This window comes from Roseobacter sp. HKCCD6576-2 (assembly GCF_013179285.1).
Taxonomy (GTDB): Bacteria; Pseudomonadota; Alphaproteobacteria; order Rhodobacterales; family Rhodobacteraceae; genus Rhodophyticola; species Rhodophyticola oceani.
Genome location: NZ_WVNW01000002.1, coordinates 737,274 through 846,685, shown reverse-complemented (window position 1 = coordinate 846,685; position 109,412 = coordinate 737,274). Strand labels below are relative to the sequence as shown.

115 protein-coding genes, 1 tRNA gene and 2 pseudogenes (2 of these 118 cut by a window edge) are annotated in these 109,412 nt (G+C 61.6%); 47 read left to right on the top strand and 71 right to left on the bottom strand.

The window, feature by feature from the left end; all coding sequences use genetic code 11:
* The 4 genes from GTF44_RS11215 to GTF44_RS11200 all read left to right on the top strand — a co-directional run.
* Positions 1 to 608, top strand: the 3' portion of a protein-coding gene (locus GTF44_RS11215) for a MoxR family ATPase (protein ID WP_171559166.1). Its footprint begins 292 nt before the window's first position; only the last 608 of its 900 coding nucleotides appear in the window; its start codon lies off the left edge, out of view; the stop codon is at positions 606 to 608.
* A 176-nt stretch (positions 609 to 784) separates the two neighbouring features.
* Complete coding sequence (locus GTF44_RS11210; protein WP_171559168.1) at positions 785 to 2,044, top strand: VWA domain-containing protein; 1,260 nt, start codon at positions 785 to 787, stop codon at positions 2,042 to 2,044.
* 259 nt (positions 2,045 to 2,303) lie between these two features.
* On the top strand, positions 2,304 to 3,275 hold the full coding sequence (locus GTF44_RS11205; protein ID WP_171559171.1) for an XdhC family protein: 972 nt from the start codon (positions 2,304 to 2,306) through the stop codon (positions 3,273 to 3,275).
* The gene (locus GTF44_RS11200; RefSeq protein WP_171559174.1) at positions 3,272 to 4,279 is read left to right on the top strand and encodes a molybdopterin-binding protein; all 1,008 of its coding nucleotides are present in this window, start codon (positions 3,272 to 3,274) and stop codon (positions 4,277 to 4,279) included. The genes GTF44_RS11205 and GTF44_RS11200 overlap by 4 nt, the downstream gene beginning before the upstream one ends.
* Before the next feature lie 87 nt (positions 4,280 to 4,366).
* Here the strand turns inward: GTF44_RS11200 and GTF44_RS11195 are convergent, their stop codons facing one another.
* Complete coding sequence (locus GTF44_RS11195; RefSeq protein WP_171559176.1) at positions 4,367 to 5,011, bottom strand: protein-S-isoprenylcysteine O-methyltransferase; 645 nt, start codon at positions 5,009 to 5,011, stop codon at positions 4,367 to 4,369.
* Positions 5,012 to 5,276: 265 nt separating this feature from the next.
* Between GTF44_RS11195 and GTF44_RS11190 the strand changes: the two are divergent.
* The 3 genes and pseudogenes from GTF44_RS11190 to GTF44_RS11180 form a co-directional block, all read left to right on the top strand.
* Positions 5,277 to 5,576, top strand: a pseudogene (locus tag GTF44_RS11190) (GFA family protein); the annotation flags it as partial.
* A gap of 221 nt (positions 5,577 to 5,797) precedes the next feature.
* Positions 5,798 to 6,217 (top strand): hypothetical protein, encoded by a 420-nt coding sequence (locus tag GTF44_RS11185; protein ID WP_171559182.1) that lies wholly within the window; start codon positions 5,798 to 5,800, stop codon positions 6,215 to 6,217.
* On the top strand, positions 6,214 to 6,408 hold the full coding sequence (locus tag GTF44_RS11180) for a helix-turn-helix transcriptional regulator (protein WP_171559185.1): 195 nt from the start codon (positions 6,214 to 6,216) through the stop codon (positions 6,406 to 6,408). Before GTF44_RS11185 ends, GTF44_RS11180 begins: the two co-directional genes overlap by 4 nt.
* Positions 6,409 to 6,432: 24 nt before the next feature.
* Here the strand turns inward: GTF44_RS11180 and GTF44_RS11175 are convergent, their stop codons facing one another.
* Entirely contained in the window at positions 6,433 to 7,092 is a 660-nt protein-coding gene (locus GTF44_RS11175; protein ID WP_301270760.1) for an alpha/beta fold hydrolase, read from the bottom strand.
* 530 nt (positions 7,093 to 7,622) lie between these two features.
* On the opposite strand from GTF44_RS11175, the gene GTF44_RS11170 reads away from it, so the two are divergent.
* The 3 genes from GTF44_RS11170 (at position 7,623) to GTF44_RS11160 (ending at position 11,496) form a co-directional block, all read left to right on the top strand.
* A complete protein-coding gene (locus GTF44_RS11170; protein WP_145208311.1) occupies positions 7,623 to 8,108 on the top strand; it encodes a (2Fe-2S)-binding protein in 486 nt (161 codons plus the stop codon).
* Between the two features lie 151 nt (positions 8,109 to 8,259).
* Positions 8,260 to 10,623, top strand: coding sequence for a xanthine dehydrogenase family protein molybdopterin-binding subunit (locus tag GTF44_RS11165; RefSeq protein ID WP_171559191.1), 2,364 nt, complete (start codon positions 8,260 to 8,262; stop codon positions 10,621 to 10,623).
* Positions 10,624 to 10,707: 84 nt separating this feature from the next.
* A complete protein-coding gene (locus tag GTF44_RS11160) occupies positions 10,708 to 11,496 on the top strand; it encodes a xanthine dehydrogenase family protein subunit M (RefSeq protein ID WP_171559193.1) in 789 nt (262 codons plus the stop codon).
* Positions 11,497 to 11,547: 51 nt separating this feature from the next.
* On the opposite strand, the gene GTF44_RS11155 is transcribed toward GTF44_RS11160, so the two are convergent.
* A complete protein-coding gene (locus GTF44_RS11155; RefSeq protein WP_171558672.1) occupies positions 11,548 to 11,721 on the bottom strand; it encodes a hypothetical protein in 174 nt (57 codons plus the stop codon).
* A gap of 71 nt (positions 11,722 to 11,792) precedes the next feature.
* Between GTF44_RS11155 and GTF44_RS11150 the strand changes: the two genes are divergently transcribed.
* Both GTF44_RS11150 and GTF44_RS11145 read left to right on the top strand, forming a co-directional pair.
* Positions 11,793 to 12,704, top strand: a complete 912-nt coding sequence (locus tag GTF44_RS11150; RefSeq protein ID WP_171559196.1) for a LysR substrate-binding domain-containing protein — start codon at positions 11,793 to 11,795, stop codon at positions 12,702 to 12,704.
* 3 nt (positions 12,705 to 12,707) lie between these two features.
* Complete coding sequence (locus GTF44_RS11145; protein WP_171559198.1) at positions 12,708 to 13,259, top strand: sugar O-acetyltransferase; 552 nt, start codon at positions 12,708 to 12,710, stop codon at positions 13,257 to 13,259.
* Between the two features lie 66 nt (positions 13,260 to 13,325).
* Here GTF44_RS11145 and infC read toward each other — a convergent pair whose 3' ends face one another.
* Positions 13,326 to 13,868, bottom strand: coding sequence for a translation initiation factor IF-3 (gene infC, locus GTF44_RS11140; protein ID WP_145217043.1), 543 nt, complete (start codon positions 13,866 to 13,868; stop codon positions 13,326 to 13,328).
* Between the two features lie 186 nt (positions 13,869 to 14,054).
* Here infC and GTF44_RS11135 point away from each other — a divergent pair, with 186 nt between their 5' ends.
* The gene (locus GTF44_RS11135; RefSeq protein ID WP_171559201.1) at positions 14,055 to 14,738 is read left to right on the top strand and encodes a hypothetical protein; all 684 of its coding nucleotides are present in this window, start codon (positions 14,055 to 14,057) and stop codon (positions 14,736 to 14,738) included.
* Between the two features lie 114 nt (positions 14,739 to 14,852).
* Here the strand turns inward: GTF44_RS11135 and GTF44_RS11130 are convergent, their stop codons facing one another.
* The 7 genes from GTF44_RS11130 to cysG all read right to left on the bottom strand — a co-directional run bounded on the left by GTF44_RS11130 (position 14,853) and on the right by cysG (position 21,047).
* On the bottom strand, positions 14,853 to 15,308 hold the full coding sequence (locus GTF44_RS11130) for a hypothetical protein (RefSeq protein ID WP_171559204.1): 456 nt from the start codon (positions 15,306 to 15,308) through the stop codon (positions 14,853 to 14,855).
* Between the two features lie 156 nt (positions 15,309 to 15,464).
* Entirely contained in the window at positions 15,465 to 16,313 is an 849-nt protein-coding gene (locus tag GTF44_RS11125; protein WP_171559206.1) for a ferredoxin--NADP reductase, read from the bottom strand.
* Positions 16,314 to 16,379: 66 nt separating this feature from the next.
* Positions 16,380 to 16,796 carry a DUF934 domain-containing protein gene (locus GTF44_RS11120; RefSeq protein ID WP_171559209.1) on the bottom strand — a complete coding sequence of 139 codons (417 nt, stop codon included), beginning with the start codon at positions 16,794 to 16,796 and terminating at the stop codon, positions 16,380 to 16,382.
* A 43-nt stretch (positions 16,797 to 16,839) separates the two neighbouring features.
* A complete protein-coding gene (locus GTF44_RS11115) occupies positions 16,840 to 17,580 on the bottom strand; it encodes a phosphoadenylyl-sulfate reductase (RefSeq protein WP_171559212.1) in 741 nt (246 codons plus the stop codon).
* On the bottom strand, positions 17,570 to 19,237 hold the full coding sequence (locus GTF44_RS11110) for a nitrite/sulfite reductase (RefSeq protein ID WP_171559215.1): 1,668 nt from the start codon (positions 19,235 to 19,237) through the stop codon (positions 17,570 to 17,572). Before GTF44_RS11110 ends, GTF44_RS11115 begins: the two co-directional genes overlap by 11 nt.
* A gap of 116 nt (positions 19,238 to 19,353) precedes the next feature.
* Entirely contained in the window at positions 19,354 to 19,653 is a 300-nt protein-coding gene (locus tag GTF44_RS11105; RefSeq protein WP_171559218.1) for a DUF2849 domain-containing protein, read from the bottom strand.
* Complete coding sequence (gene cysG / locus GTF44_RS11100) at positions 19,653 to 21,047, bottom strand: siroheme synthase CysG (RefSeq protein WP_171559221.1); 1,395 nt, start codon at positions 21,045 to 21,047, stop codon at positions 19,653 to 19,655. Before cysG ends, GTF44_RS11105 begins: the two co-directional genes overlap by 1 nt.
* A gap of 145 nt (positions 21,048 to 21,192) precedes the next feature.
* On the opposite strand from cysG, the gene GTF44_RS11095 reads away from it, so the two are divergent.
* A complete protein-coding gene (locus GTF44_RS11095) occupies positions 21,193 to 21,675 on the top strand; it encodes an Lrp/AsnC family transcriptional regulator (protein WP_145208337.1) in 483 nt (160 codons plus the stop codon).
* Here the strand turns inward: GTF44_RS11095 and GTF44_RS11090 are convergent.
* Entirely contained in the window at positions 21,626 to 22,858 is a 1,233-nt protein-coding gene (locus GTF44_RS11090; RefSeq protein ID WP_171559223.1) for a bifunctional alpha/beta hydrolase/OsmC family protein, read from the bottom strand. The two genes, GTF44_RS11095 and GTF44_RS11090, sit on opposite strands and share 50 nt — an antisense overlap.
* A 147-nt stretch (positions 22,859 to 23,005) precedes the next feature.
* Between GTF44_RS11090 and GTF44_RS11085 the strand changes: the two genes are divergently transcribed.
* On the top strand, positions 23,006 to 23,905 hold the full coding sequence (locus GTF44_RS11085) for an endonuclease/exonuclease/phosphatase family protein (protein ID WP_171597670.1): 900 nt from the start codon (positions 23,006 to 23,008) through the stop codon (positions 23,903 to 23,905).
* Here GTF44_RS11085 and dddP read toward each other — a convergent pair.
* Positions 23,891 to 25,219 (bottom strand): dimethylsulfonioproprionate lyase DddP, encoded by a 1,329-nt coding sequence (dddP, locus tag GTF44_RS11080; RefSeq protein ID WP_171559228.1) that lies wholly within the window; start codon positions 25,217 to 25,219, stop codon positions 23,891 to 23,893. The genes GTF44_RS11085 and dddP overlap by 15 nt on opposite strands.
* A gap of 130 nt (positions 25,220 to 25,349) precedes the next feature.
* Between dddP and GTF44_RS11075 the strand changes: the two genes are divergently transcribed.
* Positions 25,350 to 26,099 carry a DUF3445 domain-containing protein gene (locus GTF44_RS11075; protein ID WP_171559231.1) on the top strand — a complete coding sequence of 250 codons (750 nt, stop codon included), beginning with the start codon at positions 25,350 to 25,352 and terminating at the stop codon, positions 26,097 to 26,099.
* Entirely contained in the window at positions 26,096 to 27,292 is a 1,197-nt protein-coding gene (locus tag GTF44_RS11070; protein WP_171559234.1) for a bifunctional 2-polyprenyl-6-hydroxyphenol methylase/3-demethylubiquinol 3-O-methyltransferase UbiG, read from the top strand. The genes GTF44_RS11075 and GTF44_RS11070 overlap by 4 nt, the downstream gene beginning before the upstream one ends.
* 11 nt (positions 27,293 to 27,303) lie before the next feature.
* Here GTF44_RS11070 and GTF44_RS11065 read toward each other — a convergent pair whose 3' ends face one another.
* From GTF44_RS11065 to GTF44_RS11030, 8 genes are all read right to left on the bottom strand, one after another.
* Positions 27,304 to 28,377: a 2'-deoxycytidine 5'-triphosphate deaminase gene (locus tag GTF44_RS11065; RefSeq protein WP_171559856.1), complete on the bottom strand. Its 1,074-nt coding sequence runs from the start codon at positions 28,375 to 28,377 to the stop codon at positions 27,304 to 27,306.
* A gap of 67 nt (positions 28,378 to 28,444) precedes the next feature.
* Positions 28,445 to 28,521: transfer RNA gene (locus GTF44_RS11060), tRNA-Pro, on the bottom strand.
* 77 nt (positions 28,522 to 28,598) lie between these two features.
* On the bottom strand, positions 28,599 to 29,237 hold the full coding sequence (locus GTF44_RS11055; RefSeq protein ID WP_171559237.1) for a MerR family transcriptional regulator: 639 nt from the start codon (positions 29,235 to 29,237) through the stop codon (positions 28,599 to 28,601).
* A gap of 9 nt (positions 29,238 to 29,246) precedes the next feature.
* Entirely contained in the window at positions 29,247 to 29,549 is a 303-nt protein-coding gene (gene ihfA / locus GTF44_RS11050) for an integration host factor subunit alpha (RefSeq protein WP_145208351.1), read from the bottom strand.
* Positions 29,550 to 29,652: 103 nt separating this feature from the next.
* On the bottom strand, positions 29,653 to 30,627 hold the full coding sequence (locus GTF44_RS11045; protein ID WP_171559239.1) for a beta-ketoacyl-ACP synthase III: 975 nt from the start codon (positions 30,625 to 30,627) through the stop codon (positions 29,653 to 29,655).
* Positions 30,624 to 31,727, bottom strand: coding sequence for a phosphate acyltransferase PlsX (gene plsX / locus GTF44_RS11040; protein ID WP_171559242.1), 1,104 nt, complete (start codon positions 31,725 to 31,727; stop codon positions 30,624 to 30,626). Before plsX ends, GTF44_RS11045 begins: the two co-directional genes overlap by 4 nt.
* Positions 31,728 to 31,742: 15 nt before the next feature.
* The gene (rpmF, locus tag GTF44_RS11035; RefSeq protein ID WP_145208357.1) at positions 31,743 to 31,949 is read right to left on the bottom strand and encodes a 50S ribosomal protein L32; all 207 of its coding nucleotides are present in this window, start codon (positions 31,947 to 31,949) and stop codon (positions 31,743 to 31,745) included.
* A 223-nt stretch (positions 31,950 to 32,172) separates the two neighbouring features.
* Entirely contained in the window at positions 32,173 to 32,745 is a 573-nt protein-coding gene (locus tag GTF44_RS11030) for a DUF177 domain-containing protein (protein ID WP_171559244.1), read from the bottom strand.
* A 120-nt stretch (positions 32,746 to 32,865) separates the two neighbouring features.
* On the opposite strand from GTF44_RS11030, the gene GTF44_RS11025 reads away from it, so the two are divergent.
* Both GTF44_RS11025 and GTF44_RS11020 read left to right on the top strand, forming a co-directional pair.
* Positions 32,866 to 33,345, top strand: a complete 480-nt coding sequence (locus tag GTF44_RS11025; protein ID WP_171559247.1) for an outer membrane protein assembly factor BamE — start codon at positions 32,866 to 32,868, stop codon at positions 33,343 to 33,345.
* Between the two features lie 119 nt (positions 33,346 to 33,464).
* Complete coding sequence (locus tag GTF44_RS11020; RefSeq protein WP_171559249.1) at positions 33,465 to 34,214, top strand: GNAT family N-acetyltransferase; 750 nt, start codon at positions 33,465 to 33,467, stop codon at positions 34,212 to 34,214.
* A 76-nt stretch (positions 34,215 to 34,290) separates the two neighbouring features.
* Here GTF44_RS11020 and GTF44_RS11015 read toward each other — a convergent pair whose 3' ends face one another.
* From GTF44_RS11015 to tyrS, 3 genes are read right to left on the bottom strand one after another with little or no spacing between them, the layout of a single operon-like run.
* Complete coding sequence (locus GTF44_RS11015; protein WP_171559252.1) at positions 34,291 to 35,196, bottom strand: GNAT family N-acetyltransferase; 906 nt, start codon at positions 35,194 to 35,196, stop codon at positions 34,291 to 34,293.
* Between the two features lie 36 nt (positions 35,197 to 35,232).
* Positions 35,233 to 35,580: a cupin domain-containing protein gene (locus GTF44_RS11010; RefSeq protein WP_171559255.1), complete on the bottom strand. Its 348-nt coding sequence runs from the start codon at positions 35,578 to 35,580 to the stop codon at positions 35,233 to 35,235.
* Entirely contained in the window at positions 35,577 to 36,827 is a 1,251-nt protein-coding gene (gene tyrS, locus GTF44_RS11005) for a tyrosine--tRNA ligase (protein WP_171559258.1), read from the bottom strand. Before tyrS ends, GTF44_RS11010 begins: the two co-directional genes overlap by 4 nt.
* Before the next feature lie 94 nt (positions 36,828 to 36,921).
* Between tyrS and GTF44_RS11000 the strand changes: the two genes are divergently transcribed.
* Positions 36,922 to 37,986: an anhydro-N-acetylmuramic acid kinase gene (locus tag GTF44_RS11000; RefSeq protein ID WP_253261467.1), complete on the top strand. Its 1,065-nt coding sequence runs from the start codon at positions 36,922 to 36,924 to the stop codon at positions 37,984 to 37,986.
* Positions 37,987 to 38,019: 33 nt separating this feature from the next.
* Here GTF44_RS11000 and GTF44_RS10995 read toward each other — a convergent pair whose 3' ends face one another.
* The 8 genes from GTF44_RS10995 to GTF44_RS10960 all read right to left on the bottom strand — a co-directional run bounded on the left by GTF44_RS10995 (position 38,020) and on the right by GTF44_RS10960 (position 44,498).
* Positions 38,020 to 38,439 (bottom strand): cupin domain-containing protein, encoded by a 420-nt coding sequence (locus tag GTF44_RS10995; RefSeq protein ID WP_171559260.1) that lies wholly within the window; start codon positions 38,437 to 38,439, stop codon positions 38,020 to 38,022.
* Positions 38,436 to 39,395: a sterol desaturase family protein gene (locus GTF44_RS10990; RefSeq protein WP_171559262.1), complete on the bottom strand. Its 960-nt coding sequence runs from the start codon at positions 39,393 to 39,395 to the stop codon at positions 38,436 to 38,438. Before GTF44_RS10990 ends, GTF44_RS10995 begins: the two co-directional genes overlap by 4 nt.
* Positions 39,392 to 39,784, bottom strand: coding sequence for a hypothetical protein (locus tag GTF44_RS10985; RefSeq protein WP_171559264.1), 393 nt, complete (start codon positions 39,782 to 39,784; stop codon positions 39,392 to 39,394). The genes GTF44_RS10990 and GTF44_RS10985 overlap by 4 nt, the downstream gene beginning before the upstream one ends.
* 26 nt (positions 39,785 to 39,810) lie before the next feature.
* Positions 39,811 to 41,205: a sensor histidine kinase gene (locus GTF44_RS10980; RefSeq protein ID WP_171559267.1), complete on the bottom strand. Its 1,395-nt coding sequence runs from the start codon at positions 41,203 to 41,205 to the stop codon at positions 39,811 to 39,813.
* Positions 41,206 to 41,312: 107 nt separating this feature from the next.
* Complete coding sequence (eno, locus tag GTF44_RS10975) at positions 41,313 to 42,590, bottom strand: phosphopyruvate hydratase (protein WP_171559269.1); 1,278 nt, start codon at positions 42,588 to 42,590, stop codon at positions 41,313 to 41,315.
* Between the two features lie 90 nt (positions 42,591 to 42,680).
* The gene (locus tag GTF44_RS10970; protein WP_171559272.1) at positions 42,681 to 43,544 is read right to left on the bottom strand and encodes a DMT family transporter; all 864 of its coding nucleotides are present in this window, start codon (positions 43,542 to 43,544) and stop codon (positions 42,681 to 42,683) included.
* 72 nt (positions 43,545 to 43,616) lie between these two features.
* Positions 43,617 to 44,012 (bottom strand): nuclear transport factor 2 family protein, encoded by a 396-nt coding sequence (locus tag GTF44_RS10965; RefSeq protein WP_171559275.1) that lies wholly within the window; start codon positions 44,010 to 44,012, stop codon positions 43,617 to 43,619.
* Between the two features lie 72 nt (positions 44,013 to 44,084).
* Positions 44,085 to 44,498, bottom strand: coding sequence for a Fur family transcriptional regulator (locus GTF44_RS10960; RefSeq protein WP_145208390.1), 414 nt, complete (start codon positions 44,496 to 44,498; stop codon positions 44,085 to 44,087).
* A 177-nt stretch (positions 44,499 to 44,675) separates the two neighbouring features.
* Between GTF44_RS10960 and GTF44_RS10955 the strand changes: the two genes are divergently transcribed.
* Positions 44,676 to 45,617: a DMT family transporter gene (locus tag GTF44_RS10955; protein ID WP_171559277.1), complete on the top strand. Its 942-nt coding sequence runs from the start codon at positions 44,676 to 44,678 to the stop codon at positions 45,615 to 45,617.
* Here the strand turns inward: GTF44_RS10955 and GTF44_RS10950 are convergent.
* A complete protein-coding gene (locus GTF44_RS10950) occupies positions 45,544 to 46,266 on the bottom strand; it encodes an endonuclease/exonuclease/phosphatase family protein (RefSeq protein WP_171559280.1) in 723 nt (240 codons plus the stop codon). The genes GTF44_RS10955 and GTF44_RS10950 overlap by 74 nt on opposite strands.
* A gap of 65 nt (positions 46,267 to 46,331) precedes the next feature.
* Between GTF44_RS10950 and GTF44_RS10945 the strand changes: the two genes are divergently transcribed.
* On the top strand, positions 46,332 to 46,985 hold the full coding sequence (locus GTF44_RS10945) for a hypothetical protein (RefSeq protein ID WP_171559282.1): 654 nt from the start codon (positions 46,332 to 46,334) through the stop codon (positions 46,983 to 46,985).
* Here the strand turns inward: GTF44_RS10945 and GTF44_RS10940 are convergent.
* On the bottom strand, positions 46,982 to 48,418 hold the full coding sequence (locus GTF44_RS10940; protein WP_171559285.1) for a YdiU family protein: 1,437 nt from the start codon (positions 48,416 to 48,418) through the stop codon (positions 46,982 to 46,984). The genes GTF44_RS10945 and GTF44_RS10940 overlap by 4 nt on opposite strands.
* Positions 48,419 to 48,537: 119 nt before the next feature.
* Between GTF44_RS10940 and GTF44_RS10935 the strand changes: the two genes are divergently transcribed.
* Together GTF44_RS10935 and GTF44_RS10930 are read left to right on the top strand one after the other, a co-directional pair.
* The gene (locus GTF44_RS10935) at positions 48,538 to 48,798 is read left to right on the top strand and encodes a hypothetical protein (RefSeq protein WP_171559288.1); all 261 of its coding nucleotides are present in this window, start codon (positions 48,538 to 48,540) and stop codon (positions 48,796 to 48,798) included.
* A complete protein-coding gene (locus GTF44_RS10930; RefSeq protein ID WP_171559291.1) occupies positions 48,785 to 49,258 on the top strand; it encodes a hypothetical protein in 474 nt (157 codons plus the stop codon). The genes GTF44_RS10935 and GTF44_RS10930 overlap by 14 nt, the downstream gene beginning before the upstream one ends.
* Here GTF44_RS10930 and GTF44_RS10925 read toward each other — a convergent pair.
* The 3 genes from GTF44_RS10925 to gltX form a co-directional block, all read right to left on the bottom strand.
* Positions 49,255 to 50,193, bottom strand: a complete 939-nt coding sequence (locus GTF44_RS10925) for a nucleoside hydrolase (RefSeq protein ID WP_171559294.1) — start codon at positions 50,191 to 50,193, stop codon at positions 49,255 to 49,257. The two genes, GTF44_RS10930 and GTF44_RS10925, sit on opposite strands and share 4 nt — an antisense overlap.
* A gap of 159 nt (positions 50,194 to 50,352) precedes the next feature.
* Positions 50,353 to 51,645 carry a citrate synthase gene (gene gltA, locus GTF44_RS10920; protein ID WP_145208407.1) on the bottom strand — a complete coding sequence of 431 codons (1,293 nt, stop codon included), beginning with the start codon at positions 51,643 to 51,645 and terminating at the stop codon, positions 50,353 to 50,355.
* 101 nt (positions 51,646 to 51,746) lie between these two features.
* Positions 51,747 to 53,165 carry a glutamate--tRNA ligase gene (gltX, locus tag GTF44_RS10915; protein WP_171559296.1) on the bottom strand — a complete coding sequence of 473 codons (1,419 nt, stop codon included), beginning with the start codon at positions 53,163 to 53,165 and terminating at the stop codon, positions 51,747 to 51,749.
* A 109-nt stretch (positions 53,166 to 53,274) separates the two neighbouring features.
* Here gltX and GTF44_RS10910 point away from each other — a divergent pair, with 109 nt between their 5' ends.
* Positions 53,275 to 55,467, top strand: coding sequence for a ComEC/Rec2 family competence protein (locus GTF44_RS10910; protein WP_367383371.1), 2,193 nt, complete (start codon positions 53,275 to 53,277; stop codon positions 55,465 to 55,467).
* On the opposite strand, the gene lexA is transcribed toward GTF44_RS10910, so the two are convergent.
* Positions 55,461 to 56,150: a transcriptional repressor LexA gene (gene lexA, locus GTF44_RS10905; protein ID WP_171559299.1), complete on the bottom strand. Its 690-nt coding sequence runs from the start codon at positions 56,148 to 56,150 to the stop codon at positions 55,461 to 55,463. The two genes, GTF44_RS10910 and lexA, sit on opposite strands and share 7 nt — an antisense overlap.
* 241 nt (positions 56,151 to 56,391) lie before the next feature.
* Here lexA and GTF44_RS10900 point away from each other — a divergent pair, with 241 nt between their 5' ends.
* Positions 56,392 to 57,276, top strand: coding sequence for a LysR substrate-binding domain-containing protein (locus tag GTF44_RS10900; protein ID WP_171559302.1), 885 nt, complete (start codon positions 56,392 to 56,394; stop codon positions 57,274 to 57,276).
* On the opposite strand, the gene GTF44_RS10895 is transcribed toward GTF44_RS10900, so the two are convergent.
* The 6 genes from GTF44_RS10895 to GTF44_RS10870 all read right to left on the bottom strand — a co-directional run bounded on the left by GTF44_RS10895 (position 57,259) and on the right by GTF44_RS10870 (position 63,858).
* Entirely contained in the window at positions 57,259 to 59,673 is a 2,415-nt protein-coding gene (locus GTF44_RS10895) for an FAD-dependent oxidoreductase (protein ID WP_171559304.1), read from the bottom strand. The two genes, GTF44_RS10900 and GTF44_RS10895, sit on opposite strands and share 18 nt — an antisense overlap.
* A 112-nt stretch (positions 59,674 to 59,785) precedes the next feature.
* Positions 59,786 to 60,970, bottom strand: coding sequence for a gephyrin-like molybdotransferase Glp (glp, locus tag GTF44_RS10890; RefSeq protein ID WP_171559307.1), 1,185 nt, complete (start codon positions 60,968 to 60,970; stop codon positions 59,786 to 59,788).
* Positions 60,967 to 61,446 (bottom strand): cyclic pyranopterin monophosphate synthase MoaC, encoded by a 480-nt coding sequence (gene moaC / locus GTF44_RS10885; RefSeq protein WP_145208420.1) that lies wholly within the window; start codon positions 61,444 to 61,446, stop codon positions 60,967 to 60,969. The genes glp and moaC overlap by 4 nt, the downstream gene beginning before the upstream one ends.
* Positions 61,446 to 62,258, bottom strand: coding sequence for an indole-3-glycerol phosphate synthase TrpC (gene trpC, locus GTF44_RS10880; protein WP_171559310.1), 813 nt, complete (start codon positions 62,256 to 62,258; stop codon positions 61,446 to 61,448). The genes moaC and trpC overlap by 1 nt, the downstream gene beginning before the upstream one ends.
* The gene (trpD, locus tag GTF44_RS10875) at positions 62,255 to 63,274 is read right to left on the bottom strand and encodes an anthranilate phosphoribosyltransferase (protein ID WP_171559313.1); all 1,020 of its coding nucleotides are present in this window, start codon (positions 63,272 to 63,274) and stop codon (positions 62,255 to 62,257) included. Before trpD ends, trpC begins: the two co-directional genes overlap by 4 nt.
* Positions 63,271 to 63,858, bottom strand: coding sequence for an aminodeoxychorismate/anthranilate synthase component II (locus GTF44_RS10870; RefSeq protein ID WP_171559315.1), 588 nt, complete (start codon positions 63,856 to 63,858; stop codon positions 63,271 to 63,273). Before GTF44_RS10870 ends, trpD begins: the two co-directional genes overlap by 4 nt.
* A 118-nt stretch (positions 63,859 to 63,976) precedes the next feature.
* On the opposite strand from GTF44_RS10870, the gene GTF44_RS10865 reads away from it, so the two are divergent.
* A complete protein-coding gene (locus GTF44_RS10865; RefSeq protein ID WP_171559318.1) occupies positions 63,977 to 65,527 on the top strand; it encodes a divergent polysaccharide deacetylase family protein in 1,551 nt (516 codons plus the stop codon).
* A gap of 28 nt (positions 65,528 to 65,555) precedes the next feature.
* Here the strand turns inward: GTF44_RS10865 and trpE are convergent, their stop codons facing one another.
* The 4 genes from trpE to GTF44_RS10845 form a co-directional block, all read right to left on the bottom strand.
* Positions 65,556 to 67,067: an anthranilate synthase component I gene (gene trpE, locus GTF44_RS10860; RefSeq protein ID WP_171559321.1), complete on the bottom strand. Its 1,512-nt coding sequence runs from the start codon at positions 67,065 to 67,067 to the stop codon at positions 65,556 to 65,558.
* A gap of 3 nt (positions 67,068 to 67,070) precedes the next feature.
* On the bottom strand, positions 67,071 to 68,927 hold the full coding sequence (locus tag GTF44_RS10855) for a SurA N-terminal domain-containing protein (protein ID WP_171559324.1): 1,857 nt from the start codon (positions 68,925 to 68,927) through the stop codon (positions 67,071 to 67,073).
* Between the two features lie 71 nt (positions 68,928 to 68,998).
* Complete coding sequence (locus GTF44_RS10850; protein ID WP_171559327.1) at positions 68,999 to 70,201, bottom strand: aminotransferase; 1,203 nt, start codon at positions 70,199 to 70,201, stop codon at positions 68,999 to 69,001.
* Positions 70,202 to 70,361: 160 nt separating this feature from the next.
* Complete coding sequence (locus tag GTF44_RS10845; RefSeq protein WP_171559330.1) at positions 70,362 to 70,853, bottom strand: single-stranded DNA-binding protein; 492 nt, start codon at positions 70,851 to 70,853, stop codon at positions 70,362 to 70,364.
* A 207-nt stretch (positions 70,854 to 71,060) separates the two neighbouring features.
* Here GTF44_RS10845 and GTF44_RS10840 point away from each other — a divergent pair, with 207 nt between their 5' ends.
* On the top strand, positions 71,061 to 71,624 hold the full coding sequence (locus tag GTF44_RS10840) for a lytic transglycosylase domain-containing protein (protein WP_253261215.1): 564 nt from the start codon (positions 71,061 to 71,063) through the stop codon (positions 71,622 to 71,624).
* Between the two features lie 3 nt (positions 71,625 to 71,627).
* On the opposite strand, the gene GTF44_RS10835 is transcribed toward GTF44_RS10840, so the two are convergent.
* Positions 71,628 to 71,843 carry a hypothetical protein gene (locus GTF44_RS10835; protein ID WP_171559332.1) on the bottom strand — a complete coding sequence of 72 codons (216 nt, stop codon included), beginning with the start codon at positions 71,841 to 71,843 and terminating at the stop codon, positions 71,628 to 71,630.
* On the bottom strand, positions 71,840 to 72,988 hold the full coding sequence (locus GTF44_RS10830; RefSeq protein WP_171559335.1) for an aromatic ring-hydroxylating dioxygenase subunit alpha: 1,149 nt from the start codon (positions 72,986 to 72,988) through the stop codon (positions 71,840 to 71,842). The genes GTF44_RS10835 and GTF44_RS10830 overlap by 4 nt, the downstream gene beginning before the upstream one ends.
* 177 nt (positions 72,989 to 73,165) lie before the next feature.
* On the opposite strand from GTF44_RS10830, the gene GTF44_RS10825 reads away from it, so the two are divergent.
* Positions 73,166 to 73,708, top strand: a complete 543-nt coding sequence (locus GTF44_RS10825) for a GNAT family N-acetyltransferase (protein WP_171559338.1) — start codon at positions 73,166 to 73,168, stop codon at positions 73,706 to 73,708.
* A 27-nt stretch (positions 73,709 to 73,735) separates the two neighbouring features.
* On the opposite strand, the gene GTF44_RS10820 is transcribed toward GTF44_RS10825, so the two are convergent.
* Positions 73,736 to 74,287 carry an RNA polymerase sigma factor gene (locus GTF44_RS10820; RefSeq protein ID WP_171559340.1) on the bottom strand — a complete coding sequence of 184 codons (552 nt, stop codon included), beginning with the start codon at positions 74,285 to 74,287 and terminating at the stop codon, positions 73,736 to 73,738.
* Positions 74,288 to 74,597: 310 nt separating this feature from the next.
* On the opposite strand from GTF44_RS10820, the gene GTF44_RS10815 reads away from it, so the two are divergent.
* Positions 74,598 to 74,882 (top strand): hypothetical protein, encoded by a 285-nt coding sequence (locus tag GTF44_RS10815; protein ID WP_171559343.1) that lies wholly within the window; start codon positions 74,598 to 74,600, stop codon positions 74,880 to 74,882.
* Positions 74,883 to 75,080: 198 nt separating this feature from the next.
* Here GTF44_RS10815 and ilvN read toward each other — a convergent pair whose 3' ends face one another.
* From ilvN to GTF44_RS10800, 3 genes are all read right to left on the bottom strand, one after another.
* Positions 75,081 to 75,641, bottom strand: a complete 561-nt coding sequence (ilvN, locus tag GTF44_RS10810) for an acetolactate synthase small subunit (protein ID WP_145208448.1) — start codon at positions 75,639 to 75,641, stop codon at positions 75,081 to 75,083.
* An 84-nt stretch (positions 75,642 to 75,725) separates the two neighbouring features.
* A complete protein-coding gene (locus GTF44_RS10805) occupies positions 75,726 to 77,480 on the bottom strand; it encodes an acetolactate synthase 3 large subunit (RefSeq protein WP_171559346.1) in 1,755 nt (584 codons plus the stop codon).
* A gap of 308 nt (positions 77,481 to 77,788) precedes the next feature.
* A complete protein-coding gene (locus tag GTF44_RS10800; RefSeq protein WP_171559348.1) occupies positions 77,789 to 78,871 on the bottom strand; it encodes a carcinine hydrolase/isopenicillin-N N-acyltransferase family protein in 1,083 nt (360 codons plus the stop codon).
* A 38-nt stretch (positions 78,872 to 78,909) separates the two neighbouring features.
* On the opposite strand from GTF44_RS10800, the gene GTF44_RS10795 reads away from it, so the two are divergent.
* The 4 genes from GTF44_RS10795 to GTF44_RS10780 all read left to right on the top strand — a co-directional run bounded on the left by GTF44_RS10795 (position 78,910) and on the right by GTF44_RS10780 (position 83,924).
* Positions 78,910 to 79,050: a hypothetical protein gene (locus GTF44_RS10795; protein WP_171559351.1), complete on the top strand. Its 141-nt coding sequence runs from the start codon at positions 78,910 to 78,912 to the stop codon at positions 79,048 to 79,050.
* Positions 79,051 to 79,369: 319 nt separating this feature from the next.
* The gene (locus GTF44_RS10790) at positions 79,370 to 80,455 is read left to right on the top strand and encodes a TRAP transporter substrate-binding protein (protein WP_171559354.1); all 1,086 of its coding nucleotides are present in this window, start codon (positions 79,370 to 79,372) and stop codon (positions 80,453 to 80,455) included.
* Between the two features lie 119 nt (positions 80,456 to 80,574).
* Positions 80,575 to 81,486, top strand: coding sequence for a TRAP transporter small permease subunit (locus GTF44_RS10785; protein ID WP_145208456.1), 912 nt, complete (start codon positions 80,575 to 80,577; stop codon positions 81,484 to 81,486).
* 83 nt (positions 81,487 to 81,569) lie between these two features.
* Complete coding sequence (locus tag GTF44_RS10780; protein ID WP_171559357.1) at positions 81,570 to 83,924, top strand: TRAP transporter large permease subunit; 2,355 nt, start codon at positions 81,570 to 81,572, stop codon at positions 83,922 to 83,924.
* 116 nt (positions 83,925 to 84,040) lie between these two features.
* On the opposite strand, the pseudogene GTF44_RS10775 reads toward GTF44_RS10780, so the two are convergent.
* The 4 genes and pseudogenes from GTF44_RS10775 to GTF44_RS10760 form a co-directional block, all read right to left on the bottom strand.
* Positions 84,041 to 84,870: pseudogene (locus GTF44_RS10775) on the bottom strand (arginyltransferase); the annotation flags it as partial.
* Between the two features lie 92 nt (positions 84,871 to 84,962).
* A complete protein-coding gene (locus GTF44_RS10770) occupies positions 84,963 to 85,397 on the bottom strand; it encodes an RDD family protein (protein WP_171559361.1) in 435 nt (144 codons plus the stop codon).
* Between the two features lie 94 nt (positions 85,398 to 85,491).
* A complete protein-coding gene (locus GTF44_RS10765) occupies positions 85,492 to 85,965 on the bottom strand; it encodes a DUF2852 domain-containing protein (RefSeq protein WP_253261204.1) in 474 nt (157 codons plus the stop codon).
* 99 nt (positions 85,966 to 86,064) lie between these two features.
* Positions 86,065 to 86,487 carry a DUF2852 domain-containing protein gene (locus GTF44_RS10760; RefSeq protein ID WP_171559364.1) on the bottom strand — a complete coding sequence of 141 codons (423 nt, stop codon included), beginning with the start codon at positions 86,485 to 86,487 and terminating at the stop codon, positions 86,065 to 86,067.
* A gap of 189 nt (positions 86,488 to 86,676) precedes the next feature.
* On the opposite strand from GTF44_RS10760, the gene GTF44_RS10755 reads away from it, so the two are divergent.
* Positions 86,677 to 87,006 carry a helix-turn-helix transcriptional regulator gene (locus GTF44_RS10755; protein WP_171559366.1) on the top strand — a complete coding sequence of 110 codons (330 nt, stop codon included), beginning with the start codon at positions 86,677 to 86,679 and terminating at the stop codon, positions 87,004 to 87,006.
* The gene (locus tag GTF44_RS10750) at positions 87,003 to 87,500 is read left to right on the top strand and encodes an SRPBCC domain-containing protein (RefSeq protein WP_171559369.1); all 498 of its coding nucleotides are present in this window, start codon (positions 87,003 to 87,005) and stop codon (positions 87,498 to 87,500) included. The genes GTF44_RS10755 and GTF44_RS10750 overlap by 4 nt, the downstream gene beginning before the upstream one ends.
* On the opposite strand, the gene mmsB is transcribed toward GTF44_RS10750, so the two are convergent.
* The 6 genes from mmsB to GTF44_RS10720 all read right to left on the bottom strand — a co-directional run bounded on the left by mmsB (position 87,497) and on the right by GTF44_RS10720 (position 92,895).
* A complete protein-coding gene (gene mmsB, locus GTF44_RS10745; protein WP_171559865.1) occupies positions 87,497 to 88,369 on the bottom strand; it encodes a 3-hydroxyisobutyrate dehydrogenase in 873 nt (290 codons plus the stop codon). The genes GTF44_RS10750 and mmsB overlap by 4 nt on opposite strands.
* Before the next feature lie 12 nt (positions 88,370 to 88,381).
* On the bottom strand, positions 88,382 to 89,416 hold the full coding sequence (locus GTF44_RS10740; RefSeq protein ID WP_171559372.1) for an enoyl-CoA hydratase/isomerase family protein: 1,035 nt from the start codon (positions 89,414 to 89,416) through the stop codon (positions 88,382 to 88,384).
* Between the two features lie 76 nt (positions 89,417 to 89,492).
* A complete protein-coding gene (locus tag GTF44_RS10735) occupies positions 89,493 to 90,638 on the bottom strand; it encodes an acyl-CoA dehydrogenase family protein (RefSeq protein ID WP_171559374.1) in 1,146 nt (381 codons plus the stop codon).
* 67 nt (positions 90,639 to 90,705) lie between these two features.
* Positions 90,706 to 91,833 (bottom strand): carboxylate-amine ligase, encoded by a 1,128-nt coding sequence (locus tag GTF44_RS10730; protein ID WP_171559377.1) that lies wholly within the window; start codon positions 91,831 to 91,833, stop codon positions 90,706 to 90,708.
* A 54-nt stretch (positions 91,834 to 91,887) separates the two neighbouring features.
* Positions 91,888 to 92,229, bottom strand: coding sequence for a cupredoxin domain-containing protein (locus GTF44_RS10725; protein ID WP_145208476.1), 342 nt, complete (start codon positions 92,227 to 92,229; stop codon positions 91,888 to 91,890).
* A gap of 84 nt (positions 92,230 to 92,313) precedes the next feature.
* Complete coding sequence (locus GTF44_RS10720; RefSeq protein ID WP_171559380.1) at positions 92,314 to 92,895, bottom strand: L,D-transpeptidase; 582 nt, start codon at positions 92,893 to 92,895, stop codon at positions 92,314 to 92,316.
* A 210-nt stretch (positions 92,896 to 93,105) separates the two neighbouring features.
* On the opposite strand from GTF44_RS10720, the gene GTF44_RS10715 reads away from it, so the two are divergent.
* Positions 93,106 to 93,981, top strand: coding sequence for a hypothetical protein (locus GTF44_RS10715; RefSeq protein WP_171559382.1), 876 nt, complete (start codon positions 93,106 to 93,108; stop codon positions 93,979 to 93,981).
* Positions 93,982 to 94,052: 71 nt separating this feature from the next.
* Here the strand turns inward: GTF44_RS10715 and GTF44_RS10710 are convergent, their stop codons facing one another.
* Complete coding sequence (locus tag GTF44_RS10710; protein WP_171559385.1) at positions 94,053 to 95,552, bottom strand: CoA-acylating methylmalonate-semialdehyde dehydrogenase; 1,500 nt, start codon at positions 95,550 to 95,552, stop codon at positions 94,053 to 94,055.
* A 105-nt stretch (positions 95,553 to 95,657) separates the two neighbouring features.
* Here GTF44_RS10710 and GTF44_RS10705 point away from each other — a divergent pair, with 105 nt between their 5' ends.
* The 7 genes from GTF44_RS10705 (at position 95,658) to GTF44_RS10675 (ending at position 101,782) form a co-directional block, all read left to right on the top strand.
* Positions 95,658 to 96,602 (top strand): LysR family transcriptional regulator, encoded by a 945-nt coding sequence (locus GTF44_RS10705; protein WP_171559387.1) that lies wholly within the window; start codon positions 95,658 to 95,660, stop codon positions 96,600 to 96,602.
* A gap of 61 nt (positions 96,603 to 96,663) precedes the next feature.
* Positions 96,664 to 97,098: a CBS domain-containing protein gene (locus tag GTF44_RS10700; protein WP_145208487.1), complete on the top strand. Its 435-nt coding sequence runs from the start codon at positions 96,664 to 96,666 to the stop codon at positions 97,096 to 97,098.
* A gap of 184 nt (positions 97,099 to 97,282) precedes the next feature.
* Complete coding sequence (gene coaD, locus GTF44_RS10695) at positions 97,283 to 97,777, top strand: pantetheine-phosphate adenylyltransferase (RefSeq protein WP_171559390.1); 495 nt, start codon at positions 97,283 to 97,285, stop codon at positions 97,775 to 97,777.
* Positions 97,778 to 97,841: 64 nt separating this feature from the next.
* Positions 97,842 to 98,342, top strand: a complete 501-nt coding sequence (locus GTF44_RS10690; RefSeq protein ID WP_171559393.1) for a peptidylprolyl isomerase — start codon at positions 97,842 to 97,844, stop codon at positions 98,340 to 98,342.
* Complete coding sequence (locus tag GTF44_RS10685) at positions 98,335 to 98,880, top strand: peptidylprolyl isomerase (RefSeq protein ID WP_171559396.1); 546 nt, start codon at positions 98,335 to 98,337, stop codon at positions 98,878 to 98,880. Before GTF44_RS10690 ends, GTF44_RS10685 begins: the two co-directional genes overlap by 8 nt.
* 76 nt (positions 98,881 to 98,956) lie before the next feature.
* On the top strand, positions 98,957 to 99,925 hold the full coding sequence (locus tag GTF44_RS10680; RefSeq protein ID WP_171559398.1) for a DUF3179 domain-containing protein: 969 nt from the start codon (positions 98,957 to 98,959) through the stop codon (positions 99,923 to 99,925).
* Positions 99,926 to 99,964: 39 nt separating this feature from the next.
* Entirely contained in the window at positions 99,965 to 101,782 is a 1,818-nt protein-coding gene (locus tag GTF44_RS10675; RefSeq protein ID WP_171559401.1) for an ABC-F family ATP-binding cassette domain-containing protein, read from the top strand.
* Here GTF44_RS10675 and GTF44_RS10670 read toward each other — a convergent pair.
* Together GTF44_RS10670 and GTF44_RS10665 are read right to left on the bottom strand one after the other, a co-directional pair.
* Entirely contained in the window at positions 101,779 to 102,225 is a 447-nt protein-coding gene (locus GTF44_RS10670) for a DMT family transporter (RefSeq protein WP_171559404.1), read from the bottom strand. The genes GTF44_RS10675 and GTF44_RS10670 overlap by 4 nt on opposite strands.
* A 27-nt stretch (positions 102,226 to 102,252) precedes the next feature.
* Positions 102,253 to 102,981: a hypothetical protein gene (locus GTF44_RS10665; RefSeq protein WP_367383456.1), complete on the bottom strand. Its 729-nt coding sequence runs from the start codon at positions 102,979 to 102,981 to the stop codon at positions 102,253 to 102,255.
* A 92-nt stretch (positions 102,982 to 103,073) separates the two neighbouring features.
* Between GTF44_RS10665 and GTF44_RS10660 the strand changes: the two genes are divergently transcribed.
* Together GTF44_RS10660 and GTF44_RS10655 are read left to right on the top strand one after the other, a co-directional pair.
* Positions 103,074 to 103,475, top strand: coding sequence for a c-type cytochrome (locus tag GTF44_RS10660; RefSeq protein ID WP_171559407.1), 402 nt, complete (start codon positions 103,074 to 103,076; stop codon positions 103,473 to 103,475).
* Between the two features lie 49 nt (positions 103,476 to 103,524).
* Positions 103,525 to 103,923, top strand: a complete 399-nt coding sequence (locus GTF44_RS10655; RefSeq protein ID WP_171559410.1) for a c-type cytochrome — start codon at positions 103,525 to 103,527, stop codon at positions 103,921 to 103,923.
* Between the two features lie 224 nt (positions 103,924 to 104,147).
* Here GTF44_RS10655 and GTF44_RS10650 read toward each other — a convergent pair whose 3' ends face one another.
* The 4 genes from GTF44_RS10650 to GTF44_RS10635 form a co-directional block, all read right to left on the bottom strand.
* Positions 104,148 to 104,582, bottom strand: coding sequence for a hypothetical protein (locus tag GTF44_RS10650; RefSeq protein ID WP_171559413.1), 435 nt, complete (start codon positions 104,580 to 104,582; stop codon positions 104,148 to 104,150).
* A gap of 21 nt (positions 104,583 to 104,603) precedes the next feature.
* The gene (gene parE, locus GTF44_RS10645; RefSeq protein WP_171559416.1) at positions 104,604 to 106,565 is read right to left on the bottom strand and encodes a DNA topoisomerase IV subunit B; all 1,962 of its coding nucleotides are present in this window, start codon (positions 106,563 to 106,565) and stop codon (positions 104,604 to 104,606) included.
* A gap of 75 nt (positions 106,566 to 106,640) precedes the next feature.
* On the bottom strand, positions 106,641 to 106,976 hold the full coding sequence (locus GTF44_RS10640) for a hypothetical protein (RefSeq protein ID WP_171559419.1): 336 nt from the start codon (positions 106,974 to 106,976) through the stop codon (positions 106,641 to 106,643).
* Positions 106,977 to 107,068: 92 nt separating this feature from the next.
* On the bottom strand, positions 107,069 to 108,709 hold the full coding sequence (locus tag GTF44_RS10635) for a tetratricopeptide repeat protein (RefSeq protein WP_171559421.1): 1,641 nt from the start codon (positions 108,707 to 108,709) through the stop codon (positions 107,069 to 107,071).
* 195 nt (positions 108,710 to 108,904) lie between these two features.
* Here GTF44_RS10635 and ppk2 point away from each other — a divergent pair, with 195 nt between their 5' ends.
* On the top strand, positions 108,905 to 109,412 hold the 5' portion of the coding sequence (gene ppk2 / locus GTF44_RS10630) for a polyphosphate kinase 2 (protein ID WP_171559424.1). Its footprint extends 428 nt past the window's final position; only the first 508 of its 936 coding nucleotides appear in the window; its start codon is at positions 108,905 to 108,907; its stop codon lies beyond the right edge, outside the window.

The window sequence follows — 109,412 nt, the reverse complement described above, 5'->3', positions numbered from 1 at the left end:
ACAAAGACGTGCTGCAGGAGGCGCTGTTCTCTGCCGATTATCTGATCGAGCGGCCCTTGCTTGAGGCGATGCGCCCCGACGCCGCGGGCGCGCCGGTCTTGTTGATCGACGAGTTGGATCGGACGGATGAGCCGTTCGAGGCGTTCCTTCTGGAAGCGCTATCCGATTTCCAGGTGACGATTCCAGAGCTTGGCACAATCAAAGCGCCGGAGCCGCCGATCGTGATTTTGACCTCGAACCGCACCCGAGAGGTGCATGACGCGCTGAAACGGCGCTGCCTCTATCATTGGGTCGACTACCCGGATTTTGCGCGCGAGATGGAAATCATCGCGGCCCGCGTGCCCGAAGCGGCGGATGCGTTGAGCCGCGAGGTTGTGGGGTTCGTGCAAAAGCTTCGCACCGAGGATCTGTTCAAGCGTCCCGGCGTGGCCGAGACGATTGATTGGGCCAAGTGCTTGCTGGCGCTGGATGTGATCGACCTGAGCCCTGAAGTCATTGCCGATACTTTGGGGGCGGTTTTGAAATATCAGGATGATATCCAGAAACTGCAGGGTTCTGAGGCGAAACGGATTCTGGATGAAGTGAAAGCGGAAACGCAGGCGGCGTAGTTGAAAGCATGCGGCCCCTGTCCTGGACTGCAACAATGCCCCACGACCAGGCGTCAAATTGATCGGCGCGACACCAGGTCGGCGCGCTGACGAAATGAGGAGCGATCCAATTCGCGATTGGATGGATCATATCGTTATCAGTGAGCGCGGCAGGCCGGACCTGCCGGAGGGTCTCCATGGTTGAACATCATGCGCTCGAACTGCCGGATGCCCCAAAGCTGACCCATAACATCACCCATTTCGCCCGGGCGCTGCGCGCCGCGGGGTTGCCAGCGGGGCCGGGCCGGGTGGTGGAGGCGATCCGGGCGGTCGAGGCGGCGGGGTTCACCGAGCGTGCCGATTTCTTCTATACGCTCCAGGCCTGTTTCACCTCGCGGCCCGAACATCGCGCGGCCTTTACGCAGATCTTCCGGCTCTATTGGCGCGACCCGAAGTATCTGGAGCATATGATGTCGATGATGCTGCCTGCGATCCGGGGTGTGGCGGAAGAGCGGGCGGTGAAACCGGCGGAGAAGCGCGCCGCGGAAGCGCTGCTCGATGGGGTGGCGCGCGATCTGCCGGAGATGGGCGATGGCGAGGACCAAGGCACCGAGATTGAGGTGGATGCCTCGCTGACCATGTCCGCCGAGGAGCGCTTGCGGAGCCTGGATTTCGAGCAGATGTCCAATGCTGAGATGGCGGAGGCGAAACGGATGCTGGCCCGCCTGAGCCTGCCGATCCGGCCCTTGAAAAGCCGCCGCACGATGGCCGCACGCCACGGGGCGTTGCCGGATTGGCGCCGGACCATGCGGGCCGCGATGCGCCAAGGCGGGGAGATCACCGGATTCGAGATGAAGGCGCGACGCATCCGCTGGCCCAATCTGGTTTGTCTTTGCGATATCTCCGGGTCGATGTCGTCTTACTCCCGCGCGGCGTTGCATTTCCTTCATGCGGTGGCGAACCAGAAAGGGGCGGGATGGGCCAAGGTGCATGCGTTTACCTTCGGCACGCGTCTGACCAATATCACCCGCCATTTGGCCGCCCGCGACGTGGATGCGGCGCTGGCGGCGGCTGGCGCGGAGGCGCAGGATTGGGAAGGCGGCACGCGGATTGGCGCGTGCCTGCATACATTTAATCGTGATTGGTCGCGGCGGGTTCTGGGGCAGGGGGCGGTGGTGCTGTTGATTACCGATGGGCTCGACCGGGATGATGCCGATGCCTTGGCGCGTGAGATGGAGCGGTTGCACCTGTCGGCCCGGCGGGTGATCTGGTTGAACCCGCTGTTGCGGTGGGAGGGGTTTGCGCCGAAAGCCGCCGGTATCCGGGCTATGCTGCCGCATGTAGATGTGTTCCGGGCAGGTCACAATATCGCGGTATTGGAGGGGTTGGCGGAGGCTTTATCGCGCTCCGATGATCTGGGAGAGAAGGCGCGGTTGATGCGCTGGCTGGCGGCGTGATCTGTTGTGAAATTGAGCGCCTTGCGGCGCATTGTTTTTGTTTGCGGGGCGCTTCGGGGCCCACCAAAGCGAATATCGCTTACGGGCCTGCCCGCGCATGAGGCTGTCCTGACAAAAGCCCAGCCCCGCCTGCAAGCAAAATAGCCGTCTCCCCATTCTGGGGCCCCTCGGCGATTTTCCTTGCAGCCGCGTCTGGTTTTCGTCCTGACTGTCACATGCGAGGGCGGCTCCGAAGCGAAACGCGATGTGGGAGGTAGCGATGGCCGAAAGCGGAGAGCGAATGCCGGAATTGGCGCTGGAGTGGCATCGAGCGGGCAAAGGCGCGGTTTTGGCGACTGTGGTCGAAACCTGGGGCAGTGCGCCGCGTCGGGCGGGCAGCCAGTTGGTGGTGTCGTCAGAAGGGGAGATGGAGGGCTCCGTTTCGGGGGGCTGTGTTGAAGGCGCCGTAGTGGTCGAGGCCATGGAGGCGCTGGAGGCGGGAGATGCGCAGCTTCTCGAATTTGGGGTCAGTGATGATGAGGCCTTTGCTGTAGGGCTTGCCTGCGGTGGCACGATCAAGGTTTTGGTGGAGCCGGTGGGACGGGTCCTGCCGGTGGAGATGTTGGAGGCTTTGGTCGATGCCCGCGCGGCGCGTCAGCCGGTGGCTTATATTGTCGATGTGAAGGCGGGGACGCGTCAGTTGGTTGCGGCGGGTGATCCGGAGGTGGTGGATCGGGTCCGCGCCGATCGCTCGGGGCTGGACGGGTATCGCTATATCGGGATCCACAACCCGCCGCTTCGTATGGTTGTCGTCGGCGCGGTGCATATCGCGCAGGCGATTTTGCCGATGGCGCGGATGGCGGGCTATGATCCGGTCTTGGTCGATCCGCGCCCGGCTTTCGCAGCCGAAGCCCGGTTTCCGGGCGAGCGGATTTTGGAGACCTGGCCGGATGAGGCGCTGTCTGAGCTGGGCCTGGACGCGCGCACGGCGGTGGTGACGCTGACCCATGATCCGAAGCTGGATGATCCGGCGATACAAGCTGCTTTGGCTTCGGACGCCTTCTATCTTGGCTGCCTTGGTTCGACCCGGACCCATGGTAAACGGGTCGCGCGGCTGACGGAGGCGGGGATTGCCGAGGATGTCCTCGCGCGGATTCATGCGCCGGTTGGGCTCGATATTGGGGCGCAAAACCCGGCGGAGATCGCGGTGGCGATTATGGCGGAAATCACTCAGAGGCTACGTCAGGGATGAAGTTCGGACCGATGCCAGTGGAGCAAGCGGAGGGGGCGGTTTTGGCGCATTCCCTGGCGCTGCCCGGCGGGCGGCTCCGCAAGGGGCGGGTGTTGACCGGTGCCGATCTCGCGGCGCTGAAAGAGGCCGGTCGGGCGGAGGTGATTGTCGCGCAACTGGAACCTGGCGATGTCGATGAAGACACCGCCGCCGGAGCGCTTGCCGCGGCGCTGGTTCCTGATCCGGCGGCAGCAGGGCTCATCGTTGAGACGCCGTTCACCGGCCGGGTGAATATCAGGGCCAGCGGGCCGGGTGTGGTGGGGATGGACGCCGAAGCGATTGCGGCGCTGAACGCGGTCGACCCGATGATCACGCTGGCCACTGTGCCGGAGCATCAACGGGTCACCGAAAAGATGATGGTCGGCACGGTGAAGATCATCTCTTACGCGGTGCCGAAAGCCGCGCTCGACCGGGCGGTAGCCGTCGCGCGCGGCGCGCTGTGGCGCGAACGGGTGCGGCGGCAAAGCGCGGATTTGATTGTGACCCAGGTGCCTGGCGCGCCGGCCAGCCCCGAGGACAAGGGCGTTCGCGCCGTCGCCGGGCGGTTGCAGGCGCTTGGGATTGATTTGAAGCGGATCGAGATCGTGGGCCATGACACCGCCGCCATCGCGGCGGCATTGGGCGAGTCCGGCGCCGATATGGCGCTGATCCTCACGGCCTCTGCCACGTCTGACCCCGCGGATGTGGCCCCTGCGGGGCTGATTGCGGCGGGGGGCGTGTTGACTCGGTTCGGGATGCCGGTGGACCCGGGCAATCTGCTGTTCTTGGGGGATTTGGGCGACCAGCCGGTCATCGGTTTGCCGGGATGTGCCCGGTCGCCCGCGCTGAACGGTGCGGATTGGGTGCTGGAGCGGGTCGCCTGCGGCTTGGAGGTCACCAGCGCTGATATCGCGGCGATGGGGGTCGGCGGCCTGCTGAAGGAGATCCCGTCTCGGCCACAACCGCGAGAGAAACGCCCGAAATAGGGCTCAATCATCTTGTCGGTCGCAGCGGTCGAGTGTGTGATATGCGGATGGGGCGGGGAGGCCGGACGGCTCGAACCGGCGAGGCCGTCACGCACGGAGTCGGGGGAGAAGGCGGGGCGTGCGGCGGGCGTAAGCCTCCCATTCCGGACCAAACTGATCGGCCAGCATCCGCTCTTCCGGCCCGATGCGGAGCGCGTACAGAAGCGTGAAGATCACAAGCCCCGCAGGGCCAGCGAACCAATTGGTCAACAACAGCGCTTGGGCGGTCACAATCAGGAAGATCGCAGTGTACATTGGATGACGCATGCGGCTGTAGATACCGCTCGTCACAAGAGTGTGGCCCTCTCGCAGTTCTAGATGGGCTGACCAGAGCTGGCCGAGGTCGGCATGGGAGCGCCAGAACACGTAAAGACCTGCGAGGCCCAACAGACCGCCCAACAAGAATTGGCCGGGGAGAGGGGAATAGGCAGCAGAATCAAACACTGGCGTGCCCAGTGCGATGAGCGGGACAAAGATCATGCCGACACCCACCGCAGTCGTGAGCAATCGCTCGCGTTTCGCGTCGCGCTCTTCCCTGACGTTGGGGGGCGCGTCGCTGGTGAGCATCATGCGGATTGTGTACCAAGCCATCATCAGCATGACGAGCAGAAGGGTCGCGTAGGGCGCGTCGCGCCATAGGGCGGCGCCAGTGACAACTGCCAATATCGTATAGGGGATGAATTTGCCGATCATCGTCTTCCTCACACGTGCTTTGGGGTTTGCTGGCGGGAACACTGTCTGGCTGATGCGCGAGAATAGCCTAATTGCGAGTCATTCTCAACTAAATTGACGGGGACAATGGCCGCCTGGGCAGGTTACGTCTCCAAATCCTCTCAGCAACACATCCCCTGGCGCGCTCTTACAGTACTGTGAGGTGCGACTGTCATGCAGGTTGTGGACGTCAACACGAGCCTTGGCATAACCACCCGATGCGACGTCCGGTGAAGCGAGAGTGGCCTTGGCGCAGTTTAGCGGTGGGTGCAATTGCGGCGCGGTGCGCTTTCTGTCGATGGGCCGCCCCGACCGGGTGGGTCTTTTCCACTGTCTGGAGGGCCGCAAGAATCACGGCGCGTTGTTTTATGCAGCGGCGATTTGCCCAGACGCGGCCGTGACGGTTGGGAGAGAGCCAAAGGAAGATGCCAGGCGGTTCTTTTGTGCGACCTGCGGATCATCTGTCTTTGCGCGCAGCGGGGATGAGAACGAACGGCACCTCGGTGCGGTTGACGTGCCCAATCAGCTGACTCAGAGTTATGAAAGCTAGGTGATCCGTCGCGAAGCGCGGCTGCCTCTGTTCCTCGATACGAAGATGTATCTGCGTGACCTGATGGAGACTTAAAGACCAGCGCGCCCAATTCGGCCCGGCGTTGGGCTTAGGCCGATCTCGGCCCGTCTCAATGGATCGCGCAGAGAACAACGTCACATTTACTTCTTCATCGAATCATGACAAGTGGGCTTTACTTTATGAAAAGGATACTTCTCATGCCCCTTTCTGAGAGAACCCAAGCTGCGGCACTGTTTGTCATTTTTCTAGGTACCACGGGTTTAGTGCTATTTGACCCTCCCTTCATCGCGCTGGTCGTCTTTGTGTTTCTCTGTTTCTCGTGGTCAGCGTGGTGTTTTGCTTCTGTCTTCTTCGGATCAGATGAAGTGGAAGCAGCAAGTGCGCGATACGCGCTGGCATTCGCCAGCGGTATTGGTGTGCCGATTTCGATAGCATCTATCCTACTGATGAGTGCAGTGCCTGTCGTGCAAAACGCAATCACCCGCATCGCAACTTCGGAGGGACTTGATCTGAGCCCTGCCGCCACTGGGTTCGGATTGGGTGTGGTTTATACCACCGTAGTTTTGTGCATCTCGTTCTGTGTCGGTTTGACAGTCTGGTGGGCATCAAAACGATGAAGAACAGCATTCGAGTGCTGCGTGCGGAGCGAAGGTGGACCCAAGCCGACCTCGCGAAAAAACTGGGCGTTTCCAGAAACTCGGTCAATGCGATCGAAAACGGGAAATATGATCCCTCCTTGCCTTTGGCCTTTCGTATCGCGCGGCTCTTTAAAAGAAAGATCGAAGACGTTTTTGAAGAAGAGGGCTGACAGTTCGCACAAAAGGGGGGCGCTCTAAAGACTGCGAGCCATCTGCAGGATCTCTTCAATCACCAGTGAAGGTTCGTCGTGATGAACATAGTGACCGCTCGCTTCTGCAATCACGGTTCGCCCCAGTTCCACTTGGCCGATGAAGTCTATCTGTATCTGCTTAAAAATCTCGAACATCACTTGACCAAAGCCTCTGTCACATCTTGATGCGACGATGGCGGTCACTGGCAGGCCGCGAAGGTTTTCCGGCCGCGCCGCTTGTCGTTCCGCTGCTGGCGCTCCTCTCACTTCCGCCTTCATCTGGCGAGGAAGCAACAGTCTGACGAACCAGTTTGGCTCTGGAGAGAGTCCGGCACGCAGACATGCTGAAGAGAATGCTGGCATACGGCTATCTATCAGCACAAGGCCCGAAACCAGCTCTGGATATGCATTGACGAAGGCCAAAGCATACAAACCTCCTATCGAGTGGCCAACCAAGATGTAGGGAGGTTGAATATCTGCTCCGTCTAGGCATGCCTTGAGATGGTTTGCGACAAACTGACCGTCACGGCCCGCCTTGCAATTTGGAACATGAGAACTGCCACCGTAGCCAGGCCGGTCATAGCTGAACGTACGGACATGTGGTTCGAGACATGAAGCAATATAATCCCAAGTCTTCATGCCATCTCCGAGCCCTGACAGCAAAACTACCGTACACTGACCGGTTCCCCCGCTTCGATAGGCGACGGTCTGTTCCCCAGTCTTTAGTGTCCGGTTTTTCAATGCAGAACTCTCTTCTATCTATCAAACAAGTGGGGCGTCGCCGTCGGATTTTCAAAACAGTCTTGAGCTGCATCCAAACGTTGTGGCCCGTTGGTCGAGAGGCAAATACAGAGGCGGTCCTGAATAGATACCCGGCGCAGGTGAAGCGGCTCTTGAAGCGGACCATGCGTCGATCAAGACAAATGTCTCAAAGGTCTCGCTTGGCTAACCTCCATTTGCCTCCTGGCACAGCGCTTTCCATTTGGGGTGCGATGCCCTTTGTCTGGTCCACCCACGAGCACTCGGTTTGCCGCAAATCGCCACAAGATATGGTTACCACAGGTGCCGGTCTCGACGGGTGGTGCGCCCCCTTCGGCAAGTCGTGACGGTACTGTCGGGAAATGCACAGAAATTCTCTTTTGCGTTTCGAGGATTCCATGCTTGGATAGGTCGATAACCAAGGGAGGAATTGGATGACCCAGGTCACGATGACGGTAAACGGCGCGGCCGTTTCCGGCGACGTAGAAGGACGAACACTGCTCGTTGAGTTTCTGCGCGAAGGCCAAGGCATGACCGGCACCCATGTGGGCTGCGACACCAGTCAATGCGGGGCTTGCGTGGTGCATGTGGATGGCAAGGCGGTGAAAAGCTGCGCCGTTTTCGCCGCTGAAGTGGATGGTGCAGAGGTTACGACAATCGAAGGCATGGCGAACCCCGATGGCTCGCTTGGCACGATCCAGCAGGCATTCCAGGACCATCACGGGTTGCAATGCGGGTTCTGTACGCCGGGCATGGTGATGTCGGCGGCGGCCTTGTTGAAAGACAACCCGACGCCGACCGAGGCGGAGATCCGCGAGTATCTCGAGGGCAATATCTGCCGCTGCACCGGCTACCACAACATCGTGAAAGCGATCATGGCGGCCTCGGGGCAAGACGTTTCGGCCATCGCGGCGGAGTGAGGTGGACACGTCGCGCCGGAGGAGGGCGCGGTGGACCGACCGACGAGCCGAAAGAGGACGGGGCCAGTGCACCCACGCGCCCCGCAAGAATATCCCTCCAGGCCCCCTATGGTGGCGGTGCCGGAGGCAGACAGCATAAGGGAGGACGACCATGCCGAAAGACAGTGGCATAGGCGCAAGTTCCAAACGGCGCGAGGATGTGCGGTTTCTGACCGGGCAGGGGCGCTATACCGATGACATCAATCTTCATGGTCAGGCCTATGTGCATTTCCTGCGCTCGGATTTGGCCCATGGGAAGATCAAAAAGGTCGACACCTCCGTGGCCCAGAACATGCCGGGCGTGATCCGGGTCTTCACCGGTGCCGATTTCGAAGGCGTCGGCGGAATGCCCTGCGGCTGGCAGGTGACCGACAAACATGGGCAGCCGATGCAGGAGCCGGCCCATCCAATCTTGGCCCAGGGCAAGGTGCGCCATGTGGGCGATCCGATTGCCGCCGTTGTCGCCGAGAGTGCGGCGCAAGCCCGAACGGCGGCCGAAGCGATCGAGATGGATATCGACGAGTTGCCCGCCGTGATCGACATGAAGGCGGCGCTGAACGATGGCGCGCCCAAGGTCCATGACGAATTGGACAACAACCTTTGTTATGATTGGGGCTTCGTTGAAGAGAACAAGGCGGCGACGGATGCGGCGTTTGAGGCGGCGGCCCATGTGACCACGCTGGAACTGGTCAATCAGCGGCTGGCGCCCAATGCGATGGAACCGCGCGTGGCGGTTGGCGATTACGCGCCGGGCACCGATGAATCGACGCTCTACACCACGTCGCAGAACCCGCATGTGATCCGGCTTCTGATGGGCGCGTTCGTACTCGGTATTCCGGAGCATAAGCTCCGCGTGGTGGCGCCCGATGTCGGCGGCGGCTTTGGCTCGAAGATTTTCCACTATGCCGAAGAGGCGTTTTGCACCTTTGCCGCCAAGGCGATCAAACGCCCGGTGAAATGGACCTGCTCGCGGTCCGAGGCGTTCATCTCGGACGCACATGGCCGCGATCACGTCACCAAGATCGAGCTAGCGCTCGATGGCGACAACAACTTCACTGCGGTCCGGACCGAGACATATGCCAATATGGGGGCTTATCTCTCGACCTTCGCGCCCTCGGTACCGACCTGGCTCCATGGCACGTTGATGGCGGGCAATTACAAGACGCCGCTGATCTATGTGAATGTGAAGGCGGTGTTCACCAACACAGTGCCGGTCGATGCCTATCGCGGCGCCGGGCGGCCCGAAGCGACCTTCCAACTGGAACGCGTGATCGACAAAGCGGCGCGCGAGCTTGGGGTCGATCCGATCGCGCTCCGTCGGCAGAATTTCGTGACCGAGTTCCCCTATGCCACGCCGGTGGCGGTCGAGTATGACACGGGCGATTACAACGCCACCTTGGATAAGCTTCTGGAGATGATCGACCGTGACGGGTTCGAGGCGCGGCGCGCCGAAAGCGCCGCCAAGGGCAAGCTCCGGGGCCTTGGGGTGAATTGCTATATCGAAGCCTGCGGTATCGCGCCGTCGGCCCTGGTGGGGCAGCTTGGTGCGCGCGCCGGGCTTTATGAAAGCGCCACGGTGCGGGTGAATGCAACCGGCGGTCTGGTGGTGATGACCGGCAGCCATAGCCACGGCCAGGGGCATGAAACCTCCTTCGCCCAAGTTGTCGCCGATATGATTGGGATCGATGAAGGCATGGTCGAAGTGGTCCATGGCGACACGGCCAATACGCCGATGGGCATGGGCACCTATGGGTCCCGCTCCATCGCGGTCGGCGGCTCGGCCATGGTGCGGGCGACTGAAAAGATCATCAATAAGGCCAAGAAGATCGCGGCCCATTTGATGGAGGCTTCCGAAGGCGATATCGAGCTGAAGGATGGTCAGTTCTCGGTTGCGGGCACGGATAAATCCGTGGCTTGGGGTGATGTGACCCTTGCCGCCTATGTGCCGCATAACTATCCGCTGGAAGAGATCGAGCCGGGCTTGGAAGAGACGGCGTTTTATGACCCCAACAACTTCACCTATCCCGCCGGTGCCTATGCCTGCGAGGTGGAAGTCGATGCCGAGACCGGCAAGGTTGATGTGGTGTCCTTCGCGGCGGCCGATGATTTCGGCAATATCATCAACCCGATGATCGTTTCGGGCCAGGTCCATGGCGGCGTGGCGCAAGGCATCGGTCAGGCGCTGTTGGAGCAGGCGGTCTATGATGAAAACGGTCAAATGGTGAACGCTTCCTACATGGATTACACCATGCCACGGGCCGATGATGTGCCGTTCTATCAGGTGGATCATTCCTGCGCGACGCCCTGCACCCACAATCCCTTGGGGGTAAAGGGCTGCGGCGAGGCGGGCGCGATTGGCTCGCCGCCCTCGGTCGTCAATGCGGTGGTCGACGCACTGCAACGGGGCGGGCATGATGTCACCCATATCGACATGCCGCTCAGCCCCTCGCGGGTCTGGCAGGCGATGCAAGGTTAGGGCTTGTCTGGCCTGCAAGACTGTGGGCCAGATTTACCATTTCGAACAATGGAGCGGTGGTCATCGCTTCGCTAGGAGAAAACGATGTATAATTTTGACTTCACACGCCCAAGCAGCATCGATGAGGCGGCCTCGGCGCTTCAGGGCGAAGAGGCGCAAGCTTTGGGGGGCGGGCAGACGCTTATCCCAACCATGAAACAACGGCTGGCCGCGCCCGCGACTCTGGTGAGCCTCACGGGCATATCCGAGATGCAGGGCGTGTGTCTGAGCGATGCGGGCGAGGTCTGCGTCGGCGGCGCGACGCCGCACGCGGTGGTCGAGGCCGAAGCGGCAGCGCATTTCCCGGCGCTGGCGGCATTGGCCAGCCGGATCGGTGACCCGGCGGTGCGCAATCGCGGCACCGTTGGCGGGAGCCTCGCCAATAATGACCCTTCCGCCTGCTATCCGGCGGCGGCGCTCGGGACGGGGGCCACAATCAAGACCAACACCCGCGAGATCGCCGCGGATGACTTCTTTGAGGGCATGTTCACCACGGCCCTGCATGACGGCGAAATCATCACAGAGGTCCGTTTCCCGGTGGCCGAGGCCGCGAATTACCAGAAATTCGTGCAGCCAGCCTCACGCTTCGCCCTCGTCGGTGTGTTTGTGGCGAAATATGCCTCTGGCGTCCGCGTGGCGGTGACCGGTGCGTCTGAAGATGGCGTGTTCCGCTGGTCCGAGGCGGAGGCGGCCCTTTCGGCCAATTTCTCCGCCGATGCGATTGCGGGTTTGAGCCTCTCCGGGGAGGGTATGATTTCTGACCTCCACGGGTCCAGCGATTACCGGGCGCATCTGGTCAAGGTGATGACCGGGCGAGCCGTCGCTGCCGCTTAAATCGACGGTTTTGGAACCATGGAAAGCCCCGCCAACCCGGCGGGGCTTTTCTTATTCAGGATCAATCCAATAGGGATCGATCGGCAAGTCGGCCAACTCGCGTTTGTCCATCCGAGCGATGTCAGGATGAGACAGCGGATCCCGCCGCCAGCGGCAGCGCGGCGACGGTTCGCGCGACACGCGCCAGGGCCGCAGGAAGGAGGAGAGGGAGAGTGTCTGTAACATGGCTATAGACATACTCTTCCTTTCAGCCTCATGTTATGGAGAATGCGCGAAGTCATCTTTAGGAAAACTAAATGCTTGAACTGAACCGCGTCCATCTCTCTGGCCTCAGGGCGGTCGAGGCGGTTGGCCGCCTTAAAGGGTTGCAACCCGCCGCCGAAGAGCTTGGGGTTTCCGTCGGCGCCGTTAGCCAGCAGGTCAAGAAAACCGAAACAGCACTTGGCCGGACGCTTTTTCACCGGACGCCCGGGGGGATGCAGCCAACTGCGGCGGGCGAGGAGGTTTTGGTGCACCTGAGCCGGGGCATGGCCGAGCTTGCCACCGCCATTCGCCTCGCCGGGCGCGGTCAGGAGGATCGGCTGGTGGTCTCCGTGGCGCCGATCTTTGCCAGTCGTTGGCTTGTCTGGCGGTTGAGCAGTTTTCATGCGCTGCATCCTGATGTTCGGGTCCGGGTTGAGCCGGATATGACGCTGGTCAATCCCGACGAGGCGGATGTGGATGTGTGTATCCGTGTTGGGCGCGGCGGGTGGCCTGGCGTGAAGGCGGATAAGCTCTTGGATCAACGGGTCTTTCCAGTCTGCACCCCGGAGATTGCGGCCAAGCTCAAACGCCCGGAGGACTTGGCCAAGGTTCCGGTGATCCGCGAGAACGAGGCATTGTTTGGCTGGGATGTCTGGCTGGGCGCGCAAGGGATCAGCCCGGAGATTCTAGGCGAGGGGCCGACCTATGCCGACGCCTCGCTCTGCCTCGACGCGGCGATTGCGGGGCAGGGGGTTTTCCTGGCGTGGGAGACGCTGGCTTGCCCGGCGCTCGGTATGGGGCAGTTGGTGGCGCCGTTCCCGGAGCGCCCGGCAACGGGGGTTCATTACTGGGTGATCACGCGGCAATCGAGCCTCCGCGCGCGCGCGATTGCGCAGTTCACAGAGTGGTTGAAAGCCGAAATGGCCGCCTCGGTTCGAGAATGGCGGGCGCAGGAGGATGGTTAGGCTATGGCGTTGAGCGAGCGGGAAAAAATGGCAGCGGGAAAGTGGTATCGCTGCCTCGACGATGAGCTGGAAGAGATGCGAATGGCCGCGCGGCGCGCGGTGCATCAACATGCAACGATGGATCCAGATGCGCGCGGAGCGATGGCACCGATGCTGCGGGCGTTGTTTGCCGATGTGGGGGCGGATGTGACGCTCGAGGCGCCGTTTCACTGCGCCTATGGCGTGAACATTTCCTTGGGCGATCAGGTCTACCTCAACGCAGGCTGTGTGATTCTCGACACCGCACCAGTGACAATTGGATCGGGGTCAATGTTGGGGCCGGGCGTGCATATTTATTGCGCCGAGCATGATCATGATCCGGAACGCCGCGCGGCGGGTTGGGAAATTGCAAAGTCGGTGACGCTTGGTACCGATGTTTGGATTGGCGGCGGCGCGATCTTGCTGCCGGGCGTTTCCATTGGCGATGGCGCGATTGTTGGGGCCGGGTCTGTTGTCACGCGAGACGTCGCGGCGGGCCAGACCGTGGTCGGCAACCCGGCGCGGGCACGCGGGTAACCCCAGAAAAAAGGCGCGGCGGGATCAGACCCGCACGCGCCTCTTTTTCAGCGTCTCATCAAAGGATTACTTGGCGGGCCCGATCATCATGACCATCTGGCGGCCTTCCATCTTGGGCATGTTTTCCACCTTGCCCAACCCCTCGACATCCTCAGCCACCCGCTCCAAGAGCTCCCGACCAAGATTCTGGTGCGCCATTTCACGGCCCCGGAACCGCAAGGTGACCTTCACCTTGTCGCCGTTTTCCAAAAACCGGGTGACGTTGCGCATTTTCACTTCGTAATCATGGGTATCGGTGTTGGGGCGGAACTTCACCTCTTTCACCTCAATGATTTTCTGCTTCTTCCGCGCCTCGGATTCGCGCTTTTGCTGTTCATATTTGAACTTGCCGAAATCCATGATTTTACACACTGGCGGATCGGCATTGGGCGAGATCTCAACCAGGTCCAAACCGGCTTGATCGGCCAGTTCCATGGCGCGCGCGGGCGATACAACGCCGACATTTTCACCTTCGGCGCCAATAAGGCGTATTTCGGTGGCCCGAATGCGGTCATTGACGCGGGGGCCGGTTTCGCGCGTAGGCGGCGCGTTATGGGGTCTGCGGGCTATTGGATTTTTCCTTCTGTAGCCAATCAAATCAGGCCCCGAACCTAACTGTCGATTGGCCTGCGTTCAAGACGAAACCCAAGCGAGCGCTTGCCGAGGGGAGCGGGGGCTGCGGTTTCCCATTGTGCGTGCTTTGGACTGCGCCTATGTGCGGACTCGTATCCGTTTGAACATCTTTGGGGGACTAAAATGAACCGAATTATTATCATTGTTGTTGTGCTTCTTGCCGTGGCCGTAGGGGGGTATTTCCTGACCCAAGGTGGCGATGAAGCTCCGATGGCCGATGCGGTTGAAGACGCCGTTGAAACAGTAACCGACGAGGCCGAGGCCGCCGCTGCGGAAGCAGAAGCCGCCGCCGCCGAAGCTGCTGCCGCTGCTGAAGCGGAAGCCGCCGCCGCTGCAGAGGCCGCCGCTGCTGCCGAAGCTGAAGCTGCTGCCGCCGCCGAGGCCGCTGCTGCGGAAGCGGAAGCCGCTGTTGCAGAGGCTGCCGCCGCCGCCGAGGCAGAGGCCGCCGCCGCAGAAGAAGCTGCTGCCGAGGCCGCCGCCGCAGCGGAAGCCGAAGCGGCCGCCGCAGCGGAAGCCGCAGCTGCAGAAGCTGAGGCCGCCGCGGAGGCCGCTGCCGCAGAAGTCGATACAGCGACCGAGACCGCGACGGAGGCCGTCACCGATGCGGTTGAAGCCGCCACCCCCGACTTGGCCTCGATCCTGACGGTGGATGGGTTTGATGCCGATGCCGCCCTGGCCGCGGTTGATGGTTCCGACCTGAACCCGGTGATGAAAACCACGCTCAGCACCGCCATCGAAGGCGCGCGTAACAACCCAGAGCTGGTCGAGGGCGTTGTGACCCAGGTCCGCGAGGCGCTTGGTCTCTAAGCCAAACCCTGTTCGAAAATGTAGAAACCCGCGCCACACCCGCGCGGGTTTTTTCTTGGCTGAACCTGTCTTGCGCTGGCTTGGGGTCGCAGCCGATCGACCGAAAGACCTGCTCTACGTCTCAGACGTGCGGATTTCGTCAATGATCCGAACCAGTTCCACGGAATAGTATTGGCGCTGTTTCTGGAACTCGTCGGAGTTGAGGAACACCATATGGCGGGCCAGTTCACCGCGAGCCACCTCGCGCCATTCGGTCGAGTGCGTGTTGGCGAGAACCGCGTCGAGCGAATAGAGCATATGGGCCACGAAAAGCTCGTATTCGACCATGCGGCCCGCCTCGGCCAGTTTCTCATGATCCGGCGAAAGAAGGTCCGGCCGTTCAAGCGCCTCCTTGAGATAATCGCGAAACAGGCTTTTCGCCATGTTTTCGCTTTGAACCGAGCGGTACGAGCGGACTTGGACGATGGCAATGACAACACCAATCACCGCGACGAGGGCGGCAATCGCGGTGCCAAACCCGCTGATGATGGTCGCGAGATCGATTAGGGACATGTCATGGATGCTGTTCATATGCGCCTCCTAAACCTGTGCTCAAGGCGCCAAGCCAGCGTCTCGCGCCCTGACCATCCGTTATGCGGTCAGGGAAGATAACCCGCGAGCATCGACGCTGTTCCGCCAAGCGGCCATCGCCCCGATACCGTATAGATTGACCGCGCGGCGCAGGGCTTAGTCCAGAAACGCCTTTTCCACGACGTATTGCATCGGCTTCGAATTGGCGCCTTCCTCCAACCCGTATTCCTCCAGCATCTCTTTCAGTTCGAGATTGAATGCGAGATTGCCGCAAATCATCGCCCGGTCATTTTCGGGGCAAAGCGGCGCCACGCCCAGATCGGCAAACACCTCGCCGGACCGCATCAAATCAGTGATCCGGCCCATTTTTGGGCTCTCTTCGCGGGTTGTGGTCGGGTAATAGCGCAGCTTCTCGTGGAAGCCTTCGCCCATCAACTCGGCCAGCATCTCGTCATTTCGGATGGTCTCGATTACCTCCGCGCCGTACGCCAATTCGCCAACCTCGCGGCAGGTATGGGTGAGGATGATCTCGTCATAATCCTCATAGGTCTGCGGGTCGCGCAGCAGGCTTGCGAAGGGCGCAAACCCGGTGCCCGTGGCGAAAAACCAGATGCGTTTGCCGGGCAAAAGCGCGTCATGAACTAAGGTGCCGACCGGTTTCGGGCGCAGGATGATCTCATCACCGGGCTGGATATGCTGCAAGCGGCTGGTCAGCGGGCCGTCTTGGACCTTGATCGAATAAAACTCCAGCTCGTCATCCCAGGAGGGCGAGGCGATGGAATAGGCGCGCAGGAGCGGTTTCTGTTTTCCGGTTTTCGGGTCCGCGTCGCCCATCAGCCCGATCATCACGAACTCGCCTGAGCGGAACCGCAAGCTGGCAGGCCGCGTCACGCGGAAGGAAAACAGCCGGTCGGTCCAGTGTTTGACATGTGTCACGGTCTGGGCGTCGGGCAGGGTGGGGACGGGTTTCGCGGCGGTTTGTGTCACGGGTGTTTGCTCGGTCATGCTCATATCACGGCTTTAGCAGCCGCCCTTTGTCTTAGGCATTGATCTGGATCAGGGAAAGGGGGATCAGCCGCGCAGGCGCGCCTGGTAGTGATGCGCCTGCCAGTTGGCGCGGGCCCGCCACTGCGCTTCGGGCTGGCGCGCGGCCAACTCGGCACTGATCTCAACTTCGTCGAACCCGGCCCGCCGCGCCATGGCGTATTGATCGGCCAGAACATGGCCCGCCGCACGGAGACGACCGGTGTAGCCAAGCGCGCGGAGCTGCCGGGCAAGGGTAAATCCCCGACCATCGGCAAAGCTGGGGAAGGCGATGCGGATCATCGCGATCTGGTCGAGGGTGTCGGCCAGAGGCTGGATATCATCATCGGACGCGATATCCACACCGCCGCAATTGGCGGCGATCCCGTCGGCCAAAGCGGCAAATCCGCCGGTCCAATCGTCCGTTTCAAAACCTGTGTCACGCACCAAAACCGGATCGGTCATTTCGTGCCTCTTTTCGTTGTCCAAACTGTCTTTATCGGCGCCATCACGACGCCTGTTTTAGCGGGCCGCGCACCATGCGCCCATCGATGAAATGAATACCGCACTCGTCTTTGTCCTGGCCCTGCCAGCGCCCGGCGCGCGGGTTTTCGCCGGCGGCCACCGGCTTGGTGCAAGGCGCACAACCGATCGACGGATAGCCCTTGGCAACCAAGGGATGGCGCGGCAGGCGGTTGTTGATCATATAATCCTGGACGTCCTCAGGTGACCAATGGGCCAATGGGTTGATCTTGATGCGGAAATCACCCTCTTCTTCGAAGAACTGTAGGGCGGCGCGCTGCCCACCTTGGAACCGTTTCCGACCGGTGATCCAAGCGTCAAACGGGGCCAGCGCGTGGTTCAGCGGCACGGTTTTGCGTAAAGTGCAGCAGGCGTCAGGGTCGGTCTGGTGCAAATCGCCATCGGGGTCATGCGCCGCCAGGCTGGTTTGGCTGGCGCGGATGATCCGTAGGTCTTCCAGGCCGAGATGGGCCGCGAGTTCTTGCTGGTAAGTGAGTGTTTCCGGAAACAGCATTTCGGTGTCGATGAACAGTACCGGTGTCGCGCGGTCGATCTCCGCGAGCATATGCAGCAGCACCACCGATTCCGCCCCAAAGGAACTGACCAAAGCGATCCGGCCCGTATCTGGGTCACTTAACGCATGGCGCAACACAGCGGTCGCCGAATGGTGGCGATAGCGCGTGTTGAGCAACGCGGCGCGTGTGGAGACAGGGGCGTCAAGCGGCATCGGCCTTGGCCTCCGCCGGGTAAAGCGCAGCTTTGAACGGCGCGAGGCCGAGGCGGCGATAGCTTTGCAGGAAGGTCTCGTCGGGGCTCTCGCGCAGGTCGAGATAGGCATAGACCAGGCGCTCGATCGCCGGGATGATCTCGTCCGCGCCAAAACCTGGGCCAGCCCGTTCGCCAATGCTGGCATCTTCCGTGCCGTCACCACCAAGGGTGATCTGATAGTTCTCCACACCGGCCCGGTCGAGGCCGAGGATGCCGATATGACCGACATGGTGGTGCCCGCAGGCATTGATGCAGCCGGAGATTTTGATCTTCAGCGGGCCCACATCATGTTCAAGTTTCAGCTCATCAAACCGGGTTGCGATCTCTTGCGCGATCGGGATCGAGCGGGCCGTGGCCAGGGCGCAGTAATCCATGCCGGGGCAGGCGATGATGTCGGAGATCAACCCGATATTGGCGGTGGCGAGGCCCGCGTCGCGCAGCGCCGCATAGATCGCGGGCAAATGACGACGCGGCACATGCGGCAGGATTACGTTCTGCTCATGAGAGATGCGCAGCTCATCATGGGCATAGGTTTCGGCCAAATCGGCCATCACACGCATCTGATCAGCGGTTGCGTCACCCGGGGTCGCACCATGAGATTTCAGCGAGATCGAGACAATCGCGTAGCCATCCCGCTTATGGGTATCCACATTTGTATCCACAAAGGCGCGAAACGCGGGGTTTGTTGCATATGTGCTATCATAGTCGCCAGTATCGGCAGATTCGAAGCGTGGTGGCGCAAAGTGAGATGTGATTTCCGACAGCATCTCTTGATCAACCCCCGCAAAGGCGGGCTTGCGGGCGGCAAATTCATCCCCAACCATGCGACGGATCTCGTCCAGGCCGGTTTCATGCACCGTGATCTTGATCCGGGCTTTGTATTTGTTGTCGCGACGGCCGAGCAGATTATAGACCGCGACAATGCTTTCTAGATAGGGCAACAGGTCGTCGCCCGGCACGAAATCCGCCAAGACCTTGCCGATCATAGGCGTTCGGCCGAGGCCGCCGCCGACGAGGATTTGATAGCCAATTTCGCCATGCCGCTCGACGATGCGAATGCCGATATCATGGGCGGCGGTCACCGCGCGGTCATTTGGGCTGCCGGTGACGGCGACTTTGAACTTGCGGGGCAGGAACTGGAACTCGGGATGGTCGGTCGACCATTGCCGGATCAACTCGGCCACGGGCCGCGGATCGGCGGTCTCATCGGCGGCGGCGCCAGAGAAATGATCTGCCGTGACGTTGCGGATCGTGTTGCCGGAGGTCTGGATCGCATGCATGCCGACATCGGCCAGCGCGTCCAACATGTCCGGCACGTCCTGCAGTTTCGGCCAGTTGTATTGGATGTTTTGCCGCGTCGTGAAATGGCCATAGCCTTTGTCCCACCGCTCGGCGATCATCGCCAGTTGCCGCATCTGCCGGGAGTTCAGCGTGCCATAAGGGATCGCCACGCGCAGCATATAGGCATGCAATTGCAGATAGAGTCCGTTCATCAAACGGAACGGCTTGAACTCATCTTCAGTCAGGGAGCCATCGATGCGCCGCTCGACCTGAGACCGGAATTGCGCGTTGCGCTCCTGAAGAAAGGCGGTGTCGAACTCGTTGTAGCTGTACATCTGGATCGCTCCGGTTGCGTTATTTTGAGCATGTCGTGCGGCTGTGTGGGCCGGGTGGGTCTATCGGAATAGCGGGCGGGGTTTCGGCATAGATCCCTATTCGTTTGGATAGGGCGTCAGGCGCCTGCCTGCTTTCCATGGTGGTAATTGGACGGGCCGCGGCTGCGAAAAGCTTCGCGGAAATGGGTGGGTTCCGGCCCCGCCGGTCCGGCTTTGACATCGGCCAGATAGGGGCCAACCACACGGCCCGGCTGCATCTCTGCATCCAGCAGGCGGAGCTGCGCATGGGCCTCGTCTTCGATCAGCTCGGCCTCGGTGAGCGTTCGGGTCCAGCGGTCATCTTCGGTCAGATAGACCACATCGCCTTCGAGAAGCGCATTTGCGGTGACGACTTTCGGCGTAAAGGGGCGGGGCATCAGGCTTGATCCTTTTGCAGTTGCGGGAGGGCCAGCGCCGCATCGCGGGGTGCCAGGCCATAGAGCAGAATGGCGGGGCCGGACATGTTGGCGGCGTCAATATCGGCAGGCAGGCGCGCCAGCGTGGTGGCGAGCGTTTGGCCATCGGCGCGCGAGGCATTTTCGACCACGGTCACGGGCGTGTTGGGCGCGGCACCATGCATCAAAAGCCGACCTTGCAGGAAGCGCGCACCTTTCTTGGCCATATAGATCGCGGCGACCTCACCCGGACGGGCGAGACCCCGCCAGTCATGTTCGGCAAAGCCCTTCACGTCATGACCGGTCAGAAACCGGAGCGCCGAGTTCCGGTCGCGTTTGGTCAGGCTTTGGCCGATCCCGGCGGCGGCGGCGGATGCGGCGGTGATGCCCGGAATGATCGACCAGGCGACACCGGCTGCGTCCAGCGCATCAACTTCCTCGTCCAAGCGGCCATAAACCGTGGGGTCGCCAGATTTCAGGCGGACCACATAGGCGCCTTGAGCGGCATGCTCGACAATCAAGCGGCAGATCTCGTCTTGCGACATCGACGGGCCGAACCCCTCCTTGCCGGCATTGATCATCAGGGCTTCGCGGCGGGCAAGTTCGAGGATTTCGGGCGCGACGAGGCGGTCATAGATCACCACATCGGCCTCATCAAGGGCGCGGCGGGCTTTCAGCGTCAGCAGTTCCGGATCGCCGGGGCCTGCACCGACCAAGGCGACACGGCCCGGTTGGCTGTCACGCGAGAGATGATCGGAGAGGAGGGCGTCCAACCGGGTTTGAATACCGGCCTCACCCTCTTGCGCGAGCGCTTCCGGCCCGGTCTTGAAGTAGTAGTCTGACCAGAAATCGCGCCGCGGGCGACCCATCGGCAGAGCCTCGACCGCCTTGCGGAAGGTTTTCCCGATCCGGGCCAGCAGGCCCAATTGCACAGGCAGCCGCGCTTCGAGGTCGGACTTGATCGCGCGGGCCAGAACCGGGGCCGCGCCTTCGGTGCCAATCGCCACGGTCACCGGGTCACGGTCAACGATCGCGGGTGTGATGAACTGGCTTTGGCCAAGATTGTCGACCCAGTTGGTCAGCGCGCCATCCGCTTGCGCAAGGCGGGTCACGCGGGCGTCTTCGGCATCGTCCTCGTTGGCGGCGTAAAAGAGCGCGGCGCAGAGGGCATCGCCTGCAGCCAGGGCGCGTTTGGCAAGGGTCAATTTGCCTTGGGCCGCCCAATCCACGATCTCTTGCGCCGGGTCTGCAGCGAAGACCGTCAGATGTGCTTCGGTCTTGAGCAACAGGCGCAGTTTGGCCAGCGCGGCCTCTCCTCCGCCGGAGACGACGATGCGGCGGCCAGCGACGGCGAGGAAGATCGGAAAATGCTGCATCTGAACGGGACCTGTTGGCTGCGATTACCTGTCATAGATAGAATAATTTCCCAAGATTTGGCAGATCACGCTTGCAGATAGGAACGCATGTTCTGTACATCGCGGAAAAGCGAATGCCGTGTTTGGTCAAAGAAAGGGCGCGCGAATGTCTGTTCAGGTCGATGAGATGGACCGGAAAATCCTACGGGCCTTGCAGGAGGATGCGAGCCGGTCGCTGGACGATATTGCCAAGGAAGTCGGCTCGTCCAAGACCCCGGTTTGGACCCGGATTCGCAAGCTGAAGGAGGCCGGGATCATCGGGCGGCAAACGGTGATTTTGGATGCCGAAGCGCTTGGGCTCGAGGCGTGTTTCTTCGTGCTGATCCGCACCTCGGAACATGAGGCGGAATGGCAGCAGGCCTTCCTTGCCGCGTTGCAGGCCCGGCCCGAGGTGATGGAGGCGCATCGGTTGGCCGGGGAGATCGACTACATCCTGAAAGTCCGGGTGCCGAATGCGCGGGCCTATGACGCGTTTTATCAGGCGCTGATCTCGGAAGTGCGGATCTACAATGTGACCGCGCTTCTGAGTATGGAAGAGATCAAGTCAACGCCACTTCTGCCGCTTGGACCAGCTCCGTCGAAATCTTAGCGCTTTGCTCTAAGCTTTTGTGAACCGGGCATTTATCGGCGATCTCCAGCAGCCTTTGCCGTTGGTCCGCATCCAGATCGCCGGTCAGCGTGATGGCCCGCGTGAAATGATCCAGCGGCATCGCCGGGCCTGCCGCGTCTTGGCCATGGACCCGATTATGGGTGACATCGACCGAGACATGATCCAGCGGCCAACCCTTGCGGCGGGCATACATCCGGATCGTCATCGAGGTGCAGGCGCCAAGCCCGGCGGCGAGGAATTGGTAGGGCGTCATACCCTGGTTCGTGCCGCCATAGCTGAGCGGTTCGTCGGCATAAGCGTGGTGGAACGGGCCGGCCTGGACATCTTGCAAGAAGCCGTCTGAATTGGCCTCCGACACGCGCGTGATCCCTTCGGGCGCGCCGGGTGGCGGGGCGGGCGGGCGCAGATTGACATAGCGGGCGACCCAAGCGGCGATGACCTCGGCGGCGTATTCCGCGTCTTCGGGGCGGCTCACCAGATGATCAGCGCTGTCAAGCGTGACGAAACTTTTGGGATGTTTTGCGGCGATGAAAATCTGCGTTGCGTTCTCGACACCGACAACGGCATCGCGCGGGGCATGCATCACCAGAAGCGCTTTGTTCAAGCTCGCAATCGCCGGTTCGATATTCTCGGCCTTCACATCTTCGACGAAGCCGCGACCGATCCGAATGGGGCGTCCGCCCAGATTGACCTCGCCCACGCCCTCGGCGGCGATCCGGTCGAGCGCATCACCGAAATTATGGGTGACATGGCCCGGGTCAAAGGGCGCGCCGATGGTGGCAACGGCTTTGACACTCTCGATCTGGCCCGCCGCGCGTAAAACCGCCGCGCCGCCAAGTGAATGGCCGATCAGGAGCGCGGGCGGCATGCCGCGCGCGGTAAGTGTTTCGGCGGCGGCCAGAAGATCGCCCACATTGGAGGTGAAGGAGGTGTTTTCAAACTCGCCCGCTGAATGCCCTAGCCCTGTGAAATCAAACCGCAAAACCGCAAACCCCATCGCCGCCAGACGCGAGGAGATGCGCCGGGCCGCGGCAATGTCTTTGCCGCAGGTGAAGCAATGCGCCAGGATTGCGGTCGCCAGATGCGGCCCATCCGGCATATCAAGCCGGGCGGCCAGATCGGCGCCGGTCGAGCCGGGAAAGGTGAAACGGTCGGTGGGCATGGCGGATGGCTCCTGATGGCTAGACTGCCAGAATGTGGGCGCGGGGCCAGCGAGACAACCCGCGTGACATTGATTTCACGGCCTCGTGTTGGGAGAGTGTGCAGAGGTGATGTGCGGTGATGCGAAAGAGGGGCTGAATTGGGCCGGGTGTTGAGATGGGCGCTGCGGATTGCCGGTTTTGCCTGCGCCTTGGCTATTTTGGGCGGATATCTGAGCGCGCTGCATCCGATCGGTGATTCTCTCGCGGTGTTTCGGCTGTGGCTGGCGCTTGTTTTGGCCGTCATTGCCATAGGGTTGGTTTTGCTTGGCGCGCGGCGGTTTGGGGGCGCTGCTCTTACCCTGGCGGTTGTGGGCGCAGCGCCAATCGCGCTGGCTGGTCTCGTGCCGACTGGATTAGCGGCGCAAGATGGGCGCGAGACGCGTTCGCTTTATCAGAAAAACCTGTTGTTTCTCTTATCCGACGCTGAACCCCTCTTGGAGGATGTGCGCCTTACATCGCCCGATTTCATCACCTTGCAAGAAGTGAGCGCCAGCAATCGGCGGCAGGTCTATGATGCCCTCCCTGCGACCTACAATCGGCATATCTGCCCTTTTGCCGGTGTCGGCGCGGTGGCGGTCGCGGCCCGGTTCGAACCGGTTGAGGGAAGCCGGATTTGCCAGGAGGGGTCTGGCCTTGCTGCCATGCAGGTCGTGACGCCAGACGGCCCAGTTTGGGTGGTCTCGATCCATCTGCACTGGCCCTGGCCCTTTGGCCAAGCGGCTCAGGTCGAGGCGCTTTTGCCGGTCCTGAACAATCTCGAGGGGCCGGTCGTGATTGGCGGCGATTTCAACATGGTGCCCTGGTCACATGCCGTGCGTCGCATCCGAGCCGCCGCAGATGTCGAGGTCGGTGCCCCGATCCGGGGCACGCTGCGAGAGCGGTTTCCGCTAATGCCGCTCCCGATCGATCATGTTTTTACCCCGTCTGCGCCGATCCTGACCTACCGACCGCGTCTGGGGTCCGACCATAATGGTGTTCTTGCCCGGTTCGACCTAGCCGCCCATTAACCGCGCATCATAGGGATAGCTGATCAAGTTCTCATACCCATCCTCGGTGATCAGCACCTGATCTTCGAGCTTGATGCAGAAATCGCCATCTTCCTCACCAATCAACGCCTCGACGCAGAGCATCATGCCGGGTTCCAGCACCGCCTCAAACGCGCCCTCTTTGTAGTGGTCGGGATAGTCGATATGGGGCCATTCATCGCACAGCCCGACACCGTGCATCCGGCAGGAGTATTTCCGCTTGTCATATTTCGGGTCCAACTGGTGGCCCTTGAAGACCAAATCGCGAAGCGGCACACCAGGCGCCAGAAGCTCCATATTGGTCATGATATGTTCATGGCCGTGCTGCATGGCCGCGATCATATCGGGGCGCGGATCACCGGGGCCGACCCACCAGCTGCGCGAGATATCGACGCAAAGCCCGTAGCAGCCGATCAGATCGGTATCGAGGGCGCAGATTTCGTTTTCCTGGACGACCCTGGGGCCACATTCCTGGAACCAGGGGTTTGTGCGCGGCCCCGAGGCGAAGAGGCGGGTTTCGATCCATTCGCCGCCACGTTTGATATTCTCCGCATGCAGAACGGCCCAGATCTCGTCTTCGCTTTTGCCAGGCGCGATGGCCTCTTCCATCAGCCCAAGCGCGGTTTCGCAGGCATGGACGGCGCAGCGCATGGCGAGGATTTCATCGGGGCCTTTGATGGCGCGGGCCTTTTCGGTGACCTCTTCGCCTTCTTCCAGTGTGAACCCGGCGGCTTCGAGCTTGCGTGCGCCGGTCAGCATGATCTTATCGACAGCGAGCCGCGTATTGCTGCCCGCATGGGCGCGCATCACCTCGGCGACCTCTCCAACGAAGCTTTCCGCCGCCTCCTCGATTCGATCCCCGACGGAGAAATAGAACATCGATGCGCCCGAGCGCACCTCGCGGACCAGCGGGTTGTGATCGGCCAGAAAGGGCGAGTTCTTGTAATCCCAGAGCACCATATGCCCATCGGCGCAGACCAGGCAGGCGCGGAACGGGTTATGGGTGTTCCAGAGCTGCATATTCGTTGAGTCGGTGGCGTAGCGGATGTTGAGCGGGTCGAACATCAACACCCCGCCATAATCGCGCTCGACGAGCTTCTCGACCAGCCGGTTCAACCGGAACTGCCGCAAGCCCGCCAGATCGGGCAAGGTCAGGCCCGCCGCTTCCCATTCCCGATAGGCCAGCATCGTTGGCCCGATCTCGATCCGGTCATTGTCGTTGAGGGTGCCATCGTCCAGGGTCACGCCCTTGGTCGGGTCGATCTTGCGCTCATGACGGCGATAGGCTTCATTCATCGCGAGGTGTCCTCCCAGAGATTTGACATCAGCCTGCGGGCTCCAATCAGGTGGAGCGCGCCAGAACGCGGCACCAAAAGGGTCGGATTTGGACCATATCTGCCAAAATTCGCTGCCAAATGCGCCTTGGATGGCGCCCGCGACCCGGCGTTTGCCGGGCGTGCAGCCCTTGGACATGTCGGAATGGCTGGTGGTTGATGAGGCCTTCGCAGCGCAGATGGCGCTGCGGGATCGGTTGCTTTCGGAGCGGCGGGCGGAGGTCTATGCCGAGGGGGCAGAGGCCGCATCCCGGGAGCTTTTGGCGCTGATTTTGCGCCATTTGGGTCCGGAGTATGATCGCACGGCCTCTCGGGTGACGCGACCGGATGGTGTTGCGGTGCCCCTGTCTGATCTGCCGCTTTTGGTGGCCGGACGGTTGGTGCAAGAAGACCTTTGTCTCTTGCAGAAACCAGAGGGCGGGGCAGAGCATGTGCTCAGCGCTGCCGTGTTGTGTTTCCCGGCGTCTTGGACTTTGGCGGAGAAGATCGGTCGCCCGTTGACCCGGATTCACCGGCCAGTTGCCCCCTATGACGAAAGCATGGCGACCCGCGTGCAGCGGCTTTTCGATCTGATGCATTCCGACCGCCCGATGTGGCGGCAAAACGCGCTGTTTTACGAAGATCCCGCGCTTTACCAACCGGTGCCGGAGGCTGCGCCGCGCGAAACATCGGCGGGCCGCCCTGGATTTGTCCGATCCGAGCGGCAATGCCTGCTGAAACTGCCCGAAACCGGCGCGATTGTGTTTTCGATCCACACATGGGTGCTGCCATTCGCGCGCTTGACGGCGGCACAGCGGGCAGGGTTAGAGAGCCATCCGATTGAAACCGCGGACCGATCATGACCGATGTGACCGAACAATATGAGGCCTATCCCTATCCCGCCCGCGACCCGGCGGAGGAGAAGACGCGCCTGATCACCGGCTCGCCCAGCCATCCGTTGGAGATCGACCATTTCCTCTTTGCCGGGCAGCGGGATTGGTCGCAGCCTTTCCGGGTCCTGGTTGCAGGCGGCGGCACGGGCGATGCGCTAATCCAACTTGCACAAGTGCTGACAAGTGCCTGGAAACCCTATGAAATCACGTATCTCGACCTGTCGAAATCGTCGCGTAAGATTGCCGAAAGCCGGGCCAAGACACGCGGCTTGACCGGGATCAGCTTTCACACCGGCTCGCTTCTGGATGCCGCGCAATATGGGCCGTTTGATTACATCGATTGCTGTGGTGTGCTGCACCATCTGCCCGAGCCGCAATTGGGGTTTGATGCGCTTGGCGCGGCGCTGGCCGATGGCGGCGGGATCGGGTTGATGGTCTATGCGCCCTATGGCCGGGCCGGGGTCTATCCGTTGCAAGAGGCGTTTGGTACGCTCTTGACCGGGTCGCCGCGAGATCGGCTGCGCCGGGCGAAGGCGATTTTGGCGCGTCTGCCCGAAGGGCACCCATTCAAACGCAACCCGCATCTGGGCGATCACCAAGATAGCGATGCGGGGTTTTATGATCTGCTGCTGCATAGCCAGGACCGGCCCTACACGATCCGGCAATTGGTCGAGACCCTGGCCAAGGCAGGGTTGGAGATGGTCGGCAGCCCGCAAGCGCATCTCTATGATCCAGCGCCGCTTTTGGGCGACCCGGGGCTGCTGGTGGGCTTGGATGATCTGACGCGGATGGAACTGGCCGAGAAACTCCGGGGCACGATCAAAACCCATGTGGTGTATGCCGCCCACAATGCGGCGGGTCGTGTGGCGCGCCCGAGCCCACATGCGATCCCGCATCTGAAAGGCGTCACGGGGCCAAAGCTGGCCGATGTGATCATGAAGAAAGGGGTTTTACCGGTCACGCTTGGCGGCGAGAAGATCGAGCTGCCGGTTTCGGCGGCGGCCGGGCAGATGCTGCGCCATGTCACGGGCCGGGCCGATCTAGCGGCCATTGCGCGGGCCGCGGAATTGGACCCGGTGGCGTTTGCGTCGATCTGGAACCCAGTTTCGGCGGATCTGACCCGGTTTGGCCTGATGTATTATTCGACGCTTCTGAAACCTTAGCCTGCGACGTCTTACATCTTGAAATGTTTGGAGAGTTTCAGGCCCTGACCCTGGTAATTCGATGACAGGTCCGCGCCATAAAGCCGGTCGGGCAGGGCGGCCATCTTTTCATAAACCAAGCGGCCCACCACTTGGCCATGTTCCAAGACAAAGGGCGCCTCGTGGCAGCGGACTTCCAGCACGCCGCGCGCACCGGCGCCTCCGGCGGCGGCATGGCCAAAGCCCGGGTCGAAGAAGCCCGCGTAATGCACCCGAAACTCGCCGACCATGGCCAGATAGGGCGACATCTCGGCGGCACAATCGGGCGGGATCGTCACCGCTTCGCGACTGACCAAAATGTAAAACGCGCCAGGGTCGAGGATGATCCGACCGTCTGAGGTGCGCACTTCCTCCCAGAAATCGGCGGGGTCATAGCCCGCGATATTGTCCAGATCGATGACGCCGGTATGCGGCTTGGCGCGGTAGCCAACGAGATCGCCCTCCGCCGGTTCCAAATCCACGGAGAAACCGAGTCCCTCATCAATCACCGCCTCACCGGAGACCAAGGGGCTCTCGGCATGACGGGTTCGCAGATCGTCGTCGCTCAGCACGGCTTGGCCCTGACGGAAGCGGATTTGGTTGAGCCGCATGCCCGGACGGACCAGGACACTGAAGGAGCGGGGGCAAATCTCGGCATAAAGCGGGCCGGTATAACCCGGGGTGATCCGGTCAAACTCAACCCCGCCATCGGTGATCGCCCGGGTCAGAAGGTCGAGGCGTCCGGTTGAGCTTTTGGCATTGGCGACCGCGCTGATATCCTCGGGCAGCGCCAGCGCCTCCATCAACGGCACCACATAGACGCAGCCCTTTTCCAGCACCGCGCCCTCGGTCAAATCGACCTTGTGCATCTCAAACTCGGCCAGCCGCTCGGCGACACTTGCGCCGCCCCCGGCCAAGAAGGACGCGCGCACGCGATAGGCCGTGCTGCCCAAACGCAGATCAAGGCTGGCCGGCTGGATCTGGTCATCGGTCAGGGGCCGCTCAATGGTGATCTCGCCCCGGTCGAGCATGCCTTGGATCGCGTGGTCTGGCAGAACGCCTTGCATCTGGCTCATCCCCTCCTGGCCAATCAAAAAACCGCCCCGCCCAAACGGGCCGGGGCGGTTTTTGTGTTGGTCGGGCTAGCAGGACTCGAACCTGCGACCTTCCGTCCCCCAGACGGACGCGCTACCAGGCTGCGCCATAGCCCGAACTTCCGCCCTTCTAGCGATTTTGCGGGCACGTGCAAGGTGGAAACCGGCGGGGAAAAGGCGGGCATCGACGCGGATCAGGATCGCGGCGTGGCCAGACGGTCACGCAACACCTCAAGCCGCGCAACCAGCGGGATCAGCGCTTTGCGGCGGTCTTCCGAGAGCGCCGGGAGACGCGAGACCAGATCGCGGAGATGATCTAATGCATCGCCATCGGTCACCGGCGCGGGCGAATCGGCGGCGGGCTCCATCTCGCCCGTGTCTGCCGCGCCCGCATCGGCGTCGGCGGGGGATGTATCGGTAGGGGCGGGGTCTGCGCTCGTATCGGAGGGAGCCGGTTCTGCAACGTCCTCCGCCGCAGGCGCTTCCGTCTCCAAAAGTTCGCCTTGGGTGGGTTGCTGCTCCACGGCTGCGCCGTTTAGGGCCTCAGTCGCAGCCTCTTCAAAGGGCGGTGCGAGGCTGGCGATATGGGCGATGCCTTCTTCGCGGATCATCTTCTGAACGCCGCGGATGGTCAGGCCCTGGTCATGCAACAGCACCTTGATCCCGCCGACCAGTGCCATATCGGCAGGTCGGTAGTAACGGCGGCCACCCGCGCGTTTCACCGGTTTGATCTGCGCGAATTTGCTTTCCCAAAACCGCAGCACATGGGCTGCAACGCCAAGCCATTCGGCCACCTCGCGGATGGTGCGGAAAGCTTGGGGCGATTTGGACATCTCTGCGCCTTACTTGCGATTGCCCGCGGCGACGCGGTCTTTCATCAAATGGCTAGGACGGAAGGTCAGGACCCGGCGCGGCAGGATCGGAACCTCTTCACCGGTCTTGGGATTGCGCCCCACACGGGCCGTCTTGCTGCGCACCGAGAAGGTGCCGAACGAGGAGATTTTGACCTGGCCGCCTTCGACCAAGCTGTCGGACATCACTTCCAACACGCGCTCCACCAACTGGGCGCTTTCATTGCGTGACAAACCGACCTCGCGAAACACCGCTTCGCTCAAATCCATCCGTGTAAGTGTCTTCCCGGCCATTCCAACTTCCCCCGTTGAATTTCCAGGCAGCATGAGTGATGGGATTTCTCAAGTCAATATCAAGGGCTTGTGGATAAGCGCTGATTTGCCGTTCGTACGGGTCTTACCAGCGCAGAACCACCGCGCCCCAGGCCAGCCCGCCGCCGATCGCCTCGGCCACCAGAACATCGCCCTGTTTGATCTGTCCGCGGGCGACGCCAACGGACATGGCGAGGGGAATCGAGGCCGCCGATGTGTTGCCGTGATCTTGCACCGTGACCACGACCCGATCCATGCCGACGCCCATCTTCTGCGCCGTCCGGCTGATGATCCGCAGATTGGCCTGATGCGGGACGATCCAATCGACGTCATCGGCCCCCAATCCGGCCTTATCCAAAGCGGCATGGGCGGTTTGTGCAAGCTTTTCAACGGCGTGCCGGAAGACTTCTCGCCCCTGCATCCGCAAAACACCGGTGGATTGTGTCGAGGACACACCGCCATCGACATAGAGCAGATCGCGATACTGACCGTCAGAATGCAGATCGACCGAGAGGATGCCGCGATCGTCAGAGGTGCCAGTGCCGTCTTGCGCTTCCAGGATCAGTGCGCCCGCGCCATCGCCGAACAGCACGCATGTGGCGCGGTCTTCCCAATCCATGATCCGGCTGAACGTCTCCGCACCGATGACCAGCACCCGTTTGGCCTGCCCCGAGGCAATGAATGCCTGCGCGGTGGACAGCGCATAGACAAACCCGGCGCAGACCGCCTGCACGTCGAAGGCGAAGCCGGTTTTCAGGCCGAGGCCCGCCTGCACCATCGTGGCGGCAGAGGGGAAGGTGAGATCCGGCGTCGAGGTCGCCACGATCAGCGCATCGATATCGCCTGCCGTAAGGCCGGCATTGTCCAGCGCAGCATTGGCGGCTGCGATCGCCATATCCGAGGTCGTTTCCCCCTCGGCGGCAAAATGGCGACGCTCGATGCCGGAGCGGGCACGAATCCACTCGTCGGTGGTGTCGATTTTGCCTTCGAACTCGGCATTGGGCACAACCCGCTCGGGCAGGTAATGGCCAATACCAACGGGGACGGCGCGCAGGGTCATGCTTTGGTCTCTTCTTCTGCATCGAGAATGGCGGCTGCGGCCGCCGCCTCGGCGTCGGAAATGCGGGCGGCCAGGCGCTCGGTGAAATCTGCAGCGGCCAGCCTCGCGGCCAGTTTGATCGCCGCGGACATGCCTGTTGGGTCTGAGGACCCATGCGATTTCACGATCGTGCCGTTCAGGCCCAGGAACACGCCGCCATTGACCCGCCGCGGATCAATCCGCTTGGACAGGCGGCGGAGCGAGGTATAGGCCAGAAGCGCCGCGATGCGGGACAATGGCGAATAGCGAAACGCCTCTCCCAACAACTCGCGGATCATCCGCGCGGTGCCTTCACCGGTTTTCAACGCGACATTGCCCGAGAAGCCATCCGTCACGATCACATCGACTCGATCCGAGGGCAGATCGCCGCCCTCGACATTGCCGACAAACTCGAAATCCGCCGCCGGTGCGACCCGTTCGATCAGGTCATGGGCCATTTTCAACTCGGCCCGACCTTTGTGATCCTCGGTGCCGACATTCAACAGGCCGACGCGCGGGCGGGTCAGATCAAGGCCGTTGCGGGCATAGCTGACACCCATCAGGGCGTATTGCAGCAGATCTTCGGCATCGGCGCGGATATCGGCGCCCGCATCCAGCATCACATTGAACCCTTGCGGATTGCGCGAGGGCCAGAGGCAGGCAATGGCCGGGCGATTCACCCCGTCGATTTTGCGCAAGCGCAGCATCGACATCATCATCAGCGCGCCCGTATTGCCGCAACTGACCGCAACCTTGGCCTCTTTGTTGCGCACGCTTTCAACCGCCGACCACATCGAGGTGTTCTTGCCATGGCGCATAACCAAGCTGGGCTTTTCATCCATCGAGACGACGGCCTCGGCATGGCGGATGTCGCAGCGCTCCGCCAAGCCTTTTTTGCGTTCGATCAGACGGCGCAGCTCAGCGGCATTGCCGTGAACGATGAACCTGAGATCGGAGTTTTTGCTGGCCGATTTGGCCATGCCCGACACAACGGCAGAGGGGCCAAGATCGCCCCCCATTGCATCAATCGACAGAACCGTACCCGGAACCTGGGTTCCGGTCAGTGCCGTCGCCTCTGTCATGCCGCGCCCGGGCCCTTAAGCAGCGTCGTCGTCGAGGTCGATCTCGTCGGCCTGCGCGATGACTTCGCGATCCGCATAATATCCGCACGAGGGGCAGACGTGATGCGGGCGCTTCAGTTCACCACAATTGGGGCATTCATTTGGGTTATCGGCCACCAGCGCATCATGCGAGCGGCGCATGTTGCGGCGCGATTTGGTGATCTTGTTCTGGGGGACAGCCATGTCTCAACCTCGAATTTCGGCGGGGTCGGCTGGGCCGGTTTCCCCTTGGTTTCTTCGTTTCTATTCCTATTTCACGCCTCAGCCAAGCGGCCAGCGGCAGACCCGTCCGTCCGGGCGCATCCTTCGTCAAAAGGCGCGTCTTTGCTTGGCGGCGAATGAGGCCGGGAACATAGCCTGATTCCTGTGCCATGCAAGCCCTAATCCGGCCTTGCGGATAAAGGGCCTAATCGCCCTGGTTCTCTTCGTCATCTGGCGTGTCTTGCAACGTCTCTCGCAGCCCTGCCAGACCGGCAAATGGGCGGGCATCTTCATCGCGCATCGGGGTCACGCCTGGTGCGGAAAACACCGCTTCGCCCAGATCGGCGCCGTCGGCGCGGGGGTAAAGCGGCAGGTTCAGGGCCAACGCCTCGATCATTACCTGGGCCAGATCAATCACCGGGGTGAGTGGTTCGAGTGTGTCGTCTTCCGGCATCTCGACCTCTTCCTCGTCACCTTGTGGCTCAGGCAAGTCGCGAAGGAATCGCCGGGTGACATCGGCCTCGATCCGGGTTGTCACAGGGGCCAATGTGACAACGCAGGGCTGAATCACGGTGGCCCCCAGATGGGCGTCGAGCCGGAGTTCATCTTCGGAAAGCAGATCAAGCGTGCCTTTGAAACGGAGTTTGCGCAGCCCATCAATGTTCAGATCCGTCGCAATCGCGCTCATCGCCTCGGCATCGGGAACCACCTCGAACGGTTCGGCGCGGTCGCGGCGCAAATCGGCGATGCGGCGGGGCACCTGCGGAAGAGAGGACATGATATCTGTCTCCAAGGGCAAGGGATTGGCGCGGGCAGCTTGCTCTGTGCGCACGGGTCGGGTAAGCCGATAAAAAGGTTTGGCGGGCCTGGCAAGGGCTTGCATCAGAAGGGTTGGGCAATGGCGATCGGGCATATCTCCCCCATTTGGCAGCGGGCGCGGCTTGGCATGGCGGCGTTGGCGATATGTGGGATGGCGGCCTGTTCGGCCACCTATAACATTCACGGATATATCCCGCCTGAAGAGGAGTTGGAGGTGATCCTGCCCGGGGTCGACACTCGCGAAAGCCTGCAGTCTTCCGTTGGACAGCCCGCAGCCACGGGAGTGATCCGCGAAGATGCTTGGTTCTATACCGACTACCGGATTCGCAACTTCGCCTATCGCGCGCCAGAGATTGTCGAGCGCAACATCGTCGCCATCTCATTTGACGACGATGGAGTCGTACAGAATGTCGAGCGATTTGGTCTAGAGGATGGGCAGGTGGTGCAATTGTCCCGCCGGGTCACAGAGAGCAGCATCCAAGAGGTCACTGTGCTGAGCCAGATTCTGCAGAGTTTCGGCCGGATTGATGTGGCCAATATCCTGGGCGGCGACAACTAGCATTTGCTTAACACCTTGTCGTTTTGCTGACATAGTCCCACGTTATCGGAGTGAAACTGGTTGTCGGCTTCTTGAGCCGCGATCGGATATGATGCCCAGCAAAGGCAGGAGCTCGGGCCATGTTGAGTTTGCGGAAAGGGCGCTATCGCGTCCGATTTGCCGATACGGAGGCCGATCTAGAGGCGGCCCAATCTCTGCGCTATCTCGCGTTTCGGGCCGGCTCTGCGGACACGCCGCAGGTTGGCCTTGATAAAGACGCTTATGATACCGCCTGCGCGCATGTGTTGGTTGAAGAGTTGAAAACCGAGCAGCTCGTCTGCTGTTTCCGGTTGATGCACCTGTCCGACGGGGCTGAGATTACGCAATCTTACTCGGCGCAGTACTATGAGTTGTCGGCGCTGACCAGCTTTGATGGTCCGATGGTCGAGATGGGGCGGTTCTGCATTCATCCCGCTTATAACGATCCCGATATTCTGCGTGTCGCTTGGGGGGCGATGACAGCTTATGTGGACCGGGAAGGGGTGGAGATGCTGTTTGGCTGTTCGTCCTTCCATGGGGTTGAAGCGAAAGAGTATTACGATGCCTTCGCCCTGCTTCGAGATCGGCATATCGCGCCGAAACGCTGGTTGCCCCGGGTCAAGGCGCCCTCGGTCTTTCGGTTTGCCAGCCGGTTACGCCGCAAGCCCGACCTGAAATTGGCCCAAGCCAAGATGCCACCGCTCTTGCGCACCTATCTGTTGATGGGTGGTTGGGTCAGCGATCATGCGGTGGTCGATCAGGATTTGAACACGTTGCACGTCTTTACCGGACTGGAGATCAAAGCGATCCCGCCCGCGCGGGCGCGCTTGCTGCGGGGCGTTGCAGGTTAGCTTTCCTCTTTGGCTCGATCCCAGCGATTGAACAGATGGCTGAGCCGTTGGCATGGGCGCGACCGTCGTCTACCGATCAGTAACCGCGGTTCCATCGGGCGATTGCGTGGGCGGGGCCGAGTGGTGCGCTGCTGAGCCAGGTTCCCGCAAGCTTCCGCGGGCGGGCGCCGCTGCCCAGCTGGAATCGCGCCAGCCCAGGGGTTTGAGCGGGGGTATAGGGACCAAGGTCAATCCGGTCATGACCTAATGCAGCAAGTGTTTGCATTGCGTGCCAGAGCAGCGAGTTGTGGGCCGATTGGGCCCGACCTTCCGGACCTGACCAGCCGATATGGTAGGTGGCGGTTGCACCATGGCTGAGAAACAGCATCGCGGCGCGGACATCCCCCCCTGCGCGCGCTGTAAAAAGCTTGACCGCGGCCGGGTCGGCCGCCGCCATCGCCAGAGTGACAGCATGGGGCAGGGTCCGATGGCGAAGGCGCCGCCGTCGCGCCCGGTCTTCGGCCAAGAGCCAATGCGCCGGGTCTGGTCGGAAGCTGTCTTGGGTCACGACCAGCGGGGTTTTCTCTGCATGACGCAGGCGGTTGCGCCATTTTCCATGCATGCGCGCCAGCCAGTCTTCTGGGCCGCCAGACAGCGAGATCTCAGCAATCTGTCTGGGGGATCTGAGGTGCAGAAATCCGGCCGCGCTCGCGGCTTGTGCGTCCGCATCCGTTTCCGCTCGCAAAATCAAATGATTGAGCCGCAACGCGCCGCGCAGCCCAAAGAATGCATCAGTGTGCGGTTGCCCTGCCCAAACGGGACCACGTGAAATCACCCCAACCGATCCCAGCCCGAGCCATCGTCGCCGAACAACCACGGCGCGCCCGCCGGGGAAGACATGCGAAATTGCCTTGATGCCGGTGGTGTTTAAGGCATCAGCGAAGAGGCGCGATTGTTGTAGCGGCAGGGGAGCGGTGTGTTGTGCGGGCGAGACATCGAACATGGGGCTAACCTTAAGTCGCCCAAACTTAACGAGCCGTTAACCTGCGCTCTCGATGCGATCTGCGCGCGTTGACGGTGCGGAGATGACCAGAAATTCAGCCGCCTCGGCGCCAGGGTTGCGGACCTGGTGAACGGCCTTGGCCGGGACTGGCAGAGCCTCGCCCAAGGTCAGGTGATGATCCACGCCGTCGAGTTCGATCTCAAGCGCACCAGAGAGGCAGAAAAACACCTGCCGCGCCGTGGTGTGATGATGGCGCGTTTCGGCCCGACCCGGCGGCATCCGCTCGTGTATCACCGACAAATCCGGCGCATCCAGAAGCCGCCACCCCTCGCAATCACCTTGCCAAAAGTAATGCGGCGCGGTCGCGCGGGAGGTTTTGGTCACGCCAATACCACCAAAGCGTGCCGTTTCTTGCCCGCGCTCAGCTTGATCGGCTCCGACAGATCATCCGCCCGGATCATCAGCCCGGCATCCGAGAGCGGCGCGTCGTTGAGCCGGGCGCCATTCTCCGCGATCAGCCGTTTGGCCTCCTTGCCGGACCCGGCGAGGCCGGACCGGGTGATCAACTGCACGATGGAGATGCCATCGCCAAGCTCCTCGGCGTTGAGCGTGAGCGTTGGAAGATCTTCGCCCATGCCGCCCCGCTCGAACACCTCGCGAGACGTCGCTTCGGCCGTTTTGGCAGCTTCAGCTCCGTGGGCCAAGGTTGTGACTTCATTTGCCAAAATCACCTTTGCCTCGTTGATCTCGGAGCCTTCAAGCGCGCCAAGGCGGTCGCATTCATCGACGGGCAGTTCGGTGAAGAGCTTCAGGAATTTGCTCACATCCGCATCGGCCACGTTCCGCCACCATTGCCAGAACTCATAAGACGACATCATGTCTTCATTGAGCCAGACGGCGCCCTCGGCAGATTTGCCCATCTTCTTGCCATCGGAACGGGTCACCAGCGGCGTGGTCAGACCGAATGCATCGGTCCCCTCGACCCGGCGGATCAAATCCGCGCCAGAGACGATATTGCCCCATTGGTCCGAGCCGCCCATCTGCAACACGCAGCCATAGCGGCGATGCAGTTCCAGATAGTCGTAGGATTGCAGCAGCATGTAATTGAACTCGATGAAGCTCAGTGCCTGCTCCCGGTCGAGCCGCGACTTGATGCTCTCAAAGGCCAACAGCCGATTGATCGTGAAATGCTTGCCGATATCGCGCAGGAAATCGATGTAATGCAGCTTATCCAGCCATTCAGCATTGTTGACGAGCGGTGAGTCGGTCGGCCCGTCGCCGTAAGAGATGTAGCGCGAAAAGACCTTGCGGATCCCCTCGGCATTCTTGTTGATCTGCTCAACCGAGAGGATTTTGCGCATCTCATCCTTGCCGGACGGATCGCCCACCTTCGTCGTTCCACCGCCCATAAGCGTGATCGGGCGATGGCCGGTCTTCTGCAGCCAGCGGAGCAGCATGATCTGCACCAGATTGCCGATATGAAGCGACGTGGCGGTCAGATCGAAGCCGATATAGCCCGTCACCACGCCATTGATCAGACGCTCATCCAGCTCTTGCAGATCGGTGCAATCGGCGATGAAGCCGCGCGTGCTCAACTCGCGGAGGAAATCGGATTTGGGGTGGTAGGTCATGCGGGTTCCGGTCCATTCTTTTGGCAACGGGTCTATAGCGGGGCAGGTCGTGAAGGGAAAGAGCGAAGCAAGGCCGATGCGGGTGGCCGGTGCCATGTCGGGCACGTCTTTGGACGGGGTCGATCTGGCGGTGATCGAGACCGATGGGCGGGAGATCCTCGGCTTTGGTGAGACGGCGTATCGGCCTTATTCGGAGGCGGAGCGGGCGGTGCTCAAGGCCGCTCTTGGTCGGTGGCCCGGCGAAGCAGGCGTGGCCGAGGCCGCCGCGGTGGTCGAAGCGGCGCATTTGGAATTGATCACCGGGCTCGACCAGGTGGAGCTTTTCGGGTTCCACGGGCAAACCCTGGCCCATGCGCCGGGCTTGCAAGGCACGCATCAAGCGGGCGATGGCGGGCGACTGGCGGACGCCCTGGGGGCCTCTGTGGTCTGGGACTTCCGCAGTTCGGACGTGGAACTGGGCGGGCAGGGTGCGCCGCTGGCGCCGTTCTACCATTGGGCCTGCGCCCGCTGGATCGGAGTGGAAAGGCCGGTGGCGTTTCTGAACCTCGGCGGTGTTGGCAACCTAACTTGGGTGGACCCAAAGGCGGCGAGCCCCGATGCGCCCTGGGCCTTGCTGGCGTTTGATACCGGGCCCGCCAATGCGCCCTTGGATGATCTGATGGCGGCCCGTGGTTTAGGCGTGTTTGATCGAGATGGGATGCTTGGTCTGTCCGGGCGGGCGGATCGCGACGGCGTCGTGGAGTTTTTGAAAGATGGGTATTTCTTAAAGGTCCCGCCTAAGTCTTTGGATAGAAGTGATTTTGACTATCTGGTCGAGGTGGTCTCCGGTCTGCCCGATGCGGATGCGATGGCCACGCTGGTCGCCTGCGTCGCTGGCTCCGTCGCGCGCGGGATGGAGCATTTTCCGCAACCTGTGGCGCAGGTTCTGGTCACCGGCGGCGGGCGGAAGAATCCGGCGGTGATGCAGGCTTTGGCCGCGGTGATTGAGGCCGATGTGCTGCCGGTGGAAGCCGTGGGTCTTGATGGCGACTATCTGGAAGCGCAGGCTTTTGCCTATCTGGCGGCGCGGGTGTTGCGCGGCATGACGACTTCGGCCCCGGGCACGACCGGCGTGGCGGCGGCGATCGGCGGCGGACGGATCAGCCGACCTGAAGGATAGGGAGCCCCGGAAAGGGGGCGGCGACGAGAGATGTCAGGCGCGCGGGATATCGAACCCGGGCGCGGCCAAGGTGAATCCATCGAACTGAAAGCCTGGCGAGACGGTGCAAGAGACCAATGTGAACGCGCCGGTGCTTTGTGCCGCCTGCCAGTGGTTTTCCGGCACGATGAGTTGCGGTGCGCCTTCGGTGAGGTCGGGGGCGAGGAGATGATCCGCCGCCGGGCCGGTTTCCGTCTCGCTCAGCGACAGGATCAGCGGGCTCCCTGCGTGATAGAGCCAGATCTCGGTCGCATCGACCTTATGCCAATGGCTGCGCTCACCTGATTTCAATAGGAAATAGATACAAGTGCCGGTGGGGCGGCCTTGGTTTTCCGCCACCCAAGTCTGCCGGTAATGCCCGCCTTCGGGATGCGGCGCGAGGTTCAACTTGGCGATGATCTCATCGGCGGTCATTCGGCGGGCTCCGTCGTTCGGGTGTCTTGCTCAAAACCCGGCGTGCCCTGATCTTCCGGGTGACGGGAGAGGTGGCTGGCCTTGATCTGTTCCGAGGTCTGGCGAGAGCCGTCATGGCTCCAGCCCGGCGGCGCCACGGCATACATCACGCGCTGCGAGAAGGTGAGACCCGGACGGGCGATGTCCTTGAGCATCCCGACCCACTCATGAAACGCCACCCGCAGCGGATTGAAGGTGCCGATGTTATGGACCAATCCGTAATCGGGTTTCTCTTCCTCCAACTCAGGCACGAAGGTGCCGAACAGCTTGTCCCAGACGATGAAGACGCCCGCATAATTGGCATCGAGATAGCGCGGATTGCGGCCATGATGGACCCGGTGATGCGACGGCGTGTTCATCACCGCCTCGAACCAGCGCGGCATCTTTCCGATCGCTTCGGTATGGATCCAGAACTGATAGATCAGGTTCAGCCCCCCGACGAAGAGCACCATTGCCGGGTGGAACCCAAGCAAGATCAACGGCGCGCGCACCACCATCATAAAGGTGAAGGTGCCGGTCCAGGTTTGGCGGAGCGCGGTGGTCAGATTGTAGTGCTGCGATGAATGATGGTTCACATGGCTGGCCCAGACCCACCGGATGCGGTGGCCAAACCGATGCACCCAGTAATACCGCAGATCGTCGAGGACAAAGCAGAGTGCCACGACCCAGATGCTCGTGCCCAGATCAAGCGGGGTGATCGCCCAAAGGGTCATGAAGAACCCCCAGGCGATGAACCCAAGGATGATCCCTGAGGCGACGCTGCCCGCGCCCATGATCAACGAGGTGAGCGCATCGCGGGTTTCGTAACGCCCACCGCGATGTTTGATCGTGATCCAGAGCAATTCCGCCAGGATCGCGGCCAGAAAGAGCGGCACGGCCCATTGGACAACATCGGGGTAGCTTATGAGATCGGTCATGCATGCTCCGTCAGTTTTTGGCGCCAAAGGGCGCGCGCGTCGGCGGGGAGGCGAACGGTGAGGCCCGGGGCGGCAAAATCATGCAGGTCGATGGTCAAGCCGTCGTCCCGCTCCGTCACCGTCACGTCTTCCGCCCGGTGGGCCGTGCTATCGGCCCCCATCACCCAGAGGAGGCCCGGACCATGATCGGTCTCGACCAGGGCCGACAGCGTATCGGCGCTGAGATGGGCGGCGTTGACCTGGTCTTCGGGAAAGTGCCGGGCCCATTCGCGGCGGATGATGGCCTCGCTCTCCAAATGCAGCCGCTTTGAATAGCCCAAGAGATGCAACAGGATCACCACCATCGTGATCCCGCCGATGACCAGCGTCAGCAGCAGTGGCAAGGGCATCGCCCGATCCTCCTCCCAGAGGGAGATCAGTCTGCCACGCCTGTTGGCTCTGTCAAAGATTGCGTTGCGTCAAGTTCGCCCTGAGGAAGGACCAAGATCGCCTCCAAACCGCATTGAGGCCGGTTTCTGAGCGTCAGCGCCCCCTCGGTCTGTTCCGCGAAACCCAACACCATCGACAGCCCAAGGCCCGAACCCTTGCCGAGAGGTTTTGTGGTGAAGAAGGGGGCCTTGGCCTCTTCGATAATGGCTTCGGGGATGCCGGGGCCGGTGTCATGGACGGTAATGGCGCAGAACGATCCCGAGAGCTGGATGCCATCGGATCGGTGCGGCGTATTGCAATCCGGCAAACCCCGCGGCCGTGCTGTCACCATGATTTGGCCACCCTCCGGCATGGCGTCACGCGCATTGATGACCAGGTTGAGCAAGGCAGTAGAGAGCTGATTGGGGTCCGCCTGGCAGCGCAGTCCGGGCGGGCCTGGGTCGATGGCGAGCGTGATGGTCGCCGGGAGCGTCCGGCGGAACATCGCGCCGAGGCTCGGTAGAAACACCGCCAATTCAACGGATTCGGGTCGAAGCGTTGCGCGCCGCGAGAAGCTCAACAATTGCGCGGTGAGATTGGCGGCACGGTGGGCCGCAATCTGCACCTCTCGGACAACGGTGTCGCGATCCTCGCGCGTGTCCAGTTCCTGGTAGAGATCGAGATTGCCGAGAATGACGGTCAGAATATTGTTGAAATCATGGGCCACGCCACCGGTCAGGCGGCCTACGGCTTCCATCTTCTGTGCCTCAGCTTTGATCGTCTCGGCGTTGCTCAAGCGTCCGCGGATCCGCAAACTGCTGAGATAGGCGACGCCGAAGTAGGCCGACAAGGCGCCAACCCCGACAATCACCAGAACCTTTTGGCCGAAATTGTCGCTATACCCGGTAAAGACCCAGATGATCAGGATCGCGCCGAGCCCCATCAACAAAATATCTGAGATCGCCACATGCGTCAGGCCTTGATGGCGCACCAGATTATGCACGCAAAGCCCCAGAAACCCGCAAACCCCGATGAAGGTCAGCCCGACCTGCTCGGTCGTGATCAGGTAGTAGGGCATGCTGGCAAAAAGACAGGAGGTCAGGATGTTGAGGCCAAGCGCGGCGGCATACCCAACGGGCCCGACCGGCGCCCGATACCGCCGCATAATCGCGACATAGGCGCTGTCGATACAGATGTAGGACGCCGCCCAGATGAGCGGCAAGTTCATCCCTATCGCATACCAAAGAGCTAGCGCGCCCGCCGCGACGGTTGCCCATCGCATGCCGATGTCCAAAGCAACCTTCGCGTCGGCCGCGACCAGTGCAGAGACCTCGGGCCAATAATCCCGGGGGCGGGGCCGCGTGTCATCCGCGGTGCCATCATGGCTGGTTTCGGGCGTCATCACTCACAGCATAGCGGGTTGTGGGTCGAGGTCATCGGCGAAGTTGGCCGACCCCCCCGAGACTGCCGCACCGTCGCGGATGCGACAGATCGGGCGCTGGCATAGGGTTATCCCCGCAAAATGCTCTTCCCGGCATAGGCGGCGGTCTCGCCCAGCATTTCCTCAATCCGGATCAGTTGATTGTATTTCGCCAGCCGGTCGGAGCGGGCCAGTGACCCGGTTTTGATCTGACCGCAGTTGGTCGCCACGGCGAGATCGGCGATGGTGGCATCCTCGGTCTCGCCCGAGCGGTGCGACATCACGCAGGTCATCCGGTTGCGATGGGCGAGGTCGACGGCGGCGAGTGTTTCGGTGAGGGTGCCGATTTGGTTGACCTTGACGAGCAGCGAGTTTGCCGCGCCTTGGTCGATCCCCATTTGCAGACGGGCCGGGTTGGTCACGAAGAGATCGTCGCCAACCAGTTGCACCGTGTCGCCAAGCGCGTCGGTCAGCATCTTCCAGCCGTCCCAATCATCCTCAGAACAGCCATCTTCAATGGAGAGGATCGGATAATCGGCGCAAAGCGCCTGCAGATAGGCAACATTCTCTTCGGCTGAAAGGGATTTCCCTTCCCCGGTAAAGACATATTTACCGTCTTTGAAGTATTCCGTCGCGGCGCAATCAAGGGCCAGCATGATGTCGTCGCCCGCCGTATAGCCCGCTTTCTCCACCGATTTCAGGATGAAATCCAGCGCATCGCGAGTCGAGGAGAGGTCCGGCGCGAATCCACCCTCATCCCCGATCCCGGTTGAGAGGCCAGCAGCAGACAACTCCTTCTTCAGCGTATGGAACACCTCGGAGCCCATCCGCACCGCCTCAGCAATGGAGCGGGCCGAGACCGGCATGATCATGAATTCCTGAATATCAATCGGGTTATCGGCATGCTCGCCGCCATTGATGATGTTCATCATCGGCACCGGCAGCACATGCGCCTGGGTGCCGCCAACATAGCGGTAGAGCGGTTGGGTGGTGAAATCGGCGGCGGCCTTGGCGGTCGCGAGCGACACGCCGAGGATCGCGTTGGCGCCCAAACGCCCCTTGTTCTCGGTACCGTCAATCTCGATCATCGCAGCATCAATCGCGGCCTGTTCGGTGGCATCAAACCCCACGAGACCCTCGGCCAGTTCGCCATTGACCGCAGCGACAGCCTCCAAAACGCCTTTGCCGAGATACCGGGCCTTATCGCCATCGCGTTTTTCGACCGCTTCATGAACGCCGGTCGACGCGCCAGAGGGCACAGCGGCGCGACCCATCGTGCCGTCTTCGAGCAGGACGTCGACCTCAATGGTCGGGTTGCCACGGCTGTCGAGAATTTCGCGGGCGTGAATGTCGATGATCGTGCTCATGGCGGTCCTCATGGGTCAAATGTTGCGCGTTCTATAACAGGGCCGAGGCGTGGATCGAAGGTATTTGTTAGCGGTAACGTCGCCCCTGCGTCATCGCGCCCGCAGCCGTGCCTCACGGGCGAAGCTGTAAAGGCCGGTGGCAATGACAATCGCGGCGCCAATCAAGGTCCAAGCGTCGGGCCGTTCGCCAAAGATCACCAGCGCGATGATTAGCGCAAAGATGAGCCGGGTATAGCGAAACGGGGTGACCGCGCTGATCTCGCCCACCCGCATCGCTTTGGTGATGGAGAAATAGGCGACAAGCCCCATGACGATGGCGCCCAGCATCGCGCCCCAGATGATTGGGGAGGGCCAGGCGGCCCCACCGCTGAACGCCAAAAGGCCAAGGCCGGCCGGAATGATCGCCGCCATGCTGTAGGTCGAAAGCTGCGCGGTCGAGATCGTGGTGGGCACCGGCCTTGTGGCCAGGTCACGGGCGGAGAGGAAGACCACACCCATCACCGCAAACCAAACATTGGCGTCAAAACCCTCAAGGCCCGGTCGAATGATGATCATCACGCCGATGAGCCCAACAAAAATCGCGGTCCAGCGTCGCCATCCAACCGGCTCACCCAAAAACAAAGCGGCCCCAAGGGTCACCAAAAGCGGGTTGGCTTGGATGATCGCCGAAAAGGTCGAGAACGGGATCAGGGCGATGGCCGTCACGACGCCAATCGTGGCCCCCATTTCCGACAGATTGCGGATGATCACGGGCCGCATCAGCAGAACCGGAGAGATCAGGCGCACCCCCTCGCGCTTGGCCAATATGCCGAAAACCAACGCGCCGCCGAGGCCAAACATCGCCAAGATTTGCCCGACCGGCAGGGTTTCGGAGGCGAATTTGATGAACATATCGGCCAGCGCGAAGCCCAACATCGCCAGCGTCATCCACGCCATGCCGCGTATATTGTCCAAACCGCTTATCCTTGTGCCGCCGCCTCTTGGCCGTAACGCGCCGCGTCGGCGATGGAAAGGGTAAAGCGCGGATCAGGTTCCGGCGACTTGGCGGGCATACTCCGCGGCGTCGAACCAGCCTTTTGAGGCCTGGACCTTGCCATCTGCGCCCAAGTCCCATTCCTCCCATCCGCGAATGTTGAGCGGATGGCCGGTGCTCGCATCATGGCCCGTGAAGGTCCAGACAAATACCGCGTGATCACCGGCCAAGCGGATATCGTCGCAGAGAAGCGTCAAATCGGGCACATCGGCATAGAAGCCTGCCGCCATTTCGGCGACTTTCATGCGGCCCAACCATGGGTCTCCCCGATTGATCACGATCTTACCGTCTTCAGCGTAGAAAGACGCGACCGCGTGCGGGTCTTTGGAATTCCACGCGGCGGTGTAATCCGTCGCGATCTGGGTGAGGGTTTTAAGGTCGAGAGGCATGGGCACGGGCTCCGATCGATGCGGGCGGTGCGCCCGATATCCGATCAGATTGGCCTGAAAGGCGGCATGCACCTAGCCTTTTTTGAGCGGCACACCGTAAAGCTCCAGCTTATGGCCCTTCAGCTGATAGCCAAGCTTGGCGGCAATCTTTTCCTGCAGCGCCTCGATCTCGGGGTCGACGAATTCGATCACCTCGCCCGAATTCATGTCGATGAGGTGGTCGTGATGATCCCGCTCCGCATCCTCATAGCGCGCGCGGCCATCGCCGAATTCGAGCCGGTCGATGATGCCTGATTCCTCAAACAGCTTCACGGTGCGATAGATTGTGGCGATGGAAATCCGCGGGTCGCGGGCCGAGGCGCGGGCATAAAGCTCCTCCACATCGGGATGGTCGTCCGATTCTTCGAGAACTTGCGCGATCACCCGACGCTGCTCGGTCATCCGCAGGCCGCTGGCCTCGCAGCGGGCCTCAATCGTATCACTCATCTCCCGGCCCCCGGCTTCATCCTTGGGGGTCTGTTTTAGGCGAAAGTGACGGGCGGGGAAAGCCCGCCTTTAGGGAAAGCCGGGTTTGAAACAGCCCCGTCCGCACAGCGCGCGCCAATGGTTGACACCGGATGCCTCTCAGCCTCTGTTCGTCGAAAGAGCAGGTGGAGGTCGGGTATGCAGCGCAAAGATCATTTGGACGCGTTTGGTGTGATCTCGCTGACTGGCTTTTCGCTGCTTCTGGCGTTCAATCAGGTGGTGATCAAGGTCGCCAATGAGGGGATACAGCCGGTCTATCTGGCCGGGCTGCGTTCGCTTGGCGGGGCGTGTTGCATTCTGGCCTGGATGTGGTGGCGCGGCCTCTCGACCCGGATCAGCCCGGGCACAGGCTGGGCGGGCGTGTTGATCGGGGTGATCTTTGCGCTGGAGTTCATTTTTCTGTTCATGGCGCTGGATTTGACCACGGTCTCGCGCATTTCGGTGATCTTCTACACGATGCCGGTCTGGCTAGCGATCGGGGCGCACGTGTTGCTGCCGGGAGAACGGCTCACGGGCATCAAGGTTCTTGGTCTGGCATTGGCGGTGGCAGGCATGGCTTGGGCGATGTTTAACCGCAGCGGCCCGGTCGGAGAGGCGTCGGTTCTGGGCGATTTACTCGCGCTGGCCGGGTCGATGGGCTGGGCGGCCGTTGCGCTCACGGTGCGGGCCACACGGTTGAAAGAAGAAACGCCTGAGATGCAGCTCCTGTGGCAGCTTGTGGTTTCCACGCCGATCCTGTTGATCGCGGCGCTGTTCTTTGGGCCACTTCTGCGCGACCCAAGCTTGATCCATTGGGCGGGCTTGGGGTTCCAGATTGTCGCGGTGGTCAGCGCCGGGTTCTTGTTCTGGTTCTGGCTGCTCAGCATCTATCCCGCGGCTTCGGTCGCCTCCTTCAGCTTCTTGGCGCCGATTTTCGGGGTGATCCTGGGCTGGGCCCTTTTGGGCGAGCATGTTGGGCCGGAGATTTGGGTGGCGCTCGCCCTGGTCTGTGCCGGGCTGGTCCTGATCAACCGTCCAGAGTCAAATCCGCCCAAATCGGCAGATGGTCCGACGCCCGCCCCGCAGGACCCGCGCGCATAACACCGGCTTGCGCCAGGCGCAGCCCCGGCCCGGTCGCGACCCGATCCAGGGCCGCCATCGGGCGCCAGGACGGAAAACTGCGCCCGGGATTGTGCAGCGTGAAATATGGATCAAGCGGGGCGAACCCGGCGGCGGGCGACCATTCATTGAGATCGCCAAGCAGGACCGTTGGGCGCGGCGACAGATGCGCCAGCTCGGCCATGATCAGGGTCATTTGCCGTTGCCGATCCCGACGGCGCAGGCCCAGATGCGTGGCGACCGCGCGGACATCTCCGACCGGTCCAACCAAGTCCGCAATCACCGCGCCGCGCGGTTCCAGCCCAGGCAGCGGCAGGCGGTTCACCCCCTCGACCCGCCAAGTGGGGCCGGTGAGAAGCGCGTTGCCATGCCAGCCGAGCGAGACCGCGTTCGAGGCGACCCGCACAGGTTGCAGCTTTGCTTCCTCAGTGATGATCCGCGGGGGCAGGGCACTCCGCCGGGCGCCAAGCCGTTTATCGGCCTCTTGCAGGGCGACAATATCCACGCCGATCTCGGCCAATATCCTGGCAATCCGATGCGGATCGCGGCGACGATCAAGGCCGACGCATTTCCGGATATTGTAACTGGCCACGCGCAGATGGCCGGGATGTTTCGGGAAAAAATGGCTCATATCAGGCAAGGTTATCGGCGCGTAAGGTCTAGGAAAGCCCGACGGGCAAGATTAGATTAATTGGCATGAAGGCCCTGCGTGATCAACTCTGGCTGACCTATGTGATCTGGGGTGTGTTGATGCTGTCGGCATTGACCGCCTTGGCTACGGCGCGCTGGCCGGTCGCGTTCGTGGCTCTGGCCACAATCTTGGTCTCGATGCTGCCGATGATACTCGCGCCGCGACTTGGGCTGCATCTGCCCCGACGGTTCATTGCGGTTATCGTGCTCTTTGTCTTCGCCACGCTGTTCCTGGGCGAAGTCTATGATTTCTACGAGCGGTATTGGTGGTGGGATATCGCGCTGCACGGGTTGTCGGCGGTCGGGTTTGGCCTGATCGGGTTTCTCCTGGTCTTTATCCTGTTCGAGGGGGATCGCTATGCCGCGCCCGCCTGGGCACTCGGGATGATCGCCTTCTGCATGGGCGTGACCATTGGTGTGACCTGGGAGATTTTCGAGTTTGGGATGGATCAGATTTTCGGTCTGAACATGCAGAAGTCCGGACTGATGGACACGATGGGCGATCTGATTGTCGATTGCATCGGGGCGGGGATTGGCGGGCTCACCGGGTATCTCTACCTCAAAGGGCGTGACCTCGGCGGCAGCCGGGCCGTGATCGACGAGTTCATCCATCACAATCGCCGCTTCTTCCGCCGGTCGGGCAAGCGCCGCGACCGCTAGGTGCCGCAGAAGGTGCGGGTGACCTCTTCCTCCTCGCCCGGGGCAGTCTGATAGGCGCTGTGCTCTGGTTGATCGTCGAACGGGCGTTTCAAAATCTCATGGAGTTTGAAGAACGGCCCGTAATCGCCAGAAACAGCGGCCTCAATCATCTCTTCGACACGATGGTTGCGCGGGATGAAGGCGGGGTTCACGGCCTGCATGGCGGCTTGGCGGCTTCGGTCGTCGCCCGGCTCACGCGTGAGGCGGTCTTGCCAGCGGGGCATCCAGTCGATGAACCCCTGCGGGCTGGCGAACTCCTCGACGGCGCTGCCCGGTTGCGCGCCGCTGAGAGCGCGGAAGGTGCGGGTGAAATCGGCCGCACCCGTCTCCATCAGATTGAGCAGGTCAAAGGCCAGGGCGATATCGTCCTCTTCGACGGTGCTCAGGCCCAGTTTGCCACGTAAGATGCGATGCCAAGCCGTGTTGAACAGATCGGGGAAGCGGTTGATCTCCTCGGTGAAGATCTCAATCGCATCGTCCTTGTCCGGCATCAGCGGCAGCAAGGCCGTGGCCAGCTGCGCCAGGTTCCAGACCGCCACATTGGGTTGATTGGCATAGGCATAGCGCCCGAATTGGTCGATGGAACTGAACACTTTTTCGGAGTGATAGGCATCCATGAAGGCACACGGCCCGTAGTCAATTGTCTCGCCCGCGATCGACATATTGTCGGTGTTCATCACGCCGTGGATGAAGCCAACCCCCATCCAACCCGCGATCAACTCCGCTTGTGCCGTCACAACGGCTTGCAGAAGCCCAAGCGGGCCGTCCGCCTCCGGGTAATGGCGTGCAATGGCATGATCGGCCAGTGCCTGAAGCGCGTCGGCGTCTTGCCGGGCCGCGAAATACTGGAAGGTGCCAACCCGGATATGGCTGGCGGCGACGCGGGTGACGATGGCACCGGGGAGCGCCGTTTCGCGGAGGACGGTTTCGCCGGTGGTTACGGCGGCCAGGGCGCGGGTCGTCGGAATGCCAAGCGCAAACATCGCTTCAGAGATCAGATATTCCCGTAAGACCGGCCCGAGCCAGGCGCGCCCATCTCCCCGGCGGGAATAGGGCGTTCGGCCCGCGCCTTTGAGCTGGATGTCGCGCCGTTGGCCTTTATGATCGACAACTTCGCCGAGAAGCACCGCCCGGCCATCGCCAAGCTGCGGCACCCATCCGCCAAATTGATGCCCAGCATAGGCTTGCGCCAAAGGAGCCGCGCCGTCGGGCAGGGTGTTGCCGGCAAAAATCGCGGCAATCTCCGCCTCATCTTCCGGCAGAATGATGCCGAGTTCCTTGGCCAGGGGGCGGTTGACGGCAATCAGGCCGGGGGCCGCGACCGGGGTCGGGGGCAGGGCCGTGAAGAACCGGTCGGGCAAGCGGGCATAGGAGTTATCAAACGGGATTTGCATAAACGCGGGTGCCTTCTGTTCGCTCCTCTTTAGGTAGTCCTGTGTCGGTCCCTTGCAAAGGTGACCGCTGGACATATCTCGCAAACCTAGGTAACAAGTTACCAAATTGGAGACTCGATATGGCCGTTGACCGTACACAGACCGGGGTGCGCCTTTACACACCACTTTTGAAAACCCTGAAAGGCTTGGCGGAATACCTCGATATGACGCTCAGCGATCTGTTGGAGGGGATCATTCTGCACGGGCTTGAGAACAAGCAGGCCTTCACCGATGAGCAGCTTGAGGTGATCGGGCGGATCAAGGGCATCTATGGCTGCGATTGGGTTGCGACGGACAGTCATATGCACCCAGATCAGGAGGGGAAAGATGACAAAAGCTGAGCAACCGGTCCGCGATGATGCGTGGATTTCCTATATCGGTGAGGGGTTTGCGGATCGCAGCTTACCGGCCTCGGAATTCTCGCATCAGGCGCATTGGGCGGCGGTGATTTGGCTCCTGGCCGGTCACGATCCGGCTTGGGTGGCGCAGGAGATGCCTGGGATGATCCGCGCTTTCAACGAGGCCCATGGCGGGGTGAATAGTGACAGCGAAGGGTATCACGAAACGATTACGCTTGCCTCAGTCGCGGCGGCAGCACATCAGATGGCGCAGATGCCGCGTGCAGATATGTCGGAGGTTCTGGCGGCGATTTTCTCGGCAGAGTTCGGCGACCCCAACTGGCTGCTCCGTCATTGGCGGCGCGAGACGCTGTTTGCGCCCTCCGCACGACGGCACTGGGTGGCGCCGGATCTGGTGCCGCTGCCATTTGGGGTGTTTCACCCGCTGGCCAAGGTCGCCTAGAGCCGCGCGATCCGCTCGGTGAGCAGGGCAAAGAACCCTGTCGCATCCACATCGCCCATGAAGGTGGCGTTCGGCGCGCGGTTGGTGACGCCCCACCAATCGGCCACGGTCATGCCAAGCGTCAGTTCCGATTGTGTCTCGATCTCGACATTGACGAAACGGCCCTGGAACAGCTCCGGTTGGATCAGATAGGCGATGACGCAAGGGTCATGCAGCGGCGCGCCTTCGGAGCCGTATTTCTCTTTGTCGAAGCGTTCGAAAAAATCGGTCCATTCCGCGACCATCTTGCCCACATGAGTGCCCATGGCCCGGAAGGTCGCGACCCGCTCGGCGGTGGTCAGCGCCTTATGCGTCAGGTCGAGCGGCATCACCGTGATTCTGATGCCGGATTTAAACACGATGTCAGCGGCTTGCGGGTCGACATAGATGTTAAACTCCGCAGCGGGTGTGATGTTACCAACCTCGAAATAGGCGCCGCCCATCAGCACAATTTCGGCCACCTTCTCGACGATATCGGGCGCGCGCAGAAAGGCTGTCGCGATATTGGTGAGCGGCCCGAGCGGGCAGAGCGTGACCGTGCCGGCGGGCTCTTGCCGCAGGGTGTCGATGATGAAATCGACACCGTGTTTGTCCTGCAACGGCATGGTTGGATCAGGCAATTGCGGGCCATCGAGACCGGTTTTGCCATGCACGTGTTCCGCGGTGACCAGTTTCCGCGCCAATGGGGCGTCGCAACCCGCAAAGACCGGAATATGCATGTGCCCGGCCAATTCGCAGACGATGCGGGCGTTCTTCTCCGTCAGCGCGAGGGGCACATTGCCCGCCACCGCCGTGACACCCAAAACCTCGATCTCTTCGGGGCTCGCCAAGGCCAGAAGGATCGCGACCGCGTCGTCTTGGCCCGGATCGGTGTCGATGATGATTTTGCGGGGCATGGGCACGGTCCTGTTATTGAGATGGCGCGAAATTGGCGCGACCAGCCAGAAGATTCAATGCCTCCGGCGGGGATATTTGGGAAGCAGAGAAGGGGACGCCAAACCGCAACGGAAAAGGCCGCCCCGGATGAGGCGGCCTTTTGTCGGTTGGACCGGCTTTTAGCGGTTTTCGATATCCACATAGTCGCGATAAGTCGCGCCGGTATAAAGCTGGCGCGGGCGACCGATTTTGCCCGATGGATCGGCGATCATCTCTTTCCACTGCGCGATCCAGCCCACGGTGCGGCTGAGCGCGAAGATCGGGGTGAACATCGAGGTCGGGAAGCCCATCGCGTCGAGGATGATGCCCGAATAGAAGTCCACATTGGGGTAGAGTCTCTTGTCGTGGAAATAGGAATCCTCGACAGCGATCTTTTCGAGTTCCTTGGCAACCTGCAGCGTCGGATTGTTCTCGATGCCCAGCAAATCCAGCACCTCATCGGCGCTTTCTTTCATCACCTTCGCACGTGGGTCGAAGTTCTTGTAGACCCTGTGGCCGAAGCCCATCAGACGGAACGGATCCTCGCGATCTTTGGCGCGGTTGATGAACTCAGGGATGCGGTCGACGGTGCCGATCTCCCGCAGCATCTCTAGGCAAGCCTGGTTTGCGCCGCCATGGGCCGGGCCCCAGAGACAGGCGATGCCAGCGGCGATACAGGCAAACGGGTTCGCGCCCGAGGAGCCCGCCAGACGCACGGTCGAGGTCGAGGCGTTTTGCTCATGATCCGCATGCAGCGTGAAAATCCGGTCCATCGCGCGCGAGAGGATCGGGTCCGGCTGATACTCTTCCGCCGGAACTGCGAAACACATCCGCAGGAAGTTCGTGGCATAGTCACAATCATTGCGCGGATACACAAACGGTTGCCCGATGGTGTATTTATAGGCCATCGCCGCGATGGTCGGCATTTTCGCGATCAGGCGGATCGTCGCCACTTCGCGTTGCCAGGGGTCATTGATATCGGTCGAGTCGTGATAAAACGCCGACATCGCGCCAACCACGCCGGTCATGATCGCCATTGGATGGGCGTCACGGCGGAAGCCACGGAAGAAATTCGCCATCTGCTCATGGATCATCGTGTGACGCGTCACACGATCTTCGAAGTCTTCCAACTCGGCGGCATTGGGCAACTCGCCGTAAAGCAAGAGGTAGCAGACTTCCAGATAATGCGACTTGCCCGCCAGTTGGTCGATTGGATAGCCCCGATGCAGCAGTTCACCCTTTTCGCCGTCGATAAAGGTGATCTGACTTTCGCAGGCCGAGGTCGAGGTAAAACCAGGGTCGTGGGTGAACACGTCGCCCTGACCATAGAGTTTGGTGATGTCGATCACATCCGGCCCCGCCGTCGGCGAGTGCATCGGAAGCTCCAGGGTCTTGCCGTCGAAGCTTAACGTGGCGGATTTGCTGTCAGCCATCTCAGTCCCTTCCTAATTGGCCACACCCGGCCAGATGCCGGGCGGGTCGTTCCAGGGGCCTTGCGTCGGCCCGTGATTTCTTGGCCAAAACCCAAGCGCCGTCATTGGGCGGGGGCGGCGGCCTCCGTCAGGCGGGCGATCGTTTCATCGCGGCCAATGACGAGCATCATGTCATAGACACTGGGCGTTGCTGCCCGACCTGCCAGAGCCGCGCGCAAGGGCTGCGCAAGCTGGCCGAATTTCAGCCCGTGGGCCTCGGCCGTTGTGGTCAGGACCGCCTCAAGCGTGTCACGGGACCAGCTATCATTCTGCAGCTGCGTAGTCAATTCTAACAGTATACCACGGGATACATCGGTCAGCGCCGCCTGGCTCTTTTCATCCCGGTCAAGTGGTCGTTCGGCCATAACAAATTGGGCCTTTTCAATCAGATCGGGCAGGGATTTGGCACGATCCTTGAGGCAATACATCGCAGTCAACAATCCGTTATGCTGCGCTTGCGAAAGAACCGGCTGGTCTGTCATTGTCCGAAACCGAGCGATCTCTTCGACCAAATCGGCATCATCCATTTGCGCGATATGCCAAGACGCCACATGCTCAAGCTTTTTGAAGTCGAGCCGGGCGGGCGATTTGCCAATTCCGCCCAGGTCGAACCACTCCAGAGCCTGCGCATCGGTGAAAAGCTCGTCATCGCCATGGGACCAGCCGAGCCGGGCCAGATAGTTCCGCATCGCGGCGGGCGGATAGCCCATGGCGGCATATTCTTCGACCCCAAGCGCGCCGTGGCGTTTCGAGAGTTTCTTGCCATCTGGCCCATGGATCAGTGGGATATGGGCGAAGACCGGCAGATCCCATCCCATCGCGGTATAGATCTGCGCCTGCCGCGCGGCGTTGTTGAGATGGTCGTCGCCACGGATCACATGAGTGATGCCCATGTCGTGATCATCCACCACAACTGCGTGCATATAGGTCGGTGTGCCGTCGGAGCGGAGCAGGATCATATCGTCGAGCTGATCGTTGCGCACCGTCACGGCACCCTGGACGGCGTCTTCGATCACGGTTTGCCCGTCACGCGGGGCTTTCAGGCGGATCACATAGGGCGCATCGGGGTGCTGATCTTGCGGCACATCGCGCCAGGGAGAGAGGAAGAGCGTGGAGCGGCCCTCGGCACGGGCGGCATCGCGGAATGCGGCGATCTCATCTTGGGTGGAGAAGCATTTATAGGCTGACCCTTGCGCCAACATTGTCGTTGTGACTTCGGCATGACGGTCGCGGCCAGCGAACTGACTGATCGGTTCCCCGTCCCAATCGAGGCCAAGCCAGGTTAACCCATTGAGGATCGCCTGCGTCGCTTCGGGGGTAGAGCGCTCTCGATCGGTGTCTTCGATCCGAAGCACGAATTTGCCGCCCCGGCCACGTGCGTAGAGCCAGTTGAACAGCGCCGTGCGCGCGCCCCCGATATGCAGAAAACCAGTGGGCGAGGGGGCAAAGCGGGTGACCACGGGTGCAGGCGTATCGGCCATCTTCATCCTTTCGGCGCGGGGTTTGCATCGCGCGCGTTAACGTCTTGGAAACCATGAGGCGGGTAGGTGTTGAGCGAGTGTTTAGGCAACCGCGCGGGAGGTGACAAGGGTGCGCCTCTGGCATCTGATCGACCAGGTTCAGCAAGGCCAGCGTGGGGCGTTGATGCCGTGGGCGCCGGTTTTTGTCGGTCTCGGTGTGGCGTGGTATTTCGGGTTGCGGGTGGAGCCCGGTTGGCGTGTCTACAGTTTGGCGCTCCTGCTGGCGCTCGTCGCAGCAGCGATCACATGGCGCTTGCGAGAGATGGCGGGCCCCGCTGTCACGGCGCTTCTCCTCGTCCTGTCAGGTCTGTGCCTGGCCGGGTTTCGCGCCCATGATGCTGCCGGACCGGTGCTGGAGTTTCGCTATTACGGGCCGATCGAGGGGCGGATCGTCGCGATTGATCGTTCAGCCTCCGATGCGGTCCGGCTGACCTTGGATCAGGTTGTGTTGGAACGGACATCGCCCGAACGCGTGCCCAATCGGGTTCGGGTCTCGCTGCATGGGGAGCAGCGCTGGCTCACCCCGGAACCGGGGGCGCGGGTGATGATGACCGGCCATCTGGGGCCGCCCGAGGGACCCGCCGAGCCTGGCGGTTTCGATTTTCAGCGCCATGCTTGGTTCCTCGAAATCGGTGCGGTGGGGTATACCCGTGTGCCAGCATTGCTTTTGGAGCCACGTGAAGGTTGGGCCTTGCCGTTGACCCATCTGCGGCTGAATCTGTCGGCCGCGATCCAAGCGCGGATCTCGGGGGAGGCGGGTGCGTTCGCGGCGGCGGTGCTGACCGGCGACCGATCCGGTCTCTCTGCCGGGCCGCTGGAGGATATGCGCCGCGCGAACATCGCGCATCTGCTGGCGATTTCAGGGCTGCACATGGGGCTGTTGACCGGGTTCGTCTATGCCGCTCTGCGCTTTGTTCTGGCGCTTATCCCGGCTCTGGCGCTGCGTTATCCGATCCGCAAATGGGCGGCGCTGGCGGCCTTGGGGGCAGGGGCGTTTTACCTGGCCCTCTCAGGTGGCAATGTCGCGACGGAACGGGCCTTTATCCAGGTGGCGGTGATGTTTGTCGCCGTCTTGCTTGACCGGCGCGCGATCACGCTCCGCTCCGTGGCGATTGCGGCCCTGATTGTCCTGGCACACCGTCCTGAGACCTTGCTCAGCCCCGGGTTTCAGATGTCCTTTGCGGCGACCGCGGCGCTTGTGGCCGTGTTCAACGCTTTGCGCGGCCATCCGTGGATGACTGAATTGCCGATTTGGTCTAAGGGCATGGTGGCGCTGGTGATTTCTTCCGTTGTGGCGGGCGCAGCAACCGCGCCTTTCTCTGCAGCGCATTTCAATCAAATCGCGGTCTATGGGCTCTTGGCCAATCTGTTGACGGTGCCGGTGATGGGCAGCGTGGTGATCCCTTGTGCGGTTTTCGCAGCATTGCTCTGGCCGCTTGGCCTCGAAGGGATCGCGTTTTGGGTGATGGAGAAGGGCCTGGTTTGGATTTTGGCCGTCGCCCATGAAGTCGCCACACTGCCTGGCGCGACGCGCCCGATCGTCGCGCCGCCTGCCGGCGTTTTGGCGGCGATCAGCCTCGGGGTAATTTTCGTCATCCTTTGGCAGGGCCGGGCACGGCTCCTGGGGTTTGCGCCGGTGGCGCTCGCTTTGGTGATCTGGTCAGGCAGCGACCGGCCCGATCTTCTGCTGTCGTCGTCGGGTCGCTTGGCAGGGCTTGAAACATCGGAGGGGCGCGCCCTGACCAAGCCACGGGGAGATGGGTTTGTTGCCGGGATCTGGCTCGAGAATGATGGGGATCGGGCGGATCAGCCCGAGGCTGCCATCCGCCCGGGCTGGCAGGCCGAGGGGGAGGGCTGGCATGTTGTTTTGGAGAGCGGTCATAGTCTCTGGCATGGGGCCGGTCGCCGCGCCGCGCGCGAGATGGAAGCCGCCTGCGCTCGCCATGACATTGTCTTGGTTTCTGAGCGGTTGCGGGATTACGCACCCGACCTCGTACCTGTGGCACAGGAAACGGCGGCACATCTGTCGGCTGTTGAACGTGTGGATTGGATCGGGGCGACGCAGTCGCCGGATCAGGTGGACCGCGCGGCCTATGCCGAGGACCTGCCGGCCATCACCCCCGATGCCCCTTGCTTGTTGATCTCGGGTGACACATTGGCCGAAACCGGCGCGATTTCCCTCTATGTGACCAAGGATCGCGTCGAATTCACCACCGCGCGCGCCCTTCAAGGCGCGCGGCTTTGGACCGGAGGCCGTCAATAGGTGCGGATCAACCCGACCAATTTACCCTGAACCTTGACCTGATCGTCGCGCAGCATACGGGTCTCATAAGCCGGGTTCGCAGCTTCAAGAGCGACCATATTGCCCTTCTGACGGAAGCGTTTCAGCGTCGCCTCCTGATCTTCGACCAGCGCCACGACGATATCGCCGTTGTCCGCCGTCGCGCCTTCTTCGATCACCACGATATCGCCATTGTTAATCCCGGCCTCAATCATGGAATCGCCTTTGACCTCAAGCGCGTAGTGATGCTTGTTCGTGCTGACCATCTGTTGAGGCACGGTCACATGAGTCGCCACTTGGCTGATTGCTTCAATCGGCGTCCCCGCGGCGATCCGGCCCATCACCGGCAGGTCGGTCGCGCCGATCCCGCTGACCGGAATCGCGCCCGCAGGCGGGGCGCTCCGATCACCTTCGATCACGCGCGGTGTGAAGCCGGTTTTCGCCTCCAGCGCCTCGGGCAATTTCACAATCTCGATCGCGCGGGCGCGATGGGCCAACCGGCGGATGAACCCTCGTTCCTCCAGTGCGGTGATCAGCCGGTGAATGCCGGATTTCGAGCGCAAATCCAGCGCCTCTTTCATTTCATCAAAAGACGGCGGCACGCCATCGCGTTGCATCCGCTTGTGGATAAACTCCAAAAGGTCGAGCTGTTTCTTCGTCAGCATCTGATGGCCTCCGCCTGTCCGATAAGGATCTCGTTCAGGGAATGTTCTACCCCTGTTCCCCCTCTGTGTCAACGAATCGGGTGCAGAGCGGATGAATTCTTCCTGCTCCAGGGGCCATCTCACCGCGTTGACTCGCCATCCTGACATCTCATGACATCGATTTTCTTGGCCATGGCGCAGTCTTTGCTTTTCCCTCGGCGGATTTTCAGGGAGCAATGGTGGTGGAGGAGGCCCGATCCGCATGGACCATAAACCCTATCTGACCCATATCCGATCCTTCGAGGCCGCCGCGCGGCATCTGAGTTTCACCGCGGCCGCCGATGAGTTGAACTATACCCAAGCGGCGATCTCCAACCATGTGCGGTCCTTGGAAGAGTATCTCGGCAAACCGCTCTTTATTCGCCATGCCCGCAGCTTGGAGCTGACCGGGCCGGGGCAGGCCTATCTGCCCGGCCTCCGTCGCGCCTTGCAACAGATCGAAGATGCGACCGAGGCGATCGTCACACGGACCCATGATCAGACGGTGGTGATCTCCTGCCCGATCAGCTTGGCGGAGAACTGGCTCGCGGCCCAGGTCGCTGCGTTTCTGGCGGATCACTCCAGCTATACGATCACCTTAAATGGCACGATCTGGGCCGACAGCGTGGGTGAGGTGGCCGATCTAACCATCGAGATCAAACGCCAAGATGCGGTGTTGCCGGGCGATGCGCTCCTGGCGTCGGAAGAGCTGACCGTGGTTTCCGCGCCGGGCTATCAGGTGGCGGGCGAAGCGCTGTCGCGGCCTGAACAATTGGTCAGCGCCGATCTGATCCATATTCTGACGCGGCAGGATTGCTGGGGCGCGGTGGCCGATGGATTGGGGCTCGACAATCTCGATCTGCAGGGCGGAGTGCGGTCGAACTCCTCCAATGTGGCGCTGGAACTGGCGGCGAACGGGTTGGGCTGCGTCGCGGTTCTGCGCTCTCTGGCGCAGCCCTATCTTGACCGGAATGTGCTGATCGAGCCGTTTCCTTGCGCGGTGGAAAGCCCGTGGAGTTACTACCTCACCCGTCCGGCGCGGGCGTTGAAACCCTCGGCCCGGCGGTTCCGGGACTGGCTTTTAGAGAGATCAGCTGCGGAGCCGTAGCCCGCCCGGATCGAATGGCGGCGCGGCCAGCATGCGGGCCTTATGCGCCTGACCCAGAACAAAAATCTCTACCTCGTCGCCGGGCTGCACCGTGCCGGTTTTGGCAAAACCGAGCGCCAGGGATTTGCCCGTATGCGCGGAATAGGCGCCGGAGGAGACATGGCCGACCGCCGTACCATCGAGCCGGAATATCGGCTCGCCGCCGCTGGCATCGGCGTCGCGAGCCTCCATCTCGAATATCTGCAAGGTCTCGCGCGGTTCGTTGTCGGCCAGCGCCAGAAAGGCATCTTTGTGCAGGAACGCCTTGTCGAGCTTGATCAAGCGCTCCAGGCCAAGCTCCTGCGGCCAGTATTCCGGGCTATATTCACGCCCCCAGGAGCCATAGCCCTTCTCGATCCGAAGCGACCCGAGTGCGCGGCTGCCCACTGGCCCGCCGCCGAGGTCGCGTGCGGCCTCAATGAGCGCGGTATAGAGGGCTACTTGGTACGCCGCCTCGCAATGCAACTCCCACCCGAGATCGCCGGTGAAGGACACCCGCAGCGCCACAACCGGCACGCCCGCCACGATCATCTGCCGCGAGCGTATGAAGCGGAAGGCGTCGTTGGAGAGGTCCTCATTGGTCAAGCGCTGCAACAGCTCGCGGGATTTCGGCCCGGCGATATTCATGCCGCAAAGCGCGTCGGTGCGGTTTTCAAAGGTGGTGCCGTCGGGCAGGGGCACCATATTGAAGAACCGCTGATGATAGCGCTCGGCCATGCCGGATCCGATCATCATGTAGTGGTCTTCGGCCAGTTTGGTGACGGTGAAATCGCCCGCCACGCCGCCGCGCACGCCGATGAGCGGCGCGAGGCAGGACCGCCCGATCTCCGTCGGAATGCGATTGGCCAGAAGCGCATCGAGCCAAGCCTGGGCGCCCGGGCCTTTGATCTCGTAGTTGGCGAAATTGGAGATATCGAGCACACCCACGTGGTTGCGCAGCATTTGAACCTCGCGGCCCACCGGCTCAAACCAGTTCTGCCGCTTGAACCCGATGGTTTCGGTCACGCCCGGCTTATCGGCGAACCAAAGCGGGTGTTCCCAGCCACAGTTCATCCCGAAGACCGCGCCCATCTCGGCTTGCATCTCATGGGCTGGCCGCACCCGCGCAGGGCGCCCGGCGCTGCGCTCCTCATTCGGGAAATGGATTGCGAAACGGTTGGCATATTGGTCCTCAACCCGGGCCTTGGTGAAGGCCTTCCCCGCCCAGGAGCCATAGCGCGCCAGGTCCCAGCCAAACATGTCGAGCTTCGGCTCGCCCTCAATGATCCATTCCGCCGCCAAAAGGCCGAGGCCACCGGATTGCGAGAAGCCGGGGATGATCCCGTTGCAGCAGAAATAGTTCCGCAGTTCCGGCAACGGGCCAAAGAGCGCGGAACTGTCCGGTGACCAGATCATCGGCCCGTTGATCACCCGTTTCACGCCAGCATTGGCGGCCGCAGGCACCCGCTCCATCGCGCGCATAACGTTTTCCATGATCCGGTCCAGGTCATCGGCAAAAAGCTCATGGCCGAAGCCCTGCGGTGTGCCATCCTCGGCCCAAAACCGCATGTCGCGTTCATAGGCGCCGATCAGCAAGCCCTGACCTTCTTGGCGCAAGTAGTACTCCCCGTCGCGATCGGCGACGGAGGGCAGGCGGGTGCCATGGGCGACGATCTCGTCGATGGTTTCGGTGACGAAATACTGGTGCTCGGTCGGTTGCAGCGGCAGGTCGATTCCGGCAAGGGCGGCGACTTCGCGCCCCCAAAGCCCGGCGGCATTGATCACCCACTCGGTGTGGATATCGCCATTTGGTGTCTCAACGATCCAGGTCCCGTCTGGCTGTTGCCGGGTGGCGGTGACGGGCGTGAAACGGTGGATCTCGGCCCCCATCGCGCGGGCCCCCGCCGCATAGGCCATGGTCACGCCGGATGGGTCCACATTGCCGCCATCGGGCTCATACATAATGCAGCGGATGCCGTCGAAATCGACCAGCGGATGCAGGCGCTCGGCCTCATCGCGGCTGATTTCATGGAAACTCATCTTGTAATAGCGCGCCTTGGCCTCTTGCAGGCGCAACTGATGCTCGCGGTCTTCGGTTTGGGCGAGATAGAGCGAGCCGGGTTGGAACACGCCGCAGCCTTGGCCGGTTTCCGCCTCCAACGCCTTGTAGAGGTTCATCGTGTAATGCTGGATGCGGCTGATATTGGTGTTGTCATGCAATCCGTGGATATTGGCCGCCGCATGCCAGGTGGAACCCGAGGTCAACTCGTCCCGCTCCAGCAGGACCACATCTTTCCAGCCGAGTTTCGCCAGATGATAGAGGATGGAGCAACCGACCAACCCGCCGCCAATCACCACGGCCTGAGCAAGTGTTTTCATCGGGTTCTGTCCTCTGCCAACAAGCGCGCCTCACCCACGGGTAGAGGGCTAGCTCCGGATCGGCAAAGAAAAAATCTTATGGCAATGCCCCCGTTTCTTTGGGGTCATGGCGTTAAATCAGCAAGGCTTCCACAATTGCGCCGGCGGTCTGCGGCTCTTGATGCGGTGGCCGGACCAAGAGCGCGTCGGCATCGGCCAACCGGGTCAGGAGCGAGCTGTCTTGCGCGTCCAAAGGCGTGATCTCGGGCAATCCGTTGCCGGGGATCAGACGGGCCCGCATGTAATGTTCACGCGGACCGTTCGCAGGTAGGTCGACGGCGAGTCGGGCATGGGTCAAGCGCCGCTCACCCGTCGGCAGGCCAAGGAAAGCATGCAGCATCGGAACGATGAAGAGATGGCCGCAAACCATTGACGAAACGGGATTTCCGGGCAGGCCCACAAGGGCCGATCTTGCCAACCGCCCCGCCATCAGCGGTTTGCCAGGCCGCATCGCGATCTTATAGAAGGACCGCTCCAGACCCATTGCAGCAGCCACCTCGCCGACCAGATCATGATCGCCCACCGAGGCGCCGCCAATGGTCACGATCAGGTCCGCACCTGCGGCCAACCCAAGCACGTGTTCCAGGCTTTCGCGGGTGTCCCGCGCGATGGGCAACATCCGGGCATGGCCACCCTCTGCCTCGATCAACGCTTTCAACCCATAGGTGTTGGACGCAATGATCTGATCCGGGCGCGGCGTCTCGCCAGGCTGCACCAACTCGTCGCCGGTGGCGATCAACGCCACCTCTGGCCGCCGCGTGACGGGCAGGGTGGCGTGGTTCATTGAGGCGGCCAGCGCAATATCCGCCGGGCTCAGTCGGCGCGGCGCTTCGATCCGGTGGCCTTTGCGGAAATCGCCGCCCGAGGGGCGGATATGGGTCTTTTGATCAAGCTTATCGCCAAGGGTAATCCGCTCGTCGTCGCGGGTGACGTCTTCTTGGATGATGATCCGATCCGCACCCTCGGGCACCGGCGCGCCGGTGAAGATCCGCAGCGCTTCGCCAGCGCCGATCTGACCATGCCAAACATGACCGGCGGCGGCCTCTCCAATAACGCGGAACTGCGCCCCTGGCGCGGCCTCGTCGCTGCGCACGGCGTAGCCATCCATGGCGGAGGCGGCGAAGGGCGGCTGGTCCCGCTCGGCCAAGACTGACCGTGCCAGGACTCGGCCCGCGGCCTCGGCCAACGGCACGTCTTCAACCTCCAACACCCGGGTCAGGGCGAGGCATTGGGCCAGCGCTTCGGCAACAGTGATCACGTGTCGGCCTCGAACCGGCCGGATTTGCCGCCATCTTTCAACAGAACGCGCAGGCCGCCGATTTCCATCGCCCGGTCGGCGGCTTTCAGCATATCATAGACCGTCAGCGCGGCCGTCGATGCGGCCATAAGCGCTTCCATTTCAACGCCCGTCTGCCCATTGGTCTTGACGGTCGCTTTGATCCGTACACCCGGCAGGTCGCGATCAGGGTCAAGCTCCATGGCCACCTTGGTCACCGGCAGAGGGTGGCAGAGCGGGATCAGATCGGCGGTGCGTTTGGTTCCCATAATCCCGGCCAGCCGCGCCACGCCCAAAACATCGCCCTTCTTGGCGATCCCTTTTTCAACCAGATCAAGGGTCTCGGGTCGCATTTTGACCCAAGCGCCTGCTGTCGCGACCCGCGCGGTAACTGGTTTTTCCGAGACATCGACCATATGGGCCTGCCCCTCGGCGTCGAAATGAGTGAGATCTGGCATCAGAGCCCCGCTTTTAAAGGATTGGCGAGCAGGTTTCTGGTGGCCTGCGCCACATCCTCCTGCCGCATCAGGCTTTCGCCGATCAAGAAACAGCGCGCGCCATATTGCGCCATATCGGCGAGATCCTCCGGGGTGGACAGGCCGCTTTCGGCCACCACAAGCCGGTCATCGGGGATCATCCGGACCAACCGGCGTGTGACATCAAGAGAGGTCTCGAACGTATTGAGATCGCGGTTATTTATACCAACGAGGCGTGACGACAGGCGGCTGGCCCGCTCAAGCTCTGCCTCGTCATGCACTTCGATCAGCGCATCCATACCCCAATCCGCCGCAGTCGCTTCAAGCTCCGCCGCCTGCCCATCATCGAGGCTCGCCATGATGATCAGAATGCAGTCGGCCCCAAGCGCGCGCGCTTCGGCCACTTGATAGGGGTCGTAAAGGAAATCTTTCCGCAAAACGGGCAGGTCGCACGCGGCGCGCGCCGCGATCAGATAGCTGTCATCGCCTTGAAAGCTTCGCCCATCGGTCAACACGCTCAGGCAAGTCGCGCCACCGGCGGCATAAGCCTCGGCCAAGGCGGGCGGGTCGAAATCGGCGCGGATCAAACCCTTCGACGGGCTCGCCTTTTTGATCTCCGCAATCAAGCCATAGCCTTCGCGAACGGCGGCGTGAAGCGCATCGGCAAAAGGGCGCACCGGATCGGCGGCGCGGGCCTCGGCCTCGACGGTTTCAAGAGGCCGCTCTTGCTTGCGCGCGGCGATGTCGTCCAGCTTGTAAGCCTTGATCTTCTCAAGAATGGTTGGGGTGCTCATGCCGCCTCCGATGTGATGCGCGCCAGCGTCTCGACCGCGTGTTTGGCCTTGCCGCTATCAATGCTTTCCCGTGCCATTTCAACACCTTCCACCAGGTTTGTCACCTTATCCGCGACGATCAACGCCGCCGCCGCGTTGAGCAAGACCGCGTCGCGATAAGCCCCTGGTGCCCCGTCAAGCAGCGCCTGGAAGGCATGGCCGTTTTCCTGCGGTGTGCCGCCCAATATATCGCGCAGCGGATGAACCGGCAGCCCCGCCTCTTCGGGGTGGACTTGCCGCCCGCGGATCTTGCCATCTTCCAACACGGCGACCGAGGTCTCGCCGCTGATCGAGATTTCATCAGTGCCATCCGCGCCATGCACGAGCCAGACTTTCTCCGAGCCAAGCTCCTGCAAGGTCTCGGCCATTGGATAGATCAGGTCGATGGCGAAGGCGCCGGTGAGTTGGCGTTTCACGCCTGCGGGGTTGGTCAATGGGCCGATGATGTTGAAAATCGTCTTGCAGCCGAGCTCTTGTCGGGTGGGCATGACATGTTTGATCGCCGGATGGTGCATCGGCGCCATCATGAATCCGATGCCCGCTTCCGCGATGCCACGCTCCACGATTTCAGGGCCAACCATCACATCGATCCCCATCTGGCCAAGCGCATCCGCCGCGCCGGATTTCGAGGAGAGATTGCGGTTGCCATGTTTCGCCACCGGCACACCGGCCCCGGCCACAACAAACGCGGTGGCGGTGGAGATGTTGAGCGTCCCCATCCCGTCGCCGCCAGTGCCGACGATATCCATCGCGCCTTCAGGTGCGCGCACCCGCACGCATTTCGCCCGCATCACGGCCGAAGCGGCGGCGTATTCAGCCACGGATTCTCCACGCGCCCGCATCGCCATCAGCAATCCGCCAATCTGCGCCGGTGTGGCTTGGCCTTCGAAGAGGTACCCGAAAGCTTCTTCCGCCTGCGCCCGGCTCAGCGGCCCTTCGGAGGCGGCGAAGATCAGCGGCTTCATTGCATCATTCATGCGGGCTCTCCGATCCGCGCCATATCGAGGAAATTCTTCAGCATCTGATGGCCGTGTTCGGAGCGGATGCTTTCGGGGTGAAACTGCACACCTTCCATCGGCAGCTCTTTGTGGCGGAGGCCCATGATCGTGCCGTCTTCCAACTCGGCGCTGATCTCCAAGCAGTCCGGCAACCCCTCGCGGGCGACGACCAGCGAATGGTAACGTGTGGCGAGGAAGGGCGAGGGCAGGCCTGCGAAGACACCAGCGCCCCGGTGGCGCACTTCGCCCAATTTGCCATGCACGATTTCGCTATGACGTTGAACTGTGCCGCCAAAAGCTTCGCCGATCGCTTGATGGCCCAAACACACGCCCATGAGCGGCGTGCGTGTTTCCGCCGCAGCCTGGGTCAGCGCCAAGCAGATTCCAGCTTGTGAGGGGTCGCACGGGCCCGGCGAGAGCAAAATCGCCTCCGGCTTGAGCGCCATTGCCTCTTGCACATTGAGCGCGTCATTCCGCTCAACCCTGACATCCGCACCCAATTCCCTTAGATAATGCACGAGATTATAGGTGAAACTGTCATAATTATCGATCAACAGCAGCATGGGGCCGGGGCCTTTCCGAAAGGGGGTGAAGGCGACGCGCGCCCGCGTTATACATGTTCAACAGCCGCGCCCCGGGGTCAAGGGATCGGGCAAGAACGGCGCGCGAGAATGAGGAGCGATGATGGGCAGAGGTGTGATCATTGGGATGGTCTGGGGCGTGTTGTTTTCAGCGCTTTTTCTGGCCGTGATTTCCTTGAACGCGCCGCTGCCGGAAGAGCGCGCGCCAGCCGCTTCAATGGTGGGAGCGGGTGATGTTGATACCCGGCCCGAATTGCCAGAGCTTGCCGCCGAGGATGAAGCTCCCAATCCCCTTGAGACACCGGAGGTCGAGACGCCGCCGACAAGCGATGCCACCGCAGGCGCACCGGAGACGGGCGGGGCGGTCGAGCAATCTGAGACCGCGCAGGGACCAGCCGATAACGTGCCTCTGCCTGCCGGGTCGGAGTTTAACCGGCCTCCGCCGGACGAGGCAGCGGCCCTCCCCATCCCAGATCAAGCGCCGGACGTAACCCCTCCAACGGGGAGCGCGGCACCGGCCCCGGATGTGCTGACCGGGTCGCCTGTACCCGATACCGCCTCCGCGCCACTTCCGACCGCGACTGCGGCGCTCGATCTGCCACAGATCAATGTGCCAACCGCGGATGGAACCACGCCAGAGGTCACGAATACGGATCAAGACCCACTTGCGCCGCCGCAAGAGTTGCAACCGGCACCGCTCGGATTGCCGCAGATCGAGACCGATCCCGGCGCGGTCCGCCTCGATACGACGCCAGCCGCCGCGCCAATTTTGGATCAGCCATCGGAGTCTGGGGACCCGGCAGAGACCTCTGAGCCGCAGCCGGTTGAGCCGACAGGCCCCGGTCCCGCTCCGCTGGAAGCCGCTGGTCTTTCTGAACCGCGCTTGCCTCGGATCGGTGATCTACTGCCGACCGATGTAGGCACGGAGATGGATCAAGAGGATGCTGCATCGACGATGCCAGGGGATATTGCTACGCGCCCGGCAATCGAAGCCTTCGCGGCGGAGTTTGACGCCGCAGAGACACGACCGTTGATGGCGGTGATCCTGATCGATGACCCAGCTTTTGGTCTCGACCGGACCCTTTTGCAGAGCTTTCCCTTTCCTGTCAGCTTCGCGATTGACCCGACCCGCCCGCAAGCGGCAGAAAATGCAGCCGCATACCGCGCGGCAGGGTTTGAGGTGCTGATGCTGGCCGAGGATATGCTTCCCGCCGGTGCGGCCCCAGCCGATGTCGAGGTGGCCTTGGCAGGCGGATTTGAAGTCTTGCCGGAAGCGGTGGCGGTTTTGGATAGCGATCAGAACCGGGTGCAAGGCGATAGGCCTGTACTCGACGCGGTGATCTCGGTCCTACAAGAGACCGGCCATGGGTTGGTGGCCTATCCGCGCGGCTTGAACGCGGCGGAACAAAGTGCGGTCCGGGTGGATGTGCCAGCGGCAACGCTGTTCCGGCAAATCGATTCCGAGCGGGAACGGGCCACGGTGATCACGCGCTATCTGGACCGGGCGGCCTTCGCGGCAGGGCAGGATGGCAGCGTCATTGTCATCGGTCATACCTATTCCGATACGGTGACGGCGCTTTTCTCTTGGGCCCTCGGGGCGCGGTCCGAAAGCGTGGCCATGGCACCGGTCTCGGCGGTCTTGACCCGATAGACACCGAAGCCACTCGAGGCGCGGGGGATCAGCGGTTGCCGCGTTGGGTGAAGGCGCCGGCGTCCTCGGCGGCTTTACGGATCGCGCGGGATTTGTTCACCGTTTCCTGGAACTCCGCTTCCGGGTCGCTGTCATAGACGACGCCACCACCGGCTTGGATATAGAGCGTCTCATCTTTCACCACCGCGGTGCGGAGCGCGATGCACATATCCATATCGCCTCCGGCCGAGAAATACCCCACGCCGCCGCCATAGACGCCGCGTTTTTCCGGCTCCAGCTCATCAATGATCTCCATAGCCCGCACCTTCGGTGCGCCGGAAACGGTGCCCGCAGGGAGACCCGCCAGAAGCGCGGAGAGCGCATCATGCTCGTCGGAGAGTTCACCCACCACATTCGAGACGATATGCATCACATGAGAATAGCGTTCGACAATGAACTCTTCGGTGGGCCGGACCGTGCCGATCTTTGACACACGGCCGGTGTCGTTCCGGCCCAAATCCAGCAGCATCAGATGTTCGGCCAACTCTTTCTCATCGGAAAGCAGATCGGCTTCCAGCGCTTTGTCTTCGTCGGCTGTGGCTCCCCTGGGGCGGGTGCCCGCAATCGGGCGGATCGTGACCTCGCCATCGAACACCCGGACCAGGATTTCCGGGCTGGCGCCGACCACCTGAAACGGGCCGAAATTGAAGAAGAACATGAATGGCGAGGGGTTGGTCCGCCGGAGCGCCCGGTAAAGCGCAAAAGGTGGTTCCGAGAAGGTTTGGCGCCACCGCTGCGACGGCACGACCTGAAAAATATCGCCTGCGCGAATATAATCCTTGGCGGTTTCAACCGCAGCCAGATAGTCCGCTTTGGCGAAGTTCGAGACCGGCGCGGCGGTCTGTGTCACTTCGCCCATTTCACGCGAGGCGGTCGTGGGCGCACGTTCCAGATCGCGGAGCGCGTCGCTCACCCGTTCGGCGGCCTGGGCATAGGCCGCGCGGGCCGACAAACCACCACCGACCCAGGCGGGCGACACCACGGTGACTTCGCCTTTAACCCCATCCAGAACCGCAATCACCGAAGGGCGCATCATCACCGCATCGGGCAGGCCAAGCGGATCGGGGTTCACGTTTGGCAGATGTTCGACCAGGCGGATCATGTCATAGCCGAGATACCCGAAAAGACCCGCCGCCGCCGCGGGCAGATCATCGGGCATATCGATCGCGCTTTCGGCCAAAATCTCGCGGAGCGCGTCCAGGGGCGGCGCGTCGCAAGCGGCGAAGGCATCGCGATCAAAGCGGGCCGTGCGGTTGATCCGGCTGGTCTCGCCCCGGCATTCCCAGATCAGATCGGGCTTCAATCCGATGATCGAATAGCGGCCACGGATTTCGCCGCCCGTGACGCTTTCCAAGATGAAACTGTCTTGTCCGGCCTCAGCGAGTTTCATCATCACCGACACTGGCGTGTCCAGATCGGCCGCCAGCCGGGCGTAGACAAGCTGGTTGCGGCCCGCCGCCCAGCCTTCGGCAAAGTGCTCGAATGTCGGGGTCAACGCCATGGCTCAGGGGAACTGCGCGTGCACGGCGTTGATCGTCGTGGGGTTGAGAGAGATGCCGACATCCGCCTCAAGCGCCTGGCCAAAGGCCTCAAACACGTCCTGCGCGATGGATTGCGTGCCCTGTTCGCCGATCAGAGCCAAAAGCGCGTCGGTGCCAGGGGTGCCGCGCGCGCCGCTGTTGATGGCATCAAGCCGGGCAATCACGGCGAATTCTGCGCCGGGGATCACCGCAGTATCGCCCACCGCCGCGAGTTGGAACATCTGCGCCACCAGGGTCGGCGGCAGATCGGGGATGAAGTCTTGCCGCCGAATTTGCACCTCTTGGGTGACCCGCGGGCCAAGCTCTTCCAATGCGCCGCCAGTGATCATCTCCGACACCAGTGTATTGGCGCGGGCGGTGACCTGATCACGCAGCTCTCCGGCGCGCCAGCTGGCCTCCACCTCGTCGCGGATATCATCTAGATCGGGCAGGGTGGGCGGCACAATCGCGTCCAGGCGCAAGGCGAAAAGCCCGCCATCAGACAGTTCCAGCAGTTCGGGGAAATCCCCCTCCTGCGCGGCGGCTGCGGCCGCGCGGAACGCGTCATAGCCTGCGATGCCTTCATCGGAGCCAGGACGCCAGTCGATGGTGCCCAGTTCCATAATTGTGTCTTCGGCGAGCTCTTCCAAGGTCGCGCCGCCCGCCATCAGGTCATCCACATCTGTCCGGATATCGCCAATTGCCCGGCGCGCAGCCTCGGAGGCCAATTCAGCCCGCAGATCCGGCTCGGCATCTTCGAACGGCACCTGGGTTGCATCCAAGATGGCATTCACCCGGAACAGGGCAGGGCCAAAAACGCTGTCCACCGGGCCGATGATGTCTTCATCTTCGGTGCCAAAAATCGCCTCCGCGGCGGCATCGCTGAGATCTTCGCGGGCGACTTCGCCCAGATCCACATCTTCCAGGGTGAGACCCCGGGCAGCGATCAGATCATCATAACTGCTATCGCCGGCATCCAAAGCGGCGCGGGCGGCCTCGGCCTCTTCCTGCGAGGGGTAGACCAGACGCTCCAACAGGCGGCGTTCGGGTTGATTGTAAAGCTCGCCGCGCTCGTCATAAAGCTCGCGCAAGGTGGTTTCGTTGACCTCGACATCATCCATGATCATCGTCGGGCGCACCCAGGCATAGGTGATGGTGCGGGCCTCGGGCCGGGTGAATTGCGCGGCGTTTTCTTCGTATTCTGCTGCCAAATCTGCGTCGTTCGGCGCGCGCAGCCCGGTGGGCAAGTCCAGTTCGGTCACTCGGAGGAGCGAGAAATCCCGCGTCTCCGTCTGATAAGCGGTGAGGGCTTCGGCAAAAAGCGGCGGGGCGGAGACACCGCCAACAATCGCCACTTGCAACAGGGACCGGGCCACATCCTCGCGTAGGTTCTGTTCAAATTCTGCCGGTGTGAGCCCGGCATCGCGCAGGGCAAACTCATAGCCAGCGCGGTCGAAACTGCCATCGGAGCCCATGAAGCCGCTGGTTTCCTGTACTTGGCGCGCCACCTCTTCGTCGCCGACGGAGATGCCCATGGCGCGGGTCTCATGGGCCAAAGCCGCGCGCGCCACCAACCCGTCCAACACGGCGCGGTCCACGCCTTGCGCCGCCAAATCGCGCAAGCTGATCGGGCGTCCGGTCTGCGCGACCTGGGCGCTGATCTCGCGTTGCAGCGCGCGGGCATATTCATTGGCGGTGATCCGGGCGTCGCCGACGCTGCCGATCTGGCTGGCCGAGCCGGTGAAGCTGGTGATGCCAAACCCGGTCAAGGCCAGCATCAACAGGCCCAAGATGATCCAGACAAAGATATTCGAGGCTTTTTTGGCGGCGTTCTTGGCCATCGCGGCAGGTCCCTCCCAAGGGCGTCGTTTGCAGTGATCTACGCGCTCGGGCGTAAGGGGGCAAGAGGTGGCTAGGTCGAGAGCTGCGCCAGTCGGTCCACCACATCTGACAAGCCCTCTGCATCGGCATTGGCAAAGGCGATCCGCAAGGTCGTCTCGGCCTGACCGTTGCCGCCTTGATCTTTGGCCGGACCAAACATCGTGCCGGGCAGAACCAAGAGGCCCGCATCATGCACCAAACGTTGCGCGACCTGATCAGAGGGCTGCGAAAATGGGTGTTTCGTATAAGCGAAGTAAGCGCCACAGCCCAGAAGCTGCCAACCAGGCAGGCGTTGGAATCCGGAGACCAACGCGTCACGGCGGCGTAGGATTTCCAGACGTTCACCCGCCAGCCAATCGCCCAGATGCCGCATCCCCCAAAGCGCGCCGATCTGGCCGATCTGTGGCGGGCAGATCGCCACTGTGTCGAGGAATTTCTCCACTTCGATGAGCCGGGTGGGGGAGGCCATGACGGCACCAACCCGATGGCCGGTCAGCCTATAGGCCTTGGAGAAGGAATAAAGATGGATCAGCGTCTCATCCCAATCCGGATCGGTGAAGAGATCATGCGGCGCACCGGTCTGCGAATGAAAATCGCGATAGGTCTCATCGAGGATCAGGGCCAACCCATGCCGTTTGGCTAGATCGTAAAAGGCGCGGAGCAGGGCGGCGGGGTATTCAACACCGCCGGGATTGTTCGGGCTCACCAGGATGATCGCTCGGGTCCGATCACAGATCAGTGTCTCGGCCTCTTCCGGGTCGGGCAACAGGTCGTCGCCTGTGGGCAAGAGCTTGGCCTCAACCCCCTCCATGTCGAGCCACATTTTGTGGTTGAAATACCAAGGTGTCGGCAAGATCACCGCATCGCCAGCGCCCGCAAGCGTCGAGAGTGTGCTGGTGAAGGCTTGGTTACACCCCGCGGTTACGGCCACTTGGTCGGGCCGGATCACACCGCCATAGCCCGCGCTCCATTGGCTGGCCAATTCGGCGCGCAACTCTGGAAGCCCCAAAACCGGCCCATAAAGATGACTCTCCGGAACCGTGAGAAGCGCTTCCGCCATGGCCTGTCGCAACGGCTCTGGCGGTGGGGCCACCGGCGCGGCTTGGCTGAGATTGATCAACGGGCGGTCCTCGGGGAAGCTCACCCCGTCGATCCAGCGTCGCGCCTCCATGACCGGCGGCGCAATGGTCGCCGCATAGCGCGGATTTACCGGGGTGGGCCTAACGCCTGACATCCTGTCTCTCCTCACAACGCCTTGAAATGCGCAGCAGATGCGCCGCGTATCAGTCCCACGCTGCTTGCCAATCGCCGTTCCCTCTCAGGAGCGCGCCAAATCATGTGTATCTTGGCCCGGAACGGGCCTCCGCATAACAACAGGCAAGACCTGTCTAGGCTCAGAACGGGATCTCATCATCCATATCGCCGCCACCGCCGAAGCCGCCAGCGGGCCCGCCGCGATCATCAGGTGGCCCGCCACGGTCGTCGCCATAACCACCGCCGCCGCCATAGCCGCCTCCACCACCGCCGCCTTCATTGCGACCGTCGAGCATGGTCAGGGTGCTGCCGAACCCCTGCAGCACCACTTCGGTGGAATAGCGATCCTGACCGCTTTGATCCTGCCACTTGCGGGTCTGCAACTGGCCTTCGATATAGACCTTCGAGCCCTTGCGCAGATATTGCTCCGCCACCCGCACCAACCCTTCATTGAAGATCGCGACAGAATGCCATTCGGTCTTCTCACGGCGTTCGCCGGTGTTGCGGTCTTTCCACGTCTCCGAGGTCGCGATGCGCAGGTTGCAGACTTTGCCGCCGTTCTGGAACGTGCGGACCTCTGGGTCGCGGCCCAGATTGCCTATCAAGATCACTTTGTTGACGGAACCGGCCATGTCACCTCCCAAATGTCGTGTCGCGAATCTGCGTTTGCCCGAGAGTTAGAGCATCCGTATCTGATGATTGAAAGGCGAATTGCCCGGCCTGAACCCGTTGGTCTGGAAACTTGCGGGTTTTTTTGTATGATGCCGCGACTGGTTAATGGCTTTGGAAGGATCGGGGCCGTGATGGGGGATAGGCTTGGGGCGATGCGCTTTGCGCAGATGGCGTTTGGCTTTTGTCTGGCCGCGCTGCTGGCGGCGCCGGCATTGGCGGATCGACTGGACCGGTTTGGGGCCGCAACCCGGCTCCTCGATAGTCGGGCCGCAACGCAGTATTCGGGCTCGGTGCGCCTGACGCCAAATTACATTGAAGGCACCCGGTCGTCCTCCACCATCGTGCCGCGTTGGACGGGCAGCTATCGCGGGCCTTACTTGGATATCGCCCGCGCGGCGGCACGTCGCCATGGCATCCCCGAGGATTTGTTCCTGCGTCTGGTCTCGCAGGAAAGCAATTGGAACCCGAATGCAGTCAGCCATGCCGGTGCGATTGGCTTGGCGCAGCTCATGCCGGGAACGGCGCGCATTCTTGGCGTGAACCCGCGCGATCCGTCGCAGAACCTCGACGGCGGCGCGCGCTATCTGGCCGAGCAATACCGCACCTTCGGCTCCTGGCGGCTGGCACTTGCGGCCTATAACGCGGGGCCCGAGGCGGTGAACCGGCATAATGGTGTCCCGCCTTATCGCGAGACCCGGAACTACGTGCGGATCATTCTCGGCACCAGCTAGGCCTTAGATCGCCTTCAACGCCCGCAATCCGTCACGCAACGCGTCCACCTCTGGCGCACCGGCCTCCAAGGCGAAGACATAAGCGTGGGTCAGATAAAATGCCTGCGCTTGACCGGTTTCCGCTGCCTCCGACGCTTGCCTATAAAGGTCGATCAGCGCGGCCCTGTTGCCCGCCGCATGGGCGGCAAGCAGCGCCGCATCTAGTTCTTCGCGAGTCATTCGCGAGCAGCGGCGATCCGGCCAGCGACCCAGGCATGGAACATGTGGGTTGGTCCATCCATCGCTGGTGAAAACCGTCCGCCGTCAAACCCTGGCGCAGCGCGACCGGCCTGCATCCCTTCGACAACAAAGATGTCCTCCTCGAACACCTCTTTCCAAAGCGCTGCGTTCCGCTCTCGCAGCTCCTGATCTGTGTCGGGCTGGGCATAGTAGAGATGCACATGTTCCCGCGTTTGATTGTGCGCCACCGGTTCCAAAATGATGGTGAACGCATGGTCGCGATGCACGCCGAGAAGCACATTGGGATAGACCGCGATGTATTCCGCGGCGGTGTCCCAGGTGACGGAGAGGTCGTCGAAATCGGGGAAACTCTTGCCGTCCTCGTCTTTCAACTGCCGATAGACATAGGTGCCCTGGCCGGAATACCGCCCCTCCGCCTCGATATGATAGTGATCTTCAAGGCGGGAATAGCTGTTCAGCCCGGGGTGGATCCACGGCAGGTGGTAGCTTTCGCAGTAATTCTCCACCGCGAGCTTCCAGTTCGTGGCCACCTCCAAGATGAAGCTGCTGCCCGCGCCGCCATGGTGCAGCGGTTGGTCAAACTCAGACCAGCGGGCGATGAGATCGGCATGAACGTCCTCGAATGGCGCGGCCTCGCCGGAGAGGTTCACAAAGACCACATCGCGCCAGATATGGCTGCGCACCTCCACCAGTCCAAGCGTCGCTCTGTCGATCCCCGCATGGGTGTTTTGCCCAGGTCCGCCCACATGGGGTGTGGCGACCAAGCGGCCATCCTTGGCATAGCACCAGGAATGATAGGGGCACCGGATCGCGCCTTCGATTTTGCGCGGCTCGGAAACCAGGATCATCCCCCGATGACGGCAGATGTTTTGGAACACCCGAACCTGATCATTGTCGTCCCGGAGCAGCAGCAAGGGCTGACCTAGAAAGCTGATCGGCACCGCGTCACCGACCTCAGGCACATCCGAGCCGACCGCTAGGCCCGCCCAACCGGTCGCCAGAACCGCTTCGTTTTCTTCGGCGATGGTTGCTGGATCAGTGTAATGGGCATTGGGCAGCCCATGGGCCCGCTCAATCGGGGCCTGAACATCTTCCAATCCGGTGAGGCGAAAATCATCTGCCATAGGGGCCCTCCGCTTTTGTCGGTTGCTCATTCTGCCCACAAGACTGGCGTGTCCGCGTTTTGGCCGTCTTCTTCATCGGCGACATGGCGGATGTCGCGAATAAGCCGTGATTTCCGACTGTGGCTTGGCACATCGATGCCATAAAGACGCGCTGTCATGTTGTGATATGAGACGCCAATGAAACCTTGCCTCTCTCTGCCAGAGGGCCGATTGCGGCCGACGGAGCCCGGGGATCTCAACGCGGTCCTGGCGCTTTTGCATGATCCTGACGTGCGGCGCTTCCTCTGCGATGACATCATGCTACCACGTGCGACGGTGGCCGATATGTTGGCGCGCAGCGATACGTTGGCCGCGCGGGGTCTGGGCCTCTGGGTGATCGAAACAAGCCGCGGCAGCGTGGCTGGTTTGGCCGGGTTGGAGCCGGTGTCAGCTGAGATTGCGGTGGCGGCGGATATGGCCGGGAAGATCGAACCGCTTATTGCTATCGATCCGGCCTATTGGGGGCGCGGTCTGGCACGGGGCGCGCTAGAGGCGCTTATCGATTATGCCCGCGACACGCTTGGTTTGACCGAACTTGTGGCGTCTGTCGATGTTCCCAATCATCGCTCTCGCCAGTTGATGCAGCGCTGCGGATTTACCGATCATGGCCGTGCGACAGGACCCGCGCATGGGTTGGTTCTCTATCGGATGGCGTTCGGCGGCCCCGCAACCGCAGAGTGATCTGTCGGGCGCTTGGCCTTGGATTCATCACTGATCGAGAAGGGCCGAAACCGGTGTATCCGGGCTCAGCCCCATCTTTTCGCACAACGCCGCGCGGCCTCGGGCCAGGCGGGAGGTCACAGTTCCAATGGGCAGGCCGGTGGCGGCCGCGATCTCGGCATAGCTTTGACCTTCGATCGCGCGGAGCCGTAGCAGTTGCGCTTGCTCCGGCGGCAGGGCGTCGATGGCGGCCAAGGTGTCAGCGCAGGCGAGGCGGGCCGGGGCTTCGGGCGCTTGGCCAGGATCTGTCGTGAGTTCCGAGAAGGGGAGACTGCGCGCGCGAGCGCGGTTGCGCAGTGCGGTGAAGGCATAGGCGCGGAGATCGGTAATCTCGCCTGCGTCCGGGTCGGCCATCCGGGTCCAGACCCGGAGAAGTGTGTCTTGGACCAGATCGTCGGCATCTTCCCAAGTCCGACTGAGCCGACGGCCCACGCGTCTCAGATCAGGCAAAAGCGCTTCGAGATGGCGGGCCGTGTCCGTTGGTATCACGCGCGGCTCGGGCGGTTTTGGCGGAAATTGGAACGCTGGGGTGTCGGGCATAGCGCCTCTCGGGCAGGGATCACGAGTGAGGCGCATAGGATTAGGGGCGACGGGCGGTCTTGCAATCTCCGGTCCGGATTGTCGGCAACGCTTGGCTCAATGGTGCGCCGCATCGGCGGGGCTTTGCAACCCGGGGTTTGGATCGGCGGCGGGTTGCTGAGGCGGATCTGCGGGTTTAGCGGCGGGCTGCCGAAAATCCGGGCAAGTCTCGGTCATGGGATGAAATGCCGGTCGAGAGGGTCTTGGTATGCATGGGGGCCGCAAACAGGCGGTCCTCGGACACCAACTGTTCTCAAAGGAGACATCACGGATGACCTTTCCCCAAATCCAACAGGCCAATGGCCGCCGCACATTTGCCCTCTGGCTCGGCGCTCTGGCGCTTGTCATGGGTCTCGTTGCCGCAGGCTATGCGATGGGCCAGGGCTCCTCGCTGGATACCGATGGCGACGGGCTGGTCTCGTATACCGAGCTTCTGATGGCCATGCCTGATATGACCGAGACCGATTTCGCCACGCTGGACGCGGACGAAAGCGGCGCTCTGGACGCCGACGAGCTGAACGCGGCGCAAGAGGCAGGCATCATTCCCGCCGGTTAACGCGGGGGACCGTACGCATGGGCCCCTCGTAATCCCCGATCCACCGAGGGGCGTATGAATACGGGAAACCGGCGCGGCTGTTATGCCTCGGCTGCGCCGGTTTTTTCTTTGAGACTGCTGTCAAACGGAGGCCCGTTCCGGGCCGCTGTTTTTGCTTTTGGCTGCGTTTTGTCGGGCGGTTCCGCGCCGGATGCGGGATCAGACGCCGCGGGCGATGGCGGCCACGCCAGTCCGGGCCAGACGGACATCGCCCAAGGGGCGCATCAAATCGCAAAACGCGTCGATCTTGTCTGGTGTCCCAGTGATCTCAAAGACGAAGCTTTCAAGCGTCGAATCCACCACATTGGCGCGGAAAATCTCGGCGATCCTGAGCGCTTCGACCCGGGCCTCGCCTTTGCCCATGACTTTGATCAGCGCCAATTCGCGGCTGACAAATGCCCCTTCGACCGAAAGGTCGGCCACTTCATGCACCGGCACCATACGCTCAAGCTGCATCTTGATCTGGTTGATCACCTGCGGTGTGCCCGAGGTCACGATCGTGATCCGGCTCCGATGGCCCTCGTGATCGACCTCGGCCACGGTCAGGCTGTCGATGTTATAGCCACGGCCGGAGAAGAGCCCGATGACGCGGGCGAGGACGCCCGCCTCGTTGGTGACCAGCACGGCCAGCGTGTGGGTCTCGATCTCTTCCGACATATGACTGCGAAGGTCATAGGCAGAATGGCTCGAGGCGCCTTTTTCGATTTTGAGCGGAGACATAAGGGATCTTTCGGTCTTGTGGTGGGGGAGCCCACCGGAATGTGTCATCTATGATTGGCGGGGTGCGTGCCTGAGCCAAAAGGCTCAGACCATCACCGCGCCATCAGCATCAATCGCATCTTTGGTCGAGGCTTCGCCCAAGAGCATCTCGTTATGCGCTTTGCCGGACGGGATCATCGGGAAGCAGTTTTCATGCTTCTCGACCAAGCAATCAAAGATCACCGGCCCATCATGGTTGATCATCTCCATGATTGCGTCGTCCAGATCGGCGGGGTCGGAACACAAGATGCCCTTGGCCCCAAACGCCTCCGCCAGTTTCACGAAATCGGGCAGCGCCTCGGACCAGCTATGGGAATAGCGCTCCCCATGCAGCAGCTCTTGCCACTGGCGGACCATACCCAGGCGCTCATTGTTCATGATGAACTGTTTGACGGGCAGGCGGAACTGCACCGCGGTGCCCATCTCTTGCATATTCATCAGCCATGAAGCTTCACCCGCCACATTGATGACCAAGGCGTCAGGATGGGCAACCTGCACCCCGACTGAAGCCGGGACGCCATAGCCCATCGTGCCGAGGCCGCCGGAGGTCATCCAACGGTTCGGGTCTTCAAAGCCCAAATACTGCGCGGCCCACATCTGATGCTGGCCCACCTCGGTGCAGATATACCGGTCGTGGTCTTTGGTCAGCGCCTCAAGCCGCTCCAAGGCATATTGCGGTTTGATCACCTTGGTGTCGGCTTTGTAATCCAGGCAGCGGACCGTCTTCCAGGTTTCGATCTGCTCCCACCATTTGGCCAGCCCCGAAGAGTTGGTTTTACGCCCGCGCGCTTTCCAAACCCTCAGCATATCCTCCAGCACATGGCCGACATCGCCGATAATCGGGAAATCGGCATGGATCACTTTGTTGATCGACGAGGGGTCGATGTCCACATGCGCCTTCCGGCTGCCGGGCGAGAAATCCGCGATCCGTCCGGTGATCCGGTCGTCAAACCGCGCGCCGATATTGATCATCAGGTCGCAGCCATGCATCGCCAGATTGGCCTCGTAGAGACCATGCATCCCCAACATGCCGAGCCAGTTCTTGCCGGAGGCGGGGTAGCTGCCCAGACCCATCAGAGTCGAGGTGATCGGGAAGCCGGTGGCATCCACCAACTCGCGCAGCAGGGTGCTGGCCTGCGGGCCGGAATTGATCACGCCGCCGCCGGTATAGAAAAGCGGGCGTTCTGCCGTCTCCATCGCCTCGACCAGAGCGGTGATCATGTCGATATCGCCTTTGACGCGCGGCTGATAATGGCTGACCTTGGTTTTGGCCTTCTCGGTATAGCTGCCGGTGGCGAATTGCACATCTTTCGGGATGTCGATCAGAACCGGGCCGGGGCGGCCGACGCTGGCGATATGAAACGCCTCGTGAATCGTGCTCGCCAGCTTGTCGGTTTCTTTCACCAACCAGTTCATTTTGGTACAGGGCCGGGTGATGCCGACGGTGTCAGCCTCCTGAAATGCGTCGGAGCCGATCATGAAGGTCGGCACCTGGCCGGTCAGAACCACGATCGGGATCGAATCCATCAACGCATCGGTCAGGCCGGTCACCGCATTGGTGGCACCGGGGCCCGAGGTCACCAGAACAACGCCAGGCTTGCCAGTCGCGCGCGCATAGCCCTCGGCAGCGTGGACCGCGCCTTGTTCATGGCGCACCAGGATGTGACGGATTTCGTTTTGCTGAAACACCTCGTCATAAATCGGTAGGACCGCGCCGCCGGGATAGCCGAATACCGTGTCGACGCCCTGATCCTTCAGAGCTTCAACCACCATTTTTGCGCCGGTCATCTGACGTGTCATCGTTTTGGTCCTTTTGTCACGCGCCTGTCTATCAGGCCGTCAGGTTTGCATAAAAAAGCCCCCGGTGAGACGGGGGCGCATGGGGTACCGATATGGTTGTCGTCACCGACCCATGCGCGCGTTTCCTACAAGTACGAGAATGCCGAGCATTCCAGAGGCTCCTTTACGTTGCGGGGGCGAGATTAGGAGCGACCGAAAGGGGCGTCAACAGCCAAATCTGTTCTGAAAGTGTCGTGTGTGCAGTTTTTTACGCAATATTGCTGCGCCAAACTGTCGCCAGGGCGCGGAAATGGAATTTGGGCCCGGATTTACGCCGGGCACATCATCGCGGCCAATTGCGCGTTTGCCATCTCAGGGGCGGCGTCCGGGCTGATCCCGCTTGTTTCAGGAAAGAAGGTCAGGACCTCTTGGAGCTGCGTCGTGAGCAGCTCATGCGAAAGCGGGGCCGGGGCGACCGGGGCGGCGAGGTGCAAATGCATCGGTGTATCATGACAGGTCAGATCCGCCTCATTTACATCGACCAGATTGAGATCGGTCTCGCCAATCAGGCGATAGTGGATTTCACCGGCGCGGGGCGAGAACACGATCTGCCATTGGGTCACTGGGTTGGCGAGATCCTGCAGCAGGCGGATGGCGGTTGTATCATCAACTGGCCCGCTTTGTGCCCGCGCCGCGATTGCGCCGATGGCAAAACGTTCCAGGCTGGACGGGTTGCTGGATTCTGATCCGTGCGGGATCGGGCGGTTGCCACCAAACCCGTCAAACACGGTGATCTCATCAAGCAGGTCGTCATAGCTCGTGTTGGTCAGGGCAGGGATCGGCATCTCGTGGCCGCGATATATGTCGATGCCAGAGGCGCGCGGCGTCAGGATCGCCATGTCGCCACGGGCATCGGCCATAAAGAAGTGAATCGGAACCATCCCGACAATCGCAATCTGATCCAATAGCGTGAGCGCCTCCTCCACAGTTGCCGCGCTGTCCAGCAACAGCTGAATGAACTCCAATTCATTGAGGATTGGGCGGGTTGGCGGCCCGCCATAGACGACCGCGTTATTCCACATCAGCGTGACGACCAGGCCTTCGGTGTTCTGGCCTGCGGTCGGCATGCCTGGCCCAAACTGATTGAACGTCACGCTGCCGAAGCGAGCGGTCCAGACGTGCCCGGCGGCACCCATGATTGAGCGACGCTCGGCACCTGCGGGGTTGAGAAGAAGGATGCCCGCGCCGCTTTCCGATTGGTCATAGCTATAAACAATGCGCAGATCGGCATCGCTTCCAAGGGCGACGGTCGAACAGGCCAATGCGAGCGATGAGAGGCCGAATAACCAGATTGCGGCGCCAAGCCCTGTGATCCGATTGATGAACGACAGACCACCTAAATGATTGACCATATGCTCTCTCCCACATCATTACGCGTTGAGGCGGGGTGATGAAGCTTGAGCTTGGCGAGGGGCTGCAAGACGGTTTTCGTGAACTGCGCGGATCATTCGCCAATGGCGTTCGATCGCTGCGACGTGCTCGGGATGATCTGGCTGGTCCGCTCGACACTGGCCCTGTTCCGCGCGGGTGACAGTTTGAAGGGAGACTCATAAGGGAGTTTCGGTTGCTGTCAGAGCCGGTGAGACTCGCGTTTGCTGCGCCGTTTCGGTGACTCGTTTACGGTAGCAACTAAATTTTTGAGACTCCGCGAGAGTTAGCGATAACCACACACAACCATAGGTTGAAATTTCCGCGAAAACCCGATTTTGGTAAAAAAATTTGACAAAATCGGCGATTTCGGGTTGAAAACTGTTTGATGTGACGCAGGGCTTCGCTAACGTGCGTCTACCATAAACCAAAAACCGCTATCCGAGGGGGGTGGCGGAAATTCCAAATGGGGAGGATACCATATGGATCGTCGTTCTTTTCTGAGAACGTCTGCACTCGGTGGCGCAGCAGCGGCATCGACAACGCTGGCCGCACCGGCTTACGCGCAAGGTAACCGTACGCTGACGCTTGTGACGTCTGTTCCAGATGGGTTTGCCATCTTTGACGACGCGGCACAGATGGCTGCGGATCGCATCACTGCGATGACCGATGGCGCCCTAACCATCAACAAAATGCCGGCTGGCAGCTTGGTGGGCGCATTCGAAGTGTTCGACGCCGTGTCGTCCGGCCAGGCCGACATGTATCACTCGGCCGATTACTACTTCCTGAACCAGCACCCGGCCTTCGCCTTCTTTACCTCGGTGCCGTTTGGCATGACGGGTCAGGAAATGGCCAACTGGTATTACCACCGCGGTGGTCATGACCTGCACAACGAACTGGCCAGCCTGTTCAACCTGAAATCCTTCATGTGCGGCTCGACCGCGATGCAGCCCGGTGGCTGGTTCAACACCGAGATCACCTCGGCAGAAGACCTGCAGGGCCTGCGTTTCCGGATGCCCGGTCAGGGTGGTCAGGTGCTTGGTCGCCTTGGTGCTTCGGTTCAGAACATCCCCGGCGGTGAAATCTATCAGGCGCTGGCTTCGGGTCAGATCGACGGCGCCGAATGGATCGGCCCCTACGCGGATGAGCGGATGGGCTTCCAGGAGGTGACCAACACCTATTACACCTCCGGCTTCCATGAGCCCGGTTCGGCGCTGACCCTGTCCTTCAACCTTGAGGTTTGGGAATCTCTGACCGATCAGCAGAAAGAGATCGTGGATACGGCATGCCGTGCGGTCTATTCTGACAACCTCGCGCTGTCGCTTGCTGAAAACGGTGCGGCCTTGGCCCGCTTGCAGGCTGAGGGTGTCCAGGTTCGCGAATTCCCCGAGGATGTGTGGGATGCCTTTGGTCGCGCCGCTGCAGAAGTGCGTGAGGAGAACATGGGTGATCCGATCTACGCGCAGATCGCAGAGAGCTATTTCAGCTCGATGGCAGAATCGGCAACCTGGTTTGAACTCGGTGACGGCGAATACATGCGCCAGCGCAACCGGGTGAACGCGGCCTGATCCGCGACTGACCAACCGTTCCGCCCGGGCCTGTCACTTCGGTCCGGGCGGAATATGCTCTTGCTTGCGCTTCATCCGATAGGGGACGCCGCGATCGTGGACGTTCGGGGGACCACCGCATGATCGATTTCATTTTATGGGTGCTGCAGAATATTGCATTGGCGCCTTATAATCTCGCCATTGCCATCGCCAATCCAGGGGATTGGTTGAACTGGAGCAACCCCGAAGCGGTGATGCGCTTCATCTATTATGGGGCCTCGGTCGAGTTCTTCTTTGTCGTGTTTACGACCTTCTTGGTGCTCTCGGCGCTTGGCATGTTCTGGAAACGGTCGATCCTCTGGGGATGCGTCCGGGGTCTGGAAGCCTTTGCCAATGGCGTCGGACGCTTCGCCGCCTGGGCGGGCCTTTTGATGGTTCTGCAGCAAGTGATGATCGTGTTTCTGCAGCGGATCTTCCGCGTCGCGGAAATTCAGCTCGGGCCCTTGGGTACGGCCTTCAGTCAGGATCTGAGCTGGTGGGGCGAAGAGCTGAAACTCTATAACGCGCTCGTTGTCTGCCTCTGTGTGTCCTACACCTTTGTGCAGGGCGGCCACGTGCGGGTCGATCTGGTCTATTCGGCGGTGCGGCACGGAACCCGGCGGGTGATCGACATGTTCGGCTGCTTGTTCTTCATGATACCAGCGATCACCATCACGTATCTCTACGCGTGGTTCTTTATGTGGCGGCACCTGATGACGCCGACCGTGACGGCGACCAGCGACATCGACCGGATGTTGATGCAGTCGCGCATTTTCCGCTGGAACGTGGAAACCATCGGTTTTAGCCCGAACGGCTTCAACGCGTATTTCTTGTTCAAAGTCCTGATTGTCGCCTTCTGCGTTCTCGTCTTCCTTCAGGCCATTGCGTTCTTCTGGCGCTCCTACCTGGAATGGGTCGAGGGCGAGGAAAGTGCGGGCAAATACTTGGACCGCGACAGAACCGGCGACGAGGCCGAAGATTTGGAACACGCCATTCACTCGGGCTCGACCTGAGGCAAGGCGACAACGGCAATCGCCGATTAACAGGATAAGAACGGCGCGTCACGCGTCGCTCAACGGAGGGGAAAGGCGACATCATGCTTTTCGGATTGGATGGGGTCGAGGTTGGCCTGATCATTGTGTTCCTGACGCTGTTTGCGGGAATCATGACCGGGTTTCCGGTGGCTTTTGCCATCGGCGGCGCTGGCGTCATCTCATTTGCGATCATCGCAGCGCTTGATAGCGCTGGCTTGCTGATCCACGAGGCGATCGACACCAGTTCGGCGGAATATGCCGCGTTGGTGGCCGAAGGGGTGGTGCGCGAATCCATATCGGTCTTCCGATACCCAGAATTGCCACGGATCGAAGAGGCGCTCTTCATCGGTGGTTGGGAACAGGCGATGGACCGCAACATCTCGTTCATCGTCAACCGGATGAACGAACGCGTCATCGCGGGTCAGTCGATCGAAACCCTTCTGGCGGTTCTGATGTTCGTTCTGATGGGCATCACGCTCGAACGGTCCAAAATCGCCGAAGACCTTCTGACCAGCATGGCGCGCGTCTTTGGCCCGCTGCCGGGCGGTTTGGCGGTGTCGATTGTGATCGTGGGCGCCTTTCTGGCGGCCTCGACCGGGATCGTCGGCGCCACCGTGGTGACGATGGGTCTGCTGGCATTGCCGACGATGTTGCGCAACAACTACTCGCCCGAACTGGCCACGGGCGTGATTGCCGCATCGGGCACCTTGGGGCAGATCATTCCGCCCTCGATTGTGATCGTTCTTTTGGGAACGCTGGTGGGCGATCTCTATGCCACCGGGCAAGAGACGCGCGCGCAGCTTGCCGGCTGTTCCGATGCGTTGACCTATTTGGGCGAACCGGCGGTTCTCTCGGTTGGTACGCTGTTCCAGGCGGCGTTGCTGCCGGGGATTTTCTTGGCGGGACTCTACGGAGCGTACGCGTTCGGCTTTGCGATGTTGAACCCGTCCAAGGCACCGGCTGTGCAGATCGAAGGCCAGGCCAATGGTGCCGTTCGCACACGTTCTGAGGCGCTGACGTGGTTCCTCATTGCTCCGATTGGCTTGATCGGTGCGGTTGTGTTGGCGGGCAGTGTCGGGCTTGTCGGCAATCAGGACATTCGGGTGTCCGATTATGGAGAATCGAGCCAGGGCGCGAGCCTCCGAACCAATGTGTCCGAGCAGTGCCAAGGCGCGATGATCGAGTTGCATGGCCAAGAGGCCTGGGATCAGGCCGTTGCCGAGCGGGCCGCTTTGGGTGCTGCCGCCGATGGCGGCGCGGGCGAGCAGCTTAGCGAGGACGAACGCGCGGCGGCCTTGGTCGAGGCGCTGGCGAATGCGGCCCCAATTGGTCTCGGTGTCGCGATCCTCTTTGTGCTGCTGTCGCTGATCCTGATTATCGCGCGCGGGGTGTCGCCAAGCGACGATGCAAGGCCGCTGATGATCGGGGGCGGCGGGGTCGTTCTGGCGATCTTGGCGGATATTCTGTTCATCGGTCCGCAGACCAGCCCCGGTGGCACCTTCATGATCCTCGCGATCCCGATGGCGATCACGCTTTATGGCTGCCGATCTGCTTTGGGGCGCCTAGCGCAGAATGAACTTCTGCGCGTGGTCTTCCCGCCGCTGGTTCTGATCGTGGCGGTTCTTGGCTCCATCCTCGGTGGCATCACCAACCCGACCCCGGCGGCGGCTCTGGGTGCCGCAGGGGCGATCATGCTGGCGGCATATCGCAAGCTGAAAGAGGAAAACGGCAAATCCAAGATCGTGATCTGGGCTTCCTTCGCGGTGGTGATCATGATCCTTCTTGGGGTGAATTTCGACCTTCGGATCACCCGCGAAACCGTGCCGTTTGAGGATTGGGTGGCCTATATCGCGGCGCAGTTCGCCTATCACTTCGCCTTCTTCGGTCTGCTCTTCTCCTGTTGGGTGCTGTTCCGCTCGAACATCCTCAGCCCGGTGGTGCGAGAGACCGCGAAGGTGACCTCGATGGTCTTTACGATCCTGATCGGGTCGCAGCTTCTGAACCTGGTGCTGATCTCCTTCGGCGGCGAGCATTACATCCAGCAGTTCCTGCGGAGCTTCGACAATGAGATGATCGTGTTCCTGGTGGTGATGCTGATCCTGTTCATCCTCGGCTTCGTCCTGGACTTCCTGGAGATCATCTACATCGTGATCCCGATTGTGGGGCCGGTAATCTATGGCGGCACACTTGACCCGAAATGGGTCACGATCATGATCGCGGTGAACTTGCAGACCTCGTTCCTGACACCCCCGTTCGGCTTTGCGCTCTTCTATCTCAGGGGGGTCGCGCCGAAATCGGTGACGACGGGGAACATCTATCGCGGTGTGATCCCGTTCGTGGGCATCCAAGTGGTTGGTCTCGGGCTGCTCTGGCTCTTCCCGGGGATCGTTACTATCGTGCCGGACCTGCTGCCGTAAGGCGCGCGAAGATAATGAATATGAAAGCGGGGCCCTCGGGCCCTGTTTTTGCGTTGAGTAACCGGGCTCAGTTGCGCCGGATTCTTCGCCTCATGTGTCACGTGAGAGTGCTGTGATCTCAGTCGATCACCGAGGGTGCCCGGATATCGGGCAGGGTGATCTCGGCAACTTGATGGGCAATCGGATCGACCGAGAGCGGATGGGTCTGATCCGAATACTGCTCCGGATCGCCCAAATCCTGCCAGGCCCCGTTGATATAGATTTCGACGCCGGAGAACTTCGCCTTATAGCCCATCTTGGCCGAGCCCGGCACCCAATAGCCGAGATAGACATAAGGCAGCCCCGCCTCACGGGCGATTTCCACATGGTCGAGTATCACATAAGTGCCAAGCGATTGAGCGGGCAGGTCGGGGCGGAAGAAGCTGTAGACCAGGCTCAGCCCGTCATCGAGCACATCAGTCAGGCAAACGGCGGTCAAGTCTTCGGTGTCGCGGTTGCGGTATTCCACAACGCGGGACCGGACCGGGGTTTCCTCGATCATCGCGGCAAATTCGAACACATCCATATCGGCCATGCCGCCATCGGCGTGGCGGCTGTCGAGGTAATCGCGGAAAAGCGCGTATTGCTCTTCGGTGGCCCAGGGAGAGCGCGCGGTGCGGGCCAAGTGGGCGTTGCGCCGGATCGCGCGGCGTTGACTTTTCGAGGGCTCGAAATCGGCCACGCGAATGCGCGCGGAGAGGCAGGCGGAACAATCGGCGCAGGATGGGCGGTAGAGCACATTCTGCGAGCGGCGAAAGCCTTGCTTCGACAGCGCATCATTCAGTTTGCCCGCATGTTCACCTTGCAAAGCGGTGAACAGCTTACGCTCTCGGCGCCCATCCAGATACGGGCAGGCCTGCGGGGCAGTGACGTAGAATTGGGGCGCTATCGGAAGGGTGTGGCGCATATCCAGCGGCTAAGTTGTTCGCGTTTATGAACAAAGCCTGCACCAGCTGCCCCATAGGGGCAACTGGTTTTTAAAGTGTTAACGCTGATGGTTTAGCGCGGACGGTTGATCATCGCCGATCCTATCAAAAGATCATGCAAACCTTGGTGCTTGTCGCCGATCACGATCAGCACCAGTGAGATCAGTTGCGGGATCGCGAAGGCCGCACAGGTCAGATAGGCCAGGGTGTGAATGATCGCCTCGCCACCGGAAAGGCGCGCGCCGGTCGCTCCACGGAGTTGGATGTTCATGATCCGCATCCCAATCGTGGCGGAGCCGCCAGCGATGGTGGCGCTGCGATAGAGGAAGCTGACGATCAGATACACCAGCGGCCAGATCCAAAAGACGAGGGTCAGCGTGACCAGGCCGAGCATGATTGTAATGAGGGTGATGATCACCACGTCGATCAACCAGGCGAAGAACCGTTTGGCCGGAACGCCGTCATAGAACACGGCCTGATAATGCGGGTCGGGTAAACGGGAGGTCATAGCGGGAGTCATGGCGTGTCTAGGGCCTCTTGAAAAGGGGTTTTGAGATGCGCGGCCCCGTACGTTGGTGGACGGACAGGGCCGCGCGGGCGGTTTAGGCCGGAGTTGTGGCACCAGCCTCCCGCGCCTCGCGACGTGCCGTGGCACGGTCGTCGAGGAACCGGTCAAATTCGGATTTGTCTTTTGCCTCGCGCAGTCGGGTCAGGAAGCCTTCGAAATCGGTCTGTTCCTTCTCAAGCCGTTGCATCAGCGCGTCGCGATAGGCATCGAAACTGGCATTGCCGCTGGTTTTCGGACCGGGTTCAGGCACGCTCGGGCGCAACCATTCGATTGGTTGCGGCGGCGTGTTCCGGCCATTGAGCGCCGGGAGGCGGCCCCATTGCCAGGCAAAGAGCGCGGCCAGGACAACGCCGATGATGCCAAACAGCGCCATGGCGACGATGGAGACGGAGATCGCGAAACCGGCATAAAAGATGATGGTGAGGATTTGGACGGGGAGGGGGATCTGCGTTGATCCGCGGTCCTGGTGGTGGTCTTGGTCGAAGCTGTGCTCACTGTCGGTCGTCATCTTGTCTGATCCTTACGAAACGCCGGAGCAAATCCGGGGCTGGGTAAAAGATATGCGGCCCCCTTGGGGGGAAAGGGGGCCGCATCAGGCGTTGCTCGATCAGGCTTCTGTCGGCTCGCCGTTTTCAACCGGCTTCGCCTTGGACCGGTCGTCCATGAACTGGTCGAACTCGGCCTTGTCCTTGGCATCGCGCAGGCGCTGCAGGAACTCTTCGAAGGCGCTCTGCTCTTCTTCCAACCGGCGCAGCGTGTCCGCTTTGTAGCTGTCGAAGGCAGTGTTGCCCGAGCTGCGGAACTTATGCCCGTGCATATGGGCGTGGCGGCGGGATTTGCAGGAACCGTTGAACATGCGTTTGCTCCAGATCATATAGAACAGAAGGGCGAGGCCGATCGGCCAGAAGAAGATAAAGCCAAGGACCATGAAGGCGATCCAAGCGCCTTTGCCTTTGCTGTCTAGCCATGCCTCGGATCGCGAAAGCCAGCCTTGGGCGGTTTCGACAGGGGCGGCGGTGGTGGTGGTCATCACTGGGGCTCCTTTTGAGTGCGTGTGGATGTTAATGTTAATCACATTAACTCATATGGCATCGCCGAAGCGCGACGCAAGGGGGTGGATGTCGAAAAGTAAATCTTTTTTACATTTCTGTCTGCGGGCGGGATTTGCGCTACATAGCTAATCTGTTATATAAAGCACACTCTATGTTTGGAGGCCGCCATGCAGCTCGACCGCACCTTTTCGGCTTTGTCCGATCCAACCCGCCGCGCCATTCTGGCCCGCCTGGCCGAAGGTGAGGCGACCGTCACCCAGTTGATGGCGTTGTCTCAGATCAGCCAACCGGCGGTGTCGCGCCATCTTAAAGTGTTGGAAGAGGCGGGGCTGATCGGCACGCGGGTGGCCGGGCAGTCGCGCCCGCGCGTGTTGAAGGCCGAGGCACTGACCCCGGCCCGCGACTGGCTGGAAGAAACTCGCGCCGCATTCGAGCAAAACTATGCCCGGCTGGATGGGCTTCTGGCGGAGTTGCAGGGCAAAGGAGAGGGCTCATGACGGCTTACACGGCCCAAATCCGAGAGATCAGCGCCACCGAGATTGAGGTCTCCCACCGCTTCGCCGCCCCGCGCGATCTGGTCTTTCGCGCCTTCACCGAACCAGAGTTGATGCAGCGCTGGTTGCTTGGCCCGCCCGGCTGGACCATGCCGGTTTGCGAGATGGACCTGCGGGTCGGCGGGGCCTATCGGTGGGAATGGCAGAGTGAGACGGAAGACGCGCGGTTCGGCTTTCACGGCACATTTCTAGAAGTGGTGACACCCGAGCGCCTGGTTGAAACGCAGTATTACGACCCGGGCAGCCTTGGCGGAGAGATGGGGTTTTGCACCTGCACGCTGGTCTTTGCCGAAGTCGCGGATGAAACCGTGGTCACGACCCGGATTGCATACGAAACGCCCGAGGCGATGCAGACCGCACTGGCGACCGGCATGACCGAGGGTATGGAAATGAGCTATCAGCAGCTCGATCTGGTGTTGTGGGCGGGTCCGACTTAGCCGCGCCCGCGCGCCTCAAACCGGGGCAGCATGGCGGAGAAATCTTTGCCCTCGCCATCTTCGGTTTCCACAAAGGTCTCATAAAGCGATGTCGCTGCCTGACCCATCGGCGTATCGGCATCCGACGCATCGGCGGCCTGTTGGCTGAGCCGCAGGTCTTTCAGCATCAGTTCCGCCGCGAAACCGGGCTGGTAGTCATTATCGGCGGGGCTTTGCGGGCCCACGCCCGGCGCGGGGCAATAGGCATTCATCGTCCAGCTATAGCCCGAGGAGGTGGAGACCACATCGAACATCGCCTGCCGGTCGAGTCCCAGTTTGTCGGCCAGCGCGAAGGCCTCGCAGGTGGCGATCATCGTCACGCCCAGGATCATGTTGTTGCAGATCTTCGCGGCCTGACCATTGCCCGCGCCGCCGCAATGCACGGCTTTCTGCCCCATGATCTCAAAAAGCGGGGAGGCGGTGGCAAAGGCATCATCGCTGCCGCCAACCATGAAGGTCAGGGTGCCCGCCGCGGCCCCGCCAACCCCGCCGGAGACCGGCGCATCGACGAAGCCAAGCCCGGCGGCCTCCGCCGCTGCGCCGACATCGCGGGCCGCGTCAACCTCAACGGTTGAGCAATCGACCAAGACCGCGCCGGGCGCCATGGCGGGCAGAATCTCATCGGCCACCCGGCGCAGGATCGCACCATTGGGCAGCATCGTGATGACCACGTCCCGGCCCGTCGCCGCCTCCATCGCACTGTCGGCAGGGGTCACGCCCTCGGGGCAATCGGCCACGAGGTCAAAGCCGGTTACCGTATGGCCCGCCGCCGCCAGATTGGCCGCCATGGGTGCGCCCATATTGCCCAGGCCGATAAAGCCGATATTCATCATCTGTCTCCCTCAGAATTTGAGTTCATCCGCCCCAAGCGGAAGCAGCATAGCGCTGACATCGGCCACGCCGACCGCGTCCAACGCGTCATGGCGCCATTTGGGGCTCTTGTCCTTGTCGATAATCGCCGCACGAATGCCTTCGAGGAAGTCGCCTTTCTCCATCGAGCGCGCGGTGAAGCGGTATTCCTGCGTCAAAGCATGGCGGATGTCATCCCGCGTCCGCGCGCGATGCACCAGTTCGACCGCCGCCGCGACGGAGAGAGGCGCGCCGCGCTTCAGTTTTTTCAGCGCTTCGGTTGCGAAATCACCATCGGTCTGGTGGAGCAGGTTCAAGATGTCCCGCAGGGTGCTGCCAGCAAACGCGGCGTCGATCTCGGGTTGCAACGCGGCGAGCGGGCTGTCGGGCGCGGGTAGGGCGCGTCGATCAATCTCGTCCCAGTCTCCGGTCTCGCAAAGCGTCTCGATCAGCGGCCCCCACGCCTCGCGCGGGATATAATAGTCGGCAAAACCCGCGAAGATCGCATCCCCCGGCCCCATGCGCGTGGCGGTGGTGCCGAGATATTCGCCAACCCGCCCTGGCGCGCGGGCGAGGATCAGCGAGCCGCCCACATCGGGGACCAGACCAATCCCAACCTCGGGCATCGCGATCTGGCTGCTTTCGCAGACGACCCGATGCGAGCCGTGGCAGCCGACCCCAACGCCACCGCCCATGGTGAAGCCTTGCAGGAAGCTCGCCACCGGCTTCGGGAAGTCGAACATCCGAGCATTCATTCGGTATTCATCGGCCCAGAACTTGCGGCCATAACTGTAGTTGCCAGCGGTGCCGGTGGCATACATCTCGGCAATATCGCCGCCGGAACAGAAGGCTTTCTCCCCCTCGGCATCAAGGATCAGCATCTCGACCGCCGGGGTCTCCGCCCAAGTGATCAGGGCGGCGTCGATTGCCAAGCACATCTCATAGGTCAGCGCATTCAACGCCGCAGGCCGGGCCAGGGTGATCCGCCCGGCTTTGCCTTCGATGCGGATGTGGATGTCGTCGTTCATATTCTACCTCTGTCGCGCCCGGAATTTTGCAAAATTCCGGTCCGGTTTCTTGTAAGAAACCGGGCTGCGCAAGCTGTCATCCGCGCTCCGCCAGCATATGCCGCGCCGTGATCACCCGCATAATCTCATTGGTGCCTTCCAGAATCTGATGCACGCGCAAATCGCGGACCAGCTTCTCGACCCCGTAATCGGCCAGATAGCCATAGCCGCCATGCAGTTGCAGGCATTGATCCGCAATCCGGCTGCCCGCTTCGGTGACGAATTTCTTCGCCATGGCGCAATGCTTCGAGGCATCCGGGCTGCCATTGTCCAGTTTCCACGCCGCTTGGCGCAGGAACACGCGGGCGGCCTGCAACTCGATCTCCATATCGGCGAGACGGAATTGCAGCGCTTGGAACTGGTCGATGGATTTGCCGAAGGCTTTCCGCTCACCCATATAGGCGAGCGTCGCGTCAAGCGCCGCCTGCGCGGCCCCCAGAGAACAGGCCGCGATGTTGAGGCGGCCGCCGTCAAGACCCATCATCGCATAAGTGAAACCTTTACCCTCTTCGCCGAGCAAATTCTCGGCCGGAACGTGGCAATCGTCCAACTGGACCTGCCGCGTCGGCTGCGAGCGCCAGCCCATTTTCTCTTCCAACCCGCCAAAGCTGAGGCCCTCGGCGCCGTCTTCGACGATGATCGAGGAGATGCCGCGCGGGCCATCCTCACCGGTGCGCGACATGACGATATAGGCATCCGCATAGCCGCCGCCGGAGATAAACGCCTTGGTGCCGGTCATCCGATAGCCATCATTGGTGCGTTCGGCCCGGGTTTTCAGCGCCGCCGCGTCGGAGCCGGAGCCGGGCTCGGTCAGGCAATAGGCGAAGAAGGTCTCCATGCTGATCGCGCCGGGCAGGAAGCGCGCCTGCAATGCATCATCGCCGAATTTCTCGACCATCGCGGCGCACATATTGTGGATCGACAGGAAGGCCGAGACCGATGGGCAGGCCATCGATAGCGCCTCAAAAACCAGTGTCGCGTCCAGTCTGGTCAGGCCCGAGCCGCCATTCTCTTCCGAGACATAAAGGCCGCCAAACCCAAGCTCGGCCAAGCGGGGCCAGAGCTCTTTCGGGATGACGCCATCCTTCTCCCAAGCCTGTGCAAAAGGCGCGATATGCTCGTCACCAAACGCTTTGGCCATGTCGAAAATGGCGTCTTGTTCCTCGGACAATGCAAAGTCCATCGGCTCCCTCCCCGGATGAATTGAACGCTTGTTTAATTAACGATTGTTGCAGCACTATTGCAACCCGTCACAGATCGGCGTGGAATTCCTCGATCAAATGCCGCACCACATCGCGCATCGCCTCGTCATGGGATTTGCCGGCCTCTTGCGACGCGGCATAGACGCCGCGTTGTCGGTCGGCACTGGTACCGCCTGTGAGGATGTCTTTCGCGGCAACGAGTTCATTGGAACAGCCCAAGACTTCGGCGTCTTCCGCCACCAAATCGATGATTTCATCCAAAAGTTCGGCCACGGGCACCACGGCCCGGCGGCCAAAATCGATCAGACCCTCAGATGGGCCATAGCGCTGCGCCCGCCAACGGTTTTCGCCGATCAGAAAGCCATCATAGAGTCGCCAGCGTTGGTTTTTCTGCCGCAGTCGGGTCAGCATGCGGGCCAAGCACTGGATCAACGCGGCAAGGGACAACGTATGCTCCAGCCGCGGCTGCACATCGCAAATCCGTGTTTCCAAAGTCGGGAAGCGGTGCGAGGGGCGCAGATCCCACCAAATCTTGGTCGAGTCCTCGATCAGCTCCAGATCAATGATCACCTGCACCGAGCGTTGATAGTCGGACCAACTGTCGAAGAGCGGCGGTAGGCCGGTGCGCGGCAGGTTGTCGAACACCGTCAGCCGATAGGAAGCGAGCCCGGTATCCTGCCCCTGCCAATAGGGGGAGGACGCCGAGAGCGCCAAAAGGTGCGGCAGGAAATAGCTGAGTTGACCCATCAGGTCATTGCGCAGGTCTTCGTCATCGATCCCCACATGCACATGCATGCCGCAGATCAACATACGTCGGGCGACCCCGGCCAGATCGCGGGCGAGGGTCTGATACCGGTCGCCATCGGAATGCTGCTGATCCTTCCAGTCGGCAAACGGGTGGCAGGAGACGGCAATCGGCGCGAGATTATGGGCCTTGGCTTGGGTCGCGACACAGGATCGGAGGCGTTTGAGATCCTCCCGCGCGGCGTTGATATCGGCGCAGACCTGGGTGCCGATCTCGATTTGGCATTGTAGGAACTCGGGGCTGACCTGGCCTTCCAATTCCGCCTTGCAAGCCGTCATCAAGGCCTCGGGCGCAACCGCCAGATCGAGTGTGTCCAGATCGACCAGAAGATACTCTTCCTCGATCCCCAAAGAGAATTTGCTGTCCGCCATGACGGCCCTCCCGGCCCCGAGTGTGGGCCGGGAGGCGTCATCTGGCAAGCCGGGTTAGGTCACGCGGATCACACCGGTCATATTGGGGTGGAATTGGCAGAAATAGGTGAACTCGCCCGCGTCGGTCATCCGCACCTCGAAACTGTCGCCCTGGTTCAAACGCCCGCTGTCGAAAAACCCATCATTCGCGGTGGCGGTGTGAGGCGCGCCATCGGCATTGGTGAAGACGACAAAATCGCCTGCGCCGAGTTCGACATCAGCGGGGGCAAAGGCAAAGTTCTGGATTGTCACCGGCAGGCGCACATGCCCGGCGGCATGGGCCGATCTGATCAGGGCAGGGGCCGCCAAGAGCCCGGTGGCGAGTTGCAGAAACTGGCGTCGCGTGGAAATGGTCATCGCAATATCCTTTGAATGCACGTCAAAAGTGCACCCATGCTGCCCGACCCGATGGCCGCCCGTCCAGTAAAACCGCGACTGGCCTCAGAGAAGGCGGACCTGCGCGCCCGTCGGGGTCAATGCGAACAGCTCCGCGATATGTTCGTTGAAGAGCCCGATACAGCCTGACGAGGACCGTCGCCCGATCTTCCGCGTGTCATGGGTGCCATGGATCAGATAGGCGGGCCAGGTCAGATAGAGGGCATGGGTGCCAAGCGGATTGTCGGGGCCAGGCGGCATATAAGCGGGCAGGGATGGGTCGCGCTCGCGCATTGATGCGGTGGGCGTCCAGTCCGGGCCGACGCGTTTCCGGACCACTTCGGTATAGCCGCGCCTGGTCAGCTCTTCGGTGAGCGGGATTGACGAGGGGTAGAGCCGGTAATCGGTGCCATCGGCGCTCCAATAATGCACCGCGCGGCTTTCCATATCGGCGAGGATCGTCACACGGTCGAGACGTTCGAAATGGTCCTGCCAATTCTGCGAGCGAAAGGAGGACAGGTTCCGCCGGGCTTCGGCATCTGCGCGCAAGGCGGGGGCTGGCGTCTCGGCCAAAGCCAGCATCGGTGTGGCCAATGTGGCGCCGCTGGCCAGAACCATGCTGCGACGGGTCATTTTGAAATGGCTCATTCCTGTCTCCCGAAATCTGATCGTCTCTTGCGCGCCATGTGGTCGGAGCGGGCCGATCTGGCAACGCCTGAACAGCTATCTCACGCGATTGTCAGAGGATTTCGCTCTTCACGGCCCACGCTGTTGCCCGAAGCCCACAATTCGGCGAGACTTCCTTAGATTAACGCGATTGCAGCCATATGATTTTTCAATGATCGAGGAGGCTTTCCGATGTCCGATACCCGGGTCGCAATAGCCGTCATTCACGGCATGGGCAGCCAAGGCGAGACGCCGCAAGACCCCGATGCGATCAGCTTCTCTGCCGGGCTTTACCGGGCGCTGCGCGGCTATATGGCGCCTGAGGAATGGGATGGCCGGGTGGCGTGGCGGGAGATCTTCTGGGCCGATATTCTGCAAAGCCGACAGGACAAATATGTCGAAGAAGGGCTGGAGGGGGAGGCCCGTTGGCTTTGGGCCCGGGAGTTCGTCATGCATCGGTTGGCGGATGCGGCCTCCTATCGCAAGGTTAGCGATAATCCGACCGATATCTATCAGCGGATCCATGGCCGGGTGGAGGATGCGCTCGAAAATCTCGAAACCGTGGCGGGCGGGACGACGCCACTTCTGATCTTCGCCCATTCGCTTGGTGGGCACATCATGTCGAATTACATCTATGATATGCAGAAAGCCGTGGCGCTTGGCGCGCCTTGGGTCCAAAGCCGTTCCGGGTTTCAGCGCTTTGAGACGATGGCGGGGTTTCTGACCTTCGGTTGCAATATTCCGGTCTTCACCTTCGCCTACCCAAGGGATCAGGTCCGCCCGATCAAGCGCCCGGGAACCCGTATACCAGCAGACAAACGCCTGACACCCTGGTGGGAGAACCTCAACGACAAGGACGATGTGTTGGGCATGCCGCTTGGCCCGGCCGGGCCACAATATGAAGCCATGATCAACGCGGGAGAGTTGCGGGATGCCTGGATCAATGTTGGCAACCTCTTCACCTCCTGGAACCCGGCGTCCCACAATGAATACTGGGATCATCGGAATTTCTATCGTCCGGCTGCCGAGATGATCCGCAAAGCGCTGTTGATCGGCCCGGTCAGCTAGACAGAAAAGGCGCGCGCGGCGAAGCCGCGCGCGCCCTGGCGACGGGCGGCAGCCCGGCGCAAACCCTCATCTTATTCCATCACTGGAATGGTGAACTCGCCGCCTTCTTTGATGCCCGAAGGCCAGCGGGCCGTGACGGTCTTGGTCCGGGTATAGAACCGGAATGCATCTGGCCCATGCTGGTTCAGATCGCCGAAGCCCGATTTTTTCCAGCCACCAAAGGTGTGATAGGCCAGCGGCACCGGGATCGGCACATTGATCCCAACCATGCCGATATTGATCCGGTTCGCAAAATCACGCGCCGTATCGCCATCACGGGTAAAGATCGCGGTGCCATTGCCGTATTCATGGTCCATCGCATAGCCGATGGCTTCTTCATAGGTTTTCGCCCGCACCGTCGACAGGACCGGCCCGAAAATCTCGGTCTTGTAGATGTCCATATCGGTGGTCACGCGGTCAAACAGATGCGCGCCGACGAAATAGCCATCCTCGTAGCCCTGGAGTTTGAAGTCCCGCCCATCGACGACAAGCTCCGCGCCTTGGTCGATACCGGTCTGCACCAAACGTTCGATATTCGCCTTGGCCGCCGCCGTCACCACGGGGCCAAAGTCCACATCATTGCCCGCAGTATAGGGCCCGATCTTGAGGGCTTCGACCTTGGGCACCAACTTTTCAATCAACCGATCCGCGGTTTCTTCGCCAACCGGCACCGCGACCGAGATTGCCATGCAGCGTTCGCCCGCCGCCCCGTATCCTGCGCCCACCAGCGCATCCGCCGCCTGGTCCAGATCGGCATCGGGCATGATGATCATGTGGTTCTTGGCGCCGCCGAAACACTGAACCCGTTTGCCATTCTCACAGCCGCGCGCATAGATATATTGCGCGATCGGGGTGGAGCCGACAAAGCCCACACCGGCAATCGTCGGGTTGTCGAGGATTGCATCTACGCTTTCCTTGTCGCCATTGATAACCTGCAACACGCCATCGGGCAGACCCGCTTCTTGCAGAAGTTCCGCCAGCATCAGAGGCACGGAGGGGTCACGCTCTGAGGGTTTCAAGATGAAGGCGTTACCGCAGACCAGCGCCGGGGCCATTTTCCACATCGGGATCATTGCCGGGAAGTTGAACGGGGTGATCCCCGCGGCCACACCAAGCGGCTGGCGGAGCGAATACATATCAATGCCAGGGCCGGCGCTGTCGGTGAATTCCCCTTTCAGGTGATGCGGCGCGCCGATGCAGAACTCGACCACTTCCAGGCCACGCACCACGTCGCCCTTCGCATCCGGGATCGTCTTGCCATGTTCGCGCGAAAGCGCCTCGGCCAGCTTGTCCATATCGCGGTTCAGAAGGTCGACGAAGCGCATCATCACCCGCGCGCGGCGTTGCGGGTTCATCGCGGCCCAAGCGGGTTGTGCGGCGGCGGCATCGGCCACGGCGGCGTCCAACTCGGCCTTGGAGGCGAGCGGCATCTTGGCCTGGACCTCACCCGTGGCCGGGTTCATCACATCGGCAAATCGGCCGGATGTGCCCTTGACATGTTTGCCGTTGATCCAGTGGCTCAGCTCTTCCATCTCTCATCCTCCATATGGCGCTCGCGCGGAGCGTAGCCTTGCAATGCTGCCTGGAAAAGAGGCAGGTTCTCAAAAGCGTTTTGCAAAAATGCAAGGATGAGACGGATGCAGAATTGGGATGACTTGCGGATTTTCCTGTCCGTGGCTCGGGCCGAGAGCTTGACCGGGGCGGGCAAGACGCTCCGGATGGACCCCGCCACGGTGGGGCGTCGGATCGCGCGATTGGAGACCCGGCTTGGGGCGGATTTGTTTCTGAAGTCGCCGCAGGGCTATGGCCTGAGCGAAGCAGGCGCTCGGCTCTTGCCCGCCGCCGAAGAGGCCGAAACCGCGCTTGGCGCGGGGCTGAGCGATCTGACCGGGGCGGGCGAGGGCCTGTCGGGCACAATCCGCATCGGCGCGCCGGATGGATGCGCGAATTATCTTTTGCCGCAGGTCTGCACCGAGATTTGCGATGCACATCCTGGGCTTGAAGTGCAGATTTTGGCCTTGCCACGCGTTGTCGATCTCAGCCGCCGGGAAGCCGATCTGGCGATTGCAGTATCGCGGCCTCGGACCTCCCGGCTCAAGGCCGAGAAATTGAGCGATTATCGCCTGTCGCTTGCGGCGTCCGGAGCTTGGCTTGCCGAACATGGCCGGCCCGCTCAGCGATCGGATCTCAGCGGTGCCCGGATGATTGGCTATATCCCTGATATGATTTTCGATGCGGAACTGGATTACCTGGCAGAGCTTGGCCTGACACAGGTGCCGCTCACGTCAAACTCCGTGTCGGTGCAACTGAACTGGGCCCGGGCCGGGGCGGGGCTGGCCGTGGTGCATGACTTCGCGCTTCCAGCCGCGCCCGAGCTGATCCGTGTTTTGCCGTGCGAGGTGTCATTGACCCGGTCTTTTTGGCTGATCCGCCATGCGCAAGCTTTGAGAGATCGCCGGTTGCAGCGCTTCGCCGATCTCTTGGGGCAGGGGATTCGGCGCGAGATCGCGCGTCTTGAGGCCCTCGTTGTCAAGCAAGAGACAGCTCACGCGGCAACACATCTGCTTGACACAAAAGGGTGATCCAGAGGACGCTGAGGTCAAGGGACGCGACAACCGAGTGATCAATTGAAGGGAGGCGCCCATGCTCGTCCAGCAGATTCTCAAGAGCAAACCCACGACAGGTGTGGAGACGATCCAGCCTGGCACAACCGTCGCACAGGTGGCGGAAATCTTGTCGCAGAAGAGATTTGGGGCGCTTGTGGTCTCGCCGGATGGCAAGGCGGTGGCGGGGATCGTATCGGAACGGGATATCGTCCGAGAGTTGGGCGCGCGCGGTCCGTCCTGTTTGACAGACCGGGTTGACGCAATGATGACGTCGGAAATTGTCTCCTGCGCCGCCGATGAAACATCCGATGAGGTGCTGGCAAAGATGACCCAGGGCCGGTTCCGTCACATGCCGGTGATGGAGGGGGCCGAGATGATCGGGCTGATCTCCATCGGCGATGTGGTCAAGGCGCAGCTCAGCAAGCTGTCGATGGAGAAAGAGGCGTTGGAAGGCATGATCAAGGGGTTCTGACTTGTCCTGGATGTCGCGCCTCTGACCAAATTGCGCGCCTGCGGCGCATTGTTTTTTCGTCTTTTTTGATATGCTTGGGCTGTGACGCCTGACAACTGACGATGGTTCTGCTGGCAGGGGGTGGACAAGGCGTGCGCAATATTGTTGCGTTGGCGCCAATGACCGAGAAGAGGGACGGCGGGCTATGCGTGTAGGTCTTTATCCAGGCACATTTGACCCTATCACATTGGGGCATATCGACATCATCCGCCGGGCCTGTACCCTGGTTGACCGTTTGGTGATCGGGGTGGCGATCAATCGCGACAAGGGCCCGCTTTTCACCTTGGAAGAGCGTGTCGCGATGGTGGAAGCGGAATGTGCCACCCTGTCGGCAAAGATGGGCACCGAGATCGTGGTGCATCCCTTCGAGAATCTGTTGATTGATTGCGCCAAGGATGTGGGGGCCGGGATCATCATTCGCGGTCTGCGTGCCGTGGCCGATTTTGAGTATGAGTTTCAGATGGTTGGGATGAACCGGAAGCTGGATTCCGAGATCACCACTGTGTTCCTCATGGCCGAAGCCGACCGGCAGGCCATCGCTTCGAAGCTGGTCAAAGAGATTGCGCGGCTGAAGGGCGATGTCTCGCATTTCGTGCCGCCCGCGGTGCATCAGGCGCTCTTGGGCAAGTTCCCGCGTTAGGCGCTTTTCCTTTCCAGCCGGGCGCAGTAGGGTCCGCTCCGACCTTAGAGGATAGGAGCGCCAAATGGCCGAGATCAAAGACCCCGAAAACACCATCCTGATGGAACTCACGGGCGGCACCGTCACAATCGAGTTGATGCCCGATGTGGCACCGCAACACAGCGAGCGGATGAAAGAGCTGGCCCGTGCGGGGGAATATGACGGAGTGGTGTTTCACCGGGTGATCGAGGGCTTCATGGCCCAGACCGGCGATGTGGCCAATGGCAAGGAGGGTGGCAATCTGCGGATGGCGGGCACCGGCGGCTCCGACAAACCCGATTTGCCAGCGGAGTTCTCGAAGCTGCCCCACGATCGCGGCACGCTTGGCGCGGCGCGGTCGCAGAACCCGAACTCGGCCAACAGCCAATTCTTCATCAATTTCAGCGACAACCACTTCTTGAACGGCCAATACACTGTCTATGGCCGGGTCATCGAAGGGATGGAGCATGTGGACGCGATCACGCGAGGCGAGCCGCCCGCGAACCCTGACAAAATGATCTCGGTGAAAGTGGCGGCCGATGCGTAAGCTGGCTTTGGCACTGTCCCTCTTGGCCAGCCCGGCGCTGGCCAGCGGGCTGGAGATCGACGTGGCGGGGGAGGCCGAGGGCACGATTGTCATCGACCTGTTCGAAGACCTTGCGCCGCAGCATGTGGAGCGGATCAGCACGCTAGCCGCCGAAGGCGCTTATGAAAACGTGGTGTTCCACCGTGTGATTGACGGGTTCATGGCGCAAACTGGCGATGTGGAATTTGGCCGGATGGGGCAGGATATGCGCTATGCCGGGCGGGGCGGGTCGAGCTACCCCGACTTGCCCGCCGAATTCTCAGATCGCCCGTTCGAGCGCGGCATCATCGGCATGGCGCGCAGCAACGATCCAGACAGCGCCAACAGTCAGTTCTTCATCATGTTCGGATCGACCCCACAGTTGAACGGTCAATACACCGTGGTGGGTGAGGTCGTCGAAGGGATGGAGATTGTCGATGCGATCAAACGCGGCACCGGGCGCAATGGCGCGGTGATTGGCGAGCCGGACCGGATGACGGCGGTGCGGGTCACCGACTGACACGAGACCGTGAGCGGGGCTAGGCGATGCGCCCTCTCTCTGGCAGGATTTGCGGACCTGGACCAGGAGAGCCCTGATGCGCTTTGCCCCGCTTGCCGCCTTTCTCTGCGCCGCCACGCTGGCGCTGCCCCTCGCCGCGCAATCCGTCATGATGCGTGTCGAATGGCCGAATACGGATTTTGAAACCCGCTCGGTCGATCTCGACGAAATTCGCTCTGGCGGGCCGGGGCGGGATGGGATCCCGGCTCTTGATGACCCGCGCTTCATCGCCGCCGCCGCCGAGACTCGGGTCGGCGATATGGAGGCGGTGATTACCCTGGAATTTGAAGGGGATACGCCGCGCGCTTATCCGATCCGCTATCTGACCTGGCATGAGATCGTGAATGACGAGGTGGGCGGCATTCCGGTTGCCGTGACCTTCTGCCCTTTGTGCAATTCCGCGATCACCTTCGACAGGCGGGTTGACGGGCAGGTGCTGTCTTTCGGTGTCTCGGGCAATCTGCGCCATTCCGATATGGTGATGTACGACCGCGAAACCGAAAGCTGGTGGCAGCAAGCGATTGGCGAGGGGATTGTCGGCGAGATGACCGGCACCGATCTCATCGAACTGCCAAGCTGGATGGAGAGCTTCGCCGAGTTTCGCGACCGCAATCCGGATGGTTTGGTGATGGATGAGCCCGATTGGCGGCGGCCCTATGGGCGGAACCCTTATGTCGGCTATGACAGTTCCACGCGCCCGTTTCTCTATGATGGCGAGATGCCGCCGCATGGGATCGAACCGCTGGCCCGGGTGATCCGGGTGGGCGACCGTGCCTGGCCGATGCAGCGCCTGGCCGAGGTCGAAGAGGTGACAGAGGCCGGGGTGACGATCACCTGGGAAGCCGGCAAAGCCTCGGCGCTCGACACCGAAAATATTGGCGCGGGCCGTGATGTCGGGATGATCCGAGTGAGGGATGCGGCGGGTGCGGATATGCCCCATGACGTGATGTTTGCCTTTGCCTATCACGCGTTTTGGCCAGAGGGCGAATGGATGCTCGGCAACTGACATCTTGACCTCAGCGCGCGCGGCAAATAGCTGGCAGGCATGGCGCGCGCACCTCTGTTACAGCTCAATGATATCTCGCTGACCTTCGGCGGCGACCCGGTCTTTTCCGGGCTCGATCTGGTGGTGCAGGAGGGCGACCGGGTGGCGCTAGTCGGCCGGAATGGGTCGGGAAAATCCACACTTCTCAAGGTCATGGCGGGTCTTGTTGAACCCGACCATGGCACCCGGACTCTGCCGCCGGGCACCCATACGGGCTATATGGAGCAGGAGCCGGATTTTGAGGGCTATGCGACCCTCGGCGATTATGCGTTGAGCGATCTTGGTCCCGACCAGGCTTGGCGGGTCGAGGCGGCGGCGACCGGGCTGAAGCTGCGGCTTGAGGCCGATGTGGCGCAGGCCTCGGGCGGTGAGCGGCGGCGTGCGGCGCTGGCCAAGCTTTTGGCCGAGGCGCCGGAGCTGATGCTGCTCGATGAGCCGACCAACCATCTCGACATTGAGGCGATCCGTTGGTTGGAAGCCGAGCTGGCGCAGACCCGCACGGCCTATGTGCTGATCTCTCACGACCGGGCGTTTCTAACCGCGCTGACCCGCGCCACGCTTTGGGTTGATCGCGGCAAGGTGCGGCGGCAGGAGAAGGGTTTCGCGCATTTCGAGGCCTGGCGCGATAAGACCTGGGAAGAGGAGGACCTCGCCCGTCACAAGCTCGACCGCAAGATCAAAGCCGAGGCCCGATGGGCTGTCGAAGGCATCTCTGCCCGGCGCAAGCGCAATATGGGGCGGGTCCGCGCCTTGGGCGATCTGCGCGCCGAACGGGCGAATATGATCCGACGGCAAGGGGCGGCGGGGATGGTGCTTGAGGCAGGCCCGCAATCCGGCAAGCGGGTGATCGAGGCCAAAGGTATTTCAAAGAGTTACGGCGAGAAGCTCATCTTGAAGCCGTTTGACCTACGCATCTTGCGCGGTGACCGGATTGGCTTTGTCGGCCCAAATGGCGCAGGCAAAACCACGCTCCTGAACATTCTAACGGGGCAACTTGCGCCCGATACCGGCAGTGTCACCCATGGCACGGGTCTGGAGATGGCGGTTTTTGACCAAACCCGCAGCGCGCTCGACCCGGAGGCGACGCTTTGGGATAGCCTGACGAACGATCCACTGATGGGGGTCAATGGCCGCTCCGATCAGGTGATGGTGCGGGGCCAGCCGCGCCATGTGGTGGGGTATCTGAAAGAGTTTCTGTTTGATGATGCGCAAGCCCGGGCGCCGATCAAATCGCTCTCGGGCGGTGAGAAAGCCCGGCTGCTGCTCGCGCGGATCATGGCGCGGGAATCGAACCTTTTGGTGCTTGATGAGCCGACCAACGACTTGGATGTCGAGACGCTTGATCTGTTGCAGGATCTGTTGGGCGACTACCCCGGCACGGTGCTCTTGGTGAGCCATGACCGGGATTTCCTCGATCGGGTGGTGACGACGACCGTGGCAATGGAAGGCGATGGCCAGGCCACAATCTATGCCGGCGGCTGGACCGATTACCAAGCGCAGCGCGGCGCGGCCCGCAAGGTGGATGCCGTCAAACCAGCCGGAACAAAACCGGCAAAACAGGTCGCGCCGAAAGCGGCGGAGAAGCCGAAATCGCGCCTGTCCTTTACCGAAGCCCATCGTCTGAAAGACTTGCCAGATATCATGAGCCGCCTGGAGGCGGAGATCGGTAAGCTGGAGGCGCTTCTGGCCGATCCGGAGCTGTTCACCCGCGAGCCTTTGAAGTTCCGCAAAGCAACGGAAGCCTTAGCTGAGCGTCAGACGAAGCTGACCAACGCCGAGGAAGAGTGGTTGATGTTGGAAGAAAAAGCCGAGGGCTAGCCGCGGCTGGCGAACTGGGTCAGCGCGACGCCCAATGCCATCACCAAGATCCCGGCGATCCGCATCGGTGACAAAGACGCGACCTGCGCCCCGAAAAGGCCGAAATGATCAATCGCCGCCGCCGAGATCAGCTGCCCCAACAGCACGAAAAACACCGCGTTCCCGACCCCGAATGTGGGCGCGACCCAGGTGATCGACAACACATAGAAGGCAACGAATAGACCCGCCAGAAACAGGTGCTTCGGTTGTGCGGCAAGGTTTGACAGCGCGCCGGTGCCGCCGCTTACCACCATGGTGACGGTCGTCGCGATCAATGCCACGAGAAACAAGATCAGCGCCGCCGCCGCCGGCGAGCCGATATTGGCCCCAAGCCGCGCGTTCAAAGCGGCTAGAAGCGGAATGCCGATCCCGGCGGCCAGCATGATTAAAGCGTGATGTGTCATCTTAAGCCCCAGATAAGGCGGGCGATCTCACGAACAGATCCCCCGCAACTCCACCCCATCCCAGGGCAGGTAAACCTCAACCGCATCAGCCCGGGATTGCAAGGGCTGAACCGGCATCACCTCTTGCAAAAGCTGCTCCAACCGCTCGGTGCGCGCGCCGCCCGGATCAAGCGTGCGGCAACAGACATATTCCTCGACCAGGCTCGCCTGCTGCTCATAGCCGTAATCTAGAAAGGCGAATGCGCTGTCGCCATCCAGCAGATACGGGTCCTCGGTGCGCAGATGCTCGGCAAAGGCGCGGGCCGGATGATAGCCGGTGACATCACGGTTTTGCCATTGCCAGATATGGGTCATCTCATGGGCGAAAAACATCGCGGCGACCAGGCTCATGCCGCCATCCGGGGTGCGGACATAATCGGGCACGGAATAGGTCTCGCGCACATGTAACCGGTTGAACAACACGATGCCGGCCGTCCGCCCGCTGATCTCATCGCCTTCGGGCTCGGGGAAAATTCGCTCGCGGCAGGTGGTCCGGGGGCGGACCGGGTAGGTCTGGGTCGACAGACCGACCAACGGGTTCTCGATGATCCGAATGCGGTCCACATCCAGCGCATCGCCCTGCAGCCCGCCCATAAAGGCCCGTTCGGCCTCGGTCAGGGGGCGGCCGCAGGCGGCAAGGCCAAGGCAGAGCAGAAAGACGATCACGCGCATGGGGCCACGATAGGCGCGCCATGTCGGCTTGGGAATGGCGATCACGAAAAAGCGAACCGGCCCCGCGACTTGACCCCGATCAATGTGCCGCCTGTCAGATCGGGCATGCTGGCCGCATCAGATTGGAGGAGGTTTCGATGCGCATCATCCCCTTTATCCTTGCAACGCTGGTCTCTGCCACGCCCGGCCTGGCGCAAGATGCTGAGTTGGGGCGAGATCATTTCATGGTTTATTGCGCCGCTTGCCATGGTCAAAGCGCGCGCGGCGATGGCCGGATGGCGCCGCTTCTGACTGTGCTGCCGCCCGACCTGACGCAACTCAGCGCCTTGAATAACGGGGCGTTCCCGACCTTCCGCGTCACGCAGCAGATCGATGGGCGTGACCCGCTCTTGGCCCATGGTGGCGACATGCCGCTCTTTGGCGGGTTTTTCGAGGGCGACGGGCCGGATGTGGCGATACAAGACGCCTCAGGACAGCGGATCATGACCAGCGCGGTGATCGCCGATTTGGTGACATATTTGCAAAATATCCAAGAGTGAGACCGGGCCCGACTCGGGCCCCAAACGGCGCGGAATGGAGAGACTGACAATGCGTGTTTTGACGACGGCCCTGGCTTTGATCCCTCTGGCGCTTCCGGCTTTGGCTCAGGATGTGGATCGCGGGGAGCGGCTCTATTTCCAACACTGCGCCGTCTGCCATGGCGAGATCGCCGAAGGTGGTGGGCCGATGGCCGAGGTGCTGACGGTGCCGCCTTCCGATCTCACCCAAATCGCCGCCCGCCGCGATGGCGCCTTCCCGGTGATCGAGATCGCCCGCCTGATCGACGGTCGCGACCCGATCCTGACCCATGGTGGCGAGATGCCGATTTTCGGCTTCGTGTTCGGCGAGTTCAACGTGGTCCTGCGCGAACGGGGCGGGGGGACGCTCTTGACCAGCCGCGAGGTGGTGGATTTGGTCGGGTGGCTGGAGACGGTGCAGGTGGAATAGCGCGCTAAATCCAACCTAGACTTGAAGCTCTACTCAGCCCGGAACCAAGGCGCAGCCGCCGGGCGAGCGCCTGCCCGTCCCTGCGGGCTGGCGCTTTGGAGGTGTAGTGCGTCGATCGGATCGGAGAAGGGTTTGGCTGGCATAAATCGCGCCAAATGGACGTTGCAGCGCCATCCCACGGGCAGGCTCTCGCCCTTTCCGATGGCCCAGAGCCGACCGAAGAGCTAGCTCACCTGCAGATCAAATATCTCACCATCATTTCGCTGGCACACGCCAATAGCAGTAATCGTAACCAGGCTATATCGGAACTCGCACCTCATTGAGTTGCCTTGGTCAGATCTAAGTATGGCGTTCCCGTAACCGCTGTCTGACTCTGCAAAAATTGACGATGTGCCGAATAGAGTGCCGTCGCTGGTGCTGGCGTTAAACAAACCAAAGCCTTGAGCGCCTGGATCACGTACGGTCACCCAATTGCCAACATAAGTTTCATCGGCGAACTGGAAGGTTAATCTTCCGGAATTGCCGAACGTGGCGCCTTCAATTTGCCCGACCCCGGTCTCTCCTGTTGTTCGACTCATAACAACAGCGGATGGCTCGCAAGCGGTAAGCAACAGACAAGCAATGCTAGCAACGCATAAGCCTCTTCTTAACTTCGGCATCGGTCTCCCTCTAGCTTCTCACTAAACATCCAACTCTTCCACAAACCGCGCGTTCTCCTGGATGTACTGAAACCGCAGCTCCGGTTTTTTGCCCATCAGCCGCTCCACCAGATCGCCGGTTTCCCCTGGCTCGTCCTCGTCAATCGACACCCGGATCAACTTGCGGGAGGCCGGATCCATCGTGGTCTCTTTCAGGTCTTTCGCATCCATCTCGCCCAGGCCCTTAAACCGCGAGAGGTCGATCTTGCCCTTGCCGCCTAGGCCCTTGTCCAGCCACTCATCGCGCTCGATCTCGTCCAGGCAATAGACCCGCCGCGCGCCCTGGGTCAGGCGGAAGAGTGGCGGGCAGGCCAGGTAGAGATGCCCGCCATCGATCAGCGGGCGCATCTGGCTAAAGAAAAATGTCATTAGAAGCGCGGCGATATGGGCGCCGTCCACATCCGCGTCGGTCATGATGATGATCTTGTCATAGCGCAGATCATCGAGGTTGAATTTCGTGCCCATGCCGACGCCAAGCGCCTGGCAGAGATCGGAAATCTCGGCATTCTGGCCCAATTTCGACGAAGCCGCGCCAAGCACGTTCAGGATTTTACCCCGAAGCGGCAGGAGCGCTTGCGTCTTCCGATCCCGCGCCATTTTGGCCGAGCCACCCGCGCTGTCGCCTTCGACGATGAACAGCTCCGTGCCGTCACGGGCTTGTTGTGAGCAGTCCACAAGTTTGCCGGGCAGGCGCAGCTTTTTCGTCGCCGATTTCCGCGCGGTCTCTTTCTCCTGCCGCCGCCGCAGACGTTCCTCGGCCCGCAGGATAAGGAAATCGAGGATCGCGCCCGCAGATTTGGTGTCCGCCGCCAGCCAGTTGTCGAAATGGTCCCTGACGGCACCTTCGACCATCCGCGCGGCCTCGGTCGTGGCCAGCCGGTCTTTGGTCTGGCCAACAAATTCCGGCTCGCGGATGAAGCAAGAGACCAGCGCGCAGCCGCCGGTGATCAGGTCATCGCGGGTGATCTGCGTCGCTTTCCGGTTGCCCGCCAACTCGCCATAGGCGCGGATGCCTTTCAAAACGGCGGCCCAGAAGCCTTGCTCATGGGTGCCGCCCTCAGGTGTGGGCACGGTGTTACAGTAGCTTTGGATGAACCCGTCGCGCGACGGGGTCCAGTTGATTGCCCATTCGACGCTGCCCGGCTGGTTGAAACGCTCCTGAAACGAAACCTTCCCGGCAAAGGGTTTCTCGGCATAGGTCGAGGCTGCGCCGAGTGTCTCGCCCAGGTAATCGGACAGGCCGCCGGGGAAATGGAAGGTCGCCTCCGTCGGGGTCTCGCCATCGTCAATCGCAGTTTTCCAGCGGATTTCGACGCCGGAGAAGAGATAGGCCTTGGAGCGGACCATCTTCATCATGCGCGCGGGTTTGAATCGGTGCGACCCGAAGATTTCCGCATCGGCATGGAAGGTCACCGAGGTGCCACGCCGGTTCGGCGCGCTGCCAGCCGCCTGCACCGGGCCTTGCGGGATGCCGCGCGAGAACTCTTGCACGAACAGCTCGCGATTCCGCGCCACCTCGACCCGCAGATGATCGGAGAGTGCGTTGACCACCGAGACGCCGACGCCATGCAAACCGCCCGACGTCTCATAGGCTTTGCCAGAGAATTTGCCGCCCGCATGGAGCGTGCAGAGGATCACCTCCACCGCGGATTTGTCGGGGAATTTCGGATGTGGGTCGATCGGGATGCCACGGCCATTATCGCGGATCGTGACGGAGTAATCGGCGTTCAACTCTACCTCGATCCGGCTGGCATGGCCGGCCACGGCCTCGTCCATCGAGTTGTCGAGGACTTCGGCCACCAGATGGTGCAGCGCGCGCTCATCGGTGCCACCGATATACATGCCGGGGCGTTTGCGCACGGGCTCCAACCCCTCCAGCACTTCAATCGAGGAGGCGTCATAGGCGGAAGGATCGGGCGCGCCGGTGAGGAGGTCGTCTGCCATGCTCTGCTCTATCTTGTGGTTCTTGCCACGCATTAGAGCAGGTTTGGGGGCAGGGGGGAAGTCTCTCCGGTCCCTTTAACTACAGGCGACCACCAAGGTCGACGGCTCGGTTTCGGCGCGGCTGAAGAATTCCGATGCGCGGGCCGAATTGCGGTCGATATCTGCGGTCGAGCGGATCGACTGGCTGTTATTGCAGGCCATCCGGGCATCGGCGATGCAGTCGCCCGGCACAGCGCACCAAAGCGCGAGGCCGCGGCTGCCATCGGTCAGGGTCACGGGGACGCCGTTGACCACCGGGGCGGGCGACGGGTTGGCGATCGGCGCGGGCGTGCTGGTTCGGATGGGTTGCGTTGGAAAGGTGACGCAGCCCGCAAGCGCCACAAGGCTGGTCAAAAGTGTCACTCGGATCATAACTGCTCCCTCCGTCATTTCCTGCAACATGACAGCGCGCGCGGGGCGCAATCAAGCCCCGCGCGTGGGGTCGGCCAAATTCTGCTTGGGTCTCAGAACGAGAGAAGCCCGTAGTTATAGGTTTCCACATTGATCTGGCGCGGGCCCTCACCCACCTGTTCCAGCTCGATATGAACGGGCGGGTGGCCCAAATCGCTGGCCAGTTGATTGGCGGGCGAGTTTGGCAAGACATTGATCCGCGCGCCGCCGCCCAGATTGTCGAAGCTGGCCCCGCCTGAGGGGGAGAAATGCCCGTCGCCGCGCACATACCCGCCAACCGGGCCGACGCTAACACCTGCTTCGACACGGACATCCACACGGCCATCGCCTTGCACCAGCACATGCGCCGAGAAGCCCGGCACCGCGACGGAGAAGCCAGCGTTCAACCCTGGGATCAGGATGCCATATTCCGGCAAGTCTTCCTCACAGCGATAACTGGTCGGATAGGGTCGACCCTCCATGCAGGCGATCTGGGCGGAGCTGTTTTCGATCTCGCAGGTGACGGACATCAACCCGCCGATGATCGAACGGGGGCAAATCTCCTGGCAGCGGAAATTCACATCGCATTGGTTTTGCAGCGCTTGCGAATAGCTTGGCCCGGCACTGGGCAAGCGCGGTAACGTCTCCAGAAGTGCCAAGCCATTCGGCTCCAAGAGATGCGCCCGAGCCAGCGCGGCCGCGGCCCCTTCGGCATCGCCCGCAGCATCCAGGGCGCGAGCGTGGTTGGTCCAATAAAGCGGTTCTTCTGGGGCCAACTCCGTGGCGCGGCGGCTGTGGTCGACGGCTTCATCGTGCAGACCCAAGCGGCGGGCTGCATTGCCCAGATTGTTCAGGATCGCCGGATCATCTGGTTGCAACTCATTGGCCAATGTCAGGGCGTCATAGGCGGCCTGCAAGAAGGCCTCCGACCAGTCATCCGGCGCATCGGCATAGACCTCCATCGCCATGGCCCCGAAATTGTTGAGACTGGCGGCGGTGGCGTTCGGCGCTTGCGCCGCCGCGCCAAAGAACCACGCCGCGCGATCAAACTGGCGACGCGGGTAGAGCAGATGCCCGATTGTGTCGGCGGTCACGCCATCCGGCAGGCTGACCAGCATTTCGGTGAAATTCTCCGCTTCACCTTCTGGGAAACTCTCGGCCAACGCTGCCATGACGGCTGGCATCGCCGCACCGTTCGTCGGCATGGCGTCTGCACTGTCCGAGCTTTCCGAGGGGGACGGGGTGTCGGCTTCGGGGGCGACGATCTCTGCCGCCTCCGCCGCGCCTGTGGCCTCTGGTTCTGGGTTTTCTGGTGTCGCCTCGCTTTCGGTTGCCTCGACCTCTGCCTCTGTCGGAGCGGGCGCCGGCGTTGGTTGCGGGGCAGGGGTGTCGTCCCCTTTGCCGCCCGTATCGGCCGGAGCGGCAGGTGGCGGCGTGGGGGCCGGCTGCGGGACGGGTGTGGGTTGCGGGCCTTTGTCGCCGGTATCGGTCGGTGTCGCTGGCGGTGTGGGCGTGGGCGTGGGGGTGACGGCGGGGGCGAGCGGCCCGGTGCCTCCGGGGACGTTCTTTCCCTCATCGGGATTGGTCAGCGCGGTTTGCGCCAAGCTGCTGCCTGGAGTTGTGGCGAACACGGCCGCTGAGATCAGCGTCACCGACACAAATGTCATTGCTTTGCGGATATAGGTCGCGCGGCTCGGGCTGACGAAAACGGCCATGCCTCTCTCCCCCATTCGAAATATTGGTCTGGCCAGGAATACGCGGCCTTAATGGGGAAAATCTATCACAGTGATATGCAAAACCAAAGCCTGACCGGGTAATTTGACTCGGATCAAGGCGCTGCCCGCGGGTTTGTGACAGTTTCGTTTCAAAACCAACGAAAATGCTACAGGACCAAAAAAGGGACAGTGCCAATGGAAGATCTCAAGACCGTCGAAACCGCGCCACCGATAAAACCCGCCAAATCGGTGCGACCGAATGTGGGTTTCCCAACCGTCACACCGGATACCATCCGTCAGGCCTTCGAGAGTGGGGCGTACCCTTACGAGACCAAGCTCTCGCGGCGGAGCTACGAGAACCAGAAGGCCAAGATTCAAGCTGAATTGCTCAAGGCGCAGAAATGGATCGGGGAAACCGGCCAGAAGATCGTGATCCTGTTCGAAGGCCGCGATGCGGCGGGCAAAGGCGGCACGATCAAACGCTTCATGGAGCATTTGAACCCGCGTGAGGCACGTGTGGTCGCGCTGAACAAACCCACGGATGAGGAACGCGGCCAGTGGTTCTTTCAACGCTATGTCGAGCATTTGCCGACAGCGGGCGAAATGGTGTTCTACGACCGCTCCTGGTACAATCGCGCCGGTGTTGAGCGGGTGATGGGGTTCTGCGCCCCGAACGATTATCTGGAGTTCATGCGCCAGACGC

Bases quoted from the DNA above. Each gene is read 5' to 3' on its own strand.
- GTF44_RS11020 (WP_171559249.1), top strand. From the start codon at position 33,465: ATGTTGAGTTTGCGGAAAGGGCGCTATCGCGTCCGATTTGCCGATACG.
- GTF44_RS10760 (WP_171559364.1), bottom strand. From the start codon at position 86,487: ATGACCACCACCACCGCCGCCCCTGTCGAAACCGCCCAAGGCTGGCTT.
- plsX (WP_171559242.1), bottom strand. From the start codon at position 31,727: ATGACAGAGGCGACGGCACTGACCGGAACCCAGGTTCCGGGTACGGTT.
- GTF44_RS10930 (WP_171559291.1), top strand. From the start codon at position 48,785: ATGACAAAAGCTGAGCAACCGGTCCGCGATGATGCGTGGATTTCCTAT.
- GTF44_RS10635 (WP_171559421.1), bottom strand. From the start codon at position 108,709: ATGGCCGTTTTCGTCAGCCCGAGCCGCGCGACCTATATCCGCAAAGCA.
- GTF44_RS11110 (WP_171559215.1), bottom strand. From the start codon at position 19,237: ATGTACAGCTACAACGAGTTCGACACCGCCTTTCTTCAGGAGCGCAAC.
- GTF44_RS10960 (WP_145208390.1), bottom strand. From the start codon at position 44,498: ATGAGTGATACGATTGAGGCCCGCTGCGAGGCCAGCGGCCTGCGGATG.
- GTF44_RS11180 (WP_171559185.1), top strand. From the start codon at position 6,214: ATGAAGAACAGCATTCGAGTGCTGCGTGCGGAGCGAAGGTGGACCCAA.
- GTF44_RS11145 (WP_171559198.1), top strand. From the start codon at position 12,708: ATGGCGTTGAGCGAGCGGGAAAAAATGGCAGCGGGAAAGTGGTATCGC.
- GTF44_RS11165 (WP_171559191.1), top strand. From the start codon at position 8,260: ATGCCGAAAGACAGTGGCATAGGCGCAAGTTCCAAACGGCGCGAGGAT.
- GTF44_RS10935 (WP_171559288.1), top strand. From the start codon at position 48,538: ATGGCCGTTGACCGTACACAGACCGGGGTGCGCCTTTACACACCACTT.
- dddP (WP_171559228.1), bottom strand. From the start codon at position 25,219: ATGAATGAAGCCTATCGCCGTCATGAGCGCAAGATCGACCCGACCAAG.
- GTF44_RS10945 (WP_171559282.1), top strand. From the start codon at position 46,332: ATGAAGGCCCTGCGTGATCAACTCTGGCTGACCTATGTGATCTGGGGT.
- GTF44_RS11160 (WP_171559193.1), top strand. From the start codon at position 10,708: ATGTATAATTTTGACTTCACACGCCCAAGCAGCATCGATGAGGCGGCC.
- GTF44_RS11105 (WP_171559218.1), bottom strand. From the start codon at position 19,653: ATGCCCCGCCCCTTTACGCCGAAAGTCGTCACCGCAAATGCGCTTCTC.
- lexA (WP_171559299.1), bottom strand. From the start codon at position 56,150: ATGCTGACGAAGAAACAGCTCGACCTTTTGGAGTTTATCCACAAGCGG.
- cysG (WP_171559221.1), bottom strand. From the start codon at position 21,047: ATGCAGCATTTTCCGATCTTCCTCGCCGTCGCTGGCCGCCGCATCGTC.
- GTF44_RS11120 (WP_171559209.1), bottom strand. From the start codon at position 16,796: ATGACCGATCCGGTTTTGGTGCGTGACACAGGTTTTGAAACGGACGAT.
- trpE (WP_171559321.1), bottom strand. From the start codon at position 67,067: ATGGCGTTGACCCCGACATTCGAGCACTTTGCCGAAGGCTGGGCGGCG.
- GTF44_RS10940 (WP_171559285.1), bottom strand. From the start codon at position 48,418: ATGCAAATCCCGTTTGATAACTCCTATGCCCGCTTGCCCGACCGGTTC.
- GTF44_RS10770 (WP_171559361.1), bottom strand. From the start codon at position 85,397: ATGACCTCCCGTTTACCCGACCCGCATTATCAGGCCGTGTTCTATGAC.
- GTF44_RS10690 (WP_171559393.1), top strand. From the start codon at position 97,842: ATGGCCGAGATCAAAGACCCCGAAAACACCATCCTGATGGAACTCACG.
- GTF44_RS10850 (WP_171559327.1), bottom strand. From the start codon at position 70,201: ATGTCAGGCGTTAGGCCCACCCCGGTAAATCCGCGCTATGCGGCGACC.
- coaD (WP_171559390.1), top strand. From the start codon at position 97,283: ATGCGTGTAGGTCTTTATCCAGGCACATTTGACCCTATCACATTGGGG.
- GTF44_RS10780 (WP_171559357.1), top strand. From the start codon at position 81,570: ATGCTTTTCGGATTGGATGGGGTCGAGGTTGGCCTGATCATTGTGTTC.
- GTF44_RS11150 (WP_171559196.1), top strand. From the start codon at position 11,793: ATGCTTGAACTGAACCGCGTCCATCTCTCTGGCCTCAGGGCGGTCGAG.
- GTF44_RS10835 (WP_171559332.1), bottom strand. From the start codon at position 71,843: ATGACTCGCGAAGAACTAGATGCGGCGCTGCTTGCCGCCCATGCGGCG.
- GTF44_RS10950 (WP_171559280.1), bottom strand. From the start codon at position 46,266: ATGAGCCATTTTTTCCCGAAACATCCCGGCCATCTGCGCGTGGCCAGT.
- GTF44_RS11055 (WP_171559237.1), bottom strand. From the start codon at position 29,237: ATGTCCAAATCGCCCCAAGCTTTCCGCACCATCCGCGAGGTGGCCGAA.
- GTF44_RS11155 (WP_171558672.1), bottom strand. From the start codon at position 11,721: ATGTTACAGACACTCTCCCTCTCCTCCTTCCTGCGGCCCTGGCGCGTG.
- GTF44_RS11090 (WP_171559223.1), bottom strand. From the start codon at position 22,858: ATGCCCACCGACCGTTTCACCTTTCCCGGCTCGACCGGCGCCGATCTG.
- GTF44_RS10650 (WP_171559413.1), bottom strand. From the start codon at position 104,582: ATGCCGAAGTTAAGAAGAGGCTTATGCGTTGCTAGCATTGCTTGTCTG.
- GTF44_RS10660 (WP_171559407.1), top strand. From the start codon at position 103,074: ATGCGCATCATCCCCTTTATCCTTGCAACGCTGGTCTCTGCCACGCCC.
- trpD (WP_171559313.1), bottom strand. From the start codon at position 63,274: ATGAATGATGCAATGAAGCCGCTGATCTTCGCCGCCTCCGAAGGGCCG.
- GTF44_RS11185 (WP_171559182.1), top strand. From the start codon at position 5,798: ATGCCCCTTTCTGAGAGAACCCAAGCTGCGGCACTGTTTGTCATTTTT.
- GTF44_RS10820 (WP_171559340.1), bottom strand. From the start codon at position 74,287: ATGCCCGACACCCCAGCGTTCCAATTTCCGCCAAAACCGCCCGAGCCG.
- GTF44_RS11025 (WP_171559247.1), top strand. From the start codon at position 32,866: ATGGCGATCGGGCATATCTCCCCCATTTGGCAGCGGGCGCGGCTTGGC.
- eno (WP_171559269.1), bottom strand. From the start codon at position 42,590: ATGAGCACGATCATCGACATTCACGCCCGCGAAATTCTCGACAGCCGT.
- GTF44_RS10720 (WP_171559380.1), bottom strand. From the start codon at position 92,895: ATGAGCCATTTCAAAATGACCCGTCGCAGCATGGTTCTGGCCAGCGGC.
- ihfA (WP_145208351.1), bottom strand. From the start codon at position 29,549: ATGGCCGGGAAGACACTTACACGGATGGATTTGAGCGAAGCGGTGTTT.
- GTF44_RS10865 (WP_171559318.1), top strand. From the start codon at position 63,977: ATGATGGGCAGAGGTGTGATCATTGGGATGGTCTGGGGCGTGTTGTTT.
- GTF44_RS10790 (WP_171559354.1), top strand. From the start codon at position 79,370: ATGGATCGTCGTTCTTTTCTGAGAACGTCTGCACTCGGTGGCGCAGCA.
- GTF44_RS11135 (WP_171559201.1), top strand. From the start codon at position 14,055: ATGAACCGAATTATTATCATTGTTGTTGTGCTTCTTGCCGTGGCCGTA.
- GTF44_RS11115 (WP_171559212.1), bottom strand. From the start codon at position 17,580: ATGCCGCTTGACGCCCCTGTCTCCACACGCGCCGCGTTGCTCAACACG.
- GTF44_RS10990 (WP_171559262.1), bottom strand. From the start codon at position 39,395: ATGACCGATCTCATAAGCTACCCCGATGTTGTCCAATGGGCCGTGCCG.
- parE (WP_171559416.1), bottom strand. From the start codon at position 106,565: ATGGCAGACGACCTCCTCACCGGCGCGCCCGATCCTTCCGCCTATGAC.
- mmsB (WP_171559865.1), bottom strand. From the start codon at position 88,369: ATGAATATCGGCTTTATCGGCCTGGGCAATATGGGCGCACCCATGGCG.
- GTF44_RS11130 (WP_171559204.1), bottom strand. From the start codon at position 15,308: ATGAACAGCATCCATGACATGTCCCTAATCGATCTCGCGACCATCATC.
- GTF44_RS10700 (WP_145208487.1), top strand. From the start codon at position 96,664: ATGCTCGTCCAGCAGATTCTCAAGAGCAAACCCACGACAGGTGTGGAG.
- GTF44_RS10985 (WP_171559264.1), bottom strand. From the start codon at position 39,784: ATGCCCTTGCCACTGCTGCTGACGCTGGTCATCGGCGGGATCACGATG.
- GTF44_RS10655 (WP_171559410.1), top strand. From the start codon at position 103,525: ATGCGTGTTTTGACGACGGCCCTGGCTTTGATCCCTCTGGCGCTTCCG.
- GTF44_RS10830 (WP_171559335.1), bottom strand. From the start codon at position 72,988: ATGGCAGATGATTTTCGCCTCACCGGATTGGAAGATGTTCAGGCCCCG.
- GTF44_RS10825 (WP_171559338.1), top strand. From the start codon at position 73,166: ATGAAACCTTGCCTCTCTCTGCCAGAGGGCCGATTGCGGCCGACGGAG.
- GTF44_RS11065 (WP_171559856.1), bottom strand. From the start codon at position 28,377: ATGCAAGGCGTTCTGCCAGACCACGCGATCCAAGGCATGCTCGACCGG.
- GTF44_RS10995 (WP_171559260.1), bottom strand. From the start codon at position 38,439: ATGACCGCCGATGAGATCATCGCCAAGTTGAACCTCGCGCCGCATCCC.
- GTF44_RS10765 (WP_253261204.1), bottom strand. From the start codon at position 85,965: ATGACGACCGACAGTGAGCACAGCTTCGACCAAGACCACCACCAGGAC.
- rpmF (WP_145208357.1), bottom strand. From the start codon at position 31,949: ATGGCTGTCCCCCAGAACAAGATCACCAAATCGCGCCGCAACATGCGC.
- GTF44_RS10755 (WP_171559366.1), top strand. From the start codon at position 86,677: ATGCAGCTCGACCGCACCTTTTCGGCTTTGTCCGATCCAACCCGCCGC.
- GTF44_RS10680 (WP_171559398.1), top strand. From the start codon at position 98,957: ATGCGCTTTGCCCCGCTTGCCGCCTTTCTCTGCGCCGCCACGCTGGCG.
- GTF44_RS10710 (WP_171559385.1), bottom strand. From the start codon at position 95,552: ATGGAAGAGCTGAGCCACTGGATCAACGGCAAACATGTCAAGGGCACA.
- GTF44_RS10715 (WP_171559382.1), top strand. From the start codon at position 93,106: ATGTCCGATACCCGGGTCGCAATAGCCGTCATTCACGGCATGGGCAGC.
- GTF44_RS10685 (WP_171559396.1), top strand. From the start codon at position 98,335: ATGCGTAAGCTGGCTTTGGCACTGTCCCTCTTGGCCAGCCCGGCGCTG.
- GTF44_RS10800 (WP_171559348.1), bottom strand. From the start codon at position 78,871: ATGGTCAATCATTTAGGTGGTCTGTCGTTCATCAATCGGATCACAGGG.
- GTF44_RS10965 (WP_171559275.1), bottom strand. From the start codon at position 44,012: ATGCCTCTCGACCTTAAAACCCTCACCCAGATCGCGACGGATTACACC.
- GTF44_RS10900 (WP_171559302.1), top strand. From the start codon at position 56,392: ATGGACCATAAACCCTATCTGACCCATATCCGATCCTTCGAGGCCGCC.
- GTF44_RS11205 (WP_171559171.1), top strand. From the start codon at position 2,304: ATGGCCGAAAGCGGAGAGCGAATGCCGGAATTGGCGCTGGAGTGGCAT.
- GTF44_RS10785 (WP_145208456.1), top strand. From the start codon at position 80,575: ATGATCGATTTCATTTTATGGGTGCTGCAGAATATTGCATTGGCGCCT.
- GTF44_RS11045 (WP_171559239.1), bottom strand. From the start codon at position 30,627: ATGACCCTGCGCGCCGTCCCCGTTGGTATTGGCCATTACCTGCCCGAG.
- GTF44_RS10895 (WP_171559304.1), bottom strand. From the start codon at position 59,673: ATGAAAACACTTGCTCAGGCCGTGGTGATTGGCGGCGGGTTGGTCGGT.
- GTF44_RS11200 (WP_171559174.1), top strand. From the start codon at position 3,272: ATGAAGTTCGGACCGATGCCAGTGGAGCAAGCGGAGGGGGCGGTTTTG.
- GTF44_RS10815 (WP_171559343.1), top strand. From the start codon at position 74,598: ATGACCTTTCCCCAAATCCAACAGGCCAATGGCCGCCGCACATTTGCC.
- GTF44_RS11000 (WP_253261467.1), top strand. From the start codon at position 36,922: ATGTCGGGCACGTCTTTGGACGGGGTCGATCTGGCGGTGATCGAGACC.
- GTF44_RS11210 (WP_171559168.1), top strand. From the start codon at position 785: ATGGTTGAACATCATGCGCTCGAACTGCCGGATGCCCCAAAGCTGACC.
- GTF44_RS10870 (WP_171559315.1), bottom strand. From the start codon at position 63,858: ATGCTGCTGTTGATCGATAATTATGACAGTTTCACCTATAATCTCGTG.
- tyrS (WP_171559258.1), bottom strand. From the start codon at position 36,827: ATGACCTACCACCCCAAATCCGATTTCCTCCGCGAGTTGAGCACGCGC.
- GTF44_RS11015 (WP_171559252.1), bottom strand. From the start codon at position 35,196: ATGTTCGATGTCTCGCCCGCACAACACACCGCTCCCCTGCCGCTACAA.
- GTF44_RS10730 (WP_171559377.1), bottom strand. From the start codon at position 91,833: ATGGCGGACAGCAAATTCTCTTTGGGGATCGAGGAAGAGTATCTTCTG.
- GTF44_RS10845 (WP_171559330.1), bottom strand. From the start codon at position 70,853: ATGGCCGGTTCCGTCAACAAAGTGATCTTGATAGGCAATCTGGGCCGC.
- GTF44_RS10925 (WP_171559294.1), bottom strand. From the start codon at position 50,193: ATGCCCCGCAAAATCATCATCGACACCGATCCGGGCCAAGACGACGCG.
- GTF44_RS11195 (WP_171559176.1), bottom strand. From the start codon at position 5,011: ATGATCGGCAAATTCATCCCCTATACGATATTGGCAGTTGTCACTGGC.
- GTF44_RS10855 (WP_171559324.1), bottom strand. From the start codon at position 68,927: ATGGCCAAGAACGCCGCCAAAAAAGCCTCGAATATCTTTGTCTGGATC.
- ilvN (WP_145208448.1), bottom strand. From the start codon at position 75,641: ATGTCTCCGCTCAAAATCGAAAAAGGCGCCTCGAGCCATTCTGCCTAT.
- GTF44_RS10840 (WP_253261215.1), top strand. From the start codon at position 71,061: ATGGCGTTTGGCTTTTGTCTGGCCGCGCTGCTGGCGGCGCCGGCATTG.
- GTF44_RS11075 (WP_171559231.1), top strand. From the start codon at position 25,350: ATGGCGCCCGCGACCCGGCGTTTGCCGGGCGTGCAGCCCTTGGACATG.
- GTF44_RS10740 (WP_171559372.1), bottom strand. From the start codon at position 89,416: ATGAACGACGACATCCACATCCGCATCGAAGGCAAAGCCGGGCGGATC.
- gltX (WP_171559296.1), bottom strand. From the start codon at position 53,165: ATGGCCGATACGCCTGCACCCGTGGTCACCCGCTTTGCCCCCTCGCCC.
- gltA (WP_145208407.1), bottom strand. From the start codon at position 51,645: ATGGCTGACAGCAAATCCGCCACGTTAAGCTTCGACGGCAAGACCCTG.
- GTF44_RS10640 (WP_171559419.1), bottom strand. From the start codon at position 106,976: ATGATCCGAGTGACACTTTTGACCAGCCTTGTGGCGCTTGCGGGCTGC.
- GTF44_RS10705 (WP_171559387.1), top strand. From the start codon at position 95,658: ATGCAGAATTGGGATGACTTGCGGATTTTCCTGTCCGTGGCTCGGGCC.
- GTF44_RS11095 (WP_145208337.1), top strand. From the start codon at position 21,193: ATGTCTGTTCAGGTCGATGAGATGGACCGGAAAATCCTACGGGCCTTG.
- GTF44_RS11125 (WP_171559206.1), bottom strand. From the start codon at position 16,313: ATGACCGAGCAAACACCCGTGACACAAACCGCCGCGAAACCCGTCCCC.
- GTF44_RS10795 (WP_171559351.1), top strand. From the start codon at position 78,910: ATGAAGCTTGAGCTTGGCGAGGGGCTGCAAGACGGTTTTCGTGAACTG.
- GTF44_RS11170 (WP_145208311.1), top strand. From the start codon at position 7,623: ATGACCCAGGTCACGATGACGGTAAACGGCGCGGCCGTTTCCGGCGAC.
- GTF44_RS11030 (WP_171559244.1), bottom strand. From the start codon at position 32,745: ATGTCCTCTCTTCCGCAGGTGCCCCGCCGCATCGCCGATTTGCGCCGC.
- GTF44_RS10725 (WP_145208476.1), bottom strand. From the start codon at position 92,229: ATGACCATTTCCACGCGACGCCAGTTTCTGCAACTCGCCACCGGGCTC.
- GTF44_RS10955 (WP_171559277.1), top strand. From the start codon at position 44,676: ATGCAGCGCAAAGATCATTTGGACGCGTTTGGTGTGATCTCGCTGACT.
- GTF44_RS11070 (WP_171559234.1), top strand. From the start codon at position 26,096: ATGACCGATGTGACCGAACAATATGAGGCCTATCCCTATCCCGCCCGC.
- GTF44_RS10750 (WP_171559369.1), top strand. From the start codon at position 87,003: ATGACGGCTTACACGGCCCAAATCCGAGAGATCAGCGCCACCGAGATT.
- GTF44_RS10735 (WP_171559374.1), bottom strand. From the start codon at position 90,638: ATGGACTTTGCATTGTCCGAGGAACAAGACGCCATTTTCGACATGGCC.
- GTF44_RS10805 (WP_171559346.1), bottom strand. From the start codon at position 77,480: ATGACACGTCAGATGACCGGCGCAAAAATGGTGGTTGAAGCTCTGAAG.
- trpC (WP_171559310.1), bottom strand. From the start codon at position 62,258: ATGAGCACCCCAACCATTCTTGAGAAGATCAAGGCTTACAAGCTGGAC.
- GTF44_RS10675 (WP_171559401.1), top strand. From the start codon at position 99,965: ATGGCGCGCGCACCTCTGTTACAGCTCAATGATATCTCGCTGACCTTC.
- GTF44_RS10670 (WP_171559404.1), bottom strand. From the start codon at position 102,225: ATGACACATCACGCTTTAATCATGCTGGCCGCCGGGATCGGCATTCCG.
- GTF44_RS10980 (WP_171559267.1), bottom strand. From the start codon at position 41,205: ATGACGCCCGAAACCAGCCATGATGGCACCGCGGATGACACGCGGCCC.
- moaC (WP_145208420.1), bottom strand. From the start codon at position 61,446: ATGCCAGATCTCACTCATTTCGACGCCGAGGGGCAGGCCCATATGGTC.